This window comes from Microbacterium thalassium (assembly GCF_014208045.1).
Taxonomy (GTDB): Bacteria; Actinomycetota; Actinomycetes; order Actinomycetales; family Microbacteriaceae; genus Microbacterium; species Microbacterium thalassium.
This window is the reverse complement of sequence record NZ_JACHML010000001.1, coordinates 1,773,158-1,887,759: the sequence shown is the minus strand read 5'-3', so window position 1 is coordinate 1,887,759 and position 114,602 is coordinate 1,773,158. Positions and strand designations below refer to the sequence as shown.

The window sequence follows — 114,602 nt, the reverse complement described above, 5'->3', positions numbered from 1 at the left end:
CCGGTCAGCGGATGCTGTTGTCGTGCGCGTGGCTGTGCCCGCCGCCGTGGCCGTCGCGAGCGGGAGCCGGGATCGACTTCTGCATCTGCACGAGGAACTCGACGTTGGACTGCGTCTCCTTGAGCTTGCCCAGCACGACCTCGAGGGCCTGCTGCGGGTCGAGCCCGGCCAGCGCACGGCGCAGCTTCCAGGTGATCTTGACCTCGTCGTTCGACAGCAGCATCTCCTCGCGGCGCGTGCTCGACGCGTTGACGTCGACGGCCGGGAAGATGCGCTTGTCGGCGAGCTGGCGCGACAGGCGCAGTTCGCTGTTGCCGGTGCCCTTGAACTCCTCGAAGATGACGTCGTCCATCTTGGACCCGGTCTCGACGAGCGCGGTGGCGAGAATCGTGAGCGATCCGCCGTTCTCGATGTTGCGCGCCGCGCCGAAGAATCGCTTCGGCGGGTACAGCGCCGACGCGTCGACACCGCCCGACAGCACGCGGCCGCTCGTCGGCGCCGACACGTTGTAGGCGCGGCCGAGGCGCGTGATCGAGTCGAGCAGCACGACCACGTCGCGGCCGAGCTCCACGAGACGCTTGGCGCGCTCGATGGCGAGCTCGGCGACCGTGGTGTGGTCCTCGGCGGGACGGTCGAAGGTCGAGGCGATGACCTCACCCTTGACGGTGCGCTCCATGTCGGTGACCTCTTCGGGGCGCTCGTCGACGAGCACGACCATGAGGTGGACCTCGGGGTTGTTGTGCGCGATCGCGTTCGCGATCTGCTGCAGCACGATCGTCTTGCCGGCCTTCGGCGGCGCGACGATCAGACCGCGCTGACCCTTGCCGATCGGGGCGACGAGGTCGATGATGCGCTGGGTCAGCTTCTCGGGCGCGGTCTCCAGGCGCAGGCGCTCCTGCGGGTACAGCGGCGTGAGCTTGCCGAACTCGACGCGGGTGGCGGCGTCGTCGACCGACAGGCCGTTGATCGCGTCCACCTTGACGAGGGCGTTGTATTTCTGGCGGCTCGACTGCTCGCCCTCGCGGGGCTGCTTGATCGCGCCGACGACGGCGTCGCCCTTGCGCAGGTTGTACTTCTTGACCTGGCCGAGCGACACGTAGACGTCGCTCTGGCCGGGCAGGTACCCGGTCGTGCGCACGAACGCGTAGTTGTCGAGGACGTCGAGGATGCCGGCGATCGGGATCAGGACGTCGTCCTCGCCGATCTCGGTCTCGAACTCGTCCGCCGTCTGCCCCTGGCCCCGGCGCTTGTTGCGGTTGCGGTTGCGGTTGCCGCCCTGGCCCGACTCGTCCTCGTCGGCGCCGGACTGGCCGCCGCCGTTCTGCGAGCCCTGCTGCGACGCGTTCTGGCCCGACTGGCCGCCGCCGGAGCTGTTCTGGCTGCGGTTGCGGTTCCGGCTGCGGCTGCGGCTGCGGCTGCGACCGGACGAGCCCTGCTCGCCCTCGCCGCCGGCGTTCTCGCCGTCCGTGGCCTTGTCCGACGTGTCGGCGTCGCCCGTCTTCTCGGTCTTGTCCGTCTGGTCGGCCTTCTCGGCCTTCTCGGTCTCGTCCGCCTTCGCCGTCTTGTCCGACGTGTCCGTCTTCTCGGCGGCATCGGTCTTCTCGGCGGCGCCGTCCTGAGCGGACGCGTCGGCGGCGGACGTCTCGGTCGCGGCGGCGGACTCCTTGTCCGCTGCCGGAGCGGCGTCGGCGCTCTTGGCGCGGCGGGGTGCGCGCTTGCGCGGAGCGCGGGCCGGCTTCTCCTCGGCGGCGGGCTGCTCGGCGGCAGGCTGCTCGGCCGGGGCCTCGGGCGCGGCCTGCTCGGCGGACGCCTCGGCGGGCTCCTCGCTCGGCGCCGGCTCGGCAGCGGCCTCAGCGGGCTGCGCGTCGGTCGGCTGCGCCTCGGCGGCCTCCGGCTCGACGACCTCGGCCGCCGGAGCGTCCTCGGCGACCTGCTCGGCGGCAGGCTGCTCGACGTGCTCGCCCTCGGCCTGCTCGGGCGCGTCGGTGCGCTCGTCGGTCTGGGCGTTGTGGATCTCGGAGATGGACTCCACGAGTTCTCCCTTGTGAAAAACGATCGGATATGCAGAACCGCACAGGCGCTGATGGCAGTCGCCTACCGGCCCTTCTGCCGGTTCAGGAGCTGTTCGGCGGCTCGAAGACCGCCCGGATGCTCGGAATCCCACAGCAGAAAGAGGCTGTGCGGTGGTTTCGCAGATTTGCGACGGAGGCCAGATTCACGGGTTAGGTGGAACCCTCCGCGTACTCCCTCACTGTACCACCCTTGACATCGACGGCGAGCATGAGGGCCTCCCACGCGCCGTCGACCGTCTTCTCGGCCAGCGCCGCCGCCTCGAGGCGACGGCCGGGTCCGTCGGCGAGGACGAGCACGCTCGGCCCCGCCCCCGACACGACGGCGGCGAACCCCGCCGCGCGCAGGGCACGCACCAGCGTGTCGGTCCCGGGCATCGCCTGCGCGCGATAGCTCTGATGCAGCTTGTCCTCGGTCGCCGCCAGCAGCAGCTCGGGGCTCTGCGTCAGCGCCGCGATCAGCAGAGCCGACCGCGACACGTTGAACACGGCATCCTCGCGCGACACCTGCAGCGGCGAGAGACTCCGCGCGACGCTCGTCGACATCGTCGACTCGGGCACGAACACCACCGGCGACACGCCGCGGTGCACGATGAGCTGCTTGTGCTGCGGCCCGCCCTCGTCCATCCACGCGATCGTCAGCCCGCCGAACAGCGCGGGCGCCACGTTGTCGGGGTGACCCTCGAGCTCGGTCGCGAGCCGCAGCAGCGTCTCGGGGCCGAGTTCGACGTCGCCTTCGAGCAGTCCCTTCGCGGCGAGCAGCCCCGACACCACCGCGGCGCCGGACGAGCCCAGACCCCGCCCGTGCGGGATGACGTTGTGCGCCTGAAGCCGGAGTCCCGGCATCGGGCGCCCCACCGACTCGAACGCGTAGGCGATCGAGCGCACGACCAGGTTGGAGGCGTCGCGCGGCACGTCCCCCATGCCCTCGCCGACGACGTCGATCTCGAGCTCCCCCTGAGGCAGCGCCGTGACCGTCAGCTCGTCGTACACGCTCAGCGCGAGTCCGAGCGTGTCGAACCCGGGACCGAGGTTCGCGCTCGTCGCCGGCACGCGCACCACGACGGCGCGGCCGGCTTCGGGCGCGGGGGCTGCGGTCACGCCGAGGCCTCCACCGGTGCGAGCTCCAGCACCGCCGCGACCTCGGACGTGGTGGCGTCGACGACGGTCGGCTCGACCTGCGAGCCGTCGGCGTTGCGCAGCGCCCACTGCGGGTCCTTGAGGCCGTGCCCGGTCACGGTGAGCACGACGCGGGCGCCGGCGGGGATGACGCCCGCTTCGGCGCGATCGAGCAGACCGGCGACGCTGATGGCGGATGCCGGCTCGACGAAGACGCCGACCGAGGCTGCGAGCAGCTTCTGCGCGGCGAGGATGCGGTCGTCGTCGATGGCGCCGAAGTAGCCGTCGGTGGCGGCGCGCGCCTCGAGCGCGAGATCCCACGACGCCGGATTGCCGATGCGGATGGCGCTGGCCACCGTCTCGGGGTTCTTCACGACCTCGCCGCGCACCAGCGGCGCCGAGCCCTCGGCCTGGAAGCCGAACATGCGCGGCACGCGCGTGGACACGCCGCGGTCGGCCTCTTCGCGGTAGCCACGCGAGTACGCCGTGTAGTTGCCGGCGTTGCCCACCGGGATGAAGTGGAAGTCCGGAGCGTCGCCGAGGACCTCGACGATCTCGTAGGCCGCGGTCTTCTGGCCCTCGATGCGGTCGGGGTTGACCGAGTTGACCAGGTGCACCGGATACTCGTCGGCCAGCTCGCGGGCGATCTCGAGGCAGTCGTCGAAGTTGCCGCGGATCTGGATGAGCCGGCCGTTGTGCGCGACCGCCTGGCTGAGCTTGCCCATCGCGATCTTGCCCTCGGGCACGAGGACGGCCGCGGTGATCCCGGCGTGCGCGGCATACGCCGCCGCGGACGCGGACGTGTTGCCGGTCGACGCGCAGATGACCGCCTTCGCGCCGTGCTCGACCGCGCGCGAGAGCGCGACGGTCATGCCGCGGTCCTTGAACGAGCCGGTGGGGTTCATGCCCTCGAACTTCACCCAGACATCCGCACCGGTCATGCTCGACAGGGCGGGCGCCGGCAGCAGCGGAGTGCCGCCCTCGCCGAGGGTCACGACCGTGGAGGCGTCGGTGACGCCCAGCCGGTCGGCGTACTCGCGGAGGACTCCGCGCCAGACGTGTGCCATTTCTCAGTCTCCTTCCACGCGCAGGACCGACACGACGCGATCGACGACGCCGCTCGCCGCGAGCTTGTCGACGGTGTCGCTGAGGTCCTGCTCCTGGGCCTTGTGGGTGCCGATGACGACGCGAGCGGTCTCGGCGTCCTCCCCGACGACGGTCTGCTCGACGGTCGCGATCGAGACGCGTCCGTCGCTGAGGATGCCGGCGACGGTGGCCAGCACGCCCGGCTCGTCGTCGACCTCGAGGGTGATCTGGTAGCGCGTGGTGACCTGGCCGATCTCGACCACCGGCAGGTTCGCGCGCGTCGACTCGCCGACGCCGACGCCGCCGGCGATGTGACGGCGGGCGGCCGAGACGACATCGCCGAGCACGGCGGATGCGGTCTGCACTCCCCCGGCGCCGGCGCCGTAGAACATGAGGTTGCCCGCGGCCTCGGCCTGCACGAACACGGCGTTGTTCGCGCCGTGCACGCTCGCCAGCGGATGCTCGCGATCGACCAGCGCCGGGTACACGCGCACCGAGATCGACTCGGCCGGGGTGCCCTCGGCATCCGTCGTCGCCAGGCGCTCGCACACCGCAAGGAGCTTGATGACGTAGCCGGCATTGCGCGCCGCGTCCATCATGCCCTTGTCGATGGCGGTGATGCCCTCGCGGTGCACGGCATCCAGCGGCACCGAGGTGTGGAAGGCCAGGCTCGCGAGGATCGCGGCCTTCTGCGCCGCGTCGTAGCCCTCGACGTCTGCCGTCGGGTCGGCCTCGGCGTAGCCGAGCGCCTGCGCGTCGGCGAGGACCTCGGCGAACTCGGCCCCCTCTTTGTCCATGCGGTCGAGGATGTAGTTCGTCGTGCCGTTGACGATGCCCATGATGCGCTGCACGCGGTCGCCGGCGAGCGAATCGCGCAGCGGGCGGATGATCGGGATGGCGCCGGCGGCGGCGGCCTCGTAGTAGACCTGTGCACCGACCTGGTCGGCCGCCTCGAAGATCTCGGGGCCGTGGGTGGCCAGCAGCGCCTTGTTGGCGGTGACGACGTCGGCGCCGGAGTTGATCGCCTGCAGCAGGTACGTGCGCGCCGGCTCGATGCCGCCCATCAGCTCGATGACGATGTCGGCGCTGACGATGAGCGTCTCGGCATCCGTCGTGAACAGCTCGTGCGGCAGCTCCACGTCGCGCTTCGCATCGAGGTCGCGCACCGCGATCCCCACGAGCTCCAGCGTCGCGCCGGCGCGGTCGGCGAGCTCGTCGGCGTGCTGGCGCAGGAGCGAGGCGACCTGCGAGCCGACGGCCCCGGCGCCCAGCAGGGCGACCCTCAGGCGGCGGTAGTCGGTCATGCGTTCCCTTCCGTCGGGGCGGTGACGCCCGCGTCGCGCGCGAGCAGATCGTCGATGGTCTCGCCGCGCACGATGACGCGGCTCGCCCCCGCGCGCACGGCGACGACGGCGGGGCGCGGGAGGAAGTTGTAGTTGTTCGCCAGCGAGAAGCAGTACGCGCCGGTCGCCGGCACCGCGAGCAGGTCGCCGGGCGCCACATCGCCGGGCAGGTACTCGGCGTCGACGACGATGTCGCCGGACTCGCAGTGCTTGCCCACGACGCGCACGAGCGCGGCGGCGGCGTCGCTGCGCCGCGAGGCGATGCGCGCGGAGTAGTCCGCGCCGTACAGCGCCGGTCGGGCGTTGTCGCTCATGCCGCCGTCGACGCTCACGTACAGCCGCGTCGCGTCGCCGTCCAGGCGCACCGGCTTGGTGGTCCCGACCTCGTACAGGGTCACGCCCGCGGGCCCGACGATGGTGCGTCCCGGCTCGAACGCGAGGTTCGGCATCCGGATGCCGCGCGCCTCGCACTCCTGCGCGACCGCGCCGGCGATGCCCACGGCGAGCTCCTCGATCGGGGTGGGGTCGTCGGCCGAGGTGTAGGCGATGCCGAAGCCGCCGCCGAGGTTCAGGACCGGGATCTCGCCGCCGGCGAGGAGCTGGGCATGCAGCTCGACCACGCGCGCCGCGGACTCGCGGAAGCCCGCGGTGCCGAAGATCTGCGACCCGATGTGGCAGTGCAGCCCGACGAAGGACAGACCGGGCAGCTCGCGGATGCGCGCCACGGCGGCCGGCGCGTCCTCGAGGGAGAAGCCGAACTTCTGGTCCTCGTGGGCCGTTGCGAGGAAGTCGTGGGTCTCGGCGTGCACGCCGCTGTTGACCCGCAGCAGCACCGGCTGGGTCGCCCCGGTGCGGGCGACGATGGCCGCCAGCCGCTCGAGCTCGACGAGGGAGTCGATCACGATCGAGCCCACACCCGCCGCGACCGCGCGCTCGAGCTCGGCGACGCTCTTGTTGTTGCCGTGGAAGCCCAGGCGCGAGGGATCGGCGCCCGCGGCGAGGGCGACGGCCATCTCGCCGCCGCTGGCGACATCGACCGCGAGCCCCTCTTCGGTGACCCAGCGGACGACCTCGGTGCTCAGGAACGCCTTGCCCGCGTAGTACACGCGCGCCTGCACGCCGTGCAGGGCGGCCGCCGCGCGGAACGCGTCGAGGGTGCGGCGCGCGCGGGCGCGGACCTCGGCCTCGTCGAGGACGTACAGCGGCGTGCCGTAGCGCTCGCGCAGCTCGGTCGCGGTCACGCCGCCGAGGACGAGCGCCCCGTCGCCGTCGCGGGCGGCATCGGCCGGCCACACACCGTCGGCGAGCGCGTTGGCGTCGTCGGGCTCACTCAGCCACGCCGGGGCCGGGGTGGGGTGCTGCGGGGCGGCGGACACGGGTGAAGCCAATCGGTGAGGGTTGGTGTCGCCATCGGGACGGCGCCGGACGGCTCTTGCCGCGGCCGGGTGACTCACGCGCCGGGCAGTGGTTGAAGTCTATGTCACCGCGAGGGGGGTGCCCGTGCTGTGTGTCACGCGGTGTCGCCGCACCCGGTCAGAGGCTCAGCCGCACGTCCCGTTCTCGAGCAGAGCCGGATCCGACGCGATGCGACCGTCGAGCTCGAAGGCCGCGACGAAGTCCTCGCCCTCGACCGCCGCGGCGACCAGCGTCACGCCCGCCGGCATGTACTGCGCGACGCACACGGGCCAGTCGCGAGCGATCGTGTCCACGACGCCGCCGAACTGGTCGCGCAGCTGATCGGCCGACACGGCGATGCCGCCGACCTCGAGCGCCGTCGGCGTCAGCACGAGGTCGCCGTCGGCCGCGGACGGGGTCAGCGCCACGCCGAGCGGCAGCGTCGTCAGGCCGAAGACATCGAGCTCGGTCGACATCGTCACGTCGGGGGCGTCGAGGGCGAGGCTGTCGGCGGGGAAGCCGTCGACGGTCGACAGCAGAGCGCGCAGCTGCTGCTCGTCCATGCGGATCTCGGCGCCGCCGCCGGCCATGTCTCCGCCGCGGACGCTCACGCCGTAGGCGAGCACCGACACGTCTCCCGTGAAGGCGTCGAAGGTGACGTCCTCGGACGAGATGGACACCTCGCCGAGGGTGCCGAGGATCAGCTGGGGCAGGACCGGCCCGGCGATCTCGACGTCGACCGGCTGATCCGAGGGAAGGCCGAGCTCGGTGACGACCCGGTCGCGGATGCCGCCCTGCACGATGCTCCGGGCGATCGGCTCGGCGATGAACGCCGCGACGACGATGATCAGCGCAGCGCCGCCCAGCACCAGCCACGGCCAGATCCGCCGGCGCTTCTGGGGCTTCGGAGGCGTCGGGGTCGCGAGCACCCACTGCGCCGAGGGATCCGGCAGCGGTGCGGTGCGATGGACGCCGCGCTCGCCGAGCGGAACCGTGGGATTGTCGTCCTCGCCCGCCACCGGCTACATCCGCTCCGGAGCGCTGACGCCGAGTAGGTCCAGTCCGTTGCGCAGCACCTGACCCGTGGCGTCGTTGAGCCACAGGCGCGTGCGGTGCACGGCTTCGACGGGGGCATCGCCCAGCGGGATCACCCGGCAGTTGTCGTACCACTTGTGGTACAGCCCCGCGAGCTCTTCGAGGTAGCGAGCGACGCGGTGGGGCTCGCGCACCTCGGCGGCGAACGCGACCGTGCGCGGGAACTCCTGGAGCGCGCCCAGCAGGGCCGACTCGGTCTCGTGGTCGAGCAGCTCGGGGGCGAACTCCGAGCGGTCGACGCCGGACTCGGCGGCGTTGCGGCCGACGTTGTGGGTGCGGGCGTGCGCGTACTGCACGTAGAAGACGGGGTTGTCGTTGGTGCGACGCTGCAGGATCTCGGGGTCGAGGGTCAGCGGCGAGTCCGCGGGGTACCGCGCGAGTGAGTAGCGCAGCGGGTCGGTGCCGAGCCAGTCACGCAGGTCGTCGAGCTCGATGATGTTGCCCGCGCGCTTGGACAGCCGCGCGCCGTTGACCGACACGAGCTGGCCGATGAGCACCTCGATGTCCTTGTCGGGGTCGTCGCCTGCGGCGCCGGCGAGCGCCTTGAGGCGGTGGACGTAGCCGTGGTGGTCGGCGCCGAGGAGGTAGATCTTGTGCGCGAAGCCGCGGTCGCCCTTGTTCAGGTAGTAGGCGGCATCCGCGGCGAAGTAGGTGTACTCGCCGTTCGAGCGGCGGATGACGCGGTCCTTGTCGTCGCCGAAGTCGGTGGTGCGCACCCACACGGCGTCATCCTCGTCGAACACGTGCCCCTGCTCGCGCAGGCGGTCCACGGCCTCGTCGACGAGGCTGGGCTCGCCCTTCGAGCCCTTCGCGTGCAGGACCCGCTCGCTGAAGAACACGTCGAAATGCACGTTGAACTTCTCCAGGGACACCTGCAGGTCGCCCAGCTGGAATTCGTACGCGCGGTCCCGCGCGACGACGAGCTGCTCGTCCTCGGGCAGCGACAGCAGGTCGGGAACGGCCCCGAGGACCCGCTGCGCGAGGACGTCGATGTAGGAGCCCGGGTAGCCGTCCTCGGGGATCGGCTCGCCCTGGGCGCGCGCGAGCACCGAGCGGCCGAACCGGTCCATCTGGGCGCCGGCGTCGTTGACGTAGAACTCGCGCACGAGGGTCGCGCCGCTGGCCAGCAACAGGCGGGCCAGCGAGTCGCCGAGCGCCGCCCAGCGCGTGTGGCCGATGTGCATCGGCCCCGTGGGGTTGGCGCTGACGAACTCGAGGTTGATCGTGTTGCCGCGCTGCGAGTCGTTCGTGCCGAACGCGGCGCCGGCGTCGACGATCGTCTTCGCGAGGGCGCCGGCCGCGGCGGCGTCGAGCCGGATGTTGATGAAGCCGGGGCCGGCGACCTCGACGCTCGCGATGCCCTCGACGGCGGTGAGACCGGCCGCGATGTCGGCGGCGAACTCGCGCGGGTTCGCGCCGACCTTCTTCGCGAGCTTCAGCGCGGCGTTGGACGCCCAGTCGCCGTGGTCGCGGTTCTTCGGGCGCTCGAGCGGCAGGTCGGCGGCCGTCAGGCCCTCGGCCGCGCCGGGGCGTCGCGCCTCGGCGAGCGGGGCGATGACGTCGAGCAGAGCGGCGGAGAGGGCATCAGGATTCATAACCCGTCGATTCTAGTTGGCGCCCGCCGGGATTCCGCCTCCCGTCAGGCGATCTGGACCAGCTCCGTGTAGTCGTCGCCGGCCGGGTCGGAGGCCGCGTCGCGCTCGATCGCGGCGAGCGGATCGGCATCCGACCCGTCGACGTCCTCGGCCTCGGGCATGACCCACGCGTCCACCAGCATCCGCTGCAGACTGACGGCGCCGCCGTGGTAGCTGAGGAACGCGCAGTCGGCGGCGTCGCGCCCCGTCGCGATCCGCACGAGCGAGTGGCGGTTGGACAAACGCGTCGCATCGATGACGTACCAGGCGCCGTCGTGGTAGGCCTCGGCGACGGCGTGGAAGTCCATCGGCTCCAGGCCCGGTGCGTAGCAGGCGGCGTAGCGCGCGGGCATGTCCATCGCGCGCAGCAGCGCGATGACGACGTGCGCGTAGTCGCGGCAGACGCCCTGACCGGTCATGAGGGTCGTCACGGCGCTGTCGGTGCCGTGGCTGAGGCCGGGCGTGTAGGTCGTGCTCGTGGCGACGAAGTCCGACACGGCGCCGATCAGCTCATGGCCCTCCAGCCCCTTGAACTGGCGTCGCGCCTGCTGGAAGACCTCGTCCGACTGGCAGTAGCGGCTCGGACGCAGGTACGAGATCGCCTCGAGGTCGCTCGTGCGGGGGTGCGGCGTGCGGCCGTCGACCGTCGCCTCGTAGCGGATCTCGAGGCGGCCGGTCTCGGCCTGCAGGCGGTGCAGGCGGCTGCCGGACTGGTCGATGATCTCGGTCGGCGTGTACACGCGATCGCCCTGCGTGAACGTGAACTGCTCATCGAGGACGGGTACCTGCTGGGCGGCCGCGACCTGGCAGATGAGATCGACGGGGGCCGCGACCTGGAGGTCGAGTTCGGCGGTCACGACACGTTGCACCGAGCCATCCTCGCACGCACCGCGGACCCCGGAGCGCGGTCTGTGGAGATCCCCGCGGAACGCGTCCTCCGGGGCCGGCGGATGCCTGCCGGTCGGCGCTGAGGAGCGGCCACGGGGTGGTAACCTCGATCGGTGCGCCTCCGTAGCTCAGGGGATAGAGCGTTGGTTTCCGGTACCAAAGGCCGCAGGTTCGATTCCTGTCGGGGGCACTGAGAGAATCCCAGGTTCGCCTGGGATTCTTTGTGTTTCTGCGGTGAGTCCCGGCGTGTGCCTCGGTCCCGGGGGAGAATGGCTGCATGGGATTGTTCACGCAGCGCCCCGAAGAGCCGACCGAGTGGGCCGGGCTGCCGGGCGAGCCGCTGCGACCGGCGAGTGCCGCCGAGCGGCTCGATGACGCCGCGCCCGTCGACCTCGGGCTGATGCCGGACGCGAGCGGAGCCGTCGAGTCCATCGCGATCCCCGTGGCACTCCCCGAACCCGCCGGCGACGACGACGAGTCGGCTCCCGGCTAGATCCCCCGGCTGTAGCGCAGCAACACGACGTCACCGGGCAGCGACTCGGCGCCCGCGAAGCGCACGTGGGGGCGGAACCCTTCGGCGAACATCGGCATGCCGCCGCCGAGCACGACCGGCTGGACGTACAGGCGGTACTCGTCGATGAGCCCCGCCCGTCCGAGCGTCGCGGCCAGATCGGGACCGGCGACTTCGATGTCGCCCGCGATCTTGTCGACCATCGTCCCGATCGTCGCGACGACATCCTCCCGCACGACGGTGACGCCGGGACCGGCATCCGTCACCGTCCTCGAGACCACCACCTTGGGCGTCCGCTGCCACAGGTCGGCGAACTCCGCCGCCACCTCGTCGCGGTCTGGGTCGCCACCCGCCCAGTACCGCATGATCTCCCACATTCGCCGGCCGTAGACCAGCAGCGACGTGCTGCGGAGCTCGTCGTTGAAGTGCTGATGCAGTGCCGGTCCGGGCGGCGGGAGCACCAGCTCGCCCTCCTCACTCGCGACGTAGCCGTCGAGCGATTGGAGCATGCCGTACCGCACGTGGCCCATGGATCCATCGTGCCTCAGGCGGCGCAGACGCAACAGGCGGTCCCCTGCCTGGGCGGAGCCGCGGCGCGCGGATGTCAACCCCCTGGTCCATTCGCGCCGATGTGCCTACCGTGCCGACATGGATGAGAAGTCGACCGAACAGACCGACCCCGGACCGTACGAGCCGACCACGACGCACGCCGCATGGGGCGCCGGGAGCCCGCGACTGCGCATCACGAGCGAGACGGAGCGATTCGTCCACGACCTCACGGTCGACGCCACCAGACTCGGCTCCGCCGCGGGAAACGAGGTGGTGCTCGACGGCGCCGACCCCCTGCACGCGACCATCGAGCACGACGAGCGCGATGAGTTCGTGCTGACGCTCCACGGCGAAGGCGAGCTGAGCGCGAACCCGCGCGCCGCGGCGACGCACGAGGGCGATCGCTCCGCGACCCTGCGCACCGGAGCCCGGTTCACGGCCGGCCCGTGGACGATCGTGTACATGCGCGACGAGTTCGCCGACCACGGCAGACCGTACGGCGGACGCCAGGGCGGCGAAGGCGAGCATCAGCGCCCGCAGCCCGAGCGACCCGACTACGTCGCAGACGGCGATCGTCGTTCTTCGCCGGGGGCCACGGGCTGAGGTCCGCTGCGGAGTCCCGGCGGCGCCGGCCCTAGACGGAGCCGCGCGGTCGCAGCCGCTCGGTGTCCGCGACGATGCCCAGCTCCCCCGCGGCCCGCGAGATCGCCGCGGCGAGTTCGGCGTCCTTGCGCGTGAGCCCGCCGGCGGAGTGCGTGACGGTCCGCACCGTCACGCCGCGGTAGCGCAGGTCGACGTCGGGGTGGTGGTCGGCGGCATCCGCGAGTTCTGCGATCCGCGCGACGAGGGCCGCCCCCGACGCGAAGTCGCGCGAGTCGAAGTACGCGGCGGCCATGGCGTCCAGCACGTGCCACCCGTCGGTGCCGGGCACGGCGGTGAAGTCGGCCTCGCTGATGAGATCCATGCGGTCCCCCTCGCTCCGTCGCCACTGTAGGACGCCCGCGAGCGCGTCACCAGGGCCCGACCGCTCAGACCAGGAAGAGTCCGTCGAGCGCGCCCGGGTTGTGCGCGTGGACCAGCACCAGGAACACCACCGCGTCGAAGAGCAGGTGCACCGTGACGACGTACGCCAGCGACCGGGTGCGGCCGAAGATGTAGCCCTGCAGCAGCGCGAACGGGATCGTCAGCACCGGTCCCCACGCCTGATAGCCGAGCTCCCACAGGAACGACACGAACACGATCGTCTGCAGGATGTTCGCCTGCCACATCGGGAAGTGCCGCAGCAGCAGCGCGAAGACGGTGCAGATGAAGAACAGCTCATCCCAGATGCCGACCGCGCCGACGCCCACGAACAGTCGCGCGATGAGGTCCGGTGTGTCCACGACCGGCCAGTTCTGATACACGCCCGACGTGATGAAGTAGAACGGCAGGATCAGCCACCCCAGCAGCAGCACGGTCGCCAGCCACGTCCACTGGAACGCCGTCCAGGACCCGCCCCCGCGCCACGGGAACCGGATCGCGCGGTCGCGGTACAGCCAGCGCGACATGACGTACGGCACCACCACCGCTCCCCCGAGTGCCAGGGCGAACCGCAGGATCGCGAGGTTGTCGAGTTCCGCCTTCAGCGGGATGGCGCTCACGACGAGGAGACCGGCGGCGATGAGCGAGAGGTCGCGCACGAGATCGGGCGTGCGGGCAGGCGCCGCCTCGGGCGCCTCGTCGGCGAGGGCCGCCGCCGTCACTGCGCGCTCGGCGCGCAGCCGAGGGCGCAGCAGCCACGCGAGCGCGAGCCCGAGCGCCAGCAGGAGCCACCCCAGCCAGGGGATCCGGACGACGAAGAACGCCGGGGCCGCGGCGCACGCCAGGAGCGCCGGAACGAGGCCGGCCGACCAGGTCGTCAGGGCCGTGGCGGGTGCGGTCGAGGGCATGTCAGTCCGTCAGAGGGTGTCGGTCATGCGCCGACGCGCCGGTACGTGAGATCACGGATGTCGCGGCCGACGCGCTGGCCCTTGCGCTCGAACGCGGTGAGCACGCGCCCGTCGAAGCGCGGCGCCCACTCCCCCTCGAACGCGCGCTCGAAGGCATCCGCCGCGTCCATGACCTCGCGCATCTGGAGCGCGTAGTCCTCCCAGTCGGTGGCGAGCCGCAGCAGCCCGCCGGGCTTGAGCGCCGCCGCCGCGATGGGCGGGAACTCGGGGGCGACGAGTCGCCGCTTGGTGTGCTTCTTCTTGTGCCACGGGTCCGGGAAGAACACCCACACCTCATCCGCGGATGCCGGCGGCAGCAGATGCTGCAGCACCTCGGGGGCGTTGGCCTCGACGAGCCGCAGGTTGGTCGCGCCCGCCTTGTCGGCATCCAGCATCGTGCGCGCCAGCCCCGCGCGGAACACCTCGATCGCGAGGAAGTCGGTGTCGGGGGTCGTCGTGGCGGCGTGCACGATCGCGTGCCCCTGGCCCGAGCCGATCTCGACGACGAGCGGCGCCTCGCGCCCCCACACGGCCGCGGGGTCGATCTGCGTGCCCGGCAGGATGCTGGTCGAAGCGGCGTCGCGCTGCACCTCGATCACGAAGCGCGGCGACAGCTCGCTCCACGCGCGCTCCTGCGCCTCGGACATCCGCCCGCTGCGGCGGACGAACGACACCGGTCGATCGCGGAAGCGGCGGGGCGTCTCGGGGGCGTCGGTCACCGCTCCAGGGTACCCAGCGCCCGGCTCGGCCCCGGCGCGCCCGTGGCTGCCGAGACCCGGGCTTCCTGCCGAGACCCGCGCTTCCTGCCGAGACCCGGGATGCCTGCCGAGACCCGCGTCTCCGATGACCGGTCTCGCTGAGGAATCCGGGTCTCGCTGAGAAACCCGAGTCGCGACGAGCGACGGGCCAGCGGGCCGCGCCGCGGGGGTCAGTCGACGGTGACGAAGTCGATGAGCTCCTCGACACGGCCGAGGAACGCCGGCTCGAGGTCGCGGTAGCTCGACACGCGCCCGAGGATCCGCTGCCACGCCCGCGCGATGTCGGCCTGGTCGCGCGCGGGCCAGCCGAGCGCGCGGCACACGCCGACCTTGTACTCGATGCCCCGCGGGATCTCGGGCCAGCGGGCGATGCCCATCGCCCGCGGCGTGACGCACTGCCATACGTCCACCCACGGGTGCCCCACGATCCGCACGTGGGCGCCGTGCGGGCCCCGCTCGATGCCGGCCGCGACGCGCGACTCCTTCGATCCCGGCACGAGATGGTCCACGAGCACGCCGTAGCGGCGCTGCGCCGACGGCGGCTCGTCGTTCAGCGCGGCCTCCAGCAGGTCGATGCCCTGCAGGTACTCGACGACGACGCCTTCGGCGCGCAGGTCGTCGCCCCACACCTTCTCGACGAGTTCGGCGTCGTGGCGCCCCTCGACGAAGATGCGGCTCGCGCGCGCCACGCGCGCCCGCCCATCCGGGGCGGCGAAGGATCCGGATGCCGTCCGCGCCGGCCCTGCCTGTGCGAGCCGCTTCTCCGGGGGCGTCAGGACGACATCGCGGCCGTCGACGAGGAAGCCGGGGCCGAGGGGGAACAGCCTTCGCCGCCCCGTGCGGTCCTCGAGTTCGACCAGGCCCGAGGCGACGCCGACCACGGCGCCGCAGTAGCCGTCGTCGGCCACCTCGACGACGAGATCGTCAGATGCCGGCACGCGCGGCACCTCCTTGGCCATGCGGTCGCGCCAGCCGCTCGAGAGCACGTCGGTGCCGTAGCGATCGTCCATGTGGTTCCTCCGGGTGCGAAAGAGTACCCCGCCGGCCGGCGGGCACGACGAAGACCCGCCGCACCTACCGCGTCGCGGCCGGGCCTGAATAGACTCGCGGAGGGGCGGTGCGCTCCGAGAAGGGGGACTCGATGCGAAGGCGCTGGGCGGCGGCCCTCACGTCGGCGGTGATCGCGGCGCTCGCGTTCGCGGGAACGGGGACGGCGGTCGCGACCGACCCGGTGCAGCTCGGTGCGGGTTACGTGATCGACGACGTCGGCGCGCTCTCGTCGGGCGACGCCGCGAGCGTGCAGTCCCGTCTCGAGGAGCTGTACACCGACACCGGCGCGGACCTGTACGTCGCCTTCGTCGACGCCTTCACCAACCCCGACGACAGCGAGTCGTGGGCCAACGCCGTCGCGGACCAGAACGGCCTCGGGCCCTCGCAGTATCTGCTGGCGATCGCCACGGAGTCCCGCCAGTACTACCTGTCGGCCGACAGCGCGGGTCCTCTCACGCAGGACCAGATCGCGCAGATCGAGGCGGACATCGTGCCGCAGCTGCGCGACGGCGACTACGCCGGCGCCGTGATCACGGCCGCCGACACGATGCAGAGCGAGCTCGTCGGCACGGCGGGCAGCGACGGAACGGGCGGCGGCGGGTTCGGCTTCGGCACCGTCCTGCTCATCGTCATCGTCGCGGGCGCCATCGCGGTCATCGTGTGGCTCGTCATCCGCTCGCGGCGCAGGAAGCGCCAGGTGGTCGCCGCCGGCGGCACGACCCCGCTCGCCCAGCTCAGCACCGACGATCTCCGACGGCAGGCGGCATCCGCCCTCATCGAGACCGACGACGCGATCAAGACCAGCGAGCAGGAGCTCGGATTCGCGCGCGCCCAGTTCGGGGACACCGCGACCGGGAGCTTCGTCGAGGCTCTGTCCGCCGCCCGCGGCGAACTGAACGAGGCCTTCGCGCTTCAGCAGAAGCTCGACGACTCGGTGCCCGACACCGAAGAGCAGATCCGCGCGTGGAACGCGCGCATCATCGAACTGTGCGGCCAGGCGAACGACCGCCTCGACGAGCGCGCCGCCGAGTTCGACCAGCTGCGCAAGCTCGAGCAGGACGCGCCCGAGGCGCTCGCCCGCCTGCAGGCAGAGCGGGAGAAGACGGCGGCCGCACTCCCGCCCGCGGCCGCCGAGCTCGCGACCCTCCAGTCCGCGTACGCACCCGCGGCGCTCGCGACGGTGGCCGACAATCCGGCGCAGGCCGACGCGCGGCTCGAGTTCGCCGACGAGCAGCTCGCCGAGGCGCAGCAGGCGATCGCGAGCGGCGACGGCGGTGAAGCGGCGATCAGCATCCGCGCCGCCGAAGAGGCCCTCGGGCAGGCCGCCCTCCTGGCGTCGGCGATCGGCAAGCTCGGCTCCGATCTCGGCGCCGAGGAGAAGAACGCCGCAGCCCTCGTCGCCGACATCGAGCAGGACATCGCCGCGGCCGGGGCGCTCCCCGACGCCGACGGGCGGGTGGCCGCAGCCGTCACCGCCGCCCGCCAGCAGGTCGACGGTGCCCGCACGCGGCTGACCGGCGCCAAGGATCCGCTCGCAGCGCTCGAAGGCCTGGAGTCGGCGAACGACCAGATCGACGCCGTCATCGCCCGCGCGCGCGACGCACAGGCGCAGGCGCAGCGCGCCCAGCAGATGCTCACCCAGGTGATGACCCAGGCGCAGGCGCGCGTGTCGTCGGCCGAGGACTACATCACCGCCCGCCGAGGTGCGGTCGGCGCCCAGGCCCGCACGCGCCTCGCGGAGGCCGGCGCGTGCCTCGTGCGCGCCCAGCAGCTGCAGGCCACCGACCCGCAGCAGGCCCTCGCCCAGGCCCAGCGCGCCGACCAGCTCGCCGCACAGGCCATCCAGTCCGCCCAGACCGACGTCTCGGGCTTCGGCGGCGCGGGGATGGGCGCCGTGCCCGGCGCGCGACCCGGCGGAGGCGGCGGCGGCATGCTCGGCGCTGTCCTCGGCGGCATCGTCATCAACTCGGTGCTCAGCGGCGGCGGGCGTTCCTCCTCGAGCCGCGGCGGCGGCTTCGGCGGATTCTCCGGCGCCGCCATGGGCGGCGGGCGCAGTCGCTCGCGCGTGAGCCCCGGCTCGTTCGGCGGGGGCGGCACCCGTGCCCGCCGCGGCGGAGGACGCTTCTGATCCGCGGCGCACCGCTCCCGCTTCTCGTGCTCGACTCGTGAAAGACCGCTCTTCAAGGAAAGGAAAACCGATGGCGAAGCAGTCCATCTTCGGCCGCATCTCCACCCTGATCAAGGCGAACGTGAATGCCCTGATCGACTCGGCGGAGGACCCGCAGAAGATGCTGGACCAGCTGGTCCGCGATTACACCAACTCCATCGCCGACGCCGAGGCGGCGATCGCCGAGACGATCGGCAACCTGCGTCTGCTCGAGCGCGACCACCAGGAGGACGTCCAGGCGGCGGCCGAGTGGGGCAACAAGGCGCTCGCGGCCAGCCGCAAGGCCGACGAGCTGCGCGGCGCCGGCAACACCGCCGACGCCGACAAGTTCGACAGCCTCGCGAAGATCGCGCTCCAGCGCCAGATCAGCGAGGAGAACGAGGCGAAGGCGATCGCGCCGACGATCGCCCAGCAGAACGAGGTCGTCGACAAGCTCAAGGACGGCCTCAACGGCATGAAGGTCAAGCTCGACCAGCTCAAGTCCAAGCGGGCCGAGCTGCTGGCGCGCTCGAAGACCGCGGAGGCCCAGAACAAGGTCGCCGACGCCGTCAAGTCGATCGACGTGCTCGACCCCACGAGCGAACTCGGCCGCTTCGAGGACAAGGTGCGGCGCCAGGAAGCGCTCGCCCAGGGCAAGCAGGAGCTGGCCGCCTCGTCGCTGGACCAGCAGTTCAACCAGCTCGAGGACATGGGCGAGCTCACCGAGGTCGAGGCACGGCTGGCCGCGCTCAAGGCCGGTGGCAGCGCCGGAGCCCTCGGCTCCTGACGCGCACGCGCGGATTCGCGGCCCGCAGCGCCCCGGGACGGCCCGGCGCTGCGGGCCGCACGCGTTCGAAGGGTGGAAGATGAAGGAATGACCCGGTTCATCGTCGTCCCCCAATGGCAGGGCTCGCCGTCGTCACGCGCGATGCAGCTCATCGACGGAGCGGAGGCGATCGCCGGCGACCTGCCGCGCTCGGCGTGCACGCGCGTCGACGTCCCGCTCGAGGCCGGCGAAGAGATCGACACCGGCGTGCACCGCTACAGCTCGCTGCGCCGCATCCGCGACCTCGTGTCGGCCACGGCGGGCGCCGGCGACGAGCCGGCGATGATCGTCGGCGGCGACTGCGGCGTCGCCGTTGCGGCCGTCGCCCGCTCCGCGGCCGCCGACCCCGACCTCGCGCTGGTGTGGCTGGACGCCCACCCCGACCTCCACACGCCCGAGACCAGCGAGTCCGGCGCCTTCTCGGGCATGGCGCTGCGCGCGGTGCTCGGCGAGGGCGCCGACGGGCTCGCCCTCGCACCCGGGACCGTGCGCCCCGACCGCGTGATCATCGCCGGGGCTCGCAGCTTCGACCCCGCCGAGGACGAGGCGGTGCGCTCCCTCGGCATCACGACCCTCGCCGCGGCGGATCTCGCCGATCCGGAGCGTCTCGCTCAGGCGGTCGCGGCCACGGGCGCGTCCTCCGTCCACATCCACGTCGCCCTCGACGTGCTCGACCCCGCCGACATGACGGGAGTCACCTCGGCCGAGCCGTTCGGCGTGCCGGTCACCCAGCTGGTCGCGGCGATCGCCGCGGTGCGGCAGGCGACGCCGGTGGCAGGGTCCAGCATCGCCGGGTTCGCCCCGTCCTCCCCCGCCGCGGCCGTCGAGGACATGGGCACGATCCTGAGGGTCGTCGGGGCTCTGGCGTGATCGCCCGCCCGCCGGCGGGATGGCAGGCCGCGGCCGAGCGAGCCGTCGAGCGCGGGCGGCGCATCGACCGCCTCATCCCCCGCGTGCTGCTGGACTCCCCGATCAGCTTCGTCGGGTACCTGTACGGGTGCACCGTCGGATGGATCTGGGGAACCCTGTGGAGCACCGGCCGGATCGAGCGGAGGGGGACCCTGTGGGTCTTCCGCGGACTGCCGTCGTGGGCGTACCCGCGCGGCGGCGTGTGCGTGGGCGGATGCTTCCTCACCGGCGACGGCACGATCGACGAGCGCCTGCTGCGGCACGAGGCGGTCCACGAGCGCCAGTGGCGCCGCTACGGTCTGCTCATGCCGCTGCTGTACCTCGCGGCGGGCCGCGATGCGCTGCGCAACCGCTTCGAGATCGAGGCCGGTCTCGAGGACGGCAACTACGTGCCGCGGCGACGCACGCGCTCCTCCTGACGCGCCGTCACGCGATCAGGACGCGCCGCAGCTCCGCGACCTCGTCGCCGCTCATGCCGTGGGCCTGCAGGTACTCCGCCGCCGAGCCGTAGTCGGCGGCGACGGTCTCGAGCAGGTCGCGCATGACGGGGGCCGGCGAGCGCGTCGCGAGGTCTTCGAGGTTGCGCGCGCCCGGATGCTGCGCGCGCAGCAGCTCGACCACGCGACGGTTGCGCCGCGCCGGCAGCAGCGCCTCGGTGCGCGCGTAATCGGCGACGACCGCTTCGGCTTCGACGCCGGCCGCGGCCAGCGCCACCGCGACCGTCACCCCGGTGCGGTCCTTGCCGACCGTGCAGTGCACGAGCACGGGCTGGTCGGCGATGACGCCGCGCACGACGTCGACCACGCCGGCCGCCGAATCGGTGATCAGCTGGCGGTACATGTCGTCGAGGCTCACGTCGCCGGAGAAGAACGACGCCACGGAGCCGAGGAACAGCGGCACGCGCTGCGTCACGAGCGACAGCCCCGCCACGCGGCTGGGCGCATGGCGCACCTCGTCGTCGGCGCGCAGGTCGATGATGCGCCGGATGCCGAGCTCGCCGAGCGCGACGACGCCGGCGTCTTCGAGCCGGGCGAGGTTGCCCGACCGGAACAGCACGCCTTCGCGGGTGGCCCCGCCCTCGGCGGGGAGCCCGCCCACGTCGCGGAAGTTGACCGCGCCCGGGACGAGGATCGCCGGCGTCATCACTCCTCCGGTGTCTCGGATGCCTGCGGCGTCTGCGGCGGCACGAGGTAGCGACCGGCGATCGCCAGGCGGTTGAACGCGTTGATCGAGACGATGATCCAGCTCAGCGCCACGTACTCGGCCTCGGTGAGCACGGCGCCGACGCGGTCGTACACGCCGTCGGGGATGCCCTCGACGTGGATGAAGGTGTACGCCTCGGCGAGCTCCAGGCCCGCGCGCTCGCGCTCGCTGAACACACCGGAGTCGCGCCACGCGGCGATCTGCGCGATCGTGTCGGCGTCGACCCCGAGGGCGACCGCCCGCGTCACGTGCTGCCGCACGCAGTACGAGCATCCGTTCAGCTGCGACGCGTGGATCTGCACCAGCTCTTTCAGGCGGTCGTCGACGCCGGACTCGGCCGCGATGCGCCCGACGGTGCGGGAGAACTCCGACAGGGCCTGGTAGGCCGGGCGCGCCGACCGCGACAGGTGCACACGCGGCTGCTCGCTCATGACGTCAGCGTACCGACTGCGCGGCACGCGCGGCCCTGCCAGGGCCGCGCCGCGACGGGCATGCGTGAGAATGGTGCGCGTGAGCGAGCACTTCGACGAGTTCTCCTTCCTTCCCGCCCAGGCCGCCGACGCCGGCATCGCGGGCCCCGCGCCCCGCGGCGAGCGCGTCTCGCTGGCGCTGGCCGACGGCCGCACGCTCAGCGGGCTGCGCTACGGCGACGAGGCGCCGATCGTGACGTTCCTCCACGGCGCGGGCCTGAACGCCCACACGTGGGACACCACGATCCTCGCGCTGGGCCTGCCCGCGCTCGCGATCGACCTCCCCGGCCATGGCGATTCGTCGTGGCGGGACGACGCCGCGTACGTCGCACGGGTGCTCGCACCGGACGTCGCCGCGGGGATGGACGCCTGGACCACGTCACCCCAGGTGCTCGTCGGCCAGTCGCTCGGCGGACTGACGGCGGCAGCGGTGGCGGCATCGCACCCGGATCTCGTGCGCGATGTCGTGGTGGTCGACATCACGCCCGGCATCGATCAGAGCGCGGGCCCGAGCCAGCTGCGCGACTTCTTCGCGGGGCCCACCGACTGGGCCACGCGCGACGAACTCGTCGAGCGGGCACTCTCCTTCGGCCTCGGCGGATCGCGGCGGGCGGCCGAGCGCGGCGTCTACCTGAACTCGCGCGTGCGGGCGGACGGACGCGTGGAGTGGAAGCACCACTTCGCCCATCTCGCGGCCGCGGCCGCCGCCGATCCCGAGTCGTCCGCGCGTCTCGCCGGCCGTCAGGACGCCCTCGCGAGCGTGCTGGGAGAGTCGGGCTGGCAGGATCTCGCCGGCGTGCGCTCGCCGATCACACTGGTGCGGGGCGACCGGGGCTACGTCACCGAGGCCGACGCTGCCGAATTCGCGCGGCGCGTGCCCGCGGCATCCGTCGTGGTCATGGCGAGCGGGCACAACGTGCAGGAGGAGCAGCCGACCGCCCTCGGCGACCTCGTCCGCACGCGCGCACGGGCGGACTGACGCGCAGGATCGGCGCGGGTTCGGCACCAGGGCCCGCGGGTCTCTAGAGTGGTCTGCGCACCGGCCACGCCGCTCCCCCCGCGAGCCGGCACTCCGCGCACTGGGCGCGGAGGCCCCGAAAGGACGTCCATGCTCCGCCGCACAGCCCTCGCCGCGACCGCTCTGGTCGCCGCGACCGCGCTCGCGCTCACCGCCTGCTCGGGCGAGAGCGCCCCCGCTCCCACCGCCACCGGAACGCCCGACCCCGACGCGTCGGTGGCGATCCGGCTCGTGCTCGAGCCCGGCAACCTCGACATCCGCAAGACGGCCGGTGCGGCACTCGACCAGATCCTCGTCGACAACATCTACCAGGGCCTGGTCTCGCGCACCCCCGAGCAGGAGATCGTGCCCGCTCTCGCGAGCGACTTCTCGGTCTCCGCCGACGGACTGACCTACACGTTCACCCTCCGCGAAGGGGTCACCTTCCACGACGGGTCCGAGCTGACGCCCGCCGACGTGGTGTGGTCGCTCGAGACACGCCAGGAGAGCGACGACTGGAGCGATTCGGCACGCCTGGCGAACGTCGAGTCCGTCGAGGCCGACGGCCAGACGATCACCCTCACCCTGAGCGCTCCCGACTCGACGCTGCTGTGGAACCTCACCGGTCGCGCGGGGATCATCCTGAAGAAGGGCGACAAGGTCGACTACAACACCGCGGAGAACGGGACCGGTCCGTTCATCCTCGACAGCTGGCGCCAGGGCGACAGCATCACGTTCGTCCGCAACGAGGAGTACTGGGGCGACTCCGCGGGGGTCGCGGAGGTCGTCTTCGACTACATCCCCGACAACCAGGCGGCCCTCAACGCCGCGCTCGCGGGCGAGGTCGACGTGCTGACCGGGTTCGACGCGAACCTCAAGGACCAGATCGAGGCCACCGGCGACTACGCGCTCGTGCTCGGCGAGTCCACCGACAAGGGGGTGCTCGCGTTCAACCAGTCCGAGGGCAGCCCGCTCGCCGACCAGCGCGTCCGCCAGGCGATCCGGCAGTCCATCGACCACCAGGCGTTCGTCGACGCGCTCGCGTCCGGCCAGACGCTGTACGGCCCGATCCCGTCGCTCGACCCGGGCTACGAGGACCTGGCGGACGTCGCGCCGTACGACCCCGACACCGCGCGGACGCTGCTCGCCGAGGCGGGCGCCGAGGACCTCGAGCTGACGCTGACGATCCCGAGCTTCTACTCGACCACGATTCCGCAGATCCTCGTGTCCGACCTCAACGAGGTCGGCATCACCCTGACCGTCGAGTCGGTGGACTTCTCGACGTGGCTCAACGACGTCTACGTCAACCAGGACTACGACCTGAGCTTCGTGCTGCACACCGAGGCGCGCGACTTCGAGAACTGGGCGAACCCCGACTACTACTTCACGTACGACAGCGCCGAGGTCCAGGATCTGTACGCGCAGGCGGTCGCGAGCACCAGCGAGAGCCAGGCGGCGACGCTCCTGGAGCGCGCGGCGCGCATCGTGTCGGAGGACGCCGCCGCGGACTGGCTGTACAACGGCGCATCCGTCCTCGCGGTGGGCACGAACGTCGCGGGCATGCCGTCGGTCAACGTCAACGAGCGGCTGAACCTGGCCGAGCTGACCAAGAGCGACGGGTGATCCGGTACGCGCTGACACGGCTGACCCTGCTGCTGCTGGGTCTCTTCGTCGCCAGCGCGCTGATCTTCCTGACCCTGCGGGTCCTCCCCGGGGATGTCGCGCTGCTGATCGGCGGCGTCAACAGCTCGCCGGAGCAGATCGCCGCGATCCGCGAGAGCATGGGGCTGAACCGCTCGCTGCCGGTCCAGTACCTCGAGTGGATCGGGGGCGTGCTGCGCGGCGACCTCGGCACGAGCCTGCTGACGGGGTCGAGCGTGGCGGCCGAGATCGCGCAGAAGGCCGAGGTCACGATCCCGCTGGGGCTGATGTCGCTCGCGATCGCGATCACGCTGAGCGTTCCCCTGGGCGTGATCTCGGCGCTCCGGCGCGGACGTGCCGGCGGCACGGCGCTGAGCGTGTCGGCCCAGACCCTCGCGGCGGTGCCCGTGGTGTGGGCGGGCATGATGCTCGTCGTCGTGTTCGCGGTGTGGCTGGGATGGCTCCCGGCGCAGGGGTTCCCCCGCGCCGGGTGGAATGATCCGGCTGCGGCGCTGCGGGCGCTCGTGCTGCCGGCGCTGACGATCGGCGTCGTCGAGGGCGCGATGCTCATGCGGTTCGTGCGCAGCGCGACGCTGCAGGCGATCGGGCAGGACTACGTCCGCGCCGCCGCGGCCAAAGGACTGACCCGCACCACCGCGCTCGTCCGTCACGGGCTGCCCAACGTCGGCCTGTCGGTCATCTCGGTGCTCGGCCTGCAGGTCGCCGGCATCATCGTCGGCGCCGTCGTGATCGAGCAGCTGTTCTCCCTGCCCGGCATCGGACGGATGCTGGTCGCCGACGTCGGCGCGCGCGACCTCCCCAAGGTGCAGGGCGAGCTGCTGGTGCTCACCGGCTTCGTGCTGATCGTCGGCTTCGTCGTCGACCTCGTCCATCGCGTCATCGACCCCCGCCAGCGGGAGGCGTCATGACCGGCCGGCTCGCGTGGCTGCGCCGCCTGTGGCACGTGCCGACGGGTCGCTTCGGCCTCGTCGTGGTCGTCGCGGTCGTGCTCACGGCGGCGCTGTCGCTGGTGTGGACACCGTTCGATCCGCAGCAGGTCGAGATCGCGAACCGCTGGATGCCGCCCGGCTGGCCGCACGTGCTCGGCACCGACGGCTCGGGGCGCGACATCCTGAGCCTGGTCATGACGGGCGCCCGTACGACGGTGCTCGTGGCCGTCGGCGCCGGCGCGGTCGCGACGGTGCTCGGCATCGCGCTGGCGGCGCTGGGCGCGCTGACGGCCCGCTGGGTCCGCGAGTCGGTCGCGGTGCTCGTCGACGTCCTCATCGCCTTCCCCGTCCTGATCATCGCGATGATGATCTCGGCGGTGTGGGGCGGGTCGCTGTGGGTGGTCGTCTGGTCGGTGGGGATCGGATTCGGGGTCAACATCGCGCGGGTCACGCGGCCGGAGCTGCGCCGCGTGCTGCACAGCGACTTCGTCCTGGCCGGGCGTGCGTCGGGACTCACGCCGTCCCAGAACCTGTGGCACCACCTGCTGCCCAACGTGGCACCGGTGTTCATCGTGCAGCTGTCGTGGGGCATGGCGATCGCCGTGCTCGCCGAGGCCGGGCTGTCGTACCTCGGCTTCGGCGCGCCGGTGACCGAGCCGTCGTGGGGTCTGCTGCTGGATCAACTGCAGCAGTATCTGACGGTGTACCCGCTCGCCGTGCTGCCGCCGGGCCTGGCGATCACGGTCACGGTGCTGGGTCTGAACCTGCTCGGCGACGGCCTGCGCGACGCGACCGACCCGACGCTCAGCCGACGCGACCCCGCCGCGCGCCTCCACGTGCCGGAGGTGACGGCATGACGCTCGTCGTGGAGGATCTCGTCGTCGACATCGGCGGGCGCCGCGTCGTCGACGGCGTGACGTTCACGGTGCCCGACGGCGCGCGCGTGGGGCTCATCGGCGAATCCGGCTCGGGCAAGTCGCTCACGGCGCTGGCGATCCTCGGGCTGCTGCCCGACGGCGCCGAGGCGCGCGGCTCGATCCGGTGGAAAGACCGCGAGCTGATCGGGCTGCCCGACCGCGAGCTCGCGCGCCTGCGCGGCGACGAGATCGGCATCGTGTTCCAGGAGCCGCGCACCGCCCTCAACCCGATCCGCACCGTGGGCCGGCAGATCTCCGAGTCGCTGCGCATCCATCGCGGGCTGTCGAGAGCGGATGCGGCCGCCCGCGCGATCGATGAGGCGCGCCGCGTGGCCCTGCCCGACCCCGAGCTCATCGTCCACCGCTACCCGCACCAGCTCTCGGGTGGGCAGCGGCAGCGCGTCGCGGTCGCGATGGCGCTGGCCTGTCGCCCGCGTCTGCTGATCGCCGACGAGCCCACGACGGCCCTCGACGTCACGATCCAGGCCGAGATCCTCGCGCTCCTGCTGTCGCTGGCGCAGGACTCGGGCATGGGGCTGGTGTTCATCACCCACGATCTCGCGGTGCTCTCGCAGATCGCCACGCACGGCGTCGTCCTGGAGAAGGGGCGCGTGGTCGAGCAGGCGCCCACGTCGACGCTGCTGAGCGCACCGGCATCCGCCGTCACGCAGGGACTGCTGCGCGACGCCACCGCCACGCTGTGGCGCCCGGGAGGTGCCGAATGAGCGACGTGCTGCTGAGCGGCCGGGGACTCACACGCCGCTTCCCCGTGCCGAAGCGGATGCCGTTCGAGCGGACCTCGTACACCACGGCCCTCGACGATGCCGACATCGACGTGCGAGACGGCAGCGCGGTCGGCATCATCGGCGAGTCGGGCTCCGGCAAGTCGACTCTGGTGCGGCTGCTGCTGGCGCTGGACTCCCCCACGTCGGGCACCGTGGAGTTCGACGGGCGCACGGTCGACGCGAACGCCTCGGCGCGCGACCTGCACTGGCTGCGCCGCTCCACGGGCATCGTCTTCCAGGACCCGTACTCCTCGCTCGACCCGCGCATGAGCGTCGGTCGGATCATCGCCGAACCGCTGTGGGCGCTCGGGATCGACGACGACCGGCGCGCTCGCGTGCGCGAGGTGCTCGAGGAGGTCGGCCTCGAGCCCGACATGGCGTCGCGGTTCCCGCACGAGTTCTCCGGCGGGCAGCGCCAGCGGATCGCGATCGCGCGCGCGATCGCCCACCGTCCGCGCCTCCTCGTGGGCGACGAGCCGCTGTCGGCGCTGGATGTCAGCGTCCGCGCGCAGATCCTCGAGCTGCTGGCCGAGCTGCGGCGGCGCGAGGCCATGGCGCTGGTCATGGTCTCGCACGACATCGGCGTGGTGCAGAGCCTGTGCGACGACGTGATCGTCATGAAGGACGGCCGCATCGTCGAGGAGGGACCGACCGAGAAGGTGCTGCTGCAGCCCCAGGTGGCCTACACGAGGCGCCTGCTCGCGGCGATCCCGACGATCGATCCGAGCGCGGCCGGGTAGCGCGGACACGCGGCGGGGTCAGCGGCTGAACAGGCTCCGCTTCTTCTTGCGCGGCTCGAGCGACTTCTGCAGGTACACGGTGCCCAGCCACCGGCCGAACTTGAACCCGACGCGTCCCATGCGCCCCACCTCGGTGAATCCGAGCTTCTCGTGCAGTGCGATCGAGCCCTCGGCGCCCTTGTCGCTGATGACGGCGACCATCTCGCGGATGCCCTGCTCCTCGCACGCGGCGATGAGGGCCTCCATGAGGGCGCGGCCGAGGCCCTTTCCTGCCGCCGCGTGTCCGAGGTAGATCGAGTTCTCGACGGTGTAGCGGTAGCTCGCCTTGCCCGACCACGGTGACACGTACGCGTACCCGAGCACCTGGCCCGACGGCGACTCGGCGACCAGGAACGGCAGGTCGAGCTTGCGGATGTGGGCGATCTTGTCGCGCCACTGCTTGACCGTCCACTTCTTCTCGTCGAAGGTCACCACCGAGTTGGTGACGTAGTAGTTGTAGATCTCGCGGATCTCGGGCACATCCCGGTCCTCCACGGGGCGGATCGTGTACGAGAACGGGCGCTCGGGCTCGGGCATCCGGCGCAGGTGCCACGGGAGCCGGCGCCGGTCCTTGTTGTACTCCTCCTCAAGCATCCGCCGGGCCTCCCTGCACGTCGGGGATGCGCCAGTCGACCGGGTCCGCACCCTGCTGCGCGAGCAGCTCGTTGGCGCGCGAGAACGGGCGCGACCCGAAGAAGCCGCGGCTCGCGGACAGCGGCGACGGATGCGGCGACTCGATGATCGGCGTGGAGCCCAGCAGCGGACGCAGATTCGCCGCATCCCGCCCCCACAGGATGGCCACCAGCGGCTTGTCTCGGGCGACGAGCGACCGGATCGCGTGCTCGGTCACCTTCTCCCAACCCCACCCGCGGTGCGACGCGGGTGCTCCCGGCGCGACCGTGAGCACGCGGTTCAGCAGCATGACGCCCTGGTCGCTCCACGCCGACAGGTCGCCGTGCGAGGCCGGGGGGATGCCCAGGTCGCTCTCGAGCTCGCGGTAGATGTTGGCGAGGCTGCGCGGCAGCGGGCGCACGTGCGAATCGACGGCGAACGACAGGCCGATGGGATGCCCGGGCGTCGGGTAGGGGTCCTGGCCGACGATGAGCACCTTGACGTCGTCGAGCGGTCGTCCGAACGCGCGCAGCACGCGATCGCCGGCGGGCAGGTAGTGTCGGCCGGCCGCGTTCTCACCCCGCAGCCGCTCGCCGAGCGCGGCGATGTCGGGCGCGACCGGCGTCAGGGCGTCGGCCCATCCCGCGTCGAGGAGCCCCGCGTCGGCGAGCTCGGGCAGCGTCATCGCCACGTCACGCGCTCCGTTCGAGACCGGCGTCCTCCTCGACGACGGATCCCTGGAACGACCACGGGAAGTCGATCCACAGGTCGGTGTCCTTGAACGCGTAGTCGGGCTGGATGATGGTCGTCGGCTTGGTGTAGATCGTCGCCGAGCGGACGTCCGCGCCGCGGTCGCGCAGCAGCGTCACCGCGAGGGCGAGGGTGCGCCCGCTGTCGGCGACGTCGTCGACCAGCAGCACGCGCCTGCCGTCGAGGTAGGTCATGTCGAGCTCCGGAGGCAGCACCTCGGGGGCGTCCAGCACCGTGCCGATGCCGGTGTAGAACTCGACGTTGATGGCGCCGCAGTTCTTCGCCCCGAGCCCGTAGGCGATGGCGCCCGCCGGCAGCAGCCCGCCGCGCGCGATCGCCACGACCACCTCGGGCGAGAACCCGTCCGCGACGATCGTCCGCGCGATGGACCGGCACGCCTCGCCGAACCCGTCCCACGTGAGCGTCTCGCGCTCTGCCGCTGCTTCCGTCACCGGTGCCTCCTCGCTCGCGTTCCTCAACCCTACGGGGATCCGCCCCCCGGTGGCCCGACCCGCCCGGCTGCCCCGGCCCGCCCCGACACAGGCCGGAAACGTGCGCGGTGTTATCGTCCTTGGGTGTCACGCGCCTCCAACGCCGCAGCCCGACTTCGCGGCTCCGCCCTCGGCATCACCGCCGGTCTGATCAGCTGGCTCATCCTGGTCGAGATCACCAGCGGCATCCTGCAGGGCTACTACGTTCCGCTGTTCAGCGACATCGTCATCCACCTCGGCATCCGAGACGGCGACGTCAACTGGTTCGAGGCGGCGCAGCTGCTGCTCTCGTCGATCGTCGTGCCGATCATGGCCAAGCTCGGCGACATGTACGGGCACAAGAAGGTGCTCCTGTTCGCCACGATCGTCACCGCCGGAGCCACGTGGTGGCTGGCGTTCACGGGAACGTTCTGGACATTCCTGCTCGCATGGGCGCTGCAGGGCTTCTACGTCGTGTGGCTGCCGCTCGAGATCGCGCTGATCTTCGAGCGCGGGCGCCGTGGCGAGCACGGCGTCTCGCTCACGCGCCGGGCCGCGGGCCTGCTCGTCGTCGGGCTCGAAGCGGGGGCCATCATCGGCGCCCTCGCCGCCGGCCGTGTCTTCGCGGCCAGTGGGGGCGACCTGACGTTCACGCTGATGATGCCCGCGATCGCCGTGACGCTCATCGCGTTCGTCATCTGGCTCGGGGTGCCCGAATCCGAGCCGCTGCCGGGTCGCCGCCTCGACGTCGCCGGCTTCGCGATCCTCACCGGCGGGCTGCTGCTGGTCACCGGCGCTCTGGTGTACATGCGGATGATCGGGCTGTACGCGCTGCCGGCCATCACCTGGGTGTGGGTCGCGGTGCTGCTGCTTGCGGGCGTCGGCGTGTTCTGGTGGTTCGTGAGATTCGAGCTGCGCCACGAGGACCCCGCGATCGACATCCGGGTCCTGCGGCGCCCCGAGATGTGGCCCGTGCAGGCCACGGCGTTCCTCATCGGCATCAGCCTGCTCGGCGCCCAGGGCCCGCTCTCGACGTACGCGGGCACCGACTCGTCGCTCGGCTACGGCCTGGGGCTGGACGCCACCGGCCGGTCCAACGTCATCGGCATCTACCTCGTGTCGCTCATCATCGGCGCGATCCTGTTCGCGGTGACCTCGCGCAAGGCGAGCCCGCGCGTGATCCTGATCGGCGCCGCCGCGCTCGTCGGCATCGGCTACCTGCTGTTCCTCCCGTTCCACCAGGAGTTCTGGCAGGTGCTGATGAACCTCATGATCGCCGGCATCGGCTCGGGCGCCCTCGTCGGCGCCATGCCCGCCGCCGCCGCGGCCGCGGCCCCCCGCGGGCAGACCGGCATCGCGTCGGCCCTCACGAACACGACCAAGACCATCGGCGGCACGTTCGCGTCGGCCGTGTTCGGCGTCGTGCTCGCCGCGGGCGTCGGCGCGGTCGCCAGCGAGACGGCGGCGTCGCTCGGCGGCTACATGGCGGTGTGGGCGATCTGCTCGGCGGGCGGCTTCCTCGCCGCGGCGCTGCTCTTCATGGTGCCGAAGGTCGCCTTCGCCGACACGATCGCCGAAGAGGCGGATGCCGTCGCGGGCGAGTCGCAGGTGATGTAGCGGAACCGGCGGCCGGAGCGCCGCCAGGGCGTCAGCGCGGGTCTTCGCGCACGCGCAGCGGACCGCGTGCCAGCAGGTGCTGGGCGGACTGCGCGACGGGACGGACCGTGATGAGGTCCAGATTGACGTGGCCCGGAGCGTTCAGCGCGTAGGCGATGACGTCGGCGACGTCGTCGGCGACCAGCGGGGCCTCGACGCCGTCGTAGACCTTCGCGGCGGCATCCGCGTTGCCGCCCAGGCGGTTCAGCGTGAACTCCTCGGTGTGCACCATGCCGGGGGCGATCTCGGTGACGCGGATCGGCTCGCCGTTGAGCTCCAGGCGCAGCACCTGGGGGATCATCGACTCGGCCGCCTTGGCGGCGTTGTACCCGGCGCCGCCCTGATAGGGCGTGCGCGCGGCCGTCGAGGTCAGGAAGAGCGTGTCGGCGTGGCCGTCGGCTGCCGCCGCCTGCCGCAGCTGCGGCAGGAGTGCGGCAACGAGCCGCTGGGTCGAGAGCACGTTGACGTCGAACATCCACTGCCAGTCGTCGGGGCTGCCGTCTTCGACGCGGTCGGTGCCCCGCGCGCCGCCGGCGACGTGCACGAGCGCGTGCACCGGGCCCGACTCGGCCAGCCACAGGGTGAGGGCGTCCACGTCGGCCTCGACGGTGAGGTCCGCGGCGAACGCCACGGCGCCGGTCTCGGACTCGAGCTGCGCCAGCCGCTCGGCGCGACGCGCGACCGCAACGACGTCCCACCCGCTGGCACGCAGGGCGCGCGCAGCCGCTTCGCCGATCCCGGAACTGGCACCCGTCACCACAGCACGTCTCGTCGTCATGCTCCCCACGCTACCGCCGCCGTGAGCACGCGATGAACCGCCCTGGGCCTGCCGTGGCGGTCCCCAGCGGCCGGTGCGACGAGTCGCAGGTTACGTCACATTTCCCCACCGTTGAGCGACGCCACCGGCATCCGTACTGTCGGATTCGGCCGGTGGCGTCTGCCCCGGCATCCAGACCCGCAGGAGCAGCCATGTCCGAACTCGAGAACTGGCGTTTCGAGACCAAGCAGATCCACTCGGGCGCTCAGCCCGACCCGGTGACGAAGGCTCGCGCCACGCCCATCTACCAGACCACGTCGTACGTGTTCGACAACACCGACCACGCCGCGAACCTGTTCGCGCTGGCGGAGTTCGGCAACATCTACACCCGCATCCAGAACCCGACGCAGGACGTCGTGGAGCAGCGCGTCGCCGCGCTCGAGGGGGGCACCGGCGCCCTCCTGGTCTCCAGCGGCCAGGCGGCCGAGACGTTCGCGGTGCTGAACATCGCCGAGGCGGGCGACCACATCGTCTCGTCGAGCTCGATCTACGGCGGCACGTACAACCTCTTCAAGTACACCCTCGCCAAGCTCGGCATCGAAACGACCTTCGTCGAGAACCAGGACGACCCCGAGGAGTGGCGCGCCGCCGTCCGCCCGAACACGAAGCTCTTCTTCGCCGAGACGATCGGCAACCCGAAGATCAACGTGCTCGACATCCGCAGCGTCGCCGACGTCGCCCACGAGGCGCGCGTGCCGCTGATCGTCGACAACACGATCGCGACGCCGTACCTCATCAAGCCGTTCGAGCACGGCGCCGACATCGTGATCCACTCGGCCACGAAGTTCCTCGGCGGCCACGGCACCACCATCGGCGGCGTCATCGTCGACGGCGGGAAGTTCGAGTGGTCCAAGAACGTCGACAAGTTCCCCGGCCTCACCGAGCCCGACCCCTCGTACCACGGCGCGTCGTACACGACCGCGGTCGGCGACGGCCTGGCGTACATCATCAAGGCCCGCGTGCAGCTGCTGCGCGACCTCGGCTCGGCCATCTCGCCCAACAGCGCGTGGCTCCTGATCCAGGGCATCGAGACGCTGTCGCTGCGCATCGAGCGCCACGTGCAGAACGCGCAGGAGATCGCGGAGTGGCTCGAGAACCAGGATGACGTCGCGTCGGTCAACTACTCGGGCCTTCCCACGTCGCCCTGGTACGCGGCGGCCAACAGGTACGCCCCGAAGGGCGTCGGCGCCGTGCTGTCGTTCGAGCTCAAGGGCGGTGTCGAGGCGGGCCGCGAGTTCGTCAACTCGCTGACCCTCTTCAGCCATCTCGCCAACATCGGCGACGTGCGCTCGCTCGTCATCCACCCCGCCTCGACGACCCACTCGCAGCTGACCCCCGAACAGCAGCTCACCACCGGCGTGACGCCCGGCCTGGTGCGCCTGTCGGTCGGCATCGAGAACATCGACGACCTCAAGGCCGACCTCGAGCAGGCTCTGGCCGCCGCCCGCAAGGTGGCCGAGGCCGCGCGCGCCTGACACGCATCGCCTGAACGACGGATGCCCCGGCCTCGTGGCGGTTTCTAGGGGTCCTCGCAACACCTGATGGCTTATGTGGTTGTCAGTAGATCACGCAGACGCTCGGCTGGGGTATCCCAGCCGAGCGTCTTGCGTGGTCGGCCGTTGAGTTCCTGGGCGACGTGTTCGAGGTCTTCGGGTCCGTAGACGGTCAGGTCGGTGCCCTTGGGGAAGTACTGGCGGAGCAGCCCGTTGGTGTTCTCGTTGGATCCGCGCTGCCAGGGCGAGTGCGGGTCGCAGAAGTAGACCGGGACGTCGGTCGCGATCGTGAACTGCTTGTGCGCGGCCATCTCGCTGCCTTGGTCCCAGGTCAGCGACCCGCGCAGGTGCGCGGGCAGGGTGCCGATCAGCGGGACGAGGACGTCGCGGACTTGTTCGGCGGTGTGCCCGGCGGGCAGGTGGCCGAGCAGGACGTATCTCGTGGTGCGTTCGACGAGGGTCACGATCGCGGATTGCGATCCGGTGCCGACGATCAGGTCTCCTTCCCAGTGTCCGGGAACGGCGCGGTCTTCGACCTCGGCGGGGCGGTCGGAGATCATCACCATCGGGTCGGTGAACCGCGGCGTGCGCTGGTCCGGGTGCCGGTGGGGTTTGCGGCGGGTGCGTCCGGTGCGCAACGCGTCGGCGATCTCGCGGCGCAGACCGCCGCGGGCTTGGACGTAGATCGCCTGGTAGATCGTCTCGGTGCTCACGCGCATGCTCTCGTCGTCGGGGAACTCCTTGACCAGAGCGTGGCAGATCTGCTCCGGCGACCAGTGCACTCCGAGCTTGTCGGTCACGTACGCGCGCAGCGGACCGTCAACGGTGAGCTTGCTGTTCTTGGGGCGAGGGCGGCTCCGGGCCCAGGCGCGGTGCGCCGCGTAGGGGCGGTAGGAGCCGTCCCGGGACCGGTGGTTGTCGAGCTCCCGTTTGACCGTCGATGCCGGCCGGCCCAACCGTCTGCCGATCTCTCGCAACGACAGGTGCTGACGGTGCAGGTCCGCGATCGTCTCCCGATCGACGAGCGTCAGGAACCGCGGATGCAGCTCCGCCTCCAGCGCCGTCACCGGCGGTGGCGACACCTGGTCAACGTAGGTGGTCATACCCGTGGTGTAGTCCACCCGGCGCCCGTCCGGGTACAGGCGCGCGTTGCTGACCTTGCGGATCCCATAGTCCCAGTCATGAGCCGTGTGCTCATCGACCCCCGCCTGCGAGGCAGCGTCGCGACGACTGACCCCAGCCGCCCGCAGCCGCTCATACTCGGCCCGCCCGGGATGCCCATGCCGATACGGGTTCCCTCGACCGCGAACCCCGGCGGCCCGAACCCACCCGTAGGCCGTATTCACACTCACGCCCACCAGCCGCGCAGCCGCAGCGACATTGTCGCCCTCACGGCGAAGCACCTCAAAGAACTCGGCCTTCAACGCTCTCGAATACACGATCCCCGCAACTCCCTGAAACTCAGGGTGTTGCGGGGATCGCTAGAACCCGCGCGTTGCCGGGGCATCCGTGTGTCACCGGGTCAGACGAGGACGAATCCGAGGAACAGCGGGACCATGAATCCCGCGACGAACAGGCCCACCAGGACGGCCGCGATGATCAGCGGCAGCCGCGGATGCGCCTCCCCGCCGGCCTTGGCCCGGTTGCTGAAGAGCGCGGTGACGGCGAACGGCGACAGCAGCACGATGATCGCCGCCGCGAACGCGAGCGCCACCTGCCACCACGGCAGCTGCGCCGCCGGCGTCTCGGCGCTTCCCACCCAGCCCAGCACCGCGGTCGGCGTTCGGACGCTCAGGAAGATCGCCACCGGGTACAGCAGCAGCGACCACCACGCCCAATGAAGCTGAGGCTTCGTCGGAGGATCCTTCCGGCCCGTATCGGCGGACCGCTGCGGTGTGCTCATGACGTCAAGCCCTTCCACTCCGGCCGGGTGGCGCCGAACACCGTCGGCGCCATCGCTCCCGGTCCTTCCAGTCTCACCTCACGCCGAGCGAGCCGGGAAGGCCGAAGGTCCCCGCGCCTTCTCGCGTTCCGCCGGCGCGAGGACCGCCCGCCCGGTCGCTGCCGCTTGCGGCATCCGGTAACAGTCAGCCGACGATCCATCCCACCGCATACCCTGGAGTCCCGCGCGAAAGGCCCCTGACATGGACTGGCAGACCTCCGAAGACACCGTGCCGTCGGCACCGGTGACGGAGGCCGACGCGCGCCTGCTGCTGGGGCGGCCGCCCGCCACCGGCGCGTGGCGCGACGGCGACCCGGTCGGCGACCGCCGGTTCGCCGCGTTCGGGGCGTTCCGCACCGAGGGCGGGCGGGAGCTCCCCGGCTACCGCCTCGCGTACGAGACGTGGGGCGAGCTCAACGCCGCCCGCGACAACGCCGTGCTCGTGCTCCACGCGCTCACCGGCGACAGCCACGTGCGGGGCCCGGCGGGCCCGGGACATGCGACCTCGGGCTGGTGGGACGACATCGTCGGCCCGGGCTGCCCGATCGACACCGACGAGTGGTTCGTCGTCGCGCCGAACATGCTGGGCGGATGCCAGGGATCCACGGGCCCTGCCAGCGTCGCGCCCGACGGGTACGAGTGGGCCTCGCGCTTCCCGTACCTGACCATCCGCGACCAGGTCTCGGCGCAGGTGCGGCTGGCGGAAGCACTCGGCATCGACACGTGGGCCGCGGTCCTCGGCGGATCGATGGGCGGCATGCACGCGCTGGAGTGGGCCGTCGGCCAGCCCGACCGCGTGGCACGCGTCGGCATCCTGTCGTCGCCGCCGACGAACACCGCCGATCAGATCGCCCTGAACTCGGTGCAGCTCGAGGCCATCCGCATCGACCCCCGCTTCGCCGGCGGCGAGTACTACGACTCCGGCGACGGCGACGGTCCCAACCGCGGTCTCGCCCTCGCACGGCGCATGGCGCTGCTGAACTACCGCTCCCCCACCGAGCTGAATCAGCGGTTCCAGCGGTCGTGGCAGTCGGGCCTGAGCCCCCTCGGGCACGGCGGCCGCTTCGCGGTGGAGTCGTACCTGGACTTCCACGGCAACAAGTTCACCCGGCGCTTCGACGCCAACAGCTACATCACGCTCGTCGAGGCGATGAACTCGCACGACGTCGGACGTGATCGCGGCGGCATCGAGGACGCCCTCGCACGCGTGACCGCGACGGCCCTCGTGCTCGGCATCGACAGCGATCGCCTCTTCCCCATCGACGGCCAGCACCGCATCGCCCACGGCATCCGCACGTCGCTCGACGGGGATCGCGCGGTCGTTCTCACGAGCGACTTCGGGCACGACGGATTCCTCATCGAGACCCATGCCGTCGGCGCGCACATCCGCCGTCTGCTCGAGGCCTGAGCCCGCCTTCCACCGCCCCGCGCTCGCGCGACCTGCGAGCCCCTGCGGTTTCCGTCCTGTAACGGCGGAGGCGGGGTGTTTCCGCGCCGTAAATTCTGGTCGTGACGCGCCTGAGTCCGCTTGACTCCGCCCTCGGCCGATCTCATTCTGTTGTGTAATACGAAGCGTGTTGCGTATAACGCACACTTGGCCGACGAGTCTCCGGAGCCGCCCCATGCAGCGCCTCTGCTCTCTGAGCGACCTGACCCCCGGTGAGGGAACACGGATCGACACGGTCTCGCCACCGGTCGCGGTCTTCCTCACCGCCGACGGCGACGTGCACGCGATCGACGACACGTGCACGCACCAGGACGCCTCGCTCGCGCAGGGCTGGCTCGACGGCTGTGCGGTCGAGTGCCCGCTGCACGCGAGCTCGTTCTCGCTGACCACCGGCGCGGTCGACCAGCCGCCGGCGCGTTTCGGCGTGCGCGTGCACCGCGTCGAGGTCATCGACGACGTCGTGTGGGCCGAGCTGTCGGATGCCCCCGCGCACCTGCCCCCGGGGGTCTCGCTGTGACCGACCGCACCGACCACCGCATCGTCATCGTCGGCGCCGGGCTCGCGGGCTTCACCACGGCGCGGAACCTCTCGGCCGCCGGCTACCACGGTCAGATCGTCGTCCTCGGCGCCGAGCCCCACCGACCCTACGATCGCCCGCCGCTGAGCAAGCAGTTCCTCTCCGGCGAGATCACCCGGGCCGACCTGGCACTCGAGGCCGAGGGCGACTGCCACGGCGTCACGTTCATGCTGGGGCGCACCGCGCACGCGCTGGATGCGGCACGTCGCGAGGTCGTCCTCGACGACGGCAGCCGCATCCTCGCCGACGACATCATCGTCGCCACCGGCGCGCGGCCGCGCACACTGCCGGGCGCGCGCGACGGCGTATATCCTCTCGCGACGATCGAAGACGCCGAAGCCCTCCGCGAGGCTCTGACGCCCGGTGCCGAGGTCGTGGTCGCCGGAGCCGGCTTCGTCGGCCTCGAGGCGGCCGCCGCGGCCGTGCGCGCCGGAGCCCGCGTCACCGTCGTGTGCGCCGACGAGGCGCCGCTCATCCGCCGCCGCGGCCCGCTCGCCGCGAGCGTCGTCCAGGCCGTGCATGAGCGGCACGGCGTGCGGTTCGTCACCGACGCACGCATCGCCCACGTGACGGCGTCCGAGGGGCGCGCCGACGGCGTCGTCCTCACCGACGGACGCCGGCTGGCGGCATCCGTCGTCATCTCGGGCATCGGAGCCGACCCGGCCGTCGAGTGGCTGGCCGGAAGCGGGCTCGACGTCGACGGGGGCCTGCGCTGCGACGAGGACGGACGCGCCGCGCCCGGCATCTGGGCGGTCGGCGACTGCGCGGTGTGGGCCGGCATCCCCTGCGGCCACTGGACCGAGGCCACGCAGCGCGCCGGACACGTCGCGGGCCTGCTCACCGGCACCGCCCCCGCGCGGCCCGAGGCGGCCTACGTCTGGTCCGATCAGTACGACGCGAAGCTGCAGTTCGCCGGCGAGCTGCACGGCGACGAGGTCGCGCTCGTCGAGGCGGGCGGCGTCGACCACGCCGAGCTGTTCGTCACCTACCACCGCGACGGCGTCCCCGTCGCCGCGTTCGCCGTGAACCAGCCGCGCCTCATGATGCGGTGGCGCAAGACGAACCGACCCGCCCTCCGCACCGCCGCCGAAGCGGCCGCCTGACCGGGGAGACGCACGTGATCATCGACCAGCTCGACCAGCCGCTCCCCGGGTCGCTCCGCCGCACTCCCCCGGGCTCGGCGTACACCGACCCGGGCGTCTTCGCGCGTGAGCAGGAGCGCATCTTCGAGACGACGTGGATGTGCGTCGTGCGCTCAGGCGACATCCCGCGCGCCGGCGACTACAAGCTCGTGCAGGTCGGCAGCGAGCAGCTCATCGTCTCGCGCAACCGGCGCGGGCAGATCCGGGCGTTCTTCAACGTGTGCCGTCACCGCGGCATGCGCGTGTGCACCGAGGATGCCGGAAGCCGGCGCACCTTCCAGTGCGGCTACCACGCGTGGACGTACGATCTCGACGGGCGCCTCATGGCCGCCCCCAATCTCACGAAGATGCCGGATGTCGACGCCGACGAGTACGCGCTGCGCGCCGTCAGCGTGCGCGAGTGGATCGGCTACGTGTGGGTGTGCACGGCCGACGAGCCGCCGTCGTTCGAAGAGACGGTGCTCGGCGAGGTCGCCACGCGGCTCGGGGTCGTCGAGCCGCTCGACAACTACCAGATCGACGAGCTCGCCGTCGGCGCCCGCGTGGGGTACGAGGTCAAGGCCAACTGGAAGCTCATCGTCGAGAACTTCATGGAGTGCTACCACTGCGCGACGATCCACCCCGAACTCACCGAGGTCATCCCCGAGTTCGCCGACGGCTGGGCGGCGCAGACGCACGTCGGCCGCGGTGCGCCGTTCGGCGACGACATCGAGGGGTTCACGGTGGACGGCTCGGCGGGCGTCGCCGCGCTTCCGCTGATCGCCCCCGACCAGGAGCGCAACTACTACGCCATCACGATCCGGCCGAACGTGTTCATCAACATGGTCCCCGATCATGTGATCGTCCACCGCATGTTCCCGACGTCGGAGTCCTCGACGTACGTCGAGTGCGACTGGCTGTTCCTGCCGGAGGTCGTCGAAGCGGGTGTCGACGTGACGAAGTCGGTCGAGCTGTTCGACCGCGTCAACCGCCAGGACTTCGATGCGTGCGAGAAGACCCAGCCGGCGATGTCGTCACGGGTCTACCGCGACGGCGGCGCACTCGTGCCCGCCGAGCACCACATCGAACTCTTCCACGAGTGGGTGGAGCAGATGCTGGCGGACTGAGCCGCCGGGCTCAGGCGCGCAGCACCGCCCGCAGCGGGTCGAACAGCCCGATGGGCAGATCGGTGCTGCCCCGCGTGGCCAGGTCCGCGAGGATCTCGCCGACGACCGGCACGAACTTGAAGCCGTGGCCGCTGAAACCGCACGCGATCGAGACCTGGGGGTGCTCGGGATGCTGCCCGATGACGAAGTGCTCGTCGGGCGTGACCGAGTACAGGCACGTCTTGGCCTGCACGACGGGTCCCGTCAGCTGCGGGAACAGCTGCAGCGCGCGCTCGCGCATATCCTCGACCTCGGCGTCGACGACCGTTCGGTCGATCGTGTCGGCGGTGGTGACCGATCCCTTGCGGAAGAACCCGAGCTTGAACCCGCCCTCCGGGCCGTCGGTCATCGGGAAGCCGTAGATCTGACCGTTGCCGTGCGTCTGCTCGATGTAGACCGGATGCCGCGCCTCGCTCCACGCCTCGTAGGGCAGTGACTCCGAGAACTCCGGCGTGAACCAGTAGAAGACCATGCGCTCGATCGACAGCGGCAGCGCCAGCTCGGGCAGCAGCTCGGGCGCCCACGCCCCGGGCGCGATGACGAGCCGGTCGGCGCCGTACGTGCCGGCATCCGTCGTGACCTGAACGCCCCCGCCCGGCGTCGCCGTCCAGGAGCGGACCCGCTCGCCGAAGCGCAGCGTCGCGCCGCGGCGGGCCGCGACCTCGGCGTTGGCGATCGTGGTCTCTTCGGGGCGCACGTAGCCGGCATCGGCCTCGTAGACGGCCAAAGCGTCGTCGGCGGGGTCGATCGTGGGGAACCGGCGCCGCACCTCGACGGCGTCCAGCACCTCGTGCGCGAGCCCGTGCTCGCGCGCGGCGGCGAGGCTGCCGGCGAAGGTCAGCTCGTCGGGGTCGCCGATGTAGATGCCGCCGCAGAGCGTCATGATGCGCCGGCCGGAGTCGGCCTCGAGCCGGCGCCACCCGTCGTACGCGCGACGCAGCAGCGGGACGTACTGGGGGTCCTCGAAGTAGGACTGCCGCACGATGCGCGAGCCGCCGTGCGCAGACCCGAACTCGTGGCCGGGCTCGTACGTCTCGAGGCCCAGGACGTCGGCGCCGCGTGCGGCGAGCTCGTTCGCCGCCGCACCGCCCATCGATCCCAGTCCGATGACGATGACGTCGTGGTGCTGCATCCGCTCTCCGTCCTTGTTCGTGTCGGCGCCGGCGCTCAGCGCAGGATGTGCGTCATGTCTGGGTCGACCAGCGGGTCCGTGCGCACGGTCGCCGCGAGCCGCACGCCGAAGTACTCGACCTCGAGAGCCGTGCCCGCCTCGGCATCCTCGGCCGGGAGCCACGCGTAGGCGATGGTGCGGCCGACCGTGTACCCCTGGTCGGCGCTCGTGATCCACCCGATCGGCGGAGCCTCCGCAGTCCGGTACACCGGCTCGGAGCCCAGGACGATCGCCCCGGGGTCGTCGAGCGTGAGCGTGACGAGCCTGCGGGCCGGCGCGCCCTGCGCGGCCAGGGCGTCGCGCCCGACGAACGCGGGCTTCGACATCCGCACGGCGAAGTCGAGCCCCGCCTCGGCCGGGATGTCCTCGCGCGACATGTCGGTGCCGAACAGCCGGTATCCCTTCTCGAGCCGCAGGCTGTTGAACGCGCTGCGGCCGGCGGCGATGATGCCGGCATCCCGGCCCGCCTCCCACAGTCGGTCCCACACCCACCTGCCGAACTCGGCGGGCGTGTACAGCTCCCACCCCAGCTCGCCGACGTAGCTGACGCGCTGGGCGAGCACGGGGGCGCCGGCGATCTCGATCTCGGCGGCGCGGAAGTAGCGCAGCCCGGTGTGCGACACGTCGTCGCGGGTGACCTGCTCGAGCACGTCGCGGGCCTTCGGCCCCCACAGTCCCAGTCCGCATTCGCCGCGGACGGTGCGCACCCGCACGGGCGAGCCGGGCGGGATCTCGGCCTCGAGGTGCACGCGGTCGAGGTGGCCGTTCACGCCCAGCAGGTACCGCTCGGGTCCGAGCCGCGTGACGGTGACGTCGGAGAGGATGCCGCCGCGTTCATCCAGCATGAGCGCGTAGACGACGGCGCCGACGGGTCGGTCGACGTCGGCGGTGACCAGGCCCTGGAGCAGCTCGGTCGCCCCCTCGCCCTCGACCTCGAGCCGGGGCAGCGACGACATGTCGTACAGCGCGACGCCGTTGCGGGTGGCGTGGGCCTCCGCCGCGGCGATCGGCGACCACACCCTGCCTCCCCACGGGTCCCGCTGCGGCACCGCGTCGAGCCCCGCCAGCAGCGGCGCGTTCGCCTCGAACCACAGGGGTCGCTCCCAGCCGCCGCCCTCGCCGAAGACGGCGCCGAGGGCTTCATGCCGCGAATGGAATGGACTCGTGCGGATGCCGCGCAGCCGCGCCGTCGGCTGCTGCGGGTGGAGGACGTCGTACACCTCGTCGTACGCCTCTTCGGCCCGCTCGTCCGCGAACGCGCGCGTCGCCTGTGCGGGGTCGAAGCGCGAGAAGTCGAGTCCGTGCGTGTCGATGCCGGGATCGTCGCTCACGATCCAGTCCGCCATGACCTCGGCGACACCCGCCGACTGAGTCACCCACACCGCCTGCGCGAGCCACAGGCCGTCGGTGCCCGGCACCGGTCCGAGCATGGGACCGCCGTCGGGCGTGAACGAGAAGATGCCGTTGAAGCCGTGCCCGAATCCGGTGTCGCGCAGCTCGGGCAGCAGGCGCCGGGCCTCGTCCCAGCTCGGCGCGAAGTCGTCCCACGTGAGCGGATGCATCGCGGGGTGGGCGCCGGTCGCGTGCTGGTCGTCGGCCGATGCGATGCCGCCAGTCGGCACGAGCATCGGGCGATGGTTGTAGGCGCCGATGCCGATCCGGTCGCCGTATTCGCGCACGTACATCGAGAAGTCCTGGTGACGCAGCATCGGCCGGCGCAGCTCCTCGACCGGGTCGATGCGCCCGATGAGGGCGGGCACGGGGTCGCTGATGCCGAAGCAGTGCTCCATCGGGCGCATCGGCAGTTCGAAGCCGAGCATCTCGCGGGCGAGCTCCGGACCCCACAGCCCGGCGCACGCGATCACGACGTCGGCCGGCACGAGCTCGGGGTCGGCGTCGCCGCGCGGCACGGGCACGACCTCCACGCCGGTGACCCGCCCGCTCTCGCGGCGGATGCCGGTGACGCGGGTGAGGTCGCGCACACGCGCACCGCGGTCGATGGCGCGCTCCGCCTGCCACCGCACGGCGGGCACGGCCTTGACGACGGCATCGGTCGGGGTGTGCAGACCTCCGAGGACGGATGAGACGTCGAGGCCGGGCCACAGGCGCGCGCACTCGTCGGGGCCGACCAGTTCGGCCGGAATGCCCCACGCATGTGCGAGCCCGACGCGCCGACGCAGGTCGTGCAGGCGCTCCGGCGTCGTCGCGATCTCGAGGCCGCCGCTGCGCTTGAGCAGCCACTGGTCCCCCAGCAAGAGTCCGTCGAGCTTGTCGAGGGTGCGGCGGGCGAGCGTGGCCATGACGCGGTTCGGGTTCGTCTGGAACGCGAACCCCGGCGCGTGCGAGCTCGATCCGCCGGTCTCCCACAGCGGCCCCTGGTCGAGCACCGTGACATCCGACATGCCGCGGGCGGTCAGCTCGTCGGCGAGCGCGGCACCGACGACGCCCAGGCCGATGATCACGATGCGCGGCTGCGGCGCGAGGTTCGAGAGCGGTGTCACAACTCCTCCAGGTGTTGCGCATGATGCAACGTCGTGTGTTGTGCGCAACAGTCTAGGAACGAGGAGAACACCGCGACAACGGTCTGAGCCACCGCGAGGGGAAGAGTTTACGCACGCGTAACGACCGGGCGCGGTCCGATCGGGATGGCGGGTCAGCGAGCGGCGCGCGTGGCGCCGAGGCGCACGCCGAGCTGTCCGGCGTAGTCGCGCAGCAGGTCGGCGAGCGCGGGAAATCCCTCGGGCGACATGCGGAAGGTGGGAGCCGTGACGCTGAGCGCCGCGACCACCTCGCCGCCCGCGCCGCGCACGGGCACGGCGAGCGCATTGGTGTCGGGCTCCCACTCCTCGACCGCCGAGGCCCACCCGCGGTGCCGCACCTCGGCCAGATGCTGCGCCAGTTCGTCGATCTGCGTGATCGTGTGGGGTGTGCACGCCTCCAGGTCCGCCGCGGCGAGCAGTTCGTCGTGAACGTGCGGCGGCGCGTAGGCGAGCAGCACCTTGCCCGTCGAGGTCGCGTGAAGGGGCGTGCGGCGTCCCACGTACTGGCGGACGATGGCGACGGCGTTCGTGCCGGTCGCCTGTGCGATGTTGACCGCCGCGCCCTCGTCGAGGATCGCGACGTTGCTGGTCTCGTTCAGTCCCGCCGCGACGGCCTCGCACACCGCCTGGGCCTCGGTGACGATGTCCATACGGGCCGTGACGTCGCCCGCCAGGCGCAGCACGCCGAGTCCCAGCCGGTACGTCCCGCGCTGCGTCTCCTGCTCGACGAGGTCGCGCGCCTCGAGGGTCGCGAGCAGCCGGAAGGCCGTCGAGCGGTGCACGCCGAGCTCCCGCGAGATCTCGGAGACACCCGCCGACCGGACGCCGCCGAGCAGTTCGAGGATCTGGAGCGCGCGGTCGACCGACTGGACGATCTGGTCGTTCTCGTCGCGAGCGGGCACGTCCTCAGCCTAGGGCGCTGTTGCGTCCTGCGCATCAATGCCGCTGGACGCATCCGAATCGCCGTCGCCGACGGCGGCTTCCAGCCGGTCGATCTTCGCGTCGAGCTCACCCGTGTACCCGGGGCGGATGTCGGCCTTCAGCACGAGCGAGACGCGCGACCCGAAGGGCAGCACCGCCTCGGTGGCGCGCCGGACGACATCCATGACCTCGTCCCACTCGCCCTCGAGCTCGGTGAACATCGATGTCGTGCGGTTGGGCAGCCCGCTCTCGCGGACGATGCGCACGGCGGCGGCGACGGCGTCGTGGACCGAGCCGTCGGCACGGCCGGTGCCGCTGGGGGCGACGGAGAAGGCGACGAGCATGGGGATCCTCCCGGAGGGGTCGATTCAGGGGACGGGGGTGCGAGTGCGGACGGCGGCGGCCGTGACGAGCGCGAGCCGGACGACGGTCCAGCCGAACAGCCCCACCAGCAGGGCGTTGCGCACCGTGATGACGGCGACCATGAGCGGCGAGACCGCCAGCAGGGTGTCGTAGAACCACGGGAAGATCAGCTGCGTCAGGGCCAGCGTGAACAGCGTCGCGAGGGCAGGCAGGCGCCAGTGTCCGCGATCGAGGACGAGTCCGATCACCAGCGGCGCGATGAGCCACGTCATGTACTGCGGCGAGCCGACCTTGTTGAAGACGATGAAGGCGAGCACCAGCGAGAGGGCCAACGGCGGGAACAGCGCGGCGAAGCGCGCACCGCGCCACGCAGCCGCGGCACCGAGCGCCGCCACGGCGAGCATCGCGACCGCCATGAGCGGAGTCATCGCCGCGATCACGGGGTCGACGTTCGGGCCCGTGATCTGGAAGGTGATCATGTCGGCGTCGTAATAGACCCACGCGCCCGGGTCGCCGAGCACGGCCAGCCACAGGTAGACCGTGCTCACCGGCGCCTCGATCTGCAGACCCCGCGTGGTCTGGTCGCCGACGAAGCTGAGCAGGTACGGCGCACCGCCCGCGGCGACCACCGCGAGCACGATGAGCGCCGACACCGCGACCGCGCCGCCGAGGACCGCCCAGCGGCGGCGCACCGCGATGAACGCGGCGGCGAGCATCGCCGCGGGCCACACCTTCAACCACGTCGCCGCCGCCAGCAGCGCCGACCCGATCCAGGGCCGGCCGACCAGCCACAGCCCGCCCGCGACCGCGAGCGGCACCGTGAGGGCGTCCAGGCGGAACACGCCGACCGCGCCGAGCGCCGTCATGGCCAGCAGCCAGAACCACGCCGCCGCCCGCCGGCCCCGCGACGCGGCGTTCCCGATCAGCAGCGCGAACGCGAGCGCGTCCACGGCCGTGACCAGGACGGCCCACGCGAACGTGTAGTCGACGACGGTGGCGAGCAGGCGCGCCAGCATGATCGGCACGAGCGCGAAGGCGGGGTACACCCACGCCTCGGTGATGCCCGGAATCTGCACGCCGGCGACGACGAGGTCGGCCCACCAGCGGTACAGCTGGTCGACGTCCCACGCCGCCGATCGTCCGGTCAGGAACTCGACGGACACCAGGAGGACGTGGACGACGGCGAACCCGATCCACAGCACCGCCCGCCTCGACACCCTCCCATGCTACGGAAGAGCGCTGCCGTCACCGGGATGCTCACGCGTGCGCGGCGAGCGCCTCCCCCGCGGCGCGCGGCAGGTTCGCGGCGACGTCGAGCGCCGTGATGGGGCCGCCGCGCTCACCGTGCTCCGCCGCCGCGAGCGCGGCGGCGCGGCCGTGCAGCCACACGCCGGCGGCGGCGGCGAGCGCCGGCGCCACACCGTGCTCGGCCGTCGAGGCGACGACCGCGCCGATCGCCCCGGCCAGCACATCGCCGGTGCCGGCCGTCGCCAGCCACGGCGTTCCCGCATCGACCACGGCCGTCCAGCCGTCGGGGGTCGCCACGACCGTGCGCGAGCCCTTGAGGACGACGACGCCGTCGAGCGCCCGGGCGGTCTCGGCGGCGGCGTGCCGGCGCGCATGGTCGTCGGGGTCGTCGACGCCGCCGACCAGGGCGGGATCCCCCGTGGCGCCCAGCCCCAGCATCCGGCGGAGCGTCGCGTGCTCGCGCGCGTGCGGCGTCACGATCAGCGGTACCTCGGCGTGCGCCGCGAGATCCAGCGCCCCCGCGTCGACGATCACCGGGACACCCTCGGCCAGGATCCCGCGGAGCGCGGCGGTCTCGGCATCCGTCCGGTCCGCCGGGTCGGTCCCCGACCCGATCAGCCACGCCTGCACGCGCCCGGCGGACGTGACGGTCTCGGGCCGCGCGGCGAGCACCAGCCCGGCCGGCGTCGGCGGGCCGACGTAGCGCACCATGCCGATGCCGGCACGATGGGCCGCCTCGACGCCCAGGACGGCGGCCCCCGGGTACCGCTCGGATCCGGTGCGCACCCCGAGGACGCCGCGGGAATACTTGTCATCCGTCGCCGTTGGCATACGCAGGACCCTCGCGGTGTCCCCGACCGTCCACGTGGTCGACATGGCGCCACACTATCCCCCGGAGCGACGCGACGCATGCCCCACCTGTTCGATCCTCTCGCCGTCCGCGGCACGACGTTCCGCAACCGCCTGTGGGTGGCGCCGATGTGCCAGTACAGCGCGACGGACGGGATGCCGGGCGACTGGCACCTCACGCATCTGGCCCAGTTCGCCTCGGGCGGTGCGGGCCTCGTGATCGCCGAGGCCACCGCCGTCGTGCCCGCCGGGCGCATCAGCCCCGAGGACACCGGCCTGTGGAACGACGCCCAGCGCGACGCGTGGCGACCGATCGCCGCCGCGATCCGGTCCCGGGGCGCGCGCGCCGGCATCCAGCTCGCCCACGCGGGACGCAAGGCGTCGACCTACGCGCCGTTCGCGGACCGACGCGGAACCGTGCCGCCCTCCGACGGCGGATGGCGCACCGTCGCGCCGTCGGCGATCGCCTTCGAGGGGTATGACGCCCCGGAGACGCTCGACGCCGCGGGCATCGACGACATCGTCGCCGCGTTCGGCGCCGCGGCGCGCCGGGCGGTCGACGCGGGCTTCGACGTCGTCGAGATCCACGCCGCCCACGGCTACCTGATCCACGAGTTCCTCTCGCCGCTGTCGAACCGGCGGGACGACGAATACGGGGGGACGCTCGAGGGCCGCGCCCGGCTGCTGCTGCGGGTCGTCGAGACGGTGCGGGATGCCGTCGGCGACGCTCCGGTGTTTGTGCGGTTCTCGGCCACGGACTGGGCCGACGGCGGGCTCGGCGCGGACGAGGTCGCGACTGTCGCGACGTGGGCGGGCGCGCGCGGCGCGGACTTCTTCGACATCTCCAGCGGCGGGCTCGTCGCCCACCAGCGGATCCCGGTCGGTCCCGGCTACCAGGTGCACCTGGCCGAGCACGTGCGCGAGGCCACGGGGCTTCCCGTGAGCGCCGTCGGCATGATCGATGACGCCGCCCACGCCGAGCGCGTGGTCACGGGCGGTGCGGCCGATGCCGTCATGGCCGCGCGAGAGTGGCTGCGCGACCCGCACTACGCCCTGCGCGCGTCCACCGAGCTCGCCGCCGACATCGACTACTGGCCCCCGCAGTACCTGCGGGCCCGCCCGCGCCGCGCCGGCTGACGGGCCCCGCGGTCACCGGTGGCCGCGACGCGTGGCGTCCTGCACCTCGCCCACGAGCTCCTCGAGGATGTCCTCGAGGAACAGCACCGACGTCACGGCGCCCGTCTGGTCGCGCACCTGCGCCAGGTGGCGGCCGGCGCGGCGCATGAGCGCCAGGGCGTCCTCCAGGTCGGTGGTCTCCTGAACGGGCACCATGTGGTGGATGCGCTTGGGCGGGATCGGACGCGCCACCTTGGCGTCGGCATCCGCCCCCTCGGCCGTGCGCAGCACGTCCTTCAGGTGCACGTACCCGACGGGGACGCCCTCGGGGTCCACGATCACGTAGCGCGAGAACCCGTGCTTGGCGACGGCCCGCTCGATCGCGGCCGGCGTCGTGCTCTCGGGCAGCGTCACCAGCTCCGACAGCGGCACGGCGATGTCGGCCGCCTTCTTGTCGGTGAACTCCATCACGGCCGCGACGGTGCCCGAGGCGTCGTCGAGCACCCCTTCGATGCGGGACTGGTTGACGATCGTCGCGACCTCGTCGAGCGTGAACGTCGACGCCGCCTCGTCCTTGGGCTCGACGCGGAACAGGCGCACCGCGTGGTTCGCGATCCAGTTCAGCGTGACGATCACCGGGTGGAACACCTTCGACACCCACACCAGCGGCGTCGCGAGCATCAGCACGGCCCGGTCGGGCAGCGAGAACGCGAGGTTCTTCGGCACCATCTCGCCGAACACGACGTGGAGGTACGACACCAGGATGAGGGCGATCGCGAACGCGATCGCGTCGACCGCGGCCAGGCTCAGGCCGGTGAGCTTCAGGGGCTCGGCCAGCAGGTGGTGGATCGCCGGCTCCGAGACGTTCAGGATCAGCAGCGAGCAGATCGTGATGCCCAGCTGCGAGGTCGCCAGCATGAGCGTGGCGTGCTCCATCGCGTACAGCGCCGTCTTGGCCGCGCGCGATCCGCGCTCGGCGAGCGGCTCGATCTGCGAGCGCCGCGCGGAGATCACCGCGAACTCGGCGCCGACGAAGAAGGCGTTCGCGATCAGCAGCACGAACAGCCAGGCAAGGCCCGCCCAATCGCTCATCGCGCACCCCCTTCGCCGTCGCGCCGGGCATCCGTCTCGGTGGCCGATTCGGCGTGGACGGTGGCCGGTGTGAAGCGCACGCGGTCGACCCGGCGGGAGTCCATCCGCACCACCTCGAGGGTGCCGTCCTCGATCTCGACGGTGTCGCCGACGACGGGGATGCGCTCGAGCACGCTCATGACGAATCCGCCCACCGTGTCGTAGACCTCGCTCTCGGGGATGCGGATGCCGGTGCGGTCGAGCACCTCGTCGGGGCGCAGCTCGCCGGGCACGATGACGCCGTCGCGGGCGCGCACGATCCCCGCTTGGCGGCGGTCGTGCTCGTCGAGCACCTCGCCGACGATCTCCTCGACGAGGTCCTCGAGCGTGACGACGCCGGCGGTTCCGCCGTACTCGTCGACGACGATCGCCATCTGGTAGCCGCGCGAGCGCAGCTCGGCCATGAGGGCGTCCAGGTGCACCGCCTCGGGGAAGCGCAGCGGCTCGGTCGCCAGGGCCCCGGCGGGCACGTCGTCGCGGCGCTCACGGGGAACGCTCACGGCCGCCTTGAGATGCACGATGCCGGTGATGTCGTCCATCGACTCGTCGTAGACGGGGAATCGGCTGTGGCCGGTGCGACGCGCGATCTGCACGACGTCCTGGGCGGTGTCGTCGGCCGAGACGGCGTGGATGCTGGGGCGGGGCGTCATGATGTCGGCCGCGGTCAGCCGCGAGAAGGTGAGGCTGCGGTCCAGCAGCGACGCGGTGTCCTTCTCGAGCACGCCGGCGCTCGCCGAGCGGCGCACGAGGCTCGACAGCTCCTCGGCGGTGCGGGCGCCCGACAGCTCCTCCTTCGGCTCGACGCCCATGGCGCGCAGGACCCCGTTGGCGCTGCCGTTGAGGGCGACGATCGCGGGGCGGAACACCGTCGTGAAGGCCACCTGGAACGGCATCACGAGCTTGGCGGTCTGGCGCGGCACGGCGAGGGCGAAGTTCTTCGGGATGAGCTCGCCGAGGACCATCGACAGGATGGTGGCGATCGTGATGCCGAGGAACGCCGCCAGCGGCGTCACCAGGCCCTCCGGGATGCCCCACGCCGTGAAGACCGGGCCCAGCAGGCTCGAGATCGCCGGCTCCATGGCGTAGCCGGTCAGCAGCGTCGTCAGGGTGATGCCGAGCTGCGCGCTCGAGAGGTGCGTCGAGGTGATGCGCAGCGCGTTGATCGTCAGCGACAGACGCGATTCGCCGGCTTCCCGGCGGGCTTCGAGGTCGGCGCGGTCCAGATTGACCAGCGCGAACTCGCTCGCGACGAACAGGCCGGTGCCGACGGTGAGCAGGAGCCCCACGCCCAGCATGACGTACTCCATCACGCATCACCCCCGTTCGCACGGGAGCCGGGTCGGTGGGGCGATCGTCTGCAACTGGGAGGGTCGTCCATCGTGAGTGGAATTCTACGGCAGGCGGGTGCACCCCGACTCCGCGAATCCTGAGCCGGCTACCAGGAGACCGGGAGCGCCTTGCCCTCCTCGTAGCCTGCGGCGGACTGGAGCCCCACGCGGGCGCGCTCGTGGAACTCGCGGACCGTGGCGGCGCCGGCGTACGTGAACGAGGACCGCACGCCCGAGGTGATCATGTCGACGAGGTCCTCCAGGCTCGGGCGCAGCGGGTCGAGGTAGATGCGCGACGACGAGATCCCCTCGGCGAAGAGCTCCTTGCGGGCGAGCTCGTACGGATCCAGCCGCCCGAAGCGCGCATGCACGGCCTTCGTGGAGGCCATGCCCCACGATTCCTTGAAGGCGCGGCCGTCGGCGTCCACCTGCAGCTCGCCGGGCGCCTCGATGGTGCCGGCGAACCACGAGCCGATCATCACCGACGACGCGCCGGCGGCGAGCGCCAGCGCGACGTCGCGCGGATAGCGCACTCCGCCGTCCGCCCACACGTGCGCTCCCATCATGCGCGCAGCTTCCGCGGCGTCGAGCACGGCCGAGAACTGCGGGCGACCGACGGCGGTCATCATGCGGGTCGTGCACATCGCGCCGGGACCGACGCCGACCTTGACGATGTTCGCGCCCGACATGACCAGGTCGTGCACGCCCTCGGCCGTGACGACGTTGCCGGCCACGAGCGGGATGCCGAGCTTCAGGTCGGCGACGATCTGGAGCGATCGCAGCATCCCCTCCTGATGGCCGTGCGCCGTGTCGATCACGAGGACGTCGACGCCCGCGCCCGCGAGCGCCTTCGCCTTGGCCGCGACATCGCCGTTGATCCCCACCGCGGCGGCCACGACGAGCCGGCCCGAGGCGTCGACGGCGGGCGGGTACAGCGACGCCCGCAGAGCACTGCGCTGCGAGAGCGTGCCGACGAGATGGCCGTGCTGCAGGACGCACACCGTGTCGGCGTGCGCACCCGTGATGAGGTCGAACGCGTGGCGGGCGCTCTCGACGTCGTCGGCGTCGATGGAGGCCGCGCGGGAGCGCGCGAGGTCGCCGAGCTGGGCGTCCGACAGCGCCGTGCCCAGGCGCGTCGCGGGGACGACCCCGAGGATGTCCTCGGATGCGACGCGGCCGTGCTCGGCCGCGTGGGCGACGACGATGCCGTGCCCCTCGGTCGCCGGCAGCAGCCGCGCGGCATCCGCCACCGTCGCATCGGGGGGAAGCACCAGGGCCGTGTCGAACATGACCGGCTGGGCCTTGACCCAGCGGATGGCCGCGTCGAGCTCCTGCAGCGGCATGTCCTGCGGGAGCACGCCGAGGCCCCCGCGTCGCGCCAGCACGGCTGCCAGCCGCGCGCCGGTGACCGAGTTCATGTTCGCCGAGACGAGGGGGATGCGCGCGCCCGTGCCGTCGCGCGGGGACAGATCCGCGTCGAGCCGGCTCGCCACGGCGGACCGCCGCGGAACCAGGAACACGTCCGAATACGTCAGGTCGACCGCCGGTCGCTCGCCATAGAACTCCACGCCCCCAGGTTAGTGATCCACGGCATCGCGCATAACGATGCACGATCGTTCGCACGGGTGCCGCGGGACGCGGTTTCGGCACCGCCCGACTGGGATACGCTTAACCTTCGTGAGTGCGTGGCTTTCGCCCGCCTTCCCACTGAACTTCACCGATGAAAGCAGGCGATCGAGCGTGTCGAGCCAGGTGACCGGCATCGGGGTGACGAACGAGAGCGAGTTCGGAGCCAACGAGTGGCTTGTCGAGGAACTGTACGAGCAGTTCACCAAGGACCCGAATTCCGTCGACAAGGCCTGGTGGCCGATCCTCGAGACGTACCACCCCTCGGGTGGCACCGACGGCCGCGTGCCGTCGGCGCCGACGCAGCCGGCCCCCGCCGCCAAGCCCGCGGCCGCACCTGCCGCAGTCGCTCCCGCTGCGCCTGCAGCCCCCGCGGCGGCTCCGGCGGCGGCCCCTGCGGCCTCCGACGCGGCTTCGGCCAACGGCACGGCGCACCCGGTGGCGCGCACGACGGCGCGACCCGCCGCCGCCCAGCCGATCCCGGCGCAGGCGCCCACCGTCACGCCGTCCTCGGCCGATGAGGGCGCCGAGGACCAGGTCACGGTCCTCAAGGGCATGACGAAGGCCCTCGCGGCGAACATGGACGAGTCGCTGACCGTCCCCACCGCGACCAGCGTCCGCACGGTCCCGGCCAAGCTCATGATCGACAACCGGATCGTGATCAACAACCACATGTCGCGCACGCGCGGCGGCAAGGTGAGCTTCACGCACCTCATCGGCTGGGCGATCATCCGGGCGCTCAAGGAGTTCCCGAGCCAGAACGTGTTCTACGCCGAGATGGACGGCAAGCCGTCGGTCGTCGCCCCCGCGCACGTCAACCTCGGCATCGCGATCGACCTGCCCAAGCCCGACGGCACGCGCGCGCTCATGGTCCCGAGCATCAAGCGCGCCGACACGCTGACCTTCGGCGAGTACCTCGCGACCTACGAGGACCTCGTCACGCGCGCCCGCAACGGCAAGCTCACCGCCGCGGACTTCCAGGGCACGACGGTCTCGCTCACCAACCCCGGCGGCATCGGCACCGTCCACTCGGTGCCGCGCCTGATGAAGGGGCAGGGCTGCATCGTCGGCGCGGGCGCCCTCGAGTACCCCGCCGAGTTCCAGGGCTCCAGCGACAAGACGCTCAACGAGCTGGGGATCGGCAAGACGATCACGCTGACCAGCACCTACGACCACCGCGTCATCCAGGGCGCCGGCTCGGGCGAGTTCCTCAAGAAGGTCCACGAGCTGCTCATCGGCCAGCGCGACTTCTACGACGACATCTTCGCCGCGCTGCGCATCCCGTACGCGCCCATCCACTGGGCCAGCGACATCAACGTCGACGTCGCCGAGCGCGTCGACAAGACCGCTCGCGTGCAGGAGCTCATCAACGCGTTCCGCGTCCGCGGCCACCTGATGGCCGACATCGACCCGCTCGAGTACGTCCAGCGCACCCACCCCGACCTCGAGATCGAGAACCACGGCCTGACCTTCTGGGACCTCGACCGCGAGTTCGTCACGGGCGGCTTCGGCGGCAAGCGCCTCATGAAGCTGCGCGACATCCTCGGCGTCCTGCGCGACTCGTACTGCCGCACCATCGGCATCGAGTACATGCACATCCAGCAGCCCGAGCAGCGTCGCTGGTTCCAGGAGAACCTCGAGCTGAAGTACGAGAAGCCCGGGCACGACGAGCAGATGCGCATCCTCGACAAGCTCAACCAGGCCGAGGCCTTCGAGACGTTCCTGCAGACGAAGTACGTCGGGCAGAAGCGCTTCAGCCTCGAGGGCGGCGAGTCGCTCATCCCGCTGCTGGACGAGGTGCTGCAGGGCGCGGCCGAGGCGGGCCTCGACGGCGCCGCCATCGGAATGGCCCACCGCGGCCGTCTGAACGTGCTCACGAACATCGCCGGCAAGACGTACGGCCAGGTCTTCCGCGAGTTCGAGGGCGCCGTCGCCGTCGGCTCCAAGAGCGGCTCGGGCGACGTCAAGTACCACCTCGGCACCGAGGGGACCTTCGTCGCCGACGACGGCGGCGAACTGCCGGTCTACCTGGCGGCCAACCCCTCTCACCTCGAGACGGTGGACGGCGTGCTCGAAGGCATCGTCCGCGCCAAGCAGGACCAGAAGCCCGTCGGCACGTACTCGTGGCTGCCGGTCCTCGTGCACGGCGACGCGGCCTTCGCCGGCCAGGGCGTGGTCGTCGAGACGCTCCAGATGTCGCGTCTGCGCGGCTACCGCACCGGCGGCACCGTCCACGTCGTGGTCAACAACCAGGTCGGCTTCACCACGCTGCCGCAGGACGGCCGCTCGTCGGTGTACGCCACCGACGTGGCCAAGACGATCCAGGCGCCGGTCTTCCACGTCAACGGCGACGACCCCGAGGCGGTCGTCCGCGTCGCACAGGTCGCCTTCGCGTATCGCGAGCGCTTCCACCGCGACGTCGTCATCGACCTGGTGTGCTACCGCCGCCGCGGGCACAACGAGGGCGACGACCCGTCGATGACGCAGCCGCTGATGACGAACCTCATCGAGGCCAAGCGGTCGGTGCGTCGCCTGTACACCGAATCCCTCGTCGGCCGCGGTGACATCACGCAGGAGGAGTTCGAGCAGGCCAAGCGCGACTTCCAGGACCGCCTCGAGGTCGCGTTCGCCGAGACCCACGCCGCCGAGACCGGTTCGTCGGCGGTCGTCGACGAGGCCGCCGAGGACGCCGAGGTCGCCGAGCCCGAGGTCGCCGCGCCACCGGCCACCGCCGTCTCGCGCGGCATGGTCGAGGCCATCGGCGACGCGTTCGTCAACAAGCCCGACGGGTTCACCGTGCACGGGAAGCTCCAGCAGCTGCTCGACAAGCGCTTCGACATGAGCCGCAACGGCTCGATCGACTGGGCCTTCGCCGAGCTCCTCGCCTTCGGCTCGCTGCTGGCGGAGAAGACCAATGTCCGCCTGGCCGGACAGGACTCCCGCCGCGGCACGTTCGTGCAGCGCCACGCCGTCTTCCACGATCGCGGCAACGGCCAGGAGTGGATCCCGCTGGCCAACCTCAGCGAGGATCAGGGCCGCCTGTGGGTCTACGACTCGCTGCTGAGCGAGTACGCCGCCATGGCGTTCGAGTACGGCTACTCGGTCGAGCGCCCCGACGCGCTGGTGCTGTGGGAGGCGCAGTTCGGCGACTTCGCCAACGGCGCGCAGTCGGTCGTGGACGAGTTCATCTCGTCCGCCGAGCAGAAGTGGGGCCAGGAGTCCGGCGTGACGCTCCTCCTCCCCCACGGCTACGAGGGCCAGGGACCGGACCACTCGTCGGCCCGCATCGAGCGCTACCTGCAGATGTGCGCGCAGGACAACATGACGGTCGCGCGCCCGTCCACGCCCGCGTCGTACTTCCACCTGCTGCGCCGTCAGGCGTATCAGCGTCCGCGCCGTCCGCTGGTCGTCTTCACCCCGAAGGCCATGCTGCGCCTGCGCGGCGCCACCAGTGCCGTCGAGGACTTCACGACCGGCACCTCGTTCCAGCCGGTCATCGACGACGCGCGTCAGCTCGACCGCTCCGCCGTCAAGCGCGTGCTGCTGCACTCGGGCAAGATCCACTGGGATCTCAAGACCGAGCTCGACAAGAAGCCCAACGAGGCGGTCGTCCTCGTGCGTCTCGAGCAGTTCTACCCGGCGCCCGTCGAGGAGCTCAACGCGATCCTCGACACCTACCCCAACGCCGAGCTGGTGTGGGTGCAGGACGAGCCTGAGAACCAGGGCGCCTGGCCGTTCATCGCGCTCGAGATCGTCAAGCACCTGCACGGCCGGACGATCCGCCGCATCTCACGCGCGGCAGCAGCCTCGACCGCGACCGGCTCGCCGAAGGTCCACGCCTTCGAGCAGGCCGAGATCCTCAAGAAGTCGCTGACGGTCTGATCCGAAGCGGAACGGACGACGGCGGGGCCCACGGGCCCCGCCGTCTCGTCTGTCCGCAGCGTCCGGTCAGCCTCGTGGAACGGCAGCGCACGGCGGACTCCCCCGTCGGCTCCGGTGCCGCAGCGGCGGCAGCGGTCAGTGGGAGGTATGCGCTGCGCGCAGGCGATCGAGCACACGCGCGCGCAGCTCGTCGGGCGCCGTCTCCTTGCACGCCCGCGCGACGACGTCGGTCAGCGTGCGGGCCACGAGAGCCTCGTCGCGGCACCCGGGGCAGTTCTCGAGGTGCTCGGCGATGTCGGAGTGGCGGGTCTTGCAGACCTCGTCGCGCAAGTACTCCTCGAGGTCGCGACGTGCCTTGTCGCATCCGCAATCGGTCATCGTGCGCTCCTTGCGGCGGCGGAGATGCCGCGCTCCTGTGCGTAGTCGGCCAGCAGCTCGCGAAGCAGGCGTCTGCCGCGGTGCAGACGGCTCATCACCGTGCCGATGGGGGTCTTCATGATGTCGGCGATCTCCTGATACGCGAAGCCCTCGACATCGGCGAGGTACACCGCGAGCCGGAAGTCCTCGGGGATCGACTGCAGCGCCTCCTTGACCGCCGACGCGGGCATGTGGTCGATCGCCTCCGCCTCGGCGGAGCGGCTCGTGCTCGCGGTCGTGGACTCGGCGCCGCCGAGCTGCCAGTCCTCGAGCTCGTCGATCGTGCCCTGGAACGGCTCACGCTGCTTCTTGCGGTACGTGTTGATGTAGGTGTTCGTGAGGATCCGGTACAGCCACGCCTTGAGGTTCGTGCCCTGCTTGAAGGAACTCCACGAGGCGAACGCCTTGACGAACGTCTCCTGCACGAGGTCGGCGGCGTCCGCCGGATTGCGCGTCATGCGCATCGCGGCGGCGTAGAGCTGATCCATGAACGGCAGCGCCTGCGCTTCGAACTGGTCGCGTGTCTCACGGGCGGGATCGGTCGATTCGGACATCAGGCGCCAGTCTACGGCGGCGCCCTCCAGACGTGCCTGGGAGGCGGCCGACAGCGCGGGCCGGTCGACGGAGTCGAGTGCGACGATCATGCGGCCTTTCGTTTCGCGGCTGGGCGGATGAGGTTCAGTAGGGTAGGAACCGATGACGACCGACGCGTATTCCCCCGCCGGCGCTCCCGGCGCGCGCTCCGCCTGGAGTGCGCCCACGGCGTCCCGCCCCGTCCATGCGACCGTGACGGTGCCCGGATCGAAGTCCCTCACCAACAGAGAGCTCATCCTGGCCTCGCTCGCGGACGGACCCAGCAGGCTCATCGCACCGCTGCACTCCGACGACTCGGCTCGGATGGTCGATGCGCTGCGCGCCCTGGGAGTCGACATCGCATACGAACCCGGTGACGGCGCGTTCGGCGACGACATCGTCGTCACCCCGCGTCTTCCGCTGCAGGGCGACTCCGTCGTCGACTGCGGGCAGGCGGGCACGGTGATGCGCTTCGTGGCTGCGCTCGGCGGCTTCGCCGAGGGCGACGTCACCCTCACGGCGCACGAGAGCGCCCTGCACCGCCCCATGGGAGCGATGATCTCCGCCCTGCGAGACGTCGGCGTCGACATCGACGACGGCGGCCACTGGGCGCTGCCGTTCACGATCCGCGGGCGCGGTCACGTCCGCGGCGGCGAGATCACGATCGACGCGAGTGCGTCCAGCCAGTTCGTGTCGGGACTGCTGCTGGCAGCGCCCCACTTCGACGTCGGTCTGCACCTCATCCATTCCGGCGACCGCCTCCCGAGCATGCCCCACATCGACATGACGATCGAGGCGCTGGCCCATCGCGGGGTGCACGTCGAGCGCCCGTCGCTCGGCGAGTGGATCGTTCCCGCGGGTGCGCTGCGCGGCAAGGATGTCGCTATCGAGCCGGATCTGTCGAACGCGGCGCCGTTCCTCGCGGCCGCCATGATCACGGGCGGCCAGGTCACCGTGACCGGGTGGCCCGCCCGCTCGACTCAGCCCGGCGCCATGCTCACCGAGATCCTCCAGGCGATGGGCGCCCGCGTCTCCCGCCGCGGCGGCGCCCTCACCGTCGCCGCCGGCGCCGGCATCCACGGACTCGACCTGGACCTGTCGGCGGCGGGCGAGCTGACACCCACGATCTTCGCCCTCGCGGCGTTCGCCGACGCACCCTCGACCCTGCACGGCATCGGCCACATCCGGGGCCACGAGACCGACCGCATCGCGGCCCTCGCGACCGAGCTGCGCCGACTCGGCGGCGAGGCGCAGGAGCTTCCCGACGGCATCCGCATCATCCCGCGCGACCTGCACGGCGGACTGTGGCAGGCGTACCACGACCACCGCATGGCGACCACCGGCGCGCTCATGGGGCTCGCCGTCCCGGGCGTCGAGGTCGACGACATCGGGACCACGGCGAAGACCATGCCGGAGTTCCCGCAGCTGTGGCGCGACATGCTCGAGGGCCAGGTCGACGACCCCGTCCGGGCGGAGGCCGCGCGGGCATCGTGAGCTGGCTCGACGACCTCGACGACGACGACGAACCGGAGTTCGACGAAGCCGACGTGCGCGTCCGCCCCAATCCGAAGGCCAACCGTCCCCGCACCAAGCGCCGGCCGGCGCACGCGGATGCGCAGATCGCACGCGTCCTCGGCGTCGATCGCGGCCGGTACACCGTCCTGATCGGCGAGGACGGCGACGACGAGCATCCCGCGCTCGCGGCGCGCGCACGCGAGCTGCGCAAGACCCCCATCGTGACGGGCGATCGCGCGCGCGTGGTCGGCGACACGTCCGGCGACGAGGGCACGCTCGCCCGCATCGTGGGCATCGAGGAGCGCTCCTCGCTCCTGCGCCGCAGCGCCGACGACACCGACCAGGTCGAGCGCATCGTCGTGGCCAACGCCGACCAGATGCTGATCGTCGTGGCCGCCGCCGACCCCGAACCGCGCGAGCGCCTCGTCGACCGCTACCTGATCGCCGCGCTGGACGCCGGCATCCGCCCTCTCCTGGTCGTGACCAAGACCGACCTCGCCGACCCGACGGAGTTCCTCGGGCATTTCGAGGGGATCGATCTGACGGTGTTCACGAGCGCCCGCGGCGACATGCCGACCGATGAGATCGGCGCCGCGCTCGTGGGTCACTCGACCGTCTTCGTCGGGCACTCCGGAGTCGGCAAGTCCACCCTCGTGAACGCCCTGGTGCCGACGGCGCAGCGCGCGACCGGGCACGTCAACGTCGTGACCGGACGGGGCAGGCACACCTCGAGCTCCACCGTGTCGCTGCGATACCGGGGAGCCGGGGGCGCGGGCTGGGTGATCGACACGCCCGGCGTGCGCTCGTTCGGGCTCGGCCACGTGGATCCGGCGAACATCCTGCGCGCGTTCACCGACCTCGACGAGGTGGCCCAGGACTGTCCGCGCGGGTGCACCCATCTGCCCGACGCGCCGGACTGCGCGCTCAACGAAGCCCTCGACGAGGACCGGCTCGGGCCGCGCGGAGCGGAGCGGCTCGATTCGCTGCAGCGGCTCCTGGAGACCTTCGGCGACCGCACCCGGAGGGATGCGACGCCCTAGGCTGGAGGGGTGACAGACGCACGACTGAACCCCGGCGACACCGCACCCGACTTCTCCCTCGTCAACCAGGACGACGGCACCGTCGCGCTGGCGGACCTGCGCGGGCGCCGCGTGATCGCCTTCTTCTACCCGGCCGCGATGACCCCCGGCTGCACGACCGAGGCGTGCGACTTCCGCGACAGCCTCGCGCCGCTGCAGTCAGCCGGCTTCGAGGTCGTCGGCATCTCGCGGGACGACACCGCGAAGCTGCGGACGTTCCGCGAGCGCGACAGCCTCACCTACGACCTGCTGAGCGACCCCGACCACGCCGTCCACGCCGCCTACGGCGCGTGGGGCGAGAAGATGAACTACGGCAAGGTCGTCGAGGGCGTCATCCGCTCGACGTTCGTGATCGACGCCGAGGGCCGCATCGAGCACGCGCTCTACAACGTCAAGGCCACCGGCCACGTCGCACGCGTGCGGGCGCTCGTCGGCCTCGCCGGCTGAGCCTGCTCACTCCCCCGCGGCGTCGCGTCGCGCGCTCGTCGCCGCGTTGCGCGCGCCGACGATCAGCAGTGCGAACACGAGCACGGCGGGGACGGCCAGGGCCACCGCCGCCGCGGGGTCGGCATACGCACCGGTGGCGGCGCCCAGCGCGACCGCCAGGATCAGCAGCTGCGTGACGATGCCGCCCGAGCGGCCCCACGACCGACCGCGCCACACGGCCACGCCGAACGCCACGACGCCGACCGCCCCGACGGCCGTCAGCACCAGGAGCGCGACCGAGCTGTCGACCGAGCCGGTGTCGCCCGCCAGCAGCGCCAGCAGCTCCCACCCGGCGAGGGCGAGGATTCCGACGCCCTCGGCCCACAGGAGCACGGCCGAGATCCGATCGACCACCGATGTCTGCATTCGCGCGTGATTCCTTCCACTGCGGGGCGTTCTTTGTGCGATGTCTCCACCCCATCGAGCAAATCCTCAGCAAAATGCACACAAAAGTGCGGATTGACTCTTGATCCAGGTGAACGGCTATGGGACCATAGGTAAAGCCGTGTGCTCCCACAGTGCCGTGGGGCGAGCATCGCTCGCACATCCCACAGGGTATCGGACCCGAAACCGACCCCCATCACTTCGATAAGCATCGTCACAAGGAGCATCACTATGGATTGGCGCGACAAGGCCGCCTGCCTGACTGTCGACCCCGAACTCTTCTTCCCCGTCGGGAACACCGGTCCGGCCGTCGATCAGATCGAGAAGGCGAAGGCCGTCTGCGCCACCTGCACGGTGACCGAGGTCTGCCTGCAGTACGCCCTCGAGACCGGCCAGGACTCGGGCGTGTGGGGCGGGCTCTCCGAGGACGAGCGCCGCGCGCTCAAGCGCCGCGCCGCGCGCGCCCGCCGCGCCTCCTGAGCCGCCGGCTCCGCCCGCGGCCGGCGTCCGCTAGCTCTTGCGCCGCTCGATGTAGCGCAGCGGGATCTCGATGGTCACCTCGGTGCCGCTGCCCATGATGGTGTGCCAGTCGATCGTGCCGCCGAGCTCCCCCTGGATGAGGGTGCGGATGATCTGGGTTCCCAGGCCCCGGCCGACCTGACCTTCGGGCAGGCCCGATCCGGTGTCGCGGACCCGCACCTCGAGCTTGTCGCCCGACCGGTCGGCCACGATCTCGACGTCGCCCTCCTGCCCGGCGAGCCCGTGCTCGACGGCGTTGGTCACGAGCTCGGTCAGGGCCAGCGCGAGAGGCGTGGCGAACTCGCTCGGCAGCGTTCCGAACCGGCCGATGGAGTGCGTCCGCGCGCGCGTGTTCGGCGCCGAGGCCACCTCGGCGACGAGCTTCAGCACCCGCGCGAACACGTCGTCGAAGTCCACACTCTGCGTCAGCCCCTCCGACAGCGTGTCGTGCACCACCGCGATCGCCGACACGCGCCGCATCGCCTGCGTGAGCGCCTCGCGGGCCTCGACGGTGTGCGAGCGCCGCGCCTGGATGCGCAGCAGCGACGCCACCGTCTGGAGGTTGTTCTTGACGCGGTGGTGGATCTCACGGATCGTCGCGTCCTTGGTGATGAGCTCCTGCTCCTGATGCCGGATCTCGGTCACGTCGCGGCACAGCACGAGCGCGCCGATGCGGGTCCCCCGGTCGCGGAGCGGAATCGTGCGCAGCGACACCGTCACGCCGCGCGCCTCGATGTCCGCGCGCCAGGGGGCGCGGCCCGTGACCACCACCGGCAGGGACTCGTCGAACTGACGCTTCTCGGGGAGGATGCCGGTGACGACCTCGACGAGCGACTCGCCCTCGAGCTCGTCCTGGAAGCCGAGCCGGTTGAACGCCGACAGCGCGTTGGGGCTCGCGAAGGTGGCCATGCCGTCGACGTCCAGCCGCACGAGGCCGTCGGACGCGCGCGGGGCGCCGCGGCGCGGCGAGGTCGGCGCCGAAAGATCCGGGAAGTGCCCCGTCGACATCATGCCGAACAGATCGTCCGCGCAGTCGTTGAAGGTGATCTGCTGACGCGACGGCGTGCGCGCCTCGCCCAGGTTCGTGTGCCGCGTGAGCACGCCGATGACGACCGGCGCCTCGGCGCCGCGCGAACGGGCGATCGGGACCGCGCGGACGCGCGTGGGCGTCTCCTCGAACCAGTCGGGCGATGCGGAGTCCACGATGCGGCCGCTCTGGAACGCCTCGCGCACCTGCGTGCGCCACTGCGGACGCACGCGGTCGGCGACGATGTCGCGGTAGAACAGAGTCGCCGCCCCGGACGGGCGGGTGTGCGCGACCGCGATGAAGGAGTCGTCCTCGGTGGGGACCCAGATCACGATGTCCGCGAACGCGAGGTCTGCGAGGAGCTGCCCGTCGCCCGCGAGGCGGTGGAGCCACTCGATGTCCGCCTCGGTGGCGCGGCCCTGGGCGTAGACGAGATCGCTGAGCGTCGACACCACAACAGGCTAGCGGTCGGAGTGACCCCGTGCGCGCGGACGGCGCCGCGCGTGCCGCGTCAGGCAGCCGGCTCCGCCCGCCCCGCTCGACGCCGCCGGGACGGTTCCGCCGTCGGCGGGGGAACCACGGCCTCGCCGGCGAATCGCCGGATCGCGGCCGTCAATGGCGACCGCGGCGCGGCCTCGGCGATCGGGCGTGCCGCGAGCAGCGCCGCGTCGGCCGCGCGCGCGTCGGAGGGCAGGAACCACACGTCGTCGATCCCGGCGAAGCGGTCGAGCGTGCGCCGCACCTGCCCGCGCGCGTCGATCCCGAGCGGCCCCGGTCGAAGGCGGTTGGCGAGCACGACGACGCGGGCGTCGCCGGCGGCCGAGCGCAGCTCGGGGTATGCGCGGAGGAACCGCGACACGCCGATCGGGTCGGCCCCGACGACCGCCACGACCAGGTCGGCCGTCTCGAGGGCCGCGAGGGTCGCGGCGTTGCGCCGCGGCCCGGCGAGGTCGCTGACGATCTCCTCGTCGCGCTCGAGGGACGCGGCGACGTCGACGACCGTGTAGTCCGCCCAGTCGCGGCACACGGCCAGGGCCGCGCCGACGCGCGCGGCCGACAGCTCCGGCCAGCGCGACGGCCGGTTCACGCCGGCGAGCACGTCCACTCCCCCGCGACCGAGGGGCTGACTGATGCGCGTGAGCTCACGGGCGTCGAGTCCGCCCAGCTGCGCCTGTCGGCACGCCGCGGCGAAGCCGGGGCCTTCGTCGGCGAGCCCGAGCGTCAGCGCGATGGACGCCCCGTGCGTGTCGGCGTCGACGAGCCCGACGTGGCGACCGCCGCGTGCGAGCTCCACGGCGAGCTCGATCGCCACCGTCGTCCGCCCCGGCGCTCCGCCGGCGCCCCACACCGTGATGATGCGCGGACCCGACGGCGCCCGGGCCGGGGCGGGGTCGTGCGGCGCGGGGGCCTCGCGCAGCGCCTCGACGACGCGCCAGGGCGGCGTGTCGCGCGCGATGGGCGCCGCGACCCCGAACGTCTCGCACAGGCGCCGCTGGTCGGGATCGTCGCCCCACGCCAGGACGCGGACGCCGGCCCGATCGCACAGGGCGACCGCCTGAGCGGTGATCGCCGCGCGCGATGCCGCCACCACGACGGCGTCGGCCGACGCGAGGGCGCGCACCACCGCATCCGCCTCGTCGCCCGGCATGCGATCCTCGGCCGCGAGCGAGACGGCGGATGCCGGGACCACCGCCGCGACGCCGACGCCCTCGCGCTCGATGCCGGCGGCCAGGAGCTCTCCGTCGGGTGAGTCGACCGCGACGAGGACCTTCATCGCGACGACCCGGCGACGGGCACGACCGAGATCGCCGCGCCGTCGGCCATGGCGGCGAGCGTGGCGGCGACGTCCGATCGCGTGATGATGATCTCGAGGGTGGCGCCGGCGGCGCCGATGGCGCTGTCGTCGTGCTCGACCGAGACCACGATCGCGTCGGCGAGCAGGATGCGGGGCACGTCGTACCGCCCCGGCTCGAGCAGCGGCGCGGACCACACCTCGACGGTCGAGCCCGTCCCGACCGATGCCGGCACGTCGACGGAGCTGCGCACCACGACGTGCGTCGTCCGGATGGCGGAGTCGGGGCCCACCGCGTCGCGCGCGAGGAGCTCGCCTTCGCCGACGGTGCGCGTCGCGATGAGGCCCTCGGTCAGATCGTCGGCGCCGAGGTACGCCCCGGCGACCTGGCCGAGACCGACCTCGACCGCGCGCACATCGGCCGCGGTGATCGGGTCGCCCGGGACGAGGGTGCGCACCGTCGCGAACACCGGCTCGGTCTGGCGGGAGGCCGTGACCACGAGCCAGACGCCGGCGACCGACGCGGCGATGAGCACGAGCCCCAGAACGAGGCGCAGGTCGGCCCGGGCGGGACGCAGGGGCGTGCGTTCGGGAGGGGCGGCGGTCATGGCACCCATCGTGACGCACGCGGTTCGATGCAGCGGTGTACTGTCCACAGACCGCGATGTCACAGCGCCGATTGTCCGGTTCGCCCCGATAATGGGGACATGCCCCAGCACTCGCACGCCCAGCGCATGGTGTCGCCCGCCCAGGCCGGCGAACTGCTCGGCGTGTCCGTCGACGAGATCATGGCGCTGGTCGACGAGCGGCGGCTGCGGGGCGCGCGCGTCGGGTCGCCCGCCCGCTGGCTGATCGAGGAGGCGAGCGTCGCCGATTATCTCGATGATCAGGCCGAAGAGGCGCGGCGCATGGCGCTGTGGCGGCAGTCGAGCGCCGCCAGCTTCCCCGAGCTGTGGGGCCGGGGCTCCGTCCGCAATCCGGACTGAGGCGCGCGGGCCCGAGGATGCTCGACGGTCACAGGACCGGCGGCTCGCCGTGCGTGTCCACGCGCGCCACGGCATCGAATCCGACGATGGTGTGTCCGGTGACCTCCGAGCGTCTGCGAGCCGTGCCGGGCTCGTGCAGCGCGAGGTCGAGGTGGTCCGCGCCGGCACGGTCGATGGTGCCGTGCAGGACGCGGCCCGTGGCGAGATGGACCGCGACGGGGGTCCGCCGGCGCACGAGGTCGCGCAGCGCGAAGCCGAAGGTGACCCGCTCGGCGAGCCGCGTCGCGGGGCCGGCGGGACGCGCGCTGCCCAGCACGTCCGCGTGGTCCAGCGCGATCGAGACGATCGCGCCGAGTCGCGCCACGACGATCCCCGGATGCCGGCTCCGCGTCCGCAGCGCCACCCAGTCGGCGCCGACGCCGGCGACCTCGGCGGCGATCCGGTCGCCGTCGGCGAACTCGAAGACCGGCATCCGCTCGCCGCTCCCGCCGTGCCGCAGCGCGACCAGCCGGTCGCGCAGCGGCATGCGCGCGACGCGGAGCCGCTCGGCTTCGGTGTCGAGCGCCGCGCGCTCGGCCTCCCACTCCGAGGCGAGCTGATCCTCGAGGTCGTCGAAGAACCGTTCCCACCGCATCCGGCGAGAATACGGGCTCGTATGACGGTTCGGTTACAAGTTATCCACAGGGCCGATCCGGTTCTTTCTGAGAGTTGTCTGTGTGTTCTACTGAGCCCCAGGACATCAGCCGATGGAGGACTCTCAATGGCAGCGAAGCCCGCACGTGACCCCCGCGCGTACAGGCAGCCGATGGACCAGGCCCAGCTGGCCGAACTCTTCGCCCCCCAGCGCACGTCGTCGCAGCAGCTCCCCGACCCCGAGCCGCTGCTGCGCAACCTCACCGTCGGCGTCCTCGAGGTGCTGGCGGGAGTGCGCGAGGTCGACCAGCTGGCGCGGTGGCTCACCGAGGATCCCTACCGCAAGCTCGTCACGCGGGCGAACCTGTCCACCCGCGCGCGCAGCGCTCGCGGCCTGCCCGCCAAGCGGCCCGTCCATGGAATCCTGTCGATCCGCCAGGCCTCCCCCGCCGACGGCGTCATCGAAGGCGTCGTGATCGTCCGCGGCCCCGCGCGAACACGCGCCGTGGCGATCCGTCTCGAGGGCATGGACGGCCGCTGGCGCGCCACCTCGCTCGGACTCCTCTAGACCGGCGCCGGTCCGCCCCGACGACGTGTCGGACCCGGCGCCGCCCCCACTGATACACGAGCGTCGCGCCCGCGGCCGCGATGCCGGGGAGACATCACTGACGATACGACGCCAGGAAGTTCCCCAGTCGCTCGACGGCCTCGGTGAGCACCCGCGCCTCGGGCAGCGTGACGATGCGGACGTGGTCGGGCGTGGGCCAGTTGAACCCGGTGCCCTGGACGAGCAGCACGTGCTCGGCGACGAGGAAGTCGTACACGAGCTTCGCATCGTCGCGGATCTCGTACACCTCGGGATCGAATCTCGGGAACGCGTACAGCGCCCCCTGGGGCTTGAGGCACGTCACGCCCGGGATGCGCTCCAGCGCCTCCCACGCGGCGTCGCGCTGCTCGTGGAGACGTCCCGAGGGCCCGATGAGCGCGTCGATCGACTGCACGCCCGACAGCGCGGCCTGGACCGCGTACTGGGCCGGGACGTTCGGGCACAGGCGCGTGGAGGCGAGCAGATGGATGCCCTCGAGGAAACCCGACGCGTGCCGCTTCGGACCGGTGATCACGAGCCATCCCGAGCGATAGCCGGCGACGCGATACGTCTTGGACAGCCCGTTGAAGGTCAGGCACAGCAGATCGGGCGCGAGCGTCGCGAGCGGGATGTGCTCGGCGTCGTCGAACAGGATGCGGTCGTAGATCTCGTCCGACAGCAGCAGCAGCGAGTGCTCGCGCGCGATCTCGACGATCCCCTCGAGCACCTCCCGCGTGTACACCGCGCCCGTCGGGTTGTTGGGGTTGATGACGACGATCGCCTTCGTGCGCGGCGTCACCTTGGAGCGGATGTCCTCGAGGTCGGGCTGCCAGCCGTGCTCGTTGTCGCAGCGGTAGTGCACGGGCGTGCCGTCGGCGAGGCTCGTCATGGCCGTCCACAGCGGGTAGTCCGGTGCCGGGATGAGCACCTCGTCGCCTTCGTCCAGCAGCGCCTGCATCGTCATGGTGATGAGCTCCGACACGCCGTTGCCCAGGAACACGTCGTCGACGTCGAAGGGCGGGAAGCCGGGCACCTGCTCGTAGCGCGAGACGATCGCACGGCGGGCCGGCATGATGCCGCGGCTGTCGCTGTACCCGTGGGCGTGCGGAACCGCCTCGATCATGTCGCGCACGATCTGATAGGGCGCCTCGAAGCCGAACACCGCGGGGTTGCCGGTGTTCAGCTTCAGGATCGTGTGACCCTCGGCCTCCAGCCGGTCGGCCTCGACGAGCGCCTGCCCGCGGATCTCGTAGAGGACGTCCTTGAGCTTGCCGGACTGGTCGAGGGGGCGGAGCGGACTCATTCCCACAGGATATCGGCGGGGCGCCGGGGCCAATCGACGATGCGTGGCCCCGGGCGCCCGCCGGTCACCGGCGCTTCTCGGCCGCGCGGCGCTGCGCGCGGTTCATCGGCGCCTGCGCGGCGCCGTTCTCGGCGGCATCCGTCTTCTGGCCGAAGGCGCCCCGCGTCTCGGGCGCCGGAGCCTGCTGCTGCGGAGCCTGCGGGGCCTGCGCGGCGGCAGCGGCGGCCTGGCGCATGCGGCTGGTCGCCGCCTGCTGCACCTGGCCGCGGTCGTTGCGCACCTCGACCTCGCCGGCGTCGTTGGCAGCGGAGTACTGCAGACGCTGACCGTCGGGGGCGGCGGCCGTCAGGCCCTTGGCCTCGACCTGGGTCACGTGCTCGCCCTCGCCGGAGCCCTCACGGCGGACCTCCACCTCGAGGTTGAAGAGGTACCCGACGGACTCCTCCTTGATCTGGCCCATCATCGCCTGGAACATCTGGTAGCCCTCGCGCTGGTACTCGATGAGCGGGTCGCGCTGGGCCATCGCCCGCAGGCCGATGCCGTCCTTGAGGTAGTCCATCTCGTAGAGGTGGTCGCGCCAGCGGCGGTCGAGGACCTGCAGCACGACGCGGCGCTCCAGCTCGCGCACGCCCTCTTCGCCGAGCATCTCCTCACGCTTGCCGTAGGCGATCCGCGCATCCGAGAGCAGCTCGCGCTTGAGGCCCTGCGCCGTGATGCGCCCCTTGGTGCCGGCCTCGGCGACGACCTCGTCGATCGTCACGCTCACCGGGTACAGCGTCTTCAGCTCGGTCCACAGCGCGTCGAAGTCCCAGCTCTCGTTGTGCCCGGCGCCGGTGTGGTCGTCGATGACGGCGTACACGGCGTCCTCGACGAAGTGCTGCACGCGGTCGGCGATGTCGTCGCCGTGCAGGATGTGCCGACGGTCGGAGTAGATCGCCTCGCGCTGGCGGTTGAGGACGTCGTCGTACTTCAGGACGTTCTTGCGGATCTCGGCGTTGCGGGACTCCACCTGCGCCTGCGCGCTCTTGATGGCGCGCGAGACCATGCCGGACTCGATCGCGACGTCGTCGGGGAAGTTCGTGCGCGCGAGGATCGCCTCGGCGGCGCCGGACTGGAACAGGCGCATCAGGTCGTCGGTCAGCGACAGGTAGAAGCGGCTCTCGCCGGGGTCGCCCTGACGGCCGGAGCGACCGCGCAGCTGGTTGTCGATGCGACGGGACTCGTGGCGCTCGGTGCCGAGCACGTACAGGCCGCCGGCCTGGATGACCTTCTCGGCCTCGCCGGCGACGATGTCACGCGTGGCGTTGTAGACGTCGTCCCACGCGGCCTCGTACTCGTCCGGCGTCTCGACCGGGTCCAGGCCCTTGGCCTTCATCTCCTGCACGGCGAGGAACTCGGCGTTGCCGCCGAGCATGATGTCGGTGCCGCGGCCGGCCATGTTGGTGGCGACGGTGACGGCGCCCACGCGTCCCGCGCGCGCGACGATCTCGGCCTCGCGCGCGTGGTTCTTCGCGTTGAGGACCTCGTGCTTGATGCCCTTCTTGGCCAGCAGCCGCGACAGGTACTCGCTCTTCTCGACGCTGACGGTGCCGACGAGCACCGGCTGCCCGGCCTGGTGGCGCAGCACGATGTCCTCGACGACCTGCGCGAACTTCGCCTGCTCGTTCTTGTAGACGAGATCGGGCTGGTCCTTGCGGATCATCGGCTTGTTGGTCGGGATCGGCACGACGCCGAGGTCGTACGTCGACATGAACTCGGCCGCCTCGGTCTCGGCGGTTCCGGTCATGCCGGCGAGCTTGTCGTACAGGCGGAAGTAGTTCTGCAGCGTGACGGTCGCGAGCGTCTGGTTCTCGGCCTTGACCGGCACGGCCTCCTTGGCCTCGATGGCCTGGTGGATGCCCTCGTTGTAGCGGCGTCCGACCAGGATGCGGCCGGTGTGCTCGTCGACGATCATGACCTCGTCGTTCATCACGACGTAGTCCGAGTCGCGCTTGAACAGGGCGATGGCCTTGATCGAGTTGTTCAGGAACGAGATGAGCGGCGTGTTCGCCGACTCGTACAGGTTGTCGATGCCGAGGTAGTCCTCGACCTTCTCGATGCCGGGCTCGAGGACGCCGATCGTGCGCTTCTTCTCGTCGACCTCGTAGTCCACGCCCGCCTCGAGGGTGCGCGCGATCTTGGCGAACTCGGTGAACCAGCGGTTGGCCTCGCCCGACGACGGGCCCGAGATGATCAGCGGCGTGCGGGCCTCATCGATGAGGATCGAGTCGACCTCGTCGACGATGGCGAAGAAGTGGCCGCGCTGGACGAGGTCCTCCCGGCGCCACGCCATGTTGTCGCGCAGGTAGTCGAAGCCGAACTCGTTGTTCGTGCCGTAGGTGATGTCGGCCTCGTACTGCTCGCGCCGGACGTCCGGCGTCTGGCCGGCCACGATCGTCCCGGTGGTCATGCCGAGGGCGCGGTAGATGCGGCCCATGAGCTCGGACTGGTACGACGCGAGGAAGTCGTTGACCGTGACCACATGGACGCCCTCGCCGGCGATGGCGTTGAGGTACACCGGGAACGCGCCGGTGAGCGTCTTGCCCTCACCGGTCTTCATCTCGGCGATGTTGCCGAGGTGCAGCGCGGCGCCGCCCATGATCTGGACGTCGTACGCGCGCTGGCCGAGCGTGCGCTTGCCGGCCTCGCGGACGGCGGCGAAGGCCTCGGGCATCAGACGGTCGAGCGTCTCCCCGGCCTGGTAGCGGGCGCGCAGCTCCACGGTCTCGTTGCGCAGCTCCTCGTCGGTGAGCTGCGTGTAGTCCTCTTCGAGCTCGTTGACGGCCTTCACCACCTGGTGCAGCCGCCGGAGGACACGGCCCTCGCCGGCGCGGAGCAGTTTCTCGAGAGGGTTTGCCACGGAGTTTCTCCATCTTGTCGGGCTGTGGGGCGAGCGATCCGCCGATCCCGCGCACGCCGTCGGGCGCCCTGCGGGCATACCCCGCCATGTTACCTCGCTGTGATCTGGGCGTCCGGTGAGCGCGACGTTCTCCACATTCCCGGTATGCATATACTCGGAAATCAGATACCCGGAATGCGCGAGGAGACGACGATGTCGGTGCGGCAGAGCCTGCTGGCGATCCTGGACCAGGGGCCGTGCTACGGCTACCAGCTGCGGAGCGAATTCGATCGCCGCACCGGATCGACCTGGCCGCTCAACGTCGGGCAGATCTACAACACGCTCGACCGCCTGGAACGCGACGGCCTGGTCGCCAAGGGCGAGGTGGACGCGCAGGGCCATGTGTTCTGGACGATCACGGATGCCGGCAGCGCCGAGGCGCGGGACTGGCTGCGCTCCCCCGTCTCGCGCGGTGCGGGGACGCGTGACGAGGTGGCGATCAAGATCGCCGTCGCCGCGACCCTGCCCGGGGTCGACGTGGCCGAGGTCATCCGCACTCAGCGCGAGGCCTCGCTCGCGCGGCTGCAGAGCCTGCGCGCCTCCTCCGCCGCCGACGCGACTCAGGACGCGCCCGAGGCGCTCGCGCGATCGATCGTCGACGAGTCGATGATGTTCGCCGCCGAGGCGGAGCTGCGCTGGCTGGATCGCACCGAGGAGCGCCTCGCCGCGCGACCGCGACGCGCCATGGCCCTGGCGCTGTCGACCGAACGCCCGCGGCGCGGCCGACCCGCCAAGCAGCCGGCGTGACGCGCGTGGCCGCGTCCTGGTGCCTCACAGGCGCCGCGCACTACCCTGAATTGTGACCGAAACCGACGCCCCGATCGAAGCAGAGGCTCCAGAAGAGCCCGCCGCGATGACCTTCTCCGACCTCGGACTGAGCGCGCCGGTCCTGAAGGCCCTGCGCGAGATCGGGTACGAGACCCCCTCCGCGATCCAGGCGGCCACGATCCCGACCCTTCTCGAGGGGCGCGACGTCGTCGGAATGGCGCAGACCGGAACCGGCAAGACCGCGGCCTTCGCCCTGCCGATCGTCGACCGTCTCGACGTGCATCAGAAGAACCCCCAGGCGCTCGTGCTCGCCCCGACGCGCGAGCTCGCGCTGCAGGTGTGCGAGGCGTTCGAGAAGTACGCCGGGCACCTCAAGGGCGTCCACGTCCTGCCCGTCTACGGCGGACAGGGCTACGGCGTGCAGCTGTCGGCGCTGCGCCGCGGCGTCCACGTCGTCGTCGGCACGCCCGGGCGCATCATCGACCACCTCGAGAAGGGGACGCTCGACCTGTCGGAGCTGCAGTATCTCGTCCTCGACGAGGCCGACGAGATGCTCAAGATGGGCTTCGCCGAGGACGTCGAGACGATCCTCGCCGAGACGCCCGACTCCAAGCAGGTGGCCCTCTTCTCGGCGACCATGCCGCCCGCGATCCGCCGCATGTCGAAGCAGTACCTCCACGAGCCCGAGGAGATCACGGTCAAGGCGAAGACCACGACCTCGGCGAACATCGCGCAGCGGTACCTCATCACGGCCTGGCAGCAGAAGATGGACGCCCTCACGCGCATCCTCGAGGTCGAGAACTTCGACGGCATGATCGTGTTCGGGCGCACCCGCAGCATCACCGAGGAGATCGCCGAGAAGCTGCGCGCCCGCGGCTACTCCGCCGCCGCGATCAACGGCGACATCGTGCAGGCGCAGCGCGAGAAGACCGTCAACCAGCTGAAGTCGGGCAAGCTCGACATCCTGGTCGCCACCGATGTCGCCGCCCGCGGCCTGGACGTCGAGCGCATCTCGCACGTCGTCAACTACGACATCCCGACGGACACCGAGTCGTACGTGCACCGCATCGGCCGCACCGGCCGCGCGGGCCGCTCGGGCGACGCCATCAGCTTCGTGACCCCCAAGGAACGCTGGCTCGTCCGCGCGATCGAGAAGGCGACGCGCCAGGAGCTCACCGAGATGGGCCTGCCCAGCGTCGACGAGGTCAACGTCACGCGCCTGTCGCGCTTCGACGACCGCATCACGGCGGCCCTGTCGGAATCGGAGCGCGTGGACCGGTTCCGCGACATCGTCGCCCACTACGTCCGCAACCACGACGTGCCCGAGGTCGACGTCGCCGCGGCCCTCGCGATCGTCGCGCAGGGCGAGACCCCGCTCCTGCTCGAGCCCGACCCCGAGCCCGCGGAGCGCCCGGCGCGCAAGCCCCGCGAGCGCTCCGCCGACCGGGACGACCGCGGACCGCGCGAGCCCCGCCGCGAGCGCGAGCCGAAGGCCGGCTACGCCACCTACCGCATCGCCGTCGGCAAGCGGCACCGGGTCGAGCCGCGCCAGATCGTCGGCGCTCTCGCGAACGAGGGGGGACTGCGCCGCGACGACTTCGGCCGCATCCAGATCCGCCCCGAGTTCTCCCTGGTCGAACTGCCGGCGGACCTGTCGCGCGACACCCTGGACCGCCTGTCCGACACGCGGATCTCGGGCCGGCTCATCGAGATGCGCCTGGACACCGGCGGCCCGTCGGGGCGGTCCCGCGGCTCCGGCGACCGGGGCGACCGGGGAGGCCGTCGCGACCGCGGCGACCGGTACGACCGCGCTCCGCGCCGCCGCGACGACCGCTGACGGGCGACACCATCGCGACTCGGGGCGCGCTCACAGCGAACCCGGGCGGAGCACGCCGCCCGCTTTCGTAGGATCGAAGACATGGCCGGATTCTGGGGCAGACGCAAGCGCGACGACGAAGAACTGCAGGCGCAGGACGCCGACCTCGCGCGACGCGCCGGCAAGGCCCTCGTGGCCGCCGACGAGCGCATCCGCCTGACGACCGACGAGCTCGCGTTCGCCGACGCCGAGCTCGGCCCGAACGCCACCGCCGACCTCCGGGAGGCGCTCGAGGCCGTCCGCACGCACCTGCGCGAGGCGTTCCATCTCCACCAGCTGAACCACGACGAGATCCCCGACACCCCCGAGGAGCTGCGCACGCGCAACGCGCGCATCGTGCAGCTGTGCGAGTGGGCCGAGGACCTGCTGGACGACCGCACCGCGGCCCTCGAGGAGCCGATCGAGCGCGCCCGGCGGGCGCCCGCGATCATCGACGGCGTACGACGGGATGCCGCGCGGCTGCGCGCGCAGCTGCCGGCGGCCCGCGAGACGGTGCGGCGCCTGGCCGCGCGCTATTCCGAGAGCGCCCTGGCGAAGATCGCCGCGAACCCGGCCGAGGCGGACCAGCTGCTGGGCTTCGCCGAGCACAGCGCCGGCGTCGCCGAGCGGCGACGCGAGGCGGGAGCGCGCGAGCACGCCAACACCGCGCTGGAGGCCGCCACCGAGTCGGTCCGCCGCGCCGAGACCCTGCTGGACGCGATCGAGTCGTTCGAGATCGAGGCGCTGCGGGCGGAGTCGACCCTCACCGCCATTGTGGAGGACTCCCGCGAGGATCTCACCGCTGCGCTCGACGAGCCCGCCTCCCCGGCCGTGACCGACGCGATCGTGGCGCTGCACGCCGCCCTGGCCGCCCTCCCGCCCGCGGGTGTCAACACGGACCCCTTCGAGCACCTCACGCGGCTGCGCGAGGCCAACGCGGCGCTCGACGCCGCCGTCGCGGCGGCCCGGGAGCGCGCGGCTCGACCCGTGCCGCCGCTCGAGCACGTGCGGCACGCGATCGACGACGCCGACCGCCAGCTCGCGGTCGCGAGGGATGTCATCGCCGGACACCGCGGCTGGATCGGCGCCGACGCGCGCACGCGCCTCGCCGAGGCCGAGCGCGTCCGCGTCGACCTGGACCGCCACCTCGGGACGTCGGCCGCGGCCGTGACCGCGATCGACGAGGAACTGCGCGAGCAGGCGTTCGAGATGGCGCGTCGGGCGGCGTTCCTCGCGAGCGAGGCGCTCCAGCTGGCCCAGCGCGACATCGATCGCTCGCGCCCCCAGGACCCGAATCAGTGGGGCGGCCAGCCCGGGTGGGGCGGCGGACGCCGCGGCGGGAACGACCTCATGGGCGGCATCCTCGGCGGCCTCGTGATCGGCAGCATCCTCGACGGCATCTTCGACTGAACGAGCCGGGTCGCGCGAACGCGGCCCGGCTCGATCGGATGACGGACGGCTACGAAGCCAGCTCCTCCTGCGTCGGCGGCGCCTGGGTCGTCAGCGAGATCACACCGTAGTCCCAGCCCTTGCGGCGGTAGACGACGCTCGGGTGATCGGTGCGGACGTCGACGAACAGGAAGAAGTCGTGGCCGACCAGCTCCATGCGGTCGACGGCGTCCTCGACGGTCATCCACTCCGCGTCGAACTCCTTCGTGCGGATGACGACCGGGGTGTAGTCCTCTTCGGACTCGCCCCCCTCGACGACGGGGATCTCACCGGTCGAGAGGGCTCGCAGCACATCGGCGGAGGCCGGCTGGACGTCGATCCCCTGCAGGGACCCGGTGTCCTTGTGGTACTTCGCCCCGCGCGGGTGGTTCCGCGCGTCGACGCGCTTGTCCTTCGCCCGGCGCAGCTGCTCGCACAGCTTGTCGACCGCGAGGTCCAGCGCCGTGAACTTGTCGCCGTCCGTGGCCTCGGCCCGCACGATGGGGCCCTTGCCGGTGACGGTGAGTTCGACGGTCTCGTCCTCCATGCGGCCGTTGTGGTACGCGCGGTGAGTGACCTTGATGTCGACCCGCTGTGCGCGGGGAGCGAGGTGCTCGATGCGGGTGGCCTTCTCCTCGACGACCGAGCGGAAGCGATCCGAGATCCCCACTCCCACGCCGACGATGCTGGTGTCCATCCTGACCTCCTTGTTCCGGTCCACCCGGTTCAAGGGCGGACCTTCTCGCCTTGATCCCTCCACGGTAACCGCGCACGGCGCGCCTGTCACGCACGAATCCGCCATGTGACGGGACCTTCGTCCCCCTGTCGCAGACCGGTGCGGGCGGCGCCGTCCGCGGCGTCCCGGCGCGGTGTCGCGGCGTCCCGGCGCGGTGTCGCGGCGACCACGACGGCGCCGGCCACGACCCCGCCGGCCGCGCGCACGGCCCGCGCCGCCTCGTCGAGCGTGGCGCCCGTGGTGACGACATCGTCGACGATGACGACCCGCGCTCCGGCGACGCCGTCCGCCCGCAGGCTTCCCGCGACGTTGTCCCGCCGCGCCTCGCGCCCGAGTCCGCGCTGGTCGGCCGCGGACCGCCGGATCCTCAGCAGGCGGCGCACCGGGAGCCCGGCGCGCGCCGCGACGAGATCCGGAACGCGGTAGCCGCGGCGCCGGTATGCGTCCGCCGAGGTCGGGATCGGGGCGAACAGCGCGTCGCGGGGCGGATCGAGGGCGGATGCTGCGGCACGCAGGGCGGGGGCGAAGACGCGTGCGATGCCCGTGCGCCCCTCTCCCTTGAGCACGCGCATCGCGCGGGCCGCGACCCCGTCCAGCGTCAGCCCCGCGTGCACAGCGACGCCTCCGGGCGTCCGCCAGTCACGCGGGCGGGGCACCAGCTCGCGGCGGCACCGGCCGCACAGCGCGACGTCGGCCGCGCCGCATCCGGCGCACTCGACCGGGATGATCAGGGCGAGCGCGTCCGCGAGCGCTCGGGCCACGGCATCCGCCGCCGCCCGCGTGTCCGTCATGCGCCCACTGTGGCGGCGGAGCGGCCGACGGCCGCCGACGCGCGCGCATCGGTGGACGGATCGCCGCGACGGGGGTCCTGGGGAGGACTACCCGGGGCTTCCCTGCTGCGTCGCGAGGACGAGCACGCCCGTGGCCGACTCCTGCCAGTTGGCACCGCGCCGCACCAGCAGCGTGCCGTCCTCGGTGCGCAGGCGCACCGTCGCCGTGGACGGCCCGCCCGCGATGTCGACGACGCCGACCGGCGCCGCCGTGGTCGACACCGGACCGCCGACGATCTGCTCCGAGACCACGCCGGCGTCCCCGGCGGTGCTGACGACGCCGACGGTGACGTCGTCGAGCCAGGCGATGCCGGACACCGGCCCGGCGATGACGCCGAGCAGGACCGGGTCGCCGAGCGCCTGCGGCGAGCCCTCGGCATCCCGCGCGACACCCGCGATCCACAGCTCGCGACGCGTGCCGACCTGTACCGCCGCGGCCAGACGCGTGCCGTCGCGCGAGATCGCGATCGCCGACACCGCGGCGACGCCTCCGAAGGCGTTGGCGACCTCGCGCGCTCCGGACGTCGTGACGGCGATGATTGCGGCCGGGTCGCTGCGCGGCACGCTCCACACGGTGCCCGACGGGTCGATCGTGGGGTCGACCAGACGGTCGCGACGGTCCACGACCTCATCGCTCCCGTCGGCGCCGACGCGGTGCACCGTCCCGTCGCCGGCCCGAACGACGGCCAACTCCCGCTCGGCGGTGACCTGCACCGCGGTGGGATCCAGGTCCGGCACGACGTCGCTGAGGCCCTCGACCGGCGTCAGCTCCTCGCCGGTGAGTGCGCCGAATCCGTCCTCGGTCAGCACCAGCGGCCCCCCGGAGATGCGCGTGGACCGCGTCTCGACGCGCTCGGCCTCCAGCGGCGCCTGCGCGACCGACATCTCCACGCGGCTCACGCCCGCCGTCGCCAGGCTCGCCTGCAACTGCGTGAGCATGCGGTCGAGGGTGCCGGGTTCGATCGCGAGGGCGCTGTCGTCGAGCTCGACCTGGGCCACCCCGGACTCGACCGGGACGGCGGCCCGTGCCGCGACGCCCTCGGGGAAGCTCGTGACGACCGCCTCGGCCAGCCAGTCGGCGACCGGCTTGTTCACGAGTGCGTCGGTGATGCGCGTGGGCGCGTTCGTCGCCGGGAACCACCGGACGTCGGGAACGAGGTACTCCCATGCCGGATCGAAGTAGAACACCGAGTAGCGGTGGTAGACGCTCGGGAACACGTCGCTGTCGAGGACGATGCCGTCCGGGGCATCCGTGATGCGCCACTCCCCGTCGTCCTGCAGCTCGAGGGTGAACGACAGCGTCGTCGTCCCGGCGTCGACCGGCGCGTACGTGCCCCGATCGTCGACGCCGGCGATCGCGACCACCGAGACGGACACCGTCGCCTCGCCGGTGGTCTCGTCGGTCTCAGCGCTGTCGGTCTCGTACACGCGGTCCCCGGGGACGACCACCGTGACCCCGACGTCCGGCCGCCACTCCGTCGCGAAATCCGGCGCCAGGTACTCGCGGGCGCGGGCCCAGCCGTCGGTGGGACCGGAACCGGCCAGCAGGAAGCCGTCGACGATCTCATCCGGGGTGGCGCCGGTCTGCGGCCGCTCGGGCAGGAAGATCGTGTCGGCCGGCGCGCTGGTGGACTCCGCCTCCTGGCCGGGGTACACCGGTCCGCTGGTGGGAAGGCCCGCGCACGCCGACAGCGCCACCGCGAGCGCGCCGGCCACGACCGCGGCGACCCACCGCCGCGCCCTCACGAGGCACCTCCGCCGGCGCTCGGCACGTCGATCGGCTGCGTCAGGCCGAGCGCGTCGATCCCGGTCGCGGTGTCCTCCGTCGGGAACGCGCCGATGGGCGAGGGCGCCGCCTCCGCGCGGCCGTCGCGCGGCAGCGTGAGGACGAAGTTCGATCCGCGCCCGAGCTCGCTCCACACCGCGAGCGTCCCGCCGTGCAGGCGCGCGTCGCCGAGGGCGATCGACAGGCCGAGCCCCGTCCCGCCGATCGTCCGGCTGCGCGAGGGGTCGGCGCGCCAGAAGCGGTCGAACACGCGCTCGGCGTCCTCCGGCCGCATGCCGAGACCGTAGTCGCGCACGCCGATGGCCACGGCGTGCTGGTTGCTGTCGACCGTGACGACGACGGGGCGGCGCTCGCCGTGCTCGATCGCGTTGCCGAGCAGATTCCGCACGATGCGCCGCACACGACGCGGATCCATCTCCACCGGGCTGTAGCCGCCCGGCGCGACGAGCCGCACGTCGACGCCGTGCTGCTCGGCCAGCTGCTGCATCGAGCCGATCACGTCCTCGGCGAGGTGGGCGAGGCTGGTCGGCTCGAGCTCGAGCTGCACCGACCCCGCGTCGTAGCGGCTGATCTCGAGGAGGTCGGTCAGCAGCGTCTCGAACCGCTCGACCTGCGCGTTCAGCAGCTCCGCCGCGCGAGCGGTGGCGGGGTCGAACTCCTCGCGGTGGTCGTTGATCATGTCGGCGGCCAGACGGATCGTCGTCAGCGGCGTGCGCAGCTCGTGCGAGACGTCCGAGACGAACCGCTGCTGCACGAGCGACAGGTCGGCCAGCTCCTTGATCTGCGACTCGATGCTGTCGGCCATCGCGTTGAAGGACCGCCCGAGCGTGGCCAGCTCGTCCTCGCCGCGCACCGGCAGCCGGACGCCCAGCTCACCCGCCGCCAGCAGGGCGCTGGTGTCGGCCGCCTCCGAGATCGGGATCGTCACCGAACGCAGGACGAACCACGCGATGCCGCCGATCAGGACGACCAGGGCGACGCCCGAGAACCACAGCGTGGCGTGGACGAACCCCAGTGTCTGCGCGGCGCTGGCCAGATCGTACGCGAGGTACAGCTCGTACGGCCCGACGCCCGGGACCTCCAGCTGCTGGCCGACGAGGATGCCGGGCAGCTCGCCGCTGTCGCCCGGAATGGCCACCGACTGCCACCACTGCTGCCCCTCGCCCAGCTGCACGCGGTCGCGCATGCCCTCGGTGATGACGTCCTCGGCCCACGTCGTGGTCGCCCAGTCCTGCGGCGCGTTGCCGGTCGCCGGCCCGATGCGGAAGGCGGCCATCATGTCGGCCGCGGTCTGCTGCTGCATCGCCGTGCGGACGGCGGTCATCACGTTCTGCAGCTGGACCTGGTCACCCTGGGTGGCGGCGGAGTCGAGGGTGGCCTGGGCCGCCGACTGCGCCCGCAGCGCGTCGCCCAGCACCTGCCGCAGCCTCGAGTCGAAGAGGTCGTTCTGGATCGCCAGGGCCATCCACACGCACGCGACCGTCACGGCGAGCGACGTCAGTCCCAGCGTGACCGCGAGCGTGCGGAAGCGCAGCGAGCTGCGCCACAGCCCGGCGATGCGGCGCGGCCACGCCCGCCACTCCCGCCACGAGTCCAGCGGAGCCGAGGTCGCCGTCGCGCCGGTGGTCACGCCCGCCTCAGACCACCGCGCCGGCGCGGTATCCGACGCCGCGCACCGTCGTCACGATCGAGGGGTTGTCCGGGTCGGTCTCGACCTTGGCGCGCAGCCGCTGGACATGGACGTTCACCAGGCGCGTGTCCGCCTTGTAGTGATAGCCCCACACCTGCTCCAGCAGCATCTCGCGCGTGAACACCTGCTGGGGCTTGGACGCCAGTGCGACGAGCAGGTCGAACTCGAGCGGGGTCAGCGCGATCTGATCGTCGCCCCGGCGCACCTCGTGCGCGGACACGTCCACCACCAGGTCACCGATGCGCAGCACCTCGGTCGGGGTCGCGCCCACCGGACGCAGGCGGGTGCGGATGCGGGCGACGAGCTCCTTGGGGTTGAAGGGCTTGACCATGTAGTCGTCGGCGCCCGACTCCAGTCCCTTCACGACGTCCGCCGTGTCGGTGCGCGCGGTGAGCATGATGATCGGGATGCCGGACTCGGCGCGCACCTGCGTGCACACCTCGATGCCGTCCATTCCCGGGAGCATCAGGTCGAGCAGGATCAGGTCGGGACGCTCGTTGCGCCACGCCTCCACCGCCTTGGCGCCGTCGGCGCAGAACACGGTCTCGAAGCCCTCCGTGCGCAGCACGATGCCGATCATCTCGGCCAGCGCGGTGTCGTCGTCGACCACCAGGATCCGTGATGTCATGTGCCTGCGTCGTCCTTTGCGTCGGGTGGGGGCACGGCACCTCGAGCGCCGTCCCCGTGCGCTTCCCACAGAGTAGTCGACCCCGGCTGTGGACGGGTCCGGGCGCGCCAGACGGCGCTGTGACACGATAGTGATTCCACCGGCGCCACCGCTCCGCCACGGCGGCGCGCATCGGTCGGACGCGTCGCACGAAGGGGAGACCGTGACCGCCTATCCCGCCTGGACACCGGCATCGCGCCCCGGGATCATCCCCCTGCATCCGCTGTCGTTCGGCACGATCCTCGGTCGCTCCTTCGCCGCACTGCGTCAGAACCCGCGCGTCCTGCTCGGCTTCGCCCTCGTCGTCCAGACGGCCGCCTATCTGCTGGTCATCGTCGCCGCCGGCACGATCGGCATCCTGGCGTTCACACGGCTGGACACGGTCGCGGCCGGCAGCGAGGACTTCGACCAGATCATGGCCGGCTCCATCGCGCTGACGATCCTCGCCGGCTTCGCCCTGGGCCTGGCGGCCGGAGCGATCGGCGTCATCGTCCAGGGCGTCGTGGTCACCGAGGTGGCGCACGCGGCGGTCGCCGAGAAGCTCACGCTGCGCGCGCTGTGGCAGCAGCTCAAGCCGTCGGTGTGGCGGCTCATCGGCTACACCTTCCTGCTCGCCCTCGTCGTCGCGACCGCCATCGCGATCGTCGGCGGCGCGGTGATCGCGGTCGGCATCGCCGTTCCCCCGCTCGGGATCGGCCTGGGCCTGGTGGTGCTGCTCGCCGCGGTCCCGCTCACCCTGTGGCTGTCCACCAAGCTCCTCCTGGCGCCTGCGGCCATCATCCTCGAGCGGGCGACGATCCGAGGGGCGATCGCTCGATCGTGGATGCTGATCCGCGGGCGGTTCTGGCCCGCGCTCGGCATCATCGTCGTCCTCGGACTCATCTTCGGCACGATCGCCCAGGTCGTGAGCATCCCGTTCGCGCTGCTGTCGTCGGGGCTGACGACGATCATCGCGCCGACCGGATCCCCCGACGTCGCCGCGCTGACGGCGACGATCGTGACGCTGCTGCTCTCGCAGGCGGTCACGCTCCTCATCCAGGCCGTCGCCGTCGTGGTGCAGTCGACGGCGACCTCGATCATCTACATCGACTGCCGGATGCGGCGCGAGGGGCTCGACCTCGACCTGCTCGCCTACGTCGAGAAGCGCGATGCCGGCGCGACGGGGCTCGGCGACCCGTATCTGCAGGGCATCGGCCGGGCGTTCGCGCGGCCCATGCCGGTCCCGCCCGGCTACGCCCCCGCACCGTCGCCGTACGCCTACGACCCCCGCCATGCCGCGTCCGTCGCCGGCCCGGGGGCTCCCGCCGGGGCCGCCCGGCCGCCGTACCCGTACCCGGCGCAGCAGCCCTACCCGGCCCAGCAGCCCTACCCGGCCCAGCAGCCCTACCCGGCCCAGCAGCCCTATCCGGCCCAGCAGCCCTACCCGGCCCAGCCGCCGCAGGCGGCTCCCCCGGCATCCGGCCCGCCGCACGCGCCGGCGCCCCCGGCCGCGCCCGCGGCGCCGGCCGCCGCTCCCGCCCCTCCCCCGGCGACCTCCGGCCCCGCGGCCCCGCCCACGCGGTGGGTGGCGCCGGGCGACGACGAGGGCGGCACGTGACGCCGATCACGCTGTGGCAGACCCTGCAGGCGTCCGGCGCACCCCTCATCCCCGACGGCGACGAGGGCCGCCGGTGGGCCGAGCGCGAACTGGCCGACCCCGTCTACGACGAGGCGCGCCCGACGGCGTTCGACCGCTTCGCCCAGGCCGTCGGCGAGTGGTTCGCGAACCTGTTCCAGGTGGACGTCCCCGGCGGCGTCGGCGCCACGTTCGCGCTCGTGGCCGCGGGCATCGTGATCGTCGTCATCGTCGCGGCCTTCCTCATCTGGGGCGTCCCGCGCCGCAGTCGGCGGGCGCACGCGAGGACCCTCGCCCTCTTCGACGAGGACGACGCCCGCTCGGCGGCCCAGCTGCGGGCGGATGCGGCGGATGCGGCGGCCCGCGAGCGGTGGGACGAGGCGATCGTGCTGAGGTTCCGCGCCCTCGCCCGCGGCGTCGTCGAGCGCGGCGTCGTGAGCACGCCGCCGGGCGCCACCGTGCACGCCTTCGCCCGCGCGGCCGGGCGCGTGTTCCCGGCGTGCGCCGGCGATCTCGAGCGCTCCGCCACGGCCTTCGACGACGTCCGGTACCTCCGGCGTCCGGGCACCGAGGAGCTGTACCGCGTCGTCGCCGACACCGACGCGGCGATCGAGCGCACGAGGCCGTCCGTCCTCGCGGAGGTGCCGGGATGACCGCGACGACACCCGTCGGCGCCGCGACCCCGGCCGTCCCGCGTCCCTCCCGGCGGCGCGCCGTCGTCGCGTGGGTCGTGATCGGCGCGGTGCTGCTCGTGGTCGGCGGCGTCGGCGGCTGGCTGACGGGCCTGTACCAGTGGAGCCAGCGGGACGCCCTCGACCCCGATTCGGCGGGCCCCGCGGGCACGCGCGCCCTCGTCCACATCCTTCGCGATCAGGGAATCGAGCTGACGGTGACCGACGATCGCGCGGCCGCCCTGCGCGCGCTGTCCTCCGGCGCCGCGACCCTCGCGCTCCCCGACGCGCCCGCGCTGTCGGACGGCGCGGTGGCCGAGCTCGCGGACGCCGCGGCGGACGTCGTCCTGCTGGATCCGCGTACGCGGACGCTCGGACTGCTGCTGGGCGACACCGCCCTCGCCGGTGAGGGCGACGACACGGTCGCGTCACCCGCGTGCTCGCTCGCCGAGGCGACACGGTCGGGCGGCGTCGTCCCGGGCGCGGTGTTCACGCCGGACGCCGACGCCGCCGCGTGCTACCCCTCGGGACAGGGGTACGCCCTGATCGTGCACGACGACCGGGGACACCGCATCGCCGCGCTCGACGCACGCGCGATCATCGCCAACGACGTCCTCGCCGAGGACGGCAACGCCGCCCTCGGCCTCAATCTGCTGGGCCGCCACGACACGGTCGTCTGGTACGTGCCGAGCGCCGCCGACACCGACCTCGTCGACACGTCGCCGTCACTGGGCGAGCTGACGCCGCCGTGGGTGAGCCCCGTCATCGTGCTGCTGCTGGCCGCGGGCGCGGCCGCCGCCGTCTGGCGAGGGCGGCGGTTCGGCCCCCTGGTGGCCGAGCGGCTGCCGGTCACGGTGCGCGCCTCGGAGACGACCGAGGGTCGCGCCCGCCTCTACGAGCGCTCGCGCGACGCCCTCCATGCCGCCGACCAGCTGCGCAGCGCCGCCGCCGACCGCCTCGCGGCGATGCTGGGGCTCGGCCCGGCCGCCTCGGCGTCGGAGATCTCCGATGCGGCGAGCGCCGTGTCGGGCTGGGATCCGCGCGCGGTGCGCGGCATCCTGATCGACGAGGTCCCCCGCACCGACGCCGAGCTCGTCGCCCTCGACGAGCGCCTGCGCCACCTCGAGCAGGCCGTCCGCACGGTCGTGCGCACGGGGACCGGACCCGAAAGGAACGCCGAATGACCGACTCCCCCACCGCACCCGCTCCGGACGACGCCGCCCTCCGCGAGGCCATGAACCGCGTCCGCACCGAAGTGGGCAAGGCCGTCGTGGGCCAGGACGGCACCGTCACCGGCCTCCTGATCGCCCTGCTGGCCCGCGGCCACGTGCTGCTGGAGGGCGTCCCCGGGGTCGCCAAGACCCTGCTGGTGCGGACGCTGTCCACCGCGCTCGGCCTCGACACGCGACGCATCCAGTTCACCCCCGACCTCATGCCCGGCGACGTGTCGGGATCGCTCGTGTACGACGCGCGCACCGGCGAGTTCGAGTTCCGCGAAGGACCGGTCTTCACGCACATCGTGCTGGCCGACGAGATCAACCGCACGCCTCCGAAGACCCAGGCCGCCCTGCTGGAGGCGATGGAGGAGCGCCAGGTCTCCACGGACGGCGTCACCCGCCCGCTCCCCGATCCGTTCATGGTCGCCGCGACCCAGAACCCGATCGAGCACGAGGGCACCTACACGCTCCCCGAGGCGCAGCTGGACCGGTTCCTGCTCAAGCTCGTGGTGAGCCTGCCCGCACGGGACGCCGAGCTCGCGGTGCTGCGCCGCCACGCGGCCGGCTTCGACCCGCGCGATCTCGGCGCGGCGGGCGTCCGGACCGCCGTCACAGCCGATGAGATCCGCGCCGCCCAGCACGCCGCGGCATCCGTCTCGGTCTCGGACGCCGTCCTCGGCTACGTCGTCGACCTCGCGCAGGCGACGCGGCGAAGCCCGTCCGTGCAGCTGGGCGTGAGCCCGCGCGCGTCGACCGCCCTGCTCGCCACGGCGAAGGCGTGGGCCTGGCTGGGGGGCTACCCCGCCATCACGCCCGACCACGTCCAGACGATGCTCGTGCCGACGTGGCGCCACCGCATCCGCCTGCGCCCGGATGCCGAGCTCGAGGGCGTCTCGGTGGACGCCGTGCTCGGTTCGGTCGTGCAGCAGACGCGCGTGCCGATCTGACGATGTACGTCACCGGACGATTCCCCTTCCTGGTCGCGCTCGGCGCCCTCCCGGTCGTGCTGCTGTCGGTCGCCGGCGCGGACGCGTGGCTCGCGGCCGCCGGGTGGATCGTCCTGTGCCTCCTCGCGGCGATCGCGGACGCCGCGGCGGCGCCGGATCCGCGGGCGGTGCGCATCGAGCGCGACATCCCGCGGCGCGCGCGGCGCGACGAGCCGGTGCGGACGGTGCTGCGGGTGCGCAACATGGGCGGCCGGACGCTCCGCCTGCGCGTGCGCGACGCGTGGCAGCCCACGGCCGGCGCGCCGGCCGAGCGCGCCCGCATCGTCGTGCCCGCGGCCGAAGCCCGCGAGGTGGTGGTGCCGCTGCACCCCCGCCGCCGCGGCGAACTGGCGAGCGAGTTCGTGACGCTGCGCTCGGCCGGGCCGCTGGGCCTTGCCGGCCGCCAGTCCTCCCTCGTCTCCCGCGGGGCGATCCGCGTGCTGCCGCCGTTCACCGCGCGCCGCCACCTGCCGTCGCGGCTCGCGCGGCTGCGGGAGCTCGACGGCAACACGAGCGTCCAGGTGCGCGGACAGGGGACCGAGTTCGACAGCCTGCGCGAATACGTACGCGGCGACGACGTGCGCTCCATCGACTGGCGCGCCACGGCCCGAGCGGGCACGACGATGCTCCGCACCTGGCGCCCCGAGCGCGACCGGCACGTCGTCATCATCATCGACACGGGACGCACCGCGGCCGCCCGCGTGGGCGACGGCGTCCGTCTCGACGCGGCCATGGAGGCCGCCCTGCTGCTGGCGGCGCTGGCCGCTCGCGCCGGCGACCACATCCACCTGCTGATGTTCGACCGGGTGGTGCGGGCGCGCGTGACGCGCATGGACGGCCCCGGCCTGCTGCCGGCGCTCGTCGACGCCATGGCCCCGGTCGAGCCGCAGCTGATCGACACGGACTGGGACGCGGCGTTCGCGGCCGCGCGGTCGCTGACCTCGCGGCCGTCGCTCGTGGTGGTGCTGACCGCGCAGGACGCCCCCGACGCCGCGCGCGGATTCCTCGGGTCGCTCCCGGCGCTGACGGCCCGCGCGCATGTCCTGGTGGGAGCCGTCAGCGAGGATCCCGCGCCGGTGCCCGACCGCCCGGATGCGATGGACGTGTACCGCTCGGCCGCGACGGCTCGTGCCGCATCCGACGCCGCGCTGGTGGCCGGAGCGGTCACCCGGGCCGGCGGCGAGGTGGTCGCGGCGGGTCCGGACGAGCTCCCGCCCCGCATCGCGGACCGGTATCTGGCGCTGAAGGCGGCCGGGCGTCTCTGACGTCCTGGCGGTTCCGTCACGCGCGGCTCCACCGCCAGGAGCCCGCTGAGCGGTACTCTCGCCGCGAGGAAAGGAGTCCGCCATGTCGGATACCCCCGCATTCACCACCGTGAACAAGCTCGTCGCCGAAGCTCTCGGCACCTTCCTGCTCGTGTTCGGGTCCATCGGAACGGCGCTGTTCGCCAGCGACTTCGGGACCGGGGCCAACGGCAGTTCGCTCGGCGTCGGGTTCCTCGGCGTCGCCCTCGCCTTCGGCCTGACGCTCATGGCGGGCATCTACACGTGGGGTCCGATCTCGGGCGGCCACTTCAACCCGGCGGTCACCTTCGGACTCGCCGCGGCCGGCCGCTTCGCGTGGAAGGACGTCACCGGCTACGTCATCGCCCAGATCGTCGGCGGACTGGTGGCGACCACGTTCATCGTCCTCATCGGCGTGTTCGGTCCCGGCGGCTGGCTGCCGGACGCGCAGAACGCCGGCTTCGCCAGCAACGGATGGGACGAGCTCTCGCCCGGCGGCTTCGGGTTCGGCGCGGCCATCACGGCCGAGATCCTCTTCACCGCCATCTTCCTGATGGTCATCCTCGGCGTCACCCATCCGCAGCGCGGCACCGCGGGCTTCGCCGGGCTGGCGATCGGCCTGACGCTCACCTTCATCCACCTGGCCTCGATCCCGATCGACAACACCAGCGTGAACCCCGCCCGGTCGATCGCCACGGCCGTCTACGGCGGCGGACTCGCACTCGGCCAGCTGTGGGTGTTCATCGTGTTCCCGATCGTCGGCGGGCTCATCGGCGGTCTGCTCCACCGCGGCCTGTTCGAGCGTGGCGGCGTCGCGCCCGCGCAGATGGAGGCCCGCACGCGCTGAGGCCTCCCCTTCGCACGCGGAACGGCCCGCCCCGGATCATCCGGAGCGGGCCGTTGTGCGGTCGAGCGGTCAGACCAGGTCGAACCGGTCGAGCTCGGTGACCTTGCCCCACGCGGCGACGAAGTCGCGCACGAACTTCTCGTGGGCGTCATCCGAGGCGTAGACCTCGGCGAGGGCGCGCAGCTCCGAGTTCGAGCCGAAGAGCAGGTCGGCGCGGGTGCCCACGCCCACCTTCGCGCCCGAGCCGTCCTTCGTGCCGACGAAGGCGTGCGAGCCCGGGTCCAGCGGCTTCCAGGTGGTGCCGAGGTCGAGCAGGTTCACGAAGAAGTCGTTCGTGAGCACGCCGACGCGGTCGGTGAGCACGCCGTACTCGGAGCCGTCGTAGTTGGCGCCGAGGACGCGCAGGCCGCCGACGAGGACGGTCATCTCGGGCGCGCTGAGCGTGAGCAGGTTCGCCTTGTCGACCAGGTGGTGCTCGGCCGGCAGCTCGGCGAGGGGACCGTAGTAGTTGCGGAACCCGTCGGCGATCGGCTCGAGGTACTGGAACGAGTCGGCGTCGGTCTGCTCGTCCGAGGCGTCGGTGCGGCCCGGGTGGAAGGCCACCTCGGCCTCGACACCGGCGTCCGCGGCGGCCTTCTCGACCGCGGCGTTGCCGGCGAGGACGATGAGGTCCGCCAGCGACACCTTCTTGCCGTCGGTCCGGCCCTCGTTGAACGAGGCCTGGACGCCCTCGAGCGCCTCGAGGACCTTCGCCAGCTGTGCCGGGTTGTTGACCTCCCAGTCCTTCTGCGGAGCAAGGCGGATGCGGGCGCCGTTGACGCCGCCGCGCTTGTCGCTGCCGCGGAAGCTGGAGGCCGCCGCCCACGTCGTCGAGACGAGCTCGGAGACGCTGAGCCCCGCGCCGAGGATCTGCTCCTTGAGCGCCGCGGCGTCGGACGCGTCGATCAGCTCGTGGTCGACCGCCGGAACCGGGTCCTGCCAGATGAGCTCCTCGGACGGAACCTCGGAGCCGAGGTAGCGGGCGACCGGGCCCATGTCGCGGTGGGTCAGCTTGTACCAGGCGCGCGCGAACGCGTCGGTGAAGGCCGCGGGGTCCTCGGCGAACCGGCGCGAGATCTTCTCGTACTCCGGGTCCACGCGCAGCGACAGGTCGGTGGTGAGCATCCGGGGCTCACGCGTGCCGTCCGAGTGCGCGAGCGGCACGGTGCCGGCGCCTCCGCCGTTCACGGGGCGCCACTGATGCGCGCCGGCGGGGCTCTCCATGAGCTCCCACTCGTAGGCGAAGAGGATCTCGAAGAACTCGTTGTCCCAGCGCGTCGGGTTGTACGTCCAGGTGACCTCGAGTCCGGAGGTGATCTGGTCGTCGCCCTTGCCGGAGCCGAAGTTGTTCTTCCAGCCCAGACCCTGCTGCTCGAGCCCCGCGGCCTCGGGGTCGTCCTCGAGGTAGGAGTCCGGTGCGGCGCCGTGCGTCTTGCCGAACGTGTGTCCGCCCGCGATGAGCGCGACGGTCTCCTCGTCGTTCATCGCCATGCGGGCGAACGTCTCGCGGATGTCGCGCGCCGCCAGAAGCGGGTCGGGGTTCGCGTTGGGACCCTCGGGGTTGACGTAGATGAGACCCATCTGCGTAGCGCCGAACGGGCCCTGCAGCTCGCGGTCCCCCTTATATCGCTGGTCGCCGAGCCACGTGGTCTCGGGGCCCCAGTACACGTCGTCGTCCGGCTCCCACACGTCGGGGCGGCCGCCGGCGAAGCCGAAGGTCGGGAAGCCCATGTTCTCGAGCGCGACGTTGCCGGCGAGGATCATCAGGTCGGCCCACGAGATCGCCTGACCGTACTTCTTCTTGACGGGCCACAGCAGGCGGCGCGCCTTGTCGAGGCCGACGTTGTCGGGCCAGCTGTTCAGGGGCGCGAAGCGCTGCTGGCCGGCCCCGCCGCCGCCGCGGCCGTCGGTGATGCGGTAGGTGCCGGCGGAGTGCCAGGCCATGCGGATCATGAGGGGGCCGTAGTTGCCGAAGTCCGCCGGCCACCAGTCCTGCGAGGTGGTGAGCACCTCGTCGATGTCGGCCTTGACGGCCGCGAGGTCCAGCGCCTCGAACGCGGCCTTGTAGTCGAAGTCCTCGCCGAGTGGATTCGCCACCGCCGGGTTCTTCGCGAGGACCTTGAGATTCAGCTGGTTCGGCCACCACACGCGGTTGGCCGATCCCGCCGTGGGGCGCGGCTGCGTGTGGACGACCGGGCAGCCGCCGGGCTGCTCGGGGTCGTCCGTCACGGTGACGGACTGGTCGGGCTCGGTGGCACCGCCGACGCCGGTGGCGTTGATGTCGGTCATGGTTTTCCTTCCTCGATGGCTGGAGACGAAAGCGAACAGGAGATCAGGAGGCCGCAGCCGCGGCGCACGCGGGGCACACGCCCCAGAAGGTCACCTCGGCGACCGAGACGGCGTAGCCGTGCGCGTCGCCGGGCGTCAGGCACGGCGCTTCGCCCACGACGCAGTCGACGTCCTCGACGGCGCCGCAGACCGAGCAGATGAGGTGGTGGTGGTTGTCGTCGACGCGCAGCTCGAACAGGCCGGGGAGTCCGGCGGGCTCGATGCGGCGCACGAGGCCGACGGCCGTGAAGTCGGCGAGGGCGTTGTAGACGGACTGCAGGCTCGTGCCGGGCAGCGCCGCCGAGACGCTCCCGTGCAGGTCGTCGGCGCTGGCGTGCGGGGCTTCGGCGAGGGCCTGGAGGACGGCCCGGCGCGGGTCGGTCACCCGCAGTCCCGCTCCGCGGATCAAGGCCGCGGCGTCAGGCGGAGCAGCAGAACCGTGAAGCACGCCCCCATCGTAGCTTTGTTTTGAGTCATCCAAAAGAGCGGATGCCGACTCATCCGGCGACGACGGTCGGCGTCCCCGCCTCGTACTCGGTGACATCGCCGGTCTCGCCGCGCCGGTGCGCGCGGCCGCCCACCCACAGCATGTAGAAGAGGAACGCCGCGAGCGCGATCGCGCCGATGCCGATCTTGAGCGGCCACGGCCACGCCTGACGCGTGACGTAGCCCTCGATGACCCCCGAGACGGCCAGGGCGAACACGAGCCCGATGGCGACCGTCGCCAGCGACCGCCCCGCCGCCGCCAGCGACTCGCCGCGCGAACGGGGACCGGGCGCGACCCACGCCCAGAAGATGTGGAGCCCCGCCGCGGCGGCGACGAACACGCTCGTCAGCTCGAGCAGGCCGTGCGGCAGGATGAACAGCACGAAGACGTCGCCGCGCTCGAACACCATCATGACGGCGGCGGCGACCCCCACCCCGACCGCGTTCTGCACCAGCACCATGAGGGGCCAGAACCCCGTGATGCCGAACAGCACGCACTGGACCGCGATCCAGGCGTTGTTGGTCCACACCGTCCCGGCGAACACGGCAGCCGGGTTCTCGCTGTAGTAGCCCGTGAAGTCGTTCTCGGCGTACTGCTGCAGCTGCGCCTGCGAGCCCAGGCTCGCCACGAGGGCCTCGTCCCCCGACACCCACAGCGCGACGACGCAGGCGACGAGCACGAAGGCGGCCGCGATCACGAGCGTCGTCCACCGCAGCCGGTACAGCGCCGCGGGCAGTTGCAGGGCGAAGAACCGCGGGATCTGGCGCAGCACGTTCTCGCCGGCCCCGGTGAGCCGCAGCCGCGACCGCCCGAGCATCGTCGAGACGTGATCGGAGTGGAGGCCGCTGCCGGCGGACGTCTTGATGTCGGCGAGGTCGGCGGACGCCGCCCGATAGCGGTCCACCAGCTCGTCCACCTCGGCGCCGGTGAGCCGGCGCTCGCGGCTGAGCTCGTCGAGCCGCTCCCATTCGGCGCGGCGGGCTGCCGTGAGGGCGTCGAGGTCCATTTGGTTTACTGTACCCATGCCTCCCGCCGCGGGTCCCGCAGCCGCATCCGCCCCCGTCGTCGTCGAGATCCACCAGGACGAGGTGCTCACCGGCGAGGCCGTCGCACTCGACGTCCAGCCCCTGGGCTTCTTCCTGCGCGCGCTGGGAACGGTCATCGACATGCTCGTCGGCGTGCTCGTGCTGCTCCTGTTCGGCTTCGGCGCGAGCTGGCTGGTGTCCGCGGGCGTCCTGGAGGAGAACGTCCTGCCGATCCTGTCGATCGCCGTGGTCGTCATCGTCACGGTCGTCGTGCCGACGGCGGTCGAGACGGCCACGCGCGGGCGCAGTCTCGGACGGCTCGCGGTCGGCGGCCGCATCGTGCGCCTCGACGGCGGAGCGGCGGGCTTCCGCCACGCCTTCATCCGGGCCGTGATCGGCGTGTTCGAGCTGTGGTTCACCGTGGGCGCCGTCGCCGCGCTCGTCGGGGCCTTCACGCCGCGGGCGCAGCGGCTCGGCGACCTGGTCGCCGGCACCTACTCGGAGCGCACGCGCACGCCGCGTCTGCCCGATGCCGCCCCCGGGCTTCCGCCGAGCCTGTCGTCGTGGGCGCGCGTGGCCGACGTCGCCCGGCTCCCCGATCCCCTCGCGCGCCGCCTGGCGCAGTTCACCGCGGGCGCCGAGCACCTGGACCCGGCCGCGCGCGCACGCCTGGCATCCGCCCTGGCCGGCGAGGCGGGCGCGTTCGTCTCCCCGATCCCCGCGTGCGACGCCGAGACGTTCGTGCGGGGTGTCGTGGCGATCCGCCGCGACCGCGAGCTTCGCGCGCTCGAACTCCAGCGCTCGCGCGTCGCTTCGCTGGTGGGCGCCCGCGAGAGGCGCGGCCTGCCGACGCGCTGAGCCGGGGGTGAGCCGTCAGTAGCGGTAGTGGTCCAGCTTGAACGGGCCGTCGACGGGCACGCCGATGTACGCCGCCTGCCCGGGCGTGAGGGTCGTCAGCTCCACCCCGAGCGCCGCCAGGTGCAGACGCGCGACCTTCTCGTCCAGATGCTTGGGGAGCACGTACACGCCCGTCGGATACTCCGCGGTGCGCGTGAACAGCTCGATCTGGGCGAGGACCTGATTGGTGAACGACGCGCTCATGACGAAGGACGGATGCCCCGTGGCGTTGCCGAGGTTCAGCAGCCGGCCCTCGCTGAGCACGAGGACGCTGCGGCCGGTGGGCAGCCGCCACTCGTGCACCTGCGGCTTGATCTCGACCTTCTCGGCGCCGGGCAGCGCCTCGAGCGCCGCCATGTCGATCTCGTTGTCGAAGTGCCCGACGTTGCCGACGATCGCCAGGTGCTTGAGGGCCAGCAGGTGATCGACGGTCACGACGTCCTTGTTGCCGGTCCCCGTGATGAGGATGTCGATGCGGTCGGCGACATCCTCGAGCCGCGCGACCTGGTAGCCGTCCATGGCCGCCTGCAGCGCGCAGATCGGGTCCACCTCGCTCACGATGACGCGTGCGCCCTGACCGCGCAGGGCCTCGGCCGCGCCCTTGCCCACGTCGCCGTAGCCGCACACGAAGGCGACCTTGCCGCCCATCAGCACGTCGGTGGCGCGGTTGATGCCGTCGGGCAGCGAGTGGCGGATGCCGTATTTGTTGTCGAACTTCGACTTGGTGACGGAGTCGTTGACGTTGATGGCCGGGAAGAGCAGGTCGCCCGCCGCCGCCAGCTCGTACAGCCGGTGGACTCCCGTGGTGGTCTCCTCGGTGACGCCCAGGAGCGCCTCGGACATGCGCGTGAACCGGCGCGGGTCGCGCGCGACGCTCGCGCGCAGCACGTCGAGGATGACGCGGTACTCCGCGCTGTCGTCGTCGGCGGCATCCGGCACGGCGCCCGTCTTCTCGAACTCGATGCCCTTGTGGACCAGCAGCGTCGCGTCGCCGCCGTCGTCGAGGATGAGGTTCGGACCGTCGAAGCCCTCGGCGCTCCAGTCGAAGATGCGGTCCGCGAGGTGCCAGTACTCCTCGAGCGTCTCGCCCTTCCACGCGAACACCGGCACCCCGGCAGGGGCCTCCGGCGAGCCCGACGGCCCCACGACGACCGCCGCGGCGGCCTCGTCCTGCGTCGAGAAGATGTTGCAGCTGGCCCACCGCACCTGCGCGCCCAGCGCGGTCAGCGTCTCGATGAGCACGGCCGTCTGGACCGTCATGTGCAGCGACCCGGCGATTCGGGCGCCCGCGAGCGGCTGACGCGGACCGAACTCGTCGCGCAGGGCCATCAGGCCCGGCATCTCGTTCTCGGCGAGTCGCATCTGATGGCGGCCGGCTGCCGCCAGGGAGAGGTCGGCGACCTCGAAGTCGAGCGCGGCTGCGACGGGCGTATCGGTCGGCATCCCGTCATTGTCCCACGGCGCGCCCGTCGCGGCGGGGGTCGCCGGGGCGCTCAGGCCTGCAGCGTCTCGTGCCGCACGACGATCCAGCCCCGCGGCACCGAGAGGCGATCGGTGTGGATCGCGCACAGGTCGTGCGCATGCGGGTCGGCGGCCGGACCCAGCGGCCCCAGCGCCGCCATCTGGTCGCCGTAATCGTACGTGAGGGTCGACACCGCCTCGCGGGCGCACCCGACCTTGGAGCAGAGTCTCTCGCGCATCGGCCCCACGCTATCGGTCCCCGGCCCGGCGCCGTGCAAGCCGCGCCGGGCGTGTGCGCGGCGCGCCTAGGATGGGGCCATGGCATGGCGTCGGACCCGGGATTCGCAGCGCCGGCCCGCGATCGCGCGGGCTCAGCGCCACGGGCGCCACGGCCGGGAGGGACGCAGCGCCGTCGTCCGTCCCCCGCTGCCGCCCCTGGAGACGCGCATCGACCGGTTCGATCTGGCCGTGGGGACCTCGGCCGAGTTCCTGCGGTCGGCGTGGCCCGAGCTGCGCGACGTCAGCTTCGAGATCGCCGACATGCCGCCGGCCGCGGGAGACCAGGGCATCCCCCGGTGGACCGTCCTCGGCGACGCCCGGCGGATCATCCTCTACCGTGTGCCCATCGAGCGGCTCAGCCATCTGCACCGCAACGACGACCTGCACCGCCGCATGATGGTCGAGAGCTGCGTGTTCCGCGCCGCGGCCGAGTACCTCGATCGCGATCCCTGGGACCTCGGTCCCGACCGCTTCCGGTTCCTCTGACGCGCGGCTCAGGGGTAGACCGTGATGGCGGGCGCCGCGGCATCGGACGGCCACACCGGGTAGCCGGCGAGCGCACCGTCGCCGGACATCGAGACGCCGGCCAGCACGGGGGCCGATCCGGGGTCGATCTCGTAGATCGTCCGCGACCGCAGCGTGACGGCGGCGGTGCCGCCTGCGGGAACCGAGACGGTCCGCGTGCTCGAGCGGCGCACCGCGGTGACGGCGACCTCGACCGGCTCGCCTGCGGGGTTGACCAGGACGAGCGTCGCCGACGCCCCCGCCGGGACCGCGAAGAGACCGGCGGACTCGACCGCGGGCGACGAGGCGTACCACGCGAAGTCGTCGCCGGCGGCGAAGCCCGTCGTCTGCCACGCACCGGCGACCACGGGCGCCTCGGCGTCGACCCGCACCGTGTACAGGCCCCGGGCGAGGCCGTCCAGCCCCACTTCCGTCGGAACCCCCGCCGCGAGCGGGACCGAGGTGATCTCCAGGGCCGCGGCCGATTCGCCGACGGCGGTGACCGTGACCGTCGCGGTCGAGTCCGTCGACGGCGCGAGCAGTCGGACGAGCGTCCGGATGTCGTTCGCCGAGCCGGCGGCCTCGTCCACCCGGACCCCCGCGATGACCTGGACAGCGGCCGGCTCGGCGATCGGCCCCACCTGATCGGCGCCGATCGGCTCCAGCACACGGGTGACGCTCGCCTGCAGCGACGCCTGCACCGGGGCGCCCGACGACGTCACGCGCACCACAGGGCTCTCCTCTCCCAGTGCCAGTCCCGCCAGCGGCACGACCTGCTGGGTTCCCGGGGCGACCACGATGCGCTCGCCGCCGGCGGGCACGGTCGGCCCCGCGGCGCCGTACACCGTCAGCTGGACAGTCGCCGCAACGGTCCCGGGATTGGCGAGGACGACCAGGTCGGCCGCTCCGGTCGTGGCGGCGCCGCCCACCAGCCACGAGTCGAGCAGCGGCGGCCGGCAGGCGGATGCCGCGAACCCGGCGATGTCCTCGGCGTCGACCATCGACGAACCGGCCGCGGCCAGGTCGGTGCGCTCGCCGCCCTGCGGCGCGGCGACCAGAGCGAGCGGCCCTTCGCCGACGGCGGTGGCGACCGGCGTCAGACGGGACTCCTCGGGCTCCGGCGCGCCGTCCCGGACGCCCCAGACGACCGCCTGCCGGGTCGCGGCGCCGATGCCCAGTGCGTCGGTCGCGTCGCGGCCGATCGTCATGAGGCCGCCCGTGCAGGCCAGCACCGACGCCTCCGGCGCCGGAACGGCGGACACGCTGACGGGCTCGCGGTCGTGGGTCGGCCACGGCACGTTCACAGCCGTCACCGCCGCGACGACGGCGATCGCCGATACCAGCGTGCCGGCGAGCATCCGGGCGCTCGTGGCGGCCCAGCGGAATCGACGCGACTCGCTCATCGCCACTCCCTCCAGTGCGGCCCCACGATGCGCGGCGAACGACGCGCCGCGCGGCGGGAGGCGGCCGTGGGGATCGCCAGCAGCACCGCGATGGCCACGGCGCCCAGCTGCGCGGCCGCGATGAGCTCAGCCAGCCGGTCGGTTCCGGCGGGCACCCGCGGGCGCTGCGCGACGGGCTCGGTGATCCGCCACAGCGCCCCCTTGTCGGTGTCGCCGACCGCGTCCAGCCCGTCGCGCTGATCGAGGGCGTTGCGCGCCGTCAGGGCGGCCGTGCCCGCGGCGTCGGACTCCGCCGGCCACGCCGGCGCGAGCAGCACGAACGCGATGCCGTGCCCGGCGACCTGCGAGACCACATCCTCGGCCGCGGGCGTCATGAGATCCGCGGCGAGCGCCGCCACCTCCTCGTCCTCGGGCGTCGCAGAGGTACGGGTCGACATGATCGTGGCCTGCGCACCGATCGTCTCGCTGCCGCCCCAGATCACATGCGCTGACACCCCTCCGTCGCTCTGGGGCGTCAGCACGATCGTCCCCAGGTCCGGATCGCTGCGCCCCTCGGCCGCGACGTACGCCGGAAGCGTGCTGGCCGGGCCGTCCGTGAGCACCGCCGTCCCCCGGCTCATGGCCGTCAGCGACGGCACGGCGAGCACCGCGACGGCGAGCACGACGAGCGCGCCGGCGCCGGCGCGCGCGAGAGCGAGACGCGGGGCGAGCCCCGCGTCGAGGGCGACCAGCGCGGCGCCGAGCGCGCCGAGCCACGCGAGGCTCAGCCCCGCCCCCGGCCACAGCGCGACGGCCTGCGACTGCGTGTACGCGACGCTGACACCGACGGCGGCGACGGCGGTGGCGACGCCCGCGGCCGCCACGGCCAGCAGCGTGATCCCGGCGGCCCACCGCTGGGTGAGGGGCGCGAGGAGGGCCAGGAGCGCGAGCGGAGCCGCGAGCAGCGGCACCCACCACGTGGGACCGTCGGCCAGGAGCGTCTGCCAGCCGGCGACGTCGGGGGTGGGGATGCCCGCGACGAGCAGCGACCGCCCCACCGCGTCGGCGGAGACCTGCGGTCCCGCCCACACCATGCCGGGATCGGCGAGCAGGCCCCACGGATCCGCCCCCGCGACGGCCCACCACACCAGCGGCGCGGCGAGAGCCGCCCCGGGGACGACGATCCACAGCAGCCGTGTGACCCCGCGTCCGGCGCGGACCGCGACAGCCAGGACGATCGCTCCGGCCCACAGCACCACCAGCGCCGGGACCAGCGACGGCGCCGAGGCGGCGGTGGCCGCCAGCAGCAGCGAGGCCGCCCCCGCCGCCGCCCACGACCGGTGGGCGACCGACCCCGCGTACAGCAGCCATGGCAGGAGCAGATGGGCGATCACCGCGGTCGGCCGGCCGTCCACGAGTGCGACGAGGAAGGCGGGCGCGAGCGCCCACAGCGCGCCGCCGACGATCCGCAGGAACGGCCGGTCCGTGACCCGCGTGGCCGCGACCCACCCGCCGAGGGCGGCGAGCGGCATCGCCAGGACCCACAGGATCGAAAGCGCGCGCGACGGGTCCCACCAGGCGAGCGATCCGAGCACCGCGACGACGGCGGCGAACGGGTCGGCCGGACCCAGCGTGTCCAGCCCCAGCGCGCGACGACCCCACGCGGCATCGGCCCACAGTTGGCCGACCCCCTCCCGGAGGGGAGCCAGCGCCCCGCCGCCGAGAACCGGCCAGGCCAGCACCGCGGAGAAGGCGACGACCGAGACGACGAGCGCGGCCAGCACCAGCCAGGCCCCGCCGCCCGTGAAGAACCGCAGCTCCGGGCGCCGGTAGCCGCCGGCGACGTCGTCGTCGCCCGCGTCGTCGGTGCGCTCCCGCTCCTGGGCTCGGGTTGCGCGCAGCGCCGCGAGCTGCGACCACGCCGCACGGCGGGTCCGGGCGATCCCGGCCCGCGCCCGGAGCACCGGCAGGACGCGCGCGAACACGACCACGCTCGCCATCCAGTCGGGGACGATGAGGCCGGGCTGCTTGCGCAGCAGGTGGAGCACCGTCCGCACGGCGGCGAGCGGGAGCAGGACCAGCCAGAAGGCGACCGCGAGCACGGGCGGCGCGTACGCGAGATGACGATGGAGCCGGGCGACGCGGCGCGCGTAGGCGGCCCGTCGCCGCCGCGCCGGCGTCAGCGGCGACGGCAGCCCCGCGACCCCGTCGTCGGCGGTTGCGACGAGCGCGGGCGGCACCAGCACGACGCGGGCCCCCGCCAGCCGCGCGCGCACGCCCAGATCCAGACCCTCGTCGGCGCCCGCGAGCGCGGCGTCGATCCCGCCGAGGCGCTCCCACGCGTCGGCGCGCACCAGGATCCCGCGCACGTCCGCGCCCAGGACGTCGTCCCGGCCGTCGTGCTGTCCCTGGTCGAACTCGCCGTCGGCGAGGCCCACGGTCCGCCCGGATCGCGCCATCGTCACACCGAGGGACACGATGACGCTGCGGTCGTCCCATCGCACGAGCTTGGGGGCGACGAAGGCGACGGACGGCGCCCGCTCGAGGGCGCCGGCGAGGTGCGTGAGAGCCTCCGGCTCGGGTGCCGTGTCCTGCGCGAGCAGCCAGACGGCATCCGCCCCCTCCAGGCGGGAGGAGGCCAGCGCTGTCGCCGCGGCGTAGGACGTCGTGGCGGCCGCCTCGATCACGTCGGCTTCGGCGGCGGCGACCACCTCGGCGACCCCCGGGTGCTCGCCGCACACGACGATCGTCAGGGCATCCGCGGCGCGGGTCTGCGCGGCCAGCGCCGCCAGCGTTCGCTTCAGGTGGAACGCGGCGGGGGTGCGGCCGTCGGGTCGCACGACGACGAGAGCATGGACACGGGCGGGCATGACGTCGTCAGCCTAGGCGGGACGCCGGATCGCGCCCGTCGCACGCGCCGCCCGCGACGGATCCGCCGGGCACCCGCGTCAGCTGGCGTGCCGCTTGAGCTTGCGACGCTCGCGCTCGCTGAGGCCGCCCCAGATCCCGAACCGCTCGTCGTTCTCGAGCGCGTAGTCCAGGCACTCGCCGCGCACATCGCACGACGAGCAGATGCGCTTGGCATCGCGCGTGGACCCGCCCTTCTCGGGGAAGAACGCCTCGGGATCGGTCTGCGCGCACAGGGCGTCGGTCTGCCACGCCAGCGCATTGTCGTCGTCGCCCGGAGCCTGCCTGCGCACCCCCGGGACGCCCAGCTGGACGGGATCGACGAACCAGTTGTCGGGAACGCCGGAACGGTACTGTGCAGCCGCCATGTCGTCCTCCCCCTCGGATTTCCCCCCACCACGCCGGTCCGCGTGTACCGATAATTACACCCGTGTCATTCGCTGCGGTCAAGTCGCGGATACTAAAGCCTCAAGCCCCTCTTTAACGTTCGCGACGCGCCGACGGCGTGTCGCAGCCCGGTAACGGTCGCGCTCGGCCCGGGTCCGGCGCGGTGCGCGCGGTACCCTTTGTTCACGATGGCCCTGTACTCGAAGCACCCGGTGTCGCCTCCGCCGACACCCCCGGCCCGCGAGAAGACGGGCCATCTGATGCTGCGGGCGTGGATCGTCTTCGTCCTGTTCAGCGCCTTCGCCGGCCCGGCATGGGTGAACGCGTTCGGACCCTACGGCGCGGTCGTCGTCGCGGTCGGCGGCGGGATCGTCTCGGTCGCCGTGTGGGTGCGCTTCCGCCCGCCCCTGGCCTGGCGCCGCCTGCCCTGGTACGTCGTCTCGTACGTGGTGTGGGCGACGCTGTCGCTCGCATGGTCGGCGTGGCCCGCGACGACCGCGCTGACGCTGCTGCTGCTGTTCATCACGACCCTCCAGGCGGTCTTCATCGGCACCGCGCTGACCTGGCACGAGGTCGTGCGGGCCATCGGGTCGGCCCTGATGTGGGTCGTGGCGCTGTCGCTCCTGTTCGAGCTGTTCGTGTCGGTCGTGATCCAGGCACCGGTGCTCCCCGGCTTCGCCACGACGACCGAACCCGTCGACCCCATCGTGTACTGGTCGCGGGACAACCTGTTCGACGGCGGCCGCATCCAGGGGATCATGGGCAACGCGAACCTGCTCGGACCCGTCGCGCTGCTGGCGATCGTCGTCTTCGCCATCCGCTTCGCCGCGGCCCCGCCGCGGCGGATGTGGCTCCTGGCGTGGATCGCGCTCGCGGGCTTCCTGTTCCTCCGGGCCGCGTCGGCGACCGCCTTCCTGGCCGCCGCCGCCGTCGCGATCGTGCTCACGACGGTGCTGCTGATACGCACGGTGCGCCGTCCGGGCGGCCGCACGCGGTACTACGTCGGGTACGCGCTCGTGGGGGTCGGCGGCGGCGCGGCCCTGTGGATCTGGCGCGACGACCTGTTCACCGCGCTGGGGCGCAGCGCCGACCTGACCGGCCGCGAGGACATCTGGGCCGCCGCGCTCGAGCGCGCCGCCGAGCGCCCGTTCGCCGGGTGGGGCTTCGCCTCGCCGTGGATGCCGTGGGACCCGGCGTTCGACGGCTGGATCATCGACCACGGCGAGACCGTCATGCAGGCCCACAGCGTGTGGGTGGACGTCCTGCTCCAGCTGGGCATCGTGGGCATCGTCCTGTTCGCGACGCTCATGATCGCCTACGTGTGGCGCGCGTGGTTCTTCGCCGTCGACCGCCCCCGGTGGGACCTGCGCGCGGACCGCCCCTACTCGCCGCTCACCCTCCTGCCGACGCTGCTGGGCGCCATCCTCCTCGTGCAGGGGATCGCCGAGTCCGCGCCGCTGATCCTGTGGGGCTGGATGCTGCTCGTGCTGCTGGGCGCCAAGATCAAGCAGTCGCCGCTGATCGGAGTGGGCCCAGCCGAGCAGAGCGCTGCGATCGAGCGCGGCGAGCCGTCGAGATACCGCCCGTGAGCGCCGCCCGCGGCCGCTCGCGCCCCTGGGTCGCGGTGGTGCTGGCCTCGCCCGAGTTCGCCCGCGCCTACACGTACACGGTGCTCGGCGCCGTGTTCGCGTCGTACGTGATCGAGCGGCTGACGAGCCTCGTCACCTACGCGACCGTCATCGCGGGACTGTGCCTGCTCGGCGTCGGCGTCCTGATCAGCCGGCGCCGCGAGGTGTCGCTCCTGCGCCTGGTGCCCCTGTCGCTCGCGCTGTTCGTCGGGTGGACCTTCGCGAGCATCTTCTGGAGCACCGATGCGCGACTGTCGGCGATGAACTGGCTGTCCACCGCCGCCATCGCGCTCCTCGCCGTGGTGATCGGGCACGTCCGCGACACCCTGCAGACCGTGCGAGCCCTCGGCGACGTGCTGCGCGTCCTGCTCGGCGTGTCGCTCGGTCTCGAGATCCTGTCGGGGATCCTGCTGGACACGCCCCTGCTGTTCCTCGGGATCAGCGGCGACCTCGCCGCGCTCGGGCCGATCCAGGGCATCTTCGGAACGCGCAACCTGCTCGGCTTCGTCGCGGTGCTGGCGATCATCACCTTCCTCATCGAATACCGCATGCAGTCCGTGCGCACCGGCGTCTCGGTGATGTCGGTGGTCCTCGCCGGCACCCACGCCGTCCTCAGCGACTCCCCCACGGTGCTGGTGCTCGCCGTCGGCGTCGGCGCGGCGCTCGGGGCGCTGTGGCTGGTCCGCCACACCCCCGAACGGCACCGCTCCGCCGTCCAGATCGCCCTCGCCGCGACCGTCGTGGTGGCGCTGCTGATCGGCTACGTCGCGCGGCATCCGATCATCGCGTTCATCAATGCGGGCCGCGACATGTCGCTGCGCGTGGACCTGTGGAACGCCATGGTCGACCTCGTGCGTCTGCGGCCCGTGCAGGGCTGGGGCTGGTACGGCCCCTGGGCGCCGGGCGAGCTGCCGTTCAACCTCCTCAACTACCGGCTCGGCGCCGAGCACGCCACGGGCCTGAACGCCTGGTTCGACGTCCTGCTCCAGACGGGCTGGGTCGGCCTGCTCATCTTCATCGCTTTCGCGGGGATCGCCGTGGTCCGCGCCTGGCTCGACGCCAGCGCCCGCCGTTCCGTCCTGTACGCGTGGACCCCGCTCATGCTCATCGCGCTCCTGCTCGACTCGTTCTTCGAGTCGTTCACCCTCGCCGGGCTGGGCTGGCTCATGCTCGTGCTGCTGGCCGTGCGGGCCGGCCAGTCCCGATCGTGGCGTACGCAGTTCGAGGACGACCCCGCGGAGCCCGCTCTCGACTGACCGCGACCGACGACGGCGCGCTCAGGCTGCCAAGGTAGGCTTCTCTCTTGGCCGTCCGATCCCCGTCTCCCACCCCCGGAGCTGTCTTGAACCACGTCCTCCAGAAGGTCGTCCTCCCCCAGGAGCGCGACCCGGACCTGCTGCCCCTCTACGTCGACCCCGAGACCTGGTCGATCATCGACGAGGAGTTCGTCCGCGTCTCCAACCGCGCACACATCGGCAACGTGCTGGGACGCGAGCGAGCGCGCATCGTCGCCGGTCGCCGCGTCTCGTTCGGCAGCTACTTCAACGGCTTCCCCGCCTCGTACTGGCAGCACTGGACCGCCGTGCGGCGCGTGCGGCTCACCGTCCGCACGACGGGCACCGCGACGATCCTGGTGTACCGCTCCAACGGCGGCGGAACCTCGCAGCGCGTCGACACGGCCGAGGTGAGCGGCGACGCCGAGACGTCGTTCAACCTCGAACTCACCCAGTACAGCGACGGCGGCTGGATGTGGTTCGACATCGTCGCCGACGACGAGACCGTCCTGTTCGAGGGCGCCGAGTGGACCACCGATCAGGAGCCGGCCCGCACCGGCAAGGCCTCGATCGGCATCACCACCTACAACAAGCCCGACTACTGCATCGAGACGCTGCGCAACCTCGCCGACTCCCCCGACGTGCTCGAACTGGTCGATCGCGTCTTCGTCGTGGACCAGGGGACGCAGCGCGTCGACGCGGAGGCCGACTACCCGACCGTCTCGGCCGCGCTCGGCGAGACGCTTCAGATCATCACGCAGCCCAACCTGGGCGGCTCGGGCGGCTTCGCGCGCGCCATGTACGAGACGCTCGAGCGCCCCGACAGCGACTTCGTCCAGCTCCTCGACGACGACGTCAAGATCGAGCCGGAGTCGCTGCGCCGCTCGATCATGTTCGGGCGGTTCACCACGTCTCCGACGCTCGTCGGAGGCCACATGTTCGATCTGCTGGACCGGCCGAAGCTGCACGCCTGGGCGGAGGTCGTCGACGACGTCCCGTTCATGTGGCGCAACCTCTTCCAGGAGCGGATGCCGCACAACTTCGGCGAGACCAACCTGCGCCAGACCCCGATCCTGCACATGCGCATGGACGCGGACTACAACGGCTGGTGGATGTGCCTGATCCCGGTCGAGACGATCCGGAAGGTGGGCCTCGCCCTTCCCGCCTTCATCAAGTGGGACGACGCCGAGTTCTGCCTTCGCGCGGGACGCGCCGGCTACCCGACCGTGTCGATGCCCGGCGTCGCGCTCTGGCACGTGTCGTGGCTGGGCAAGGACGACGCGATCGACTGGCAGGCGTACTTCCACTCCCGCAACCGCCTGGTCGCGGCGTTGCTGCACTCTCACACGCCGCACGGCGGCACCCTCCTCCGCCACAGCCGCCGCATCGACCTGAAGCACCTGATGATGATGCAGTACTACCCGGTCGAACTGCGCAGGAGGGCCCTGGCCGACGTGCTCTCGGGTCCATCCCACATGCCCGCCAACCTCGCCACCGCCATGCCGGAGGCCCGCCGGGTCGCGAAGGAGTTCCCCGAGACGGTCGTGCACAAGGAGACCGACGTCATCCTGCGCGCCCGCCGCGGCCGGCAGGTCTACACACGGCTCAAGCGCAATGTCTTCGACAGCCCCGAGGGCGTCATGCTGCGCTGGTTCACCGCGAGCACCCTGCTGTCGCACTGGTTCCACAAACCGCGTCCGGAGAACGTCGCCCAGCCCGAGGTCGAGTTCGGCAAGGGCGACGCGAACTGGTGGCGGCTCCCGCTCTACGACAGCGCGCTGGTGAGCGCGGCCGACGGCTCCGGCAAGAATATCTACACGCGCGACCGCGCCCGCTTCCGCCGCGGGATCATCGACACGGTGACCCTGCACTGGAAGCTCAAGCGTCGCTGGCCGAAGCTCGCCGAGCAGTACCGCGCCGCCCTCGACGACCTCACGTCGGTGGAGTCGTGGCGGCGCATCTTCGAGGCGCAGCGATGACGGACTCGCACGATGCGAGCAGTGGCGCCTTCGACCCCGCCTCGGCGACGATCGCCGTGGTCACCTACAACCGGTCCGGACTTCTGACGCGTCTTCTCACGAGCATCTCCGAGATGGACCCGAAGCCCGGGCACGTGGTCATCGTCGACAACGCGTCGTCGGACGACACCGGCGAGGTCGTCGAGTCCTTCCGCGACCGCATCGGCACCACGATCGTCTACCGACGTCTCGAGACCAACACCGGCGGCTCGGGCGGGTTCAGCGAGGGCGTGCGGGTCGCCTACGAGCTGGGGTCCGAGTGGATCTGGCTGATGGACGACGACGTCGAGGTGATCGGCGACGGCCTGGCCAAGATGGGCCGGTGGGCTCCGCGCTTCCGGAGCATCCAGGGCCGGCGCTACGACTTCGACGGCAGCGAGTTCTACTGGCAGTACCGCATCGCCGAGCGCATGGGCATCCCGATCCCCTTCGCGCCGGCGGGCTTCGACGAGTCCGGCTACAAGCCGATGAACTCCGGATGCTTCGAGGGGATGTTCATCCACCGCGACATCGTCCGCCAGATCGGCCTGCCCGACCCCCGGTTCTTCATCTACTGGGACGACCAGCTCTACGGCTGGCTGGCCTCGCGCAAGACGCAGTCCGTCATCGTGGACGAGTTCGTGCTGCGGCGCACCCGCGAGATCAAGCAGTGGGACATGGGCATCCGCCACATGAACGCGTCGAGCAACGCGTACCGCTACTACATCATGCGCAACCGCGCGATCATGAAGAAGTACTATCGCGCGCTCGGCGTGTACCAGCCCGTCCTGTTCGGCCTGGGCACCTCGCTGACCTTCGGCAAGGAGCTCATCCGGCTCCTGTTCGTGGAGCGGACAGTGCGTGGCACGAGCAACCTGTGGCGCGGACTGCGCGATGGGCGCGCCATCTCGCGCGACGCGTCCTTCCGCACCATGGCGCCGCTGACCGAGTCCGTCGACTGACCCCTTACCACCAAAGAAATCCTGGAGTTCCCCGTGCGTCTTTCTGTCATCGGCTGTGGTTATCTCGGCGCTGTGCATGCGGCGGCGATGGCGTCGATCGGGCACGAGGTGGTCGGCATCGACGTCGACGCCGGCAAGATCGAGTCGCTGCAGGCCGGGCGCGCGCCATTCTTCGAGCCGGGACTGCAGGAGATCCTCACCGAGGGCATCGCCTCGGGCCGGTTGCGGTTCTCCACCGACTTCGCCGACGCCGCAGGCTCCGCCGTGCACTTCGTCGGCGTGGGCACCCCGCAGCAGAAGGACGGCTACGCCGCCGACCTCACGTACGTCAACGCGGCCGTGGACGCGCTCGTCCCGCACCTGAACGCCGGTGACATCGTCGCCGGGAAGTCCACCGTCCCGGTGGGCACCGCCGCCGCCCTGGCCGAGAAGGTCGCGCCCACCGGCGCGACGCTGGTGTGGAACCCCGAGTTCCTCCGCGAGGGCTTCGCCGTGCAGGACACCATCGACCCCGACCGGCTCGTCGCCGGCGTCCCCGCGGGGCCGGCCGGCGAGCAGGCGACCGCGGTCCTGCGCGAGGTGTACCACACCGCGATCGCGAAGGACACGCCGTTCATCGTCACCGACTACGCCACCGCCGAGCTGGTCAAGGTCGCCGCCAACGCGTTCCTGGCCACCAAGATCAGCTTCATCAACGCGATGGCCGAGATCGCCGAGTCCACCGGCGCAGACGTCACCCAGCTCGCCGACGCGATCGGGCACGACGCACGCATCGGCCGCCGCTTCCTCGGGGCCGGCATCGGGTTCGGCGGCGGATGCCTCCCCAAGGACATCCGCGCGTTCTCCGCGCGCGCCGAGGAGCTCGGCCGCGGCGAGTCCGTCGCGTTCCTGCGCCAGGTCGACGAGATCAACCTGCGCCGCCGCGAGCGCGCCGCGCAGCTGGTCGTCGACGCGCTCGACGGCTCCGTGTACGGCCGGAAGGTCACCGTCCTCGGTGCGGCCTTCAAGCCCCACTCCGACGACATCCGCGACTCCCCCGCCCTCGACGTCGCCGTGCGCCTGCACGGCCTGGGCGCCGTCGTCACCGTCACCGACCCCGAGGCGATCGAGAACGCCCGCCGCGTGCACCCCCAGCTCACCTACGTGCACGACCGCGACGAAGCCCTCACCGGCGCCGACGCCGTCATCGTCGTCACCGAATGGGACCAGTACCGCCGGGAGCTCGACCCGGCCCACGCCGCGTCCCTGGTCGACGGCACCATCGTCGTCGACGGCCGCAACTGCCTCGATCCCGCCGCGTGGCGCGCCGCCGGGTGGACCTACTCCGGCATGGGGCGCCCCTAGCTGTACTGACCTCGACCGTTGTTGACTCGGTCGATGGGGATGCCTCTGATGCCGAGGTGGGTTCTGTCTAGGTTGTAGTAGTCGAGCCAGGCGGGCAAGGCTGCGGTGCGGTCGGCGTTCGAGGTCCAGGGCTGCGAGTACGCCCATTCGGTCGCGAGGGTGCGGTTCAGGCGCTCCACCTTCCCGTTCGTCCAGGGGCAGTGCGGCTTGATGAACTTCTGTGTGATGCCGTGGGTGTCGATCACGGCTCGGAACACGTTCGAGTGCCGGTAGGCGAACGCGTTGTCGCTGATGACCCGTTCGACGCTCACGCCGAGGGTCGCGTAGAACGCGATCGCACGTTCCAGGAATCCCGCCGCGGTTGCGCCCTTCTCGTCGTCATGAACTTCGGCGTAGGCGACGCGGGAGTGGTCATCGATCGCGGTGTGGACGTAGTCGTAGCCCAGACCTCGGTGGCGGTTCGGGCGTTCCCCGCGGCCGTGGAGCCGCCATCCGCCGCCCTCAGGGATGCGGCCGAGCTTCTTCACGTCGACGTGGATCAGCGACCCGGGATGGTCGTGCTCATACCTCTCAGCGGACCGGCGGGTCGCGCGGATGATCGTCCCGGTCACCGGGTCCAGCTCCCGCAGCAACGGGGTTCGGTGACGGCGCAGCACCCGTCCGACCGTGGAAGCATGCATGCCGAGCCTGCCGGCGATGAACACCGGCCCGCGACGTGTGAGGTGCCGCATGATCCGCACCCGCGTCTCCGCACACGGAGCAGTCCGGAGCGGATGGGTGTGAGCGATGCTGGAACGGTCGACCAGACCCGTAGGTCCGTACTCCCGGTATCGGCGCCACCACCGCCACGCGGTCGTGCGGGAGACACCCATCTCCGCCGCTACGTGCGCGACCGCGCGCCCCGACTGGATGCGCTGAACAAGGATCAACCTGCCGGCAGGCGCCAGCCGGGCATTACCGTGGGACACGAGAGGCCTCCGTGTGAACGAGCAGGGGAACTAGACAGCTCCAACTCGACCCCGGAGGCCTCTCCTACGTCAACAACGATCCGGGTCAGTACACCTAGCCGGTCGGGCCGGCGTCGCGCGCCGCGATCGCGGCGAGGATCCGGTCGACCGCCGCGTCCGGTTCGACCTCGCCGGCGTCGATCACGACGTCGGCGTCCTGCGGCGCCTCGTACGGGTCGCTGATCCCGGTGAAGTTCGGGATCTCTCCGCGACGCGCTCGGGCGTACAGCCCCTTGCGGTCCCGTCGCTCGCACACCTCGAGCGATGTCGAGATGTGCACGAGCAGGAACCCGCCCACGGCCTCGGCGCGCTGCCGCATCTCGGCGCGCATTCCGGCGTACGGGGCGATCGGCGCGCACACCGCGATCCCGCCGTGGCGTGCGACCAGCGCCGCCACCCATCCGATCCTGCGCACGTTCATCTCGCGATCCTCGCGCGAGAACCCCAGCCCCGACGACAGGATCAGGCGCGCCTCGTCGCCGTCGAGCAGGGTCGCGGTGCGGGGGTCCGCGTCCGGCAGCCGCTCCGCGAGCCGCTTCGCGACCGTGGACTTCCCCGAGCCCGACAGGCCGGTCAGCAGGATCACCAGGCCCCGGGCGGCGGGACGCGGCGTGACCTGCAGGAGCACCTCTTCGGCGACGAGGACGCGCGAGACGTGCACGACGGCCTCGGCCCACTCTCCGTGGCCGCGCACCGACTCGTCCGGCGCGGGGATCACCGCGACCTCGTGACCGAGCGCGGTCGCATCGGCGACGGCGCGCGCCAGCGCCGCCGTGTCGCCGTGATCGAGGATCACCACGACATCGTGCGCGGCGCCGTCCGGCCATGCGCCGGCGACCGACTCGGGGACCTCGCCGGTGATGACGACCGCACGGCCGGCACGTCGTGGCGCGAAGGTCGCGCGACGCTCCCGCCGATCGCGGTGACCCAGCGGGCGGTCCGGCGCGACGGCGCCCCACACGTGACCGTCCCCGTCCGATCCCTCGACCTCGAGCACGCCGACGCCCGTGCCCTCGGAGTCGACCAGCGAGAGCCGGTCGCCGTGCGCGGGTAGCGGTTCGAGGGACAGGCGCAGCCGGGCGCCCGGCGCTCCCGGCTGCGCGTACCGCACTCCGGTGCCCCACGCGTCGGCGAGGACCAGCTCGAGTTCGTTGAGCTGCGCTGCGGACAGCACCACGGTGCGGGTCACACGTCCTCCGCCCTCGACCGGCGCGCGCGCAGCTCCTCCCGATGGGTCGGCTTGAGTCCGTGGCGCGTCCGGGCGTACATCCACCCCACCGTACCGAGAACGACGGCGGCCAGCGCCGCGACGAGCGTCGCCACGTTGCCGACGCCGAGCAGCTTGAGGCCGGCGACCAGCAGCACGACGGCCAGCGCCCGCCGGACGATCCCGCCCGACACGCGCGACGACAGCTGTGCGCCGATGAACGCCCCGGGCACGCTCCCCGCGATCAGCGGCCACACCAGAGCCCAGTCGACCTCTCCGTAGAGCAGGTGGCCGGCGGCGGCGGCGATCACCAGCGGAACCGCCTGGACCAGGTCCGTTCCGACGAGGCGGTTGGCCGACAGGGCCGGATACAGCACCATCAGCGCCACGATGATCAGGGAGCCCGAGCCCACGGAGGTCAGTCCGACCATCAGCCCGCCGATCGCCCCGACGAGCACGGTGGGCAGCGCACGGACCGCGAGCGCACCGCCGTCGGCGCGGGGCGGCGCCATGCTGCGCGCGACGCGCTGGTCCTCCGCCATCCGCAGGTAGGCGCGCAGGACCAGGCCGGCGGCCGCGACCAGCAGCACGACGCCGAGAGCCGTCTTCACGAACGCGTCGACTCCGGTCAGCGGGCCGATGGCGCCGATGATGAGGGCGCCCGAGAACGCCGCCGGCACCGAGCCGACGACCAGCCACAGGACGATGCGCCACGCGACCGTGCCGCGGCGGATGTGCACGATCGAGCCCACGGGCTTCATCACCGCGCTGGTGATGAGATCGCTGGAGACCGCCGCCAGCGGCGGCACGCCGAAGAAGAGGACCAGAGCGGGCGTCATCAGCGCACCGCCGCCCATGCCGGTCAGCCCCACGACGATGCCGATGGCCAGCGCCGCGGCCGCGAGTCCCCAATCCACCTCGGCTCCGTTTCCCGATTGATCCGACCAGATTGGTGAGAGATTAGCCGGTGCCTTCGGCCGACGGGAGGGGGGACGGACTCACGGCGTCACGAAGGGTTCGCCCACGCCTCGTCGGAGGCTGCGAGCTCCCGGACATGCGCAGGCAGGATCCCCGACGCCACGTCGGCGAGGGACGTGCCCTCGAGGATGCGGCGCACATTGGCGCGGAGCGCGACCCACAGGTGCACGAGGGGCGGGGCCTGGTCGCGCTCATCCATCTCGGACGGACGGACGTCGCGGACGTAGACGAGCGGTCCGTCGACCGCACGGATCACGTCGGCCACGCTGATGTCGGCGGCATCCCGTGCCAACCGGTACCCCCCGCCCGCGCCGCGCCTGCTCTCGACGATCCCGCCGCGGCGGAGAGCGGACAGGATGCCCTCCAGGAAGGAGGCCGGGATCCCCTCGGCCTCGGCGATCGCCTCCGCCGAGAGCACGCCGCCGTCGCGGGGATGCGCCAGCGCCACGGCCGCGCGCACCGCGTAGTCGGCCCGTGCGGAGATGCGCATGTGGGGATTATGCCGCACGGCGGACGCATCGCGGCCGAGCCCCGCGCGCCCTGTGTTTCGTCGTTCGACACCACCGCGCGGCGCGCACGGCGGCCCCGCCTATCATGGGTTCCTGGCGGCCGCGACGTCGCCGGCCTCCCTCGCAGGAGCCCGATCACGGAGGATTCCATGCACAGCACAGCGTCGGCAGACGCCGCCCTGGCGGCCTCCGTCGCGCGCTCGGCCGCCCGGATCCTGCTCGACATCCGCGCAGCGCACGACCCGCAGGATCAGCGAGGTCTGAAGGACGCGGGTGATGCCGGCGCACAGGCGCACATCGCCGAGCGGCTCACCCAGTCGCGGCCAGGCGATGCCGTGCTGTCGGAGGAGGCGAAGGACTCGCCCGCGCGGCTGTCGGCCGAGCGCGTGTGGATCGTCGACCCGCTCGACGGGACGCGGGAGTTCTCGGAGGGCCGCCACGACTGGGCCGTGCATGTGGCCCTGTGGGAGTCCGGGCGGCTGACCGACGGAGCGGTCGCACTCGGAGGTCCGGACGTCGTGCTGGATTCCGCGTCGGTGCCCTCTCCCCCGCCCCGCGACGCGTCGGCGCCGCTCAGGATGGCGGTGTCGCGTTCCCGGCCGCCGGCCGTGGCTGCGACGGCCGCCGCGGAGCTGGGCGCGGTGCTGGTCCCGATGGGATCGGCGGGGGCGAAGATCTGCGCGGTGGTGACCGGCGAGGTGGACGCGTACGTGCACGGCGGCGGCCAGTTCGAGTGGGACTCGGCGGCGCCGGTCGCGGTGGCGCGCGCAGCGGGGCTGCACACGTCTCGATTGGACGGGACCCCGCTGATCTACAATCGCGCCGACCCGTATCTGCCGGATCTGGTGGTGTGCCGGCCGGAGCTGGCCGGAGAATTGCTGGCGGTGATCGGCCGGGCTCTGGCCGGCGCCGAGGAGGAGAGAGCGTCGTGACGAGTCGCACACAGTACGCCCTGTCGCAGCTGGAGCTGCTGGAGGCGGAGTCGATCCACATCATCCGAGAGGTGGTGGCTCAGATGGAGAGGCCGGGACTGTTGTTCTCGGGTGGGAAGGACTCGATCGTGCTGCTGCATCTGGCGATGAAGGCGTTCGCGCCGGCGCCGGCGCCGTTCCCGATCGTGCACATCGACACCGGTCACAACTTCCCCGAGGTGATCGAGTTCCGTGACGCTCATGTGGACCGGCACGGTCTGCGGCTCGTGGTCGGGTCGGTGCAGGAGGCGATCGATCAGGGGTTGGTGCGTGAGGAGCCGAACGGGTCCCGCAACCGGATCCAGACCCCGGTGCTGCTGGACACGGTCGAGCGGCACGGGTTCGACGCGATGATGGGCGGTGCCCGCCGGGACGAGGAGAAGGCCCGCGCGAAGGAGCGGGTGTTCTCGTTCCGGGACGAGTTCGGGCAGTGGGATCCGAAGAACCAGCGTCCCGAGCTGTGGAACCTGTACAACGGGCGGGTGCACCCCGGCGAGTCGATCCGGGTGTTCCCGCTGTCGAACTGGACCGAGCTGGACATCTGGCAGTACATCCACAACCACGACGTCGAGGTCCCGTCGATCTACATCGCGCACGAGCGGGACGTGTTCGAGCGGGGCGGGATGCTGTTCGCCGCGAACGAGTTCTGCCGCCCCAAGGAGGGCGAGATCGTGACAACACGGATGGTGCGCTACCGCACCGTCGGCGACGCGACGCTGACGGCGGCGGTCGCGTCGGACGCGGTGACGATCGAGATGGTGATCGAGGAGATCGCCGCCACCCGCATCACCGAACGCGGTGCGACGCGGGGCGATGACAAGGTGTCGGAGGCGGCGATGGAAGACCGCAAGAAGCAGGGATATTTCTGAGCACCATGGATATGTTGCGTTTCGCGACCGCGGGGTCGGTCGACGACGGCAAGAGCACGCTCATCGGCCGGCTGCTGTACGACTCGAAGTCGATCTTCGAGGACCAGCTCGAGTCCGTCGAGGCCACCAGCCGGGACCGGGGCGACGAATACGTCGACCTCGCCCTCCTCACCGACGGGCTGCGGGCCGAACGGGAGCAGGGCATCACGATCGATGTCGCGTATCGGTACTTCGCGACCCCGAAGCGCAAGTTCATCATCGCCGACACCCCCGGGCACGCGCAGTACACCCGGAACATGGTCACCGGCGCCTCCACCGCGGATCTCGCCATCGTGCTCGTCGACGCCCGCAAGGGCATCCTCGAGCAGTCCCGCCGGCACGCGACCATCGCGTCTCTGCTGCGGGTCCCGCATATCGTGCTCGCGGTGAACAAGATGGACCTCGTCGACTGGTCCCAGGACGTGTTCGAGAGCATCAGGGACGAGTTCTTCGCGTTCGCGTCGAAGCTCAACGTCACCGACCTGACCGCGATCCCGGTGTCGGCGCTCACGGGCGACAACGTCGTCACCAGGTCCGAGAACATGCCCTGGTACGAGGGCTCGAACCTCCTCCACCACCTCGAGAACGTCTACATCTCCTCCGACCGGAACCTGCAGGACGTCCGGTTCCCCGTCCAGTACGTCATCCGCCCGCAGCAGTCCAAGCACCGCGACTACCGCGGCTACGCCGGCCAGGTCGCCTCCGGCGTCCTCAAGCCCGGCGACGAGGTCCTCGTCCTCCCGTCGGGACTCACGTCCACGATCGCGTCGATCGACACCGCCGACGGGCCCGTCGACGAGGCCTTCCCGCCCATGTCCGTCACGATCCGCCTCGAAGACGAGATCGACATCTCCCGCGGCGACGTCATCTGCCGGCCCGCGAACAGGCCCGACGTCACCCAGGACATCGACGCGACGATCTGCTGGATGGACGAGCACCCCCTCGCGGTCGGCCAGAAGCTGTCGGTCCTGCACACCACCCGCGCGGCCCGCACCATCGTGAAGAACATCCACTACCAGCTCGACGTGAACACCCTCCACCGCGCCGAGGGCATCCACACCCTCGGACTCAACGAGATCGGCAGGGTCACGCTGCGCACTACCACGCCCCTGGTCGCAGACCCCTACAGCCGCAACCGCACCACCGGCAGCTTCGTCCTCATCGACGAAGCCACCAACCGCACCGTCGCCGCCGGCACCCTCAACGACCGCTGACCGCGCGCGGGCGGGCGGCGGTCAGCCCATGCCGGTGTCGGCGTTGTAGCGGTCCAGGACGTCGCCGAGGGGACCGTCCATCACCAGGCGGTGCTCGCGGAGGTACAGTCCGCGTGTGCAGAACCGGCGCAGGTCCCGCTCGTTGTGGCTGACGAAGAACAGCGTGCGGCCCTCGGCGAGCAGCTCGTCGATGCGCGTGTAGCACTTCTCGCGGAACGCCTTGTCGCCGACGGCGAGCACCTCGTCGACGAGCAGGATGGGCTCTTCGAGCTGCGAGACGACCGAGAACGCCAGGCGCACCTTCATGCCGTTGGACAGGTGCTTGTAGGGCGTGTCCTGGAAGTCGTCGAGCTCGGCGAAGTCGATGATCCCGTCGTACCGGCGCGCGACCTCGTCCTTCGACATGCCGTGCAGTCCCGCCGTCAGACGCACGTTCTCGCGCACCGTCAGGTCCCCGACGAAGCCGCCGGTGATCTCGATGAGGGGCGCGACGCCGCCGTTGACGTCGACGCGGCCCTCATCGGGCAGCAGCACGCCGGCGACGAGCTTGAGCAGGGTGGACTTTCCCTGCCCGTTGCGGCCGATGACGCCGATCGCCTCACCGGGCGACACCTGGAACGACACCTCGCGCAGCGCCCAGAACTCGCCGGGACGCGTGCGGCGGGACGCCCCGCCGAAGAGGTCCTTGATGCTCCGGCGTCCGCGGCGATTGCGGCGGAAGAGGATCCCGAGGTCGCGGACCTCGATCGCGGCGGTCTGCATCAGAGCTCCTTCAGCACGGGGCGCTCGAGCGCGCGGAACGTGTACCAGCCGGCCACCAGGACGACCGCCGTCATCACGACCGCCATCACGACCGACGGCGTGTTCCACAGCTCCGGGAAGAACGGCATCCGATAGAGCGTGAAGATCCCCGCCAGGGGATTGAAGGCGGCGATCTGGGCGAATGCCCCGGGAAGGTCGGAGACGTCGTAGATGATCGGCGACGCGTAGAAGAGCGCGCGCATGACGAGCTTCGTCGTCCGCTCGAGGTCCGCCCACAGCACGCAGAGCGGCGCCAGGAGCAGCCCCAGCCCGATCAGCAGCAGCGTCTGCAGCAGCACGGCGACCGGCAGCCACAGGAGCCCCCACCCCACCGGCGCGCCGGTGACGACGACGAACAGGACCAGGACGGGCAGCGAGAAGAGGTACTCGATCCCCTTGCTCAGGATGATCCGGCCCACCCAGATCGTGCGCGGGATCGCCGTGGAGCGCACCAGGCGCGCGTCCTTGCTGAACGCGCGCGTGAAGTCCGTCACCGACGTGTTGAACCACACCCACGGCAGCAGCACGGCGATCAGGAACACGATGTAGGGCTGCTCGCCCACCTGGCCGCGCTGGAAGACCTGCGTGAACACGAACCAGTAGATGCCGCTCATCACGAGCGGGTCCAGCACCGACCACAGGTAGCCCAGCGCGCTCGTCGAGTAGCGCACCCGCAGATCCCTCGACGAAAGCAGCCACAGCGAGTGCGCGTAGCGGCGCAGCGAGCCGGGCGCGCCGACGGACGGAGATGTCACGGGTCGAGTCTAGATTCGGCGTCCAGCGGGAGCGAGCAGGCGCGACGGCCGCGCCGAGTCGCCTTCCGCTCCCGGACGCGCCGCCGGATCACCGCGGCGTCAGGCCAGACGATTCGTCCACATCGACAGCGCCGCACCGATGGCCATATGCATGTCGAGGTACTGGTACGTGCCGAGGCGTCCGCCGAAGTGGACGTCCTTCTCCCCCTGCGCGAGCTCGCGGTACGCGAGCAGCCCCGCGCGGTCGCTCGGCGTGTTCACGGGGTAGTACGGCTCGTCGGCGCGCTCGGCGAATCGCGAGTACTCGCGCATGATGACCGTCTTGTCGTCGGGGTGACGGTCCGCGCGCTCGGGGTGGAAGTGCTTGAACTCGTGGATGCGGGTGTAGGGGACGTCCGCGTCGGCGTAGTTCATGACGCTCGTGCCCTGGAAGTCGCCGACCGGCAGGACCTCCTCCTCGAAGTCGAGCGTGCGCCACGACAGCTCACCCTCGGTGTAGTCGAAGTAGCGGTCCACCGGGCCGGTGTACACCACCGGCAGCTGGCCGACCGTGGCGGCCTTGTTCAGCGGCTGCGACGCGTCGAAGTAGTCGGTGTCGAGCTTGACCTCGATGTTCGGGTGGTCGGCCATGCGCTCGAGCCACGCCGTGTAGCCGTCGACCGGGAGACCCTCCCACGTGTCGTTGAAGTAGCGGTTGTCGTACGTGTAGCGCACGGGCAGACGGCTGATGATCTCCGCCGGCAGGTCCTTGGGGTCGGTCTGCCACTGCTTCGCGGTGTAGTCGCGGATGAACGCCTCGTACAGCGGTCGCCCGATCAGCGCGATGCCCTTCTCCTCGAGGTTCGCCGCCGACTTCACGTCGAACTCGCCCGCCTGCTCGAGGACGAGCGCGCGCGCCTCGTCGGGCGTGTATGCGGCCTGGAAGAACTGGTTGATCGTCCCCAGGTTGATCGGCAGCGGGTAGACCACGCCCTTGTGGTTCGTGTAGACGCGGTGCACGTAGGACGTGAACTGCGTGAAGCGGTTGACGTACTCCCACACGCCGGGGTTCGAGGTGTGGAACAGATGCGCGCCGTAGCGGTGCACCTCGATGCCGGTCTCGGGCTCGGCCTCGCTGTACGCGTTCCCGCCGATGTGCGGGCGGCGGTCGATGACCGTCACCTTCCGTCCGGCCGCCGCGGCCCGCTCCGCGATGGTGAGGCCGAAGAAGCCGGAGCCGACGATGAGGAGATCCATACTGCTGCTTTCGTGAGATGACGTGGTGCGCGCACACGGCGACGCGGCGGACGGAGCCGCCGCGGACCGTCCCGATCCTAGTCGATGCGACTGGAGGACGCCTGGGCGGCCGCTCGTCAGCGCGGGTAGATCGCGTCCGCGAGCGCGCGCTTGCGCCGGGCGAGCTCGCGCGCCCGATCGGGGAA

The 114,602-nt window shown here is 71.9% G+C and carries 105 protein-coding genes and 1 tRNA gene (1 of these 106 cut by a window edge); 46 read left to right on the top strand and 60 right to left on the bottom strand.

All coding sequences use genetic code 11. The features are described from left to right. Positions 1–4: 4 nt before the first annotated feature. From rho to HD594_RS08580, 8 genes are all read right to left on the bottom strand, one after another. Positions 5–2,032 (bottom strand): transcription termination factor Rho, encoded by a 2,028-nt coding sequence (gene rho / locus HD594_RS08615; protein ID WP_184750568.1) that lies wholly within the window; start codon positions 2,030–2,032, stop codon positions 5–7. Positions 2,033–2,222: 190 nt separating this feature from the next. Continuing rightward, the gene (gene thrB / locus HD594_RS08610; RefSeq protein ID WP_184750566.1) at positions 2,223–3,170 is read right to left on the bottom strand and encodes a homoserine kinase; all 948 of its coding nucleotides are present in this window, start codon (positions 3,168–3,170) and stop codon (positions 2,223–2,225) included. Further along, positions 3,167–4,255 (bottom strand): threonine synthase, encoded by a 1,089-nt coding sequence (gene thrC / locus HD594_RS08605; protein ID WP_184750564.1) that lies wholly within the window; start codon positions 4,253–4,255, stop codon positions 3,167–3,169. The genes thrB and thrC overlap by 4 nt, the downstream gene beginning before the upstream one ends. A 3-nt stretch (positions 4,256–4,258) precedes the next feature. Further along, the gene (locus HD594_RS08600; protein WP_184750562.1) at positions 4,259–5,578 is read right to left on the bottom strand and encodes a homoserine dehydrogenase; all 1,320 of its coding nucleotides are present in this window, start codon (positions 5,576–5,578) and stop codon (positions 4,259–4,261) included. Beyond that, positions 5,575–6,993 carry a diaminopimelate decarboxylase gene (gene lysA / locus HD594_RS08595; protein ID WP_271171268.1) on the bottom strand — a complete coding sequence of 473 codons (1,419 nt, stop codon included), beginning with the start codon at positions 6,991–6,993 and terminating at the stop codon, positions 5,575–5,577. Before lysA ends, HD594_RS08600 begins: the two co-directional genes overlap by 4 nt. A 165-nt stretch (positions 6,994–7,158) precedes the next feature. Then, positions 7,159–8,031, bottom strand: coding sequence for an LmeA family phospholipid-binding protein (locus tag HD594_RS08590; protein WP_184750558.1), 873 nt, complete (start codon positions 8,029–8,031; stop codon positions 7,159–7,161). A gap of 3 nt (positions 8,032–8,034) precedes the next feature. Then, positions 8,035–9,702 carry an arginine--tRNA ligase gene (locus tag HD594_RS08585; protein ID WP_184750555.1) on the bottom strand — a complete coding sequence of 556 codons (1,668 nt, stop codon included), beginning with the start codon at positions 9,700–9,702 and terminating at the stop codon, positions 8,035–8,037. A 44-nt stretch (positions 9,703–9,746) separates the two neighbouring features. Then, on the bottom strand, positions 9,747–10,610 hold the full coding sequence (locus HD594_RS08580) for a transglutaminase-like domain-containing protein (protein ID WP_184750554.1): 864 nt from the start codon (positions 10,608–10,610) through the stop codon (positions 9,747–9,749). A gap of 136 nt (positions 10,611–10,746) precedes the next feature. Here HD594_RS08580 and HD594_RS08575 point away from each other — a divergent pair. Next, positions 10,747–10,819: transfer RNA gene (locus HD594_RS08575), tRNA-Arg, on the top strand. A gap of 87 nt (positions 10,820–10,906) precedes the next feature. Continuing rightward, on the top strand, positions 10,907–11,122 hold the full coding sequence (locus HD594_RS08570) for a hypothetical protein (protein ID WP_184750552.1): 216 nt from the start codon (positions 10,907–10,909) through the stop codon (positions 11,120–11,122). On the opposite strand, the gene HD594_RS08565 is transcribed toward HD594_RS08570, so the two are convergent. Beyond that, positions 11,119–11,670 (bottom strand): dihydrofolate reductase family protein, encoded by a 552-nt coding sequence (locus HD594_RS08565; protein WP_184750550.1) that lies wholly within the window; start codon positions 11,668–11,670, stop codon positions 11,119–11,121. The two genes, HD594_RS08570 and HD594_RS08565, sit on opposite strands and share 4 nt — an antisense overlap. Positions 11,671–11,788: 118 nt before the next feature. Here HD594_RS08565 and HD594_RS08560 point away from each other — a divergent pair, with 118 nt between their 5' ends. After that, the gene (locus HD594_RS08560; protein ID WP_184750548.1) at positions 11,789–12,292 is read left to right on the top strand and encodes an FHA domain-containing protein; all 504 of its coding nucleotides are present in this window, start codon (positions 11,789–11,791) and stop codon (positions 12,290–12,292) included. A 31-nt stretch (positions 12,293–12,323) separates the two neighbouring features. On the opposite strand, the gene HD594_RS08555 is transcribed toward HD594_RS08560, so the two are convergent. The 4 genes from HD594_RS08555 to HD594_RS08540 form a co-directional block, all read right to left on the bottom strand. Beyond that, the gene (locus tag HD594_RS08555; protein WP_184750547.1) at positions 12,324–12,653 is read right to left on the bottom strand and encodes a 4a-hydroxytetrahydrobiopterin dehydratase; all 330 of its coding nucleotides are present in this window, start codon (positions 12,651–12,653) and stop codon (positions 12,324–12,326) included. Positions 12,654–12,717: 64 nt separating this feature from the next. Next, positions 12,718–13,617, bottom strand: coding sequence for a CPBP family intramembrane glutamic endopeptidase (locus HD594_RS08550; RefSeq protein ID WP_184750545.1), 900 nt, complete (start codon positions 13,615–13,617; stop codon positions 12,718–12,720). A 23-nt stretch (positions 13,618–13,640) separates the two neighbouring features. Then, positions 13,641–14,303: a tRNA (guanosine(46)-N7)-methyltransferase TrmB gene (trmB, locus tag HD594_RS08545; RefSeq protein WP_221446836.1), complete on the bottom strand. Its 663-nt coding sequence runs from the start codon at positions 14,301–14,303 to the stop codon at positions 13,641–13,643. A 281-nt stretch (positions 14,304–14,584) separates the two neighbouring features. Then, positions 14,585–15,424, bottom strand: coding sequence for a DUF3097 domain-containing protein (locus HD594_RS08540; protein WP_184750541.1), 840 nt, complete (start codon positions 15,422–15,424; stop codon positions 14,585–14,587). Positions 15,425–15,555: 131 nt separating this feature from the next. Between HD594_RS08540 and HD594_RS08535 the strand changes: the two genes are divergently transcribed. From HD594_RS08535 to HD594_RS08520, 4 genes are all read left to right on the top strand, one after another. After that, complete coding sequence (locus HD594_RS08535; RefSeq protein ID WP_184750540.1) at positions 15,556–17,592, top strand: TPM domain-containing protein; 2,037 nt, start codon at positions 15,556–15,558, stop codon at positions 17,590–17,592. A gap of 70 nt (positions 17,593–17,662) precedes the next feature. Next, the gene (locus HD594_RS08530; protein ID WP_184750539.1) at positions 17,663–18,397 is read left to right on the top strand and encodes a PspA/IM30 family protein; all 735 of its coding nucleotides are present in this window, start codon (positions 17,663–17,665) and stop codon (positions 18,395–18,397) included. 87 nt (positions 18,398–18,484) lie between these two features. Beyond that, the gene (locus HD594_RS08525; RefSeq protein WP_184750537.1) at positions 18,485–19,306 is read left to right on the top strand and encodes an arginase family protein; all 822 of its coding nucleotides are present in this window, start codon (positions 18,485–18,487) and stop codon (positions 19,304–19,306) included. Next, complete coding sequence (locus HD594_RS08520) at positions 19,303–19,764, top strand: Fe-S oxidoreductase (RefSeq protein ID WP_184750535.1); 462 nt, start codon at positions 19,303–19,305, stop codon at positions 19,762–19,764. Before HD594_RS08525 ends, HD594_RS08520 begins: the two co-directional genes overlap by 4 nt. A gap of 7 nt (positions 19,765–19,771) precedes the next feature. Here HD594_RS08520 and HD594_RS08515 read toward each other — a convergent pair whose 3' ends face one another. Together HD594_RS08515 and HD594_RS08510 are read right to left on the bottom strand one after the other, a co-directional pair. Continuing rightward, entirely contained in the window at positions 19,772–20,488 is a 717-nt protein-coding gene (locus HD594_RS08515; protein ID WP_184750534.1) for a tyrosine-protein phosphatase, read from the bottom strand. Then, entirely contained in the window at positions 20,488–20,979 is a 492-nt protein-coding gene (locus HD594_RS08510) for a carboxymuconolactone decarboxylase family protein (RefSeq protein WP_184750532.1), read from the bottom strand. Before HD594_RS08510 ends, HD594_RS08515 begins: the two co-directional genes overlap by 1 nt. Before the next feature lie 70 nt (positions 20,980–21,049). Here HD594_RS08510 and HD594_RS08505 point away from each other — a divergent pair, with 70 nt between their 5' ends. The 6 genes from HD594_RS08505 (at position 21,050) to HD594_RS08480 (ending at position 27,048) form a co-directional block, all read left to right on the top strand. Next, complete coding sequence (locus HD594_RS08505) at positions 21,050–21,997, top strand: alpha/beta fold hydrolase (RefSeq protein ID WP_184752706.1); 948 nt, start codon at positions 21,050–21,052, stop codon at positions 21,995–21,997. Between the two features lie 129 nt (positions 21,998–22,126). After that, positions 22,127–23,638 carry an ABC transporter substrate-binding protein gene (locus HD594_RS08500; RefSeq protein WP_184750530.1) on the top strand — a complete coding sequence of 504 codons (1,512 nt, stop codon included), beginning with the start codon at positions 22,127–22,129 and terminating at the stop codon, positions 23,636–23,638. Continuing rightward, positions 23,635–24,585 carry an ABC transporter permease gene (locus tag HD594_RS08495; RefSeq protein WP_184750528.1) on the top strand — a complete coding sequence of 317 codons (951 nt, stop codon included), beginning with the start codon at positions 23,635–23,637 and terminating at the stop codon, positions 24,583–24,585. The genes HD594_RS08500 and HD594_RS08495 overlap by 4 nt, the downstream gene beginning before the upstream one ends. Beyond that, a complete protein-coding gene (locus HD594_RS08490; protein ID WP_184750526.1) occupies positions 24,582–25,463 on the top strand; it encodes an ABC transporter permease in 882 nt (293 codons plus the stop codon). Before HD594_RS08495 ends, HD594_RS08490 begins: the two co-directional genes overlap by 4 nt. Beyond that, positions 25,460–26,248: an ATP-binding cassette domain-containing protein gene (locus HD594_RS08485; RefSeq protein ID WP_184750525.1), complete on the top strand. Its 789-nt coding sequence runs from the start codon at positions 25,460–25,462 to the stop codon at positions 26,246–26,248. The genes HD594_RS08490 and HD594_RS08485 overlap by 4 nt, the downstream gene beginning before the upstream one ends. After that, the gene (locus HD594_RS08480; RefSeq protein ID WP_184750523.1) at positions 26,245–27,048 is read left to right on the top strand and encodes an ABC transporter ATP-binding protein; all 804 of its coding nucleotides are present in this window, start codon (positions 26,245–26,247) and stop codon (positions 27,046–27,048) included. The genes HD594_RS08485 and HD594_RS08480 overlap by 4 nt, the downstream gene beginning before the upstream one ends. 18 nt (positions 27,049–27,066) lie before the next feature. Here the strand turns inward: HD594_RS08480 and HD594_RS08475 are convergent, their stop codons facing one another. The 3 genes from HD594_RS08475 to HD594_RS08465 are packed head-to-tail and all read right to left on the bottom strand — an operon-like array spanning position 27,067 to position 28,901. Next, positions 27,067–27,681, bottom strand: coding sequence for a GNAT family N-acetyltransferase (locus tag HD594_RS08475; protein WP_184750522.1), 615 nt, complete (start codon positions 27,679–27,681; stop codon positions 27,067–27,069). Further along, complete coding sequence (locus HD594_RS08470; RefSeq protein WP_184750521.1) at positions 27,674–28,390, bottom strand: uracil-DNA glycosylase; 717 nt, start codon at positions 28,388–28,390, stop codon at positions 27,674–27,676. Before HD594_RS08470 ends, HD594_RS08475 begins: the two co-directional genes overlap by 8 nt. Before the next feature lies 1 nt (position 28,391). Next, the gene (locus HD594_RS08465; RefSeq protein WP_184750520.1) at positions 28,392–28,901 is read right to left on the bottom strand and encodes a phosphoribosyltransferase; all 510 of its coding nucleotides are present in this window, start codon (positions 28,899–28,901) and stop codon (positions 28,392–28,394) included. Between the two features lie 123 nt (positions 28,902–29,024). Between HD594_RS08465 and HD594_RS08460 the strand changes: the two genes are divergently transcribed. After that, positions 29,025–30,536 carry an MFS transporter gene (locus HD594_RS08460; protein ID WP_184750518.1) on the top strand — a complete coding sequence of 504 codons (1,512 nt, stop codon included), beginning with the start codon at positions 29,025–29,027 and terminating at the stop codon, positions 30,534–30,536. A 31-nt stretch (positions 30,537–30,567) separates the two neighbouring features. Here the strand turns inward: HD594_RS08460 and HD594_RS08455 are convergent, their stop codons facing one another. Next, positions 30,568–31,353 (bottom strand): SDR family oxidoreductase, encoded by a 786-nt coding sequence (locus HD594_RS08455; protein WP_184750517.1) that lies wholly within the window; start codon positions 31,351–31,353, stop codon positions 30,568–30,570. Positions 31,354–31,544: 191 nt separating this feature from the next. Between HD594_RS08455 and HD594_RS08450 the strand changes: the two genes are divergently transcribed. Then, complete coding sequence (locus tag HD594_RS08450) at positions 31,545–32,867, top strand: bifunctional o-acetylhomoserine/o-acetylserine sulfhydrylase (RefSeq protein ID WP_184750515.1); 1,323 nt, start codon at positions 31,545–31,547, stop codon at positions 32,865–32,867. Between the two features lie 71 nt (positions 32,868–32,938). On the opposite strand, the gene HD594_RS08445 is transcribed toward HD594_RS08450, so the two are convergent. Further along, a complete protein-coding gene (locus tag HD594_RS08445; protein ID WP_420827207.1) occupies positions 32,939–34,135 on the bottom strand; it encodes an IS30 family transposase in 1,197 nt (398 codons plus the stop codon). 272 nt (positions 34,136–34,407) lie between these two features. Then, positions 34,408–34,788, bottom strand: a complete 381-nt coding sequence (locus HD594_RS08440; RefSeq protein WP_184750514.1) for a hypothetical protein — start codon at positions 34,786–34,788, stop codon at positions 34,408–34,410. 241 nt (positions 34,789–35,029) lie between these two features. On the opposite strand from HD594_RS08440, the gene metX reads away from it, so the two are divergent. The 4 genes from metX to HD594_RS08420 all read left to right on the top strand — a co-directional run bounded on the left by metX (position 35,030) and on the right by HD594_RS08420 (position 39,099). Beyond that, entirely contained in the window at positions 35,030–36,235 is a 1,206-nt protein-coding gene (gene metX / locus HD594_RS08435) for a homoserine O-acetyltransferase MetX (protein WP_184750512.1), read from the top strand. Positions 36,236–36,449: 214 nt separating this feature from the next. Then, entirely contained in the window at positions 36,450–36,791 is a 342-nt protein-coding gene (locus HD594_RS08430; RefSeq protein WP_184750511.1) for a bifunctional 3-phenylpropionate/cinnamic acid dioxygenase ferredoxin subunit, read from the top strand. After that, entirely contained in the window at positions 36,788–37,954 is a 1,167-nt protein-coding gene (locus HD594_RS17420; RefSeq protein WP_184750510.1) for an NAD(P)/FAD-dependent oxidoreductase, read from the top strand. The genes HD594_RS08430 and HD594_RS17420 overlap by 4 nt, the downstream gene beginning before the upstream one ends. Before the next feature lie 14 nt (positions 37,955–37,968). Then, positions 37,969–39,099: an aromatic ring-hydroxylating oxygenase subunit alpha gene (locus tag HD594_RS08420; RefSeq protein ID WP_184750509.1), complete on the top strand. Its 1,131-nt coding sequence runs from the start codon at positions 37,969–37,971 to the stop codon at positions 39,097–39,099. Positions 39,100–39,109: 10 nt separating this feature from the next. On the opposite strand, the gene solA is transcribed toward HD594_RS08420, so the two are convergent. The 6 genes from solA to HD594_RS08390 form a co-directional block, all read right to left on the bottom strand. Beyond that, positions 39,110–40,270 (bottom strand): N-methyl-L-tryptophan oxidase, encoded by a 1,161-nt coding sequence (gene solA / locus HD594_RS08415; protein WP_184750508.1) that lies wholly within the window; start codon positions 40,268–40,270, stop codon positions 39,110–39,112. Positions 40,271–40,305: 35 nt separating this feature from the next. Next, complete coding sequence (locus HD594_RS08410; RefSeq protein ID WP_271171156.1) at positions 40,306–42,810, bottom strand: GcvT family protein; 2,505 nt, start codon at positions 42,808–42,810, stop codon at positions 40,306–40,308. Between the two features lie 152 nt (positions 42,811–42,962). Next, on the bottom strand, positions 42,963–43,751 hold the full coding sequence (locus HD594_RS08405) for an IclR family transcriptional regulator (protein ID WP_184750507.1): 789 nt from the start codon (positions 43,749–43,751) through the stop codon (positions 42,963–42,965). A gap of 9 nt (positions 43,752–43,760) precedes the next feature. After that, positions 43,761–44,114, bottom strand: a complete 354-nt coding sequence (locus tag HD594_RS08400; protein ID WP_184750506.1) for a thiamine-binding protein — start codon at positions 44,112–44,114, stop codon at positions 43,761–43,763. A 24-nt stretch (positions 44,115–44,138) separates the two neighbouring features. Further along, complete coding sequence (locus HD594_RS08395) at positions 44,139–45,350, bottom strand: glycosyltransferase 87 family protein (protein WP_184750505.1); 1,212 nt, start codon at positions 45,348–45,350, stop codon at positions 44,139–44,141. 40 nt (positions 45,351–45,390) lie between these two features. Beyond that, entirely contained in the window at positions 45,391–46,212 is an 822-nt protein-coding gene (locus HD594_RS08390) for an ADP-dependent NAD(P)H-hydrate dehydratase (protein WP_246413945.1), read from the bottom strand. 78 nt (positions 46,213–46,290) lie between these two features. On the opposite strand from HD594_RS08390, the gene HD594_RS08385 reads away from it, so the two are divergent. Continuing rightward, entirely contained in the window at positions 46,291–47,367 is a 1,077-nt protein-coding gene (locus tag HD594_RS08385) for an NADH:flavin oxidoreductase/NADH oxidase (protein ID WP_184750502.1), read from the top strand. Between the two features lie 12 nt (positions 47,368–47,379). On the opposite strand, the gene HD594_RS08380 is transcribed toward HD594_RS08385, so the two are convergent. The 3 genes from HD594_RS08380 to guaB1 form a co-directional block, all read right to left on the bottom strand. Beyond that, positions 47,380–48,438, bottom strand: coding sequence for a hemolysin family protein (locus HD594_RS08380; protein ID WP_184750501.1), 1,059 nt, complete (start codon positions 48,436–48,438; stop codon positions 47,380–47,382). Beyond that, entirely contained in the window at positions 48,435–49,784 is a 1,350-nt protein-coding gene (locus tag HD594_RS08375) for a hemolysin family protein (RefSeq protein ID WP_184752700.1), read from the bottom strand. Before HD594_RS08375 ends, HD594_RS08380 begins: the two co-directional genes overlap by 4 nt. 128 nt (positions 49,785–49,912) lie before the next feature. Beyond that, positions 49,913–51,373, bottom strand: coding sequence for a GMP reductase (guaB1, locus tag HD594_RS08370; protein WP_184750500.1), 1,461 nt, complete (start codon positions 51,371–51,373; stop codon positions 49,913–49,915). A gap of 172 nt (positions 51,374–51,545) precedes the next feature. Between guaB1 and HD594_RS08365 the strand changes: the two genes are divergently transcribed. Continuing rightward, positions 51,546–55,313, top strand: coding sequence for a multifunctional oxoglutarate decarboxylase/oxoglutarate dehydrogenase thiamine pyrophosphate-binding subunit/dihydrolipoyllysine-residue succinyltransferase subunit (locus HD594_RS08365; RefSeq protein ID WP_184750499.1), 3,768 nt, complete (start codon positions 51,546–51,548; stop codon positions 55,311–55,313). Between the two features lie 135 nt (positions 55,314–55,448). Here HD594_RS08365 and HD594_RS08360 read toward each other — a convergent pair whose 3' ends face one another. Both HD594_RS08360 and HD594_RS08355 read right to left on the bottom strand, forming a co-directional pair. Continuing rightward, positions 55,449–55,691, bottom strand: a complete 243-nt coding sequence (locus HD594_RS08360; protein ID WP_184750498.1) for a zf-HC2 domain-containing protein — start codon at positions 55,689–55,691, stop codon at positions 55,449–55,451. Continuing rightward, a complete protein-coding gene (locus HD594_RS08355) occupies positions 55,688–56,284 on the bottom strand; it encodes a sigma-70 family RNA polymerase sigma factor (RefSeq protein ID WP_221446827.1) in 597 nt (198 codons plus the stop codon). The genes HD594_RS08360 and HD594_RS08355 overlap by 4 nt, the downstream gene beginning before the upstream one ends. A 142-nt stretch (positions 56,285–56,426) precedes the next feature. On the opposite strand from HD594_RS08355, the gene aroA reads away from it, so the two are divergent. Genes aroA through bcp form a run of 3 tightly spaced genes read left to right on the top strand, consistent with a single transcriptional unit; the run spans position 56,427 to position 59,344 of the window. Continuing rightward, positions 56,427–57,797, top strand: coding sequence for a 3-phosphoshikimate 1-carboxyvinyltransferase (gene aroA, locus HD594_RS08350; protein WP_184750496.1), 1,371 nt, complete (start codon positions 56,427–56,429; stop codon positions 57,795–57,797). Continuing rightward, the gene (gene rsgA, locus HD594_RS08345) at positions 57,794–58,858 is read left to right on the top strand and encodes a ribosome small subunit-dependent GTPase A (RefSeq protein WP_184750495.1); all 1,065 of its coding nucleotides are present in this window, start codon (positions 57,794–57,796) and stop codon (positions 58,856–58,858) included. The genes aroA and rsgA overlap by 4 nt, the downstream gene beginning before the upstream one ends. A 9-nt stretch (positions 58,859–58,867) precedes the next feature. After that, positions 58,868–59,344, top strand: a complete 477-nt coding sequence (gene bcp, locus HD594_RS08340) for a thioredoxin-dependent thiol peroxidase (RefSeq protein WP_184750494.1) — start codon at positions 58,868–58,870, stop codon at positions 59,342–59,344. A gap of 6 nt (positions 59,345–59,350) precedes the next feature. Here the strand turns inward: bcp and HD594_RS08335 are convergent, their stop codons facing one another. Beyond that, positions 59,351–59,749 (bottom strand): histidine kinase, encoded by a 399-nt coding sequence (locus tag HD594_RS08335; RefSeq protein WP_184750493.1) that lies wholly within the window; start codon positions 59,747–59,749, stop codon positions 59,351–59,353. Positions 59,750–59,998: 249 nt separating this feature from the next. Here HD594_RS08335 and HD594_RS08330 point away from each other — a divergent pair, with 249 nt between their 5' ends. Further along, positions 59,999–60,247, top strand: a complete 249-nt coding sequence (locus HD594_RS08330) for a WhiB family transcriptional regulator (RefSeq protein ID WP_184750492.1) — start codon at positions 59,999–60,001, stop codon at positions 60,245–60,247. 30 nt (positions 60,248–60,277) lie between these two features. Here HD594_RS08330 and HD594_RS08325 read toward each other — a convergent pair whose 3' ends face one another. The 3 genes from HD594_RS08325 to HD594_RS08315 are packed head-to-tail and all read right to left on the bottom strand — an operon-like array spanning position 60,278 to position 63,713. Further along, positions 60,278–61,765 carry a sensor histidine kinase gene (locus HD594_RS08325; RefSeq protein WP_184750491.1) on the bottom strand — a complete coding sequence of 496 codons (1,488 nt, stop codon included), beginning with the start codon at positions 61,763–61,765 and terminating at the stop codon, positions 60,278–60,280. Positions 61,766–61,824: 59 nt separating this feature from the next. Then, on the bottom strand, positions 61,825–63,087 hold the full coding sequence (locus HD594_RS08320; protein ID WP_184750490.1) for a CpaE/TadZ family protein: 1,263 nt from the start codon (positions 63,085–63,087) through the stop codon (positions 61,825–61,827). Continuing rightward, the gene (locus HD594_RS08315) at positions 63,084–63,713 is read right to left on the bottom strand and encodes an SAF domain-containing protein (RefSeq protein ID WP_184750489.1); all 630 of its coding nucleotides are present in this window, start codon (positions 63,711–63,713) and stop codon (positions 63,084–63,086) included. The genes HD594_RS08320 and HD594_RS08315 overlap by 4 nt, the downstream gene beginning before the upstream one ends. 99 nt (positions 63,714–63,812) lie before the next feature. On the opposite strand from HD594_RS08315, the gene HD594_RS08310 reads away from it, so the two are divergent. Further along, positions 63,813–64,091: a helix-turn-helix domain-containing protein gene (locus HD594_RS08310; RefSeq protein WP_246413943.1), complete on the top strand. Its 279-nt coding sequence runs from the start codon at positions 63,813–63,815 to the stop codon at positions 64,089–64,091. A 28-nt stretch (positions 64,092–64,119) separates the two neighbouring features. Here the strand turns inward: HD594_RS08310 and HD594_RS08305 are convergent, their stop codons facing one another. Beyond that, entirely contained in the window at positions 64,120–64,725 is a 606-nt protein-coding gene (locus HD594_RS08305) for a hypothetical protein (protein WP_184750488.1), read from the bottom strand. Between the two features lie 171 nt (positions 64,726–64,896). On the opposite strand from HD594_RS08305, the gene HD594_RS08300 reads away from it, so the two are divergent. Further along, the gene (locus HD594_RS08300; RefSeq protein ID WP_184750487.1) at positions 64,897–65,292 is read left to right on the top strand and encodes an Rv3235 family protein; all 396 of its coding nucleotides are present in this window, start codon (positions 64,897–64,899) and stop codon (positions 65,290–65,292) included. Positions 65,293–65,386: 94 nt separating this feature from the next. On the opposite strand, the gene HD594_RS08295 is transcribed toward HD594_RS08300, so the two are convergent. Further along, complete coding sequence (locus HD594_RS08295; RefSeq protein WP_184750486.1) at positions 65,387–66,613, bottom strand: pyridoxal phosphate-dependent aminotransferase; 1,227 nt, start codon at positions 66,611–66,613, stop codon at positions 65,387–65,389. 64 nt (positions 66,614–66,677) lie between these two features. Further along, positions 66,678–69,512: a preprotein translocase subunit SecA gene (secA, locus tag HD594_RS08290; RefSeq protein WP_184750485.1), complete on the bottom strand. Its 2,835-nt coding sequence runs from the start codon at positions 69,510–69,512 to the stop codon at positions 66,678–66,680. A gap of 192 nt (positions 69,513–69,704) precedes the next feature. Here secA and HD594_RS08285 point away from each other — a divergent pair, with 192 nt between their 5' ends. The 3 genes from HD594_RS08285 (at position 69,705) to HD594_RS08275 (ending at position 73,584) form a co-directional block, all read left to right on the top strand. Beyond that, positions 69,705–70,298 (top strand): PadR family transcriptional regulator, encoded by a 594-nt coding sequence (locus HD594_RS08285; RefSeq protein WP_184750484.1) that lies wholly within the window; start codon positions 69,705–69,707, stop codon positions 70,296–70,298. Between the two features lie 106 nt (positions 70,299–70,404). Then, positions 70,405–72,156, top strand: a complete 1,752-nt coding sequence (locus HD594_RS08280; RefSeq protein WP_184752696.1) for a DEAD/DEAH box helicase — start codon at positions 70,405–70,407, stop codon at positions 72,154–72,156. 81 nt (positions 72,157–72,237) lie between these two features. Then, the gene (locus HD594_RS08275; RefSeq protein WP_184750483.1) at positions 72,238–73,584 is read left to right on the top strand and encodes a coiled-coil domain-containing protein; all 1,347 of its coding nucleotides are present in this window, start codon (positions 72,238–72,240) and stop codon (positions 73,582–73,584) included. 49 nt (positions 73,585–73,633) lie between these two features. Here the strand turns inward: HD594_RS08275 and hpf are convergent, their stop codons facing one another. The 5 genes from hpf to mtrA form a co-directional block, all read right to left on the bottom strand. Further along, positions 73,634–74,299 carry a ribosome hibernation-promoting factor, HPF/YfiA family gene (gene hpf, locus HD594_RS08270; RefSeq protein WP_184750482.1) on the bottom strand — a complete coding sequence of 222 codons (666 nt, stop codon included), beginning with the start codon at positions 74,297–74,299 and terminating at the stop codon, positions 73,634–73,636. Positions 74,300–74,385: 86 nt separating this feature from the next. Continuing rightward, on the bottom strand, positions 74,386–75,129 hold the full coding sequence (locus tag HD594_RS08265) for a ComF family protein (protein WP_184750481.1): 744 nt from the start codon (positions 75,127–75,129) through the stop codon (positions 74,386–74,388). Between the two features lie 87 nt (positions 75,130–75,216). Next, a complete protein-coding gene (locus HD594_RS08260; RefSeq protein ID WP_184750480.1) occupies positions 75,217–76,914 on the bottom strand; it encodes an LpqB family beta-propeller domain-containing protein in 1,698 nt (565 codons plus the stop codon). After that, positions 76,911–78,584 (bottom strand): MtrAB system histidine kinase MtrB, encoded by a 1,674-nt coding sequence (gene mtrB / locus HD594_RS08255; RefSeq protein ID WP_184750479.1) that lies wholly within the window; start codon positions 78,582–78,584, stop codon positions 76,911–76,913. The genes HD594_RS08260 and mtrB overlap by 4 nt, the downstream gene beginning before the upstream one ends. Before the next feature lie 7 nt (positions 78,585–78,591). Beyond that, the gene (mtrA, locus tag HD594_RS08250) at positions 78,592–79,272 is read right to left on the bottom strand and encodes an MtrAB system response regulator MtrA (RefSeq protein WP_184750478.1); all 681 of its coding nucleotides are present in this window, start codon (positions 79,270–79,272) and stop codon (positions 78,592–78,594) included. Between the two features lie 202 nt (positions 79,273–79,474). Between mtrA and HD594_RS08245 the strand changes: the two genes are divergently transcribed. The 6 genes from HD594_RS08245 (at position 79,475) to aqpZ (ending at position 85,930) form a co-directional block, all read left to right on the top strand. After that, the gene (locus HD594_RS08245; RefSeq protein WP_184750477.1) at positions 79,475–80,908 is read left to right on the top strand and encodes a DUF7847 domain-containing protein; all 1,434 of its coding nucleotides are present in this window, start codon (positions 79,475–79,477) and stop codon (positions 80,906–80,908) included. Then, positions 80,905–81,579 carry a DUF4129 domain-containing protein gene (locus HD594_RS08240; protein ID WP_184750476.1) on the top strand — a complete coding sequence of 225 codons (675 nt, stop codon included), beginning with the start codon at positions 80,905–80,907 and terminating at the stop codon, positions 81,577–81,579. The genes HD594_RS08245 and HD594_RS08240 overlap by 4 nt, the downstream gene beginning before the upstream one ends. Beyond that, positions 81,576–82,781, top strand: coding sequence for a DUF4350 domain-containing protein (locus HD594_RS08235; RefSeq protein ID WP_246413931.1), 1,206 nt, complete (start codon positions 81,576–81,578; stop codon positions 82,779–82,781). The genes HD594_RS08240 and HD594_RS08235 overlap by 4 nt, the downstream gene beginning before the upstream one ends. Continuing rightward, positions 82,778–83,761, top strand: coding sequence for an AAA family ATPase (locus HD594_RS08230; RefSeq protein ID WP_184750475.1), 984 nt, complete (start codon positions 82,778–82,780; stop codon positions 83,759–83,761). Before HD594_RS08235 ends, HD594_RS08230 begins: the two co-directional genes overlap by 4 nt. Before the next feature lie 2 nt (positions 83,762–83,763). Then, entirely contained in the window at positions 83,764–85,065 is a 1,302-nt protein-coding gene (locus HD594_RS08225; RefSeq protein WP_184750474.1) for a DUF58 domain-containing protein, read from the top strand. Positions 85,066–85,147: 82 nt separating this feature from the next. Then, a complete protein-coding gene (gene aqpZ, locus HD594_RS08220) occupies positions 85,148–85,930 on the top strand; it encodes an aquaporin Z (RefSeq protein WP_184750473.1) in 783 nt (260 codons plus the stop codon). A 69-nt stretch (positions 85,931–85,999) separates the two neighbouring features. Here aqpZ and katG read toward each other — a convergent pair whose 3' ends face one another. From katG to HD594_RS08205, 3 genes are all read right to left on the bottom strand, one after another. Next, positions 86,000–88,258 carry a catalase/peroxidase HPI gene (katG, locus tag HD594_RS08215; RefSeq protein WP_221446583.1) on the bottom strand — a complete coding sequence of 753 codons (2,259 nt, stop codon included), beginning with the start codon at positions 88,256–88,258 and terminating at the stop codon, positions 86,000–86,002. Between the two features lie 43 nt (positions 88,259–88,301). After that, positions 88,302–88,682 (bottom strand): Fur family transcriptional regulator, encoded by a 381-nt coding sequence (locus HD594_RS08210; RefSeq protein ID WP_271171159.1) that lies wholly within the window; start codon positions 88,680–88,682, stop codon positions 88,302–88,304. A 112-nt stretch (positions 88,683–88,794) separates the two neighbouring features. Next, positions 88,795–89,790, bottom strand: coding sequence for a stage II sporulation protein M (locus HD594_RS08205; RefSeq protein WP_184750471.1), 996 nt, complete (start codon positions 89,788–89,790; stop codon positions 88,795–88,797). Between the two features lie 16 nt (positions 89,791–89,806). On the opposite strand from HD594_RS08205, the gene HD594_RS08200 reads away from it, so the two are divergent. After that, complete coding sequence (locus HD594_RS08200) at positions 89,807–90,667, top strand: RDD family protein (RefSeq protein WP_184750470.1); 861 nt, start codon at positions 89,807–89,809, stop codon at positions 90,665–90,667. A 15-nt stretch (positions 90,668–90,682) separates the two neighbouring features. Here HD594_RS08200 and ahcY read toward each other — a convergent pair whose 3' ends face one another. Together ahcY and HD594_RS08190 are read right to left on the bottom strand one after the other, a co-directional pair. Beyond that, complete coding sequence (gene ahcY, locus HD594_RS08195; protein ID WP_184750469.1) at positions 90,683–92,149, bottom strand: adenosylhomocysteinase; 1,467 nt, start codon at positions 92,147–92,149, stop codon at positions 90,683–90,685. Positions 92,150–92,199: 50 nt separating this feature from the next. Further along, positions 92,200–92,406, bottom strand: a complete 207-nt coding sequence (locus HD594_RS08190) for a DUF3499 family protein (protein WP_184750468.1) — start codon at positions 92,404–92,406, stop codon at positions 92,200–92,202. A gap of 79 nt (positions 92,407–92,485) precedes the next feature. Between HD594_RS08190 and HD594_RS08185 the strand changes: the two genes are divergently transcribed. Beyond that, positions 92,486–92,932 (top strand): metallopeptidase family protein, encoded by a 447-nt coding sequence (locus tag HD594_RS08185; protein ID WP_184750467.1) that lies wholly within the window; start codon positions 92,486–92,488, stop codon positions 92,930–92,932. An 8-nt stretch (positions 92,933–92,940) separates the two neighbouring features. Here the strand turns inward: HD594_RS08185 and HD594_RS08180 are convergent, their stop codons facing one another. From HD594_RS08180 to HD594_RS08170, 3 genes are all read right to left on the bottom strand, one after another. Beyond that, complete coding sequence (locus HD594_RS08180) at positions 92,941–94,353, bottom strand: DUF5719 family protein (protein ID WP_184750466.1); 1,413 nt, start codon at positions 94,351–94,353, stop codon at positions 92,941–92,943. Next, a complete protein-coding gene (locus HD594_RS08175; protein WP_184750465.1) occupies positions 94,350–97,202 on the bottom strand; it encodes a glycosyltransferase in 2,853 nt (950 codons plus the stop codon). The genes HD594_RS08180 and HD594_RS08175 overlap by 4 nt, the downstream gene beginning before the upstream one ends. A 78-nt stretch (positions 97,203–97,280) precedes the next feature. After that, positions 97,281–97,607, bottom strand: a complete 327-nt coding sequence (locus HD594_RS08170) for a WhiB family transcriptional regulator (RefSeq protein WP_184750464.1) — start codon at positions 97,605–97,607, stop codon at positions 97,281–97,283. A 207-nt stretch (positions 97,608–97,814) separates the two neighbouring features. Between HD594_RS08170 and HD594_RS08165 the strand changes: the two genes are divergently transcribed. From HD594_RS08165 to HD594_RS08145, 5 genes are all read left to right on the top strand, one after another. Next, positions 97,815–99,215: an O-antigen ligase family protein gene (locus HD594_RS08165; RefSeq protein ID WP_184750463.1), complete on the top strand. Its 1,401-nt coding sequence runs from the start codon at positions 97,815–97,817 to the stop codon at positions 99,213–99,215. Beyond that, entirely contained in the window at positions 99,212–100,510 is a 1,299-nt protein-coding gene (locus tag HD594_RS08160) for an O-antigen ligase family protein (protein ID WP_184750462.1), read from the top strand. Before HD594_RS08165 ends, HD594_RS08160 begins: the two co-directional genes overlap by 4 nt. 86 nt (positions 100,511–100,596) lie before the next feature. After that, positions 100,597–102,507: a glycosyltransferase gene (locus HD594_RS08155; RefSeq protein ID WP_184750461.1), complete on the top strand. Its 1,911-nt coding sequence runs from the start codon at positions 100,597–100,599 to the stop codon at positions 102,505–102,507. Beyond that, positions 102,504–103,487, top strand: a complete 984-nt coding sequence (locus HD594_RS08150) for a glycosyltransferase (protein WP_184750460.1) — start codon at positions 102,504–102,506, stop codon at positions 103,485–103,487. Before HD594_RS08155 ends, HD594_RS08150 begins: the two co-directional genes overlap by 4 nt. Positions 103,488–103,520: 33 nt before the next feature. After that, positions 103,521–104,831, top strand: coding sequence for a UDP-glucose dehydrogenase family protein (locus tag HD594_RS08145; RefSeq protein WP_184750459.1), 1,311 nt, complete (start codon positions 103,521–103,523; stop codon positions 104,829–104,831). Here the strand turns inward: HD594_RS08145 and HD594_RS08140 are convergent. From HD594_RS08140 to HD594_RS08125, 4 genes are all read right to left on the bottom strand, one after another. After that, complete coding sequence (locus tag HD594_RS08140) at positions 104,828–105,799, bottom strand: IS481 family transposase (protein ID WP_184750458.1); 972 nt, start codon at positions 105,797–105,799, stop codon at positions 104,828–104,830. The genes HD594_RS08145 and HD594_RS08140 overlap by 4 nt on opposite strands. Positions 105,800–105,893: 94 nt before the next feature. After that, a complete protein-coding gene (gene cysC, locus HD594_RS08135; RefSeq protein WP_271171174.1) occupies positions 105,894–107,027 on the bottom strand; it encodes an adenylyl-sulfate kinase in 1,134 nt (377 codons plus the stop codon). Next, a complete protein-coding gene (locus HD594_RS08130) occupies positions 107,024–107,962 on the bottom strand; it encodes a sulfite exporter TauE/SafE family protein (RefSeq protein WP_184750457.1) in 939 nt (312 codons plus the stop codon). The genes cysC and HD594_RS08130 overlap by 4 nt, the downstream gene beginning before the upstream one ends. Before the next feature lie 89 nt (positions 107,963–108,051). Then, complete coding sequence (locus tag HD594_RS08125) at positions 108,052–108,513, bottom strand: RrF2 family transcriptional regulator (RefSeq protein ID WP_184750456.1); 462 nt, start codon at positions 108,511–108,513, stop codon at positions 108,052–108,054. 168 nt (positions 108,514–108,681) lie between these two features. Between HD594_RS08125 and HD594_RS08120 the strand changes: the two genes are divergently transcribed. The 3 genes from HD594_RS08120 to cysN are packed head-to-tail and all read left to right on the top strand — an operon-like array spanning position 108,682 to position 111,625. Beyond that, entirely contained in the window at positions 108,682–109,464 is a 783-nt protein-coding gene (locus HD594_RS08120) for a 3'(2'),5'-bisphosphate nucleotidase CysQ (protein WP_184750455.1), read from the top strand. Further along, positions 109,461–110,372 carry a sulfate adenylyltransferase subunit CysD gene (gene cysD / locus HD594_RS08115; protein WP_184750454.1) on the top strand — a complete coding sequence of 304 codons (912 nt, stop codon included), beginning with the start codon at positions 109,461–109,463 and terminating at the stop codon, positions 110,370–110,372. Before HD594_RS08120 ends, cysD begins: the two co-directional genes overlap by 4 nt. Positions 110,373–110,377: 5 nt before the next feature. Beyond that, positions 110,378–111,625 (top strand): sulfate adenylyltransferase subunit CysN, encoded by a 1,248-nt coding sequence (cysN, locus tag HD594_RS08110; RefSeq protein WP_184750453.1) that lies wholly within the window; start codon positions 110,378–110,380, stop codon positions 111,623–111,625. A gap of 21 nt (positions 111,626–111,646) precedes the next feature. On the opposite strand, the gene HD594_RS08105 is transcribed toward cysN, so the two are convergent. From HD594_RS08105 to HD594_RS08090, 4 genes are all read right to left on the bottom strand, one after another. Beyond that, complete coding sequence (locus HD594_RS08105) at positions 111,647–112,387, bottom strand: ABC transporter ATP-binding protein (protein WP_184750452.1); 741 nt, start codon at positions 112,385–112,387, stop codon at positions 111,647–111,649. Continuing rightward, a complete protein-coding gene (locus tag HD594_RS08100; protein WP_184750451.1) occupies positions 112,387–113,181 on the bottom strand; it encodes an ABC transporter permease in 795 nt (264 codons plus the stop codon). The genes HD594_RS08105 and HD594_RS08100 overlap by 1 nt, the downstream gene beginning before the upstream one ends. Positions 113,182–113,280: 99 nt before the next feature. Then, a complete protein-coding gene (gene glf, locus HD594_RS08095; RefSeq protein ID WP_184750450.1) occupies positions 113,281–114,417 on the bottom strand; it encodes a UDP-galactopyranose mutase in 1,137 nt (378 codons plus the stop codon). A gap of 116 nt (positions 114,418–114,533) precedes the next feature. Beyond that, positions 114,534–114,602, bottom strand: partial view of a polysaccharide pyruvyl transferase family protein gene (locus HD594_RS08090; RefSeq protein ID WP_184750449.1) — the 3' portion only. Its footprint extends 1,068 nt past the window's final position; the window shows 69 of its 1,137 coding nt (coding positions 1,069–1,137); its start codon lies beyond the right edge, outside the window; its stop codon occupies positions 114,534–114,536.

Coding starts and splice junctions, on each gene's coding strand:
- thrC (WP_184750564.1), bottom strand. CDS start 4,255: ATGGCACACGTCTGGCGCGGAGTCCTCCGCGAGTACGCCGACCGGCTG.
- HD594_RS08600 (WP_184750562.1), bottom strand. CDS start 5,578: ATGACCGACTACCGCCGCCTGAGGGTCGCCCTGCTGGGCGCCGGGGCC.
- HD594_RS08585 (WP_184750555.1), bottom strand. CDS start 9,702: ATGAATCCTGATGCCCTCTCCGCCGCTCTGCTCGACGTCATCGCCCCG.
- HD594_RS08570 (WP_184750552.1), top strand. CDS start 10,907: ATGGGATTGTTCACGCAGCGCCCCGAAGAGCCGACCGAGTGGGCCGGG.
- HD594_RS08565 (WP_184750550.1), bottom strand. CDS start 11,670: ATGGGCCACGTGCGGTACGGCATGCTCCAATCGCTCGACGGCTACGTC.
- HD594_RS08560 (WP_184750548.1), top strand. CDS start 11,789: ATGGATGAGAAGTCGACCGAACAGACCGACCCCGGACCGTACGAGCCG.
- HD594_RS08555 (WP_184750547.1), bottom strand. CDS start 12,653: ATGGATCTCATCAGCGAGGCCGACTTCACCGCCGTGCCCGGCACCGAC.
- HD594_RS08550 (WP_184750545.1), bottom strand. CDS start 13,617: ATGCCCTCGACCGCACCCGCCACGGCCCTGACGACCTGGTCGGCCGGC.
- trmB (WP_221446836.1), bottom strand. CDS start 14,303: ATGTCCGAGGCGCAGGAGCGCGCGTGGAGCGAGCTGTCGCCGCGCTTC.
- HD594_RS08540 (WP_184750541.1), bottom strand. CDS start 15,424: ATGGACGATCGCTACGGCACCGACGTGCTCTCGAGCGGCTGGCGCGAC.
- HD594_RS08535 (WP_184750540.1), top strand. CDS start 15,556: ATGCGAAGGCGCTGGGCGGCGGCCCTCACGTCGGCGGTGATCGCGGCG.
- HD594_RS08530 (WP_184750539.1), top strand. CDS start 17,663: ATGGCGAAGCAGTCCATCTTCGGCCGCATCTCCACCCTGATCAAGGCG.
- HD594_RS08525 (WP_184750537.1), top strand. CDS start 18,485: ATGACCCGGTTCATCGTCGTCCCCCAATGGCAGGGCTCGCCGTCGTCA.
- HD594_RS08515 (WP_184750534.1), bottom strand. CDS start 20,488: ATGACGCCGGCGATCCTCGTCCCGGGCGCGGTCAACTTCCGCGACGTG.
- HD594_RS08510 (WP_184750532.1), bottom strand. CDS start 20,979: ATGAGCGAGCAGCCGCGTGTGCACCTGTCGCGGTCGGCGCGCCCGGCC.
- HD594_RS08505 (WP_184752706.1), top strand. CDS start 21,050: ATGGTGCGCGTGAGCGAGCACTTCGACGAGTTCTCCTTCCTTCCCGCC.
- HD594_RS08500 (WP_184750530.1), top strand. CDS start 22,127: ATGCTCCGCCGCACAGCCCTCGCCGCGACCGCTCTGGTCGCCGCGACC.
- HD594_RS08490 (WP_184750526.1), top strand. CDS start 24,582: ATGACCGGCCGGCTCGCGTGGCTGCGCCGCCTGTGGCACGTGCCGACG.
- HD594_RS08485 (WP_184750525.1), top strand. CDS start 25,460: ATGACGCTCGTCGTGGAGGATCTCGTCGTCGACATCGGCGGGCGCCGC.
- HD594_RS08480 (WP_184750523.1), top strand. CDS start 26,245: ATGAGCGACGTGCTGCTGAGCGGCCGGGGACTCACACGCCGCTTCCCC.
- HD594_RS08475 (WP_184750522.1), bottom strand. CDS start 27,681: ATGCTTGAGGAGGAGTACAACAAGGACCGGCGCCGGCTCCCGTGGCAC.
- HD594_RS08455 (WP_184750517.1), bottom strand. CDS start 31,353: ATGACGACGAGACGTGCTGTGGTGACGGGTGCCAGTTCCGGGATCGGC.
- HD594_RS08450 (WP_184750515.1), top strand. CDS start 31,545: ATGTCCGAACTCGAGAACTGGCGTTTCGAGACCAAGCAGATCCACTCG.
- HD594_RS08440 (WP_184750514.1), bottom strand. CDS start 34,788: ATGAGCACACCGCAGCGGTCCGCCGATACGGGCCGGAAGGATCCTCCG.
- metX (WP_184750512.1), top strand. CDS start 35,030: ATGGACTGGCAGACCTCCGAAGACACCGTGCCGTCGGCACCGGTGACG.
- HD594_RS08430 (WP_184750511.1), top strand. CDS start 36,450: ATGCAGCGCCTCTGCTCTCTGAGCGACCTGACCCCCGGTGAGGGAACA.
- solA (WP_184750508.1), bottom strand. CDS start 40,270: ATGCAGCACCACGACGTCATCGTCATCGGACTGGGATCGATGGGCGGT.
- HD594_RS08400 (WP_184750506.1), bottom strand. CDS start 44,114: ATGCTCGTCGCCTTCTCCGTCGCCCCCAGCGGCACCGGCCGTGCCGAC.
- HD594_RS08390 (WP_246413945.1), bottom strand. CDS start 46,212: ATGCCAACGGCGACGGATGACAAGTATTCCCGCGGCGTCCTCGGGGTG.
- HD594_RS08385 (WP_184750502.1), top strand. CDS start 46,291: ATGCCCCACCTGTTCGATCCTCTCGCCGTCCGCGGCACGACGTTCCGC.
- HD594_RS08380 (WP_184750501.1), bottom strand. CDS start 48,438: ATGAGCGATTGGGCGGGCCTTGCCTGGCTGTTCGTGCTGCTGATCGCG.
- HD594_RS08375 (WP_184752700.1), bottom strand. CDS start 49,784: ATGGAGTACGTCATGCTGGGCGTGGGGCTCCTGCTCACCGTCGGCACC.
- HD594_RS08360 (WP_184750498.1), bottom strand. CDS start 55,691: ATGACCGATTGCGGATGCGACAAGGCACGTCGCGACCTCGAGGAGTAC.
- HD594_RS08355 (WP_221446827.1), bottom strand. CDS start 56,284: ATGTCCGAATCGACCGATCCCGCCCGTGAGACACGCGACCAGTTCGAA.
- aroA (WP_184750496.1), top strand. CDS start 56,427: ATGACGACCGACGCGTATTCCCCCGCCGGCGCTCCCGGCGCGCGCTCC.
- HD594_RS08335 (WP_184750493.1), bottom strand. CDS start 59,749: ATGCAGACATCGGTGGTCGATCGGATCTCGGCCGTGCTCCTGTGGGCC.
- HD594_RS08330 (WP_184750492.1), top strand. CDS start 59,999: ATGGATTGGCGCGACAAGGCCGCCTGCCTGACTGTCGACCCCGAACTC.
- HD594_RS08320 (WP_184750490.1), bottom strand. CDS start 63,087: ATGAAGGTCCTCGTCGCGGTCGACTCACCCGACGGAGAGCTCCTGGCC.
- HD594_RS08315 (WP_184750489.1), bottom strand. CDS start 63,713: ATGACCGCCGCCCCTCCCGAACGCACGCCCCTGCGTCCCGCCCGGGCC.
- HD594_RS08310 (WP_246413943.1), top strand. CDS start 63,813: ATGCCCCAGCACTCGCACGCCCAGCGCATGGTGTCGCCCGCCCAGGCC.
- HD594_RS08305 (WP_184750488.1), bottom strand. CDS start 64,725: ATGCGGTGGGAACGGTTCTTCGACGACCTCGAGGATCAGCTCGCCTCG.
- HD594_RS08300 (WP_184750487.1), top strand. CDS start 64,897: ATGGACCAGGCCCAGCTGGCCGAACTCTTCGCCCCCCAGCGCACGTCG.
- HD594_RS08295 (WP_184750486.1), bottom strand. CDS start 66,613: ATGAGTCCGCTCCGCCCCCTCGACCAGTCCGGCAAGCTCAAGGACGTC.
- HD594_RS08285 (WP_184750484.1), top strand. CDS start 69,705: ATGTCGGTGCGGCAGAGCCTGCTGGCGATCCTGGACCAGGGGCCGTGC.
- HD594_RS08280 (WP_184752696.1), top strand. CDS start 70,405: ATGACCTTCTCCGACCTCGGACTGAGCGCGCCGGTCCTGAAGGCCCTG.
- HD594_RS08275 (WP_184750483.1), top strand. CDS start 72,238: ATGGCCGGATTCTGGGGCAGACGCAAGCGCGACGACGAAGAACTGCAG.
- hpf (WP_184750482.1), bottom strand. CDS start 74,299: ATGGACACCAGCATCGTCGGCGTGGGAGTGGGGATCTCGGATCGCTTC.
- HD594_RS08265 (WP_184750481.1), bottom strand. CDS start 75,129: ATGACGGACACGCGGGCGGCGGCGGATGCCGTGGCCCGAGCGCTCGCG.
- mtrA (WP_184750478.1), bottom strand. CDS start 79,272: ATGACATCACGGATCCTGGTGGTCGACGACGACACCGCGCTGGCCGAG.
- HD594_RS08235 (WP_246413931.1), top strand. CDS start 81,576: ATGACCGCGACGACACCCGTCGGCGCCGCGACCCCGGCCGTCCCGCGT.
- HD594_RS08230 (WP_184750475.1), top strand. CDS start 82,778: ATGACCGACTCCCCCACCGCACCCGCTCCGGACGACGCCGCCCTCCGC.
- HD594_RS08225 (WP_184750474.1), top strand. CDS start 83,764: ATGTACGTCACCGGACGATTCCCCTTCCTGGTCGCGCTCGGCGCCCTC.
- aqpZ (WP_184750473.1), top strand. CDS start 85,148: ATGTCGGATACCCCCGCATTCACCACCGTGAACAAGCTCGTCGCCGAA.
- katG (WP_221446583.1), bottom strand. CDS start 88,258: ATGACCGACATCAACGCCACCGGCGTCGGCGGTGCCACCGAGCCCGAC.
- HD594_RS08205 (WP_184750471.1), bottom strand. CDS start 89,790: ATGGACCTCGACGCCCTCACGGCAGCCCGCCGCGCCGAATGGGAGCGG.
- HD594_RS08200 (WP_184750470.1), top strand. CDS start 89,807: ATGCCTCCCGCCGCGGGTCCCGCAGCCGCATCCGCCCCCGTCGTCGTC.
- ahcY (WP_184750469.1), bottom strand. CDS start 92,149: ATGCCGACCGATACGCCCGTCGCAGCCGCGCTCGACTTCGAGGTCGCC.
- HD594_RS08190 (WP_184750468.1), bottom strand. CDS start 92,406: ATGCGCGAGAGACTCTGCTCCAAGGTCGGGTGCGCCCGCGAGGCGGTG.
- HD594_RS08185 (WP_184750467.1), top strand. CDS start 92,486: ATGGCATGGCGTCGGACCCGGGATTCGCAGCGCCGGCCCGCGATCGCG.
- HD594_RS08180 (WP_184750466.1), bottom strand. CDS start 94,353: ATGAGCGAGTCGCGTCGATTCCGCTGGGCCGCCACGAGCGCCCGGATG.
- HD594_RS08175 (WP_184750465.1), bottom strand. CDS start 97,202: ATGCCCGCCCGTGTCCATGCTCTCGTCGTCGTGCGACCCGACGGCCGC.
- HD594_RS08170 (WP_184750464.1), bottom strand. CDS start 97,607: ATGGCGGCTGCACAGTACCGTTCCGGCGTTCCCGACAACTGGTTCGTC.
- HD594_RS08165 (WP_184750463.1), top strand. CDS start 97,815: ATGGCCCTGTACTCGAAGCACCCGGTGTCGCCTCCGCCGACACCCCCG.
- HD594_RS08150 (WP_184750460.1), top strand. CDS start 102,504: ATGACGGACTCGCACGATGCGAGCAGTGGCGCCTTCGACCCCGCCTCG.
- HD594_RS08125 (WP_184750456.1), bottom strand. CDS start 108,513: ATGCGCATCTCCGCACGGGCCGACTACGCGGTGCGCGCGGCCGTGGCG.
- HD594_RS08120 (WP_184750455.1), top strand. CDS start 108,682: ATGCACAGCACAGCGTCGGCAGACGCCGCCCTGGCGGCCTCCGTCGCG.
- cysN (WP_184750453.1), top strand. CDS start 110,378: ATGGATATGTTGCGTTTCGCGACCGCGGGGTCGGTCGACGACGGCAAG.
- HD594_RS08105 (WP_184750452.1), bottom strand. CDS start 112,387: ATGCAGACCGCCGCGATCGAGGTCCGCGACCTCGGGATCCTCTTCCGC.
- glf (WP_184750450.1), bottom strand. CDS start 114,417: ATGGATCTCCTCATCGTCGGCTCCGGCTTCTTCGGCCTCACCATCGCG.